Annotated in this window: 100 protein-coding genes, 1 tRNA gene and 2 pseudogenes (2 of these 103 running past the window's edge); 37 read left to right on the top strand and 66 right to left on the bottom strand. The window is 57.9% G+C overall.

Annotation, left to right across the window (positions count from 1 at the left end):
• Positions 1–207 carry the final stretch of a papain-like cysteine protease family protein gene (locus ACM6IV_RS19470; protein WP_414871236.1) on the top strand. Its footprint begins 378 nt before the window's first position, so only the last 207 of its 585 coding nucleotides appear in the window; its start codon lies beyond the left edge, outside the window; the stop codon is at positions 205–207.
• A gap of 12 nt (positions 208–219) precedes the next feature.
• Entirely contained in the window at positions 220–819 is a 600-nt protein-coding gene (locus ACM6IV_RS19465; protein ID WP_414871235.1) for a hypothetical protein, read from the top strand.
• A gap of 55 nt (positions 820–874) precedes the next feature.
• Here ACM6IV_RS19465 and ACM6IV_RS19460 read toward each other — a convergent pair whose 3' ends face one another.
• Positions 875–2,215 (bottom strand): DEAD/DEAH box helicase, encoded by a 1,341-nt coding sequence (locus tag ACM6IV_RS19460; protein ID WP_103306179.1) that lies wholly within the window; start codon positions 2,213–2,215, stop codon positions 875–877.
• Between the two features lie 191 nt (positions 2,216–2,406).
• Between ACM6IV_RS19460 and ACM6IV_RS19455 the strand changes: the two genes are divergently transcribed.
• A complete protein-coding gene (locus ACM6IV_RS19455) occupies positions 2,407–3,705 on the top strand; it encodes a mechanosensitive ion channel family protein (RefSeq protein WP_414871234.1) in 1,299 nt (432 codons plus the stop codon).
• Between the two features lie 127 nt (positions 3,706–3,832).
• Here the strand turns inward: ACM6IV_RS19455 and ACM6IV_RS19450 are convergent, their stop codons facing one another.
• From ACM6IV_RS19450 to ACM6IV_RS19440, 3 genes are all read right to left on the bottom strand, one after another.
• Positions 3,833–4,699, bottom strand: coding sequence for a carboxylate/amino acid/amine transporter (locus ACM6IV_RS19450; protein WP_414871233.1), 867 nt, complete (start codon positions 4,697–4,699; stop codon positions 3,833–3,835).
• A 345-nt stretch (positions 4,700–5,044) separates the two neighbouring features.
• Positions 5,045–5,644, bottom strand: coding sequence for an FMN-dependent NADH-azoreductase (locus ACM6IV_RS19445; protein ID WP_414871232.1), 600 nt, complete (start codon positions 5,642–5,644; stop codon positions 5,045–5,047).
• A gap of 233 nt (positions 5,645–5,877) precedes the next feature.
• Entirely contained in the window at positions 5,878–6,192 is a 315-nt protein-coding gene (locus ACM6IV_RS19440; protein ID WP_414871231.1) for a 3-phosphoglycerate kinase, read from the bottom strand.
• Between the two features lie 49 nt (positions 6,193–6,241).
• Between ACM6IV_RS19440 and ACM6IV_RS19435 the strand changes: the two genes are divergently transcribed.
• The 4 genes from ACM6IV_RS19435 (at position 6,242) to ACM6IV_RS19420 (ending at position 10,470) form a co-directional block, all read left to right on the top strand.
• Positions 6,242–7,165 carry a LysR family transcriptional regulator gene (locus tag ACM6IV_RS19435; protein WP_122608915.1) on the top strand — a complete coding sequence of 308 codons (924 nt, stop codon included), beginning with the start codon at positions 6,242–6,244 and terminating at the stop codon, positions 7,163–7,165.
• Positions 7,166–7,179: 14 nt separating this feature from the next.
• Positions 7,180–7,983: an alpha/beta fold hydrolase gene (locus ACM6IV_RS19430; RefSeq protein ID WP_414871230.1), complete on the top strand. Its 804-nt coding sequence runs from the start codon at positions 7,180–7,182 to the stop codon at positions 7,981–7,983.
• Positions 7,984–7,986: 3 nt separating this feature from the next.
• Positions 7,987–8,550 (top strand): peptidylprolyl isomerase, encoded by a 564-nt coding sequence (locus ACM6IV_RS19425; RefSeq protein WP_414871229.1) that lies wholly within the window; start codon positions 7,987–7,989, stop codon positions 8,548–8,550.
• Between the two features lie 87 nt (positions 8,551–8,637).
• Complete coding sequence (locus tag ACM6IV_RS19420) at positions 8,638–10,470, top strand: ABC transporter ATP-binding protein (RefSeq protein ID WP_414871228.1); 1,833 nt, start codon at positions 8,638–8,640, stop codon at positions 10,468–10,470.
• Between the two features lie 115 nt (positions 10,471–10,585).
• Here ACM6IV_RS19420 and ACM6IV_RS19415 read toward each other — a convergent pair whose 3' ends face one another.
• Positions 10,586–11,710 (bottom strand): GNAT family N-acetyltransferase, encoded by a 1,125-nt coding sequence (locus ACM6IV_RS19415; protein ID WP_414871227.1) that lies wholly within the window; start codon positions 11,708–11,710, stop codon positions 10,586–10,588.
• 283 nt (positions 11,711–11,993) lie between these two features.
• Between ACM6IV_RS19415 and ACM6IV_RS19410 the strand changes: the two genes are divergently transcribed.
• Positions 11,994–13,316: a putative porin gene (locus ACM6IV_RS19410; RefSeq protein WP_414871226.1), complete on the top strand. Its 1,323-nt coding sequence runs from the start codon at positions 11,994–11,996 to the stop codon at positions 13,314–13,316.
• Positions 13,317–13,497: 181 nt separating this feature from the next.
• Here ACM6IV_RS19410 and ACM6IV_RS19405 read toward each other — a convergent pair whose 3' ends face one another.
• The 5 genes from ACM6IV_RS19405 to aceK all read right to left on the bottom strand — a co-directional run bounded on the left by ACM6IV_RS19405 (position 13,498) and on the right by aceK (position 22,229).
• Positions 13,498–13,737, bottom strand: a complete 240-nt coding sequence (locus ACM6IV_RS19405) for an anti-sigma factor family protein (protein ID WP_414871225.1) — start codon at positions 13,735–13,737, stop codon at positions 13,498–13,500.
• A complete protein-coding gene (locus tag ACM6IV_RS19400; RefSeq protein WP_414871224.1) occupies positions 13,731–14,342 on the bottom strand; it encodes an RNA polymerase sigma factor in 612 nt (203 codons plus the stop codon). Before ACM6IV_RS19400 ends, ACM6IV_RS19405 begins: the two co-directional genes overlap by 7 nt.
• Before the next feature lie 137 nt (positions 14,343–14,479).
• Positions 14,480–15,601, bottom strand: coding sequence for a beta-ketoacyl-ACP synthase III (locus ACM6IV_RS19395; protein ID WP_414871223.1), 1,122 nt, complete (start codon positions 15,599–15,601; stop codon positions 14,480–14,482).
• Positions 15,602–15,928: 327 nt separating this feature from the next.
• Complete coding sequence (hrpA, locus tag ACM6IV_RS19390) at positions 15,929–19,840, bottom strand: ATP-dependent RNA helicase HrpA (protein ID WP_414871222.1); 3,912 nt, start codon at positions 19,838–19,840, stop codon at positions 15,929–15,931.
• Positions 19,841–20,507: 667 nt separating this feature from the next.
• Positions 20,508–22,229: a bifunctional isocitrate dehydrogenase kinase/phosphatase gene (gene aceK, locus ACM6IV_RS19385; RefSeq protein ID WP_414871221.1), complete on the bottom strand. Its 1,722-nt coding sequence runs from the start codon at positions 22,227–22,229 to the stop codon at positions 20,508–20,510.
• Positions 22,230–22,630: 401 nt separating this feature from the next.
• On the opposite strand from aceK, the gene ACM6IV_RS19380 reads away from it, so the two are divergent.
• Complete coding sequence (locus tag ACM6IV_RS19380) at positions 22,631–24,256, top strand: methyl-accepting chemotaxis protein (protein ID WP_414871220.1); 1,626 nt, start codon at positions 22,631–22,633, stop codon at positions 24,254–24,256.
• Between the two features lie 85 nt (positions 24,257–24,341).
• Positions 24,342–25,250: a DMT family transporter gene (locus ACM6IV_RS19375; protein ID WP_414871219.1), complete on the top strand. Its 909-nt coding sequence runs from the start codon at positions 24,342–24,344 to the stop codon at positions 25,248–25,250.
• 119 nt (positions 25,251–25,369) lie between these two features.
• On the opposite strand, the gene ACM6IV_RS19370 is transcribed toward ACM6IV_RS19375, so the two are convergent.
• A complete protein-coding gene (locus ACM6IV_RS19370) occupies positions 25,370–26,236 on the bottom strand; it encodes a DMT family transporter (RefSeq protein ID WP_414871218.1) in 867 nt (288 codons plus the stop codon).
• Between the two features lie 555 nt (positions 26,237–26,791).
• Between ACM6IV_RS19370 and ACM6IV_RS19365 the strand changes: the two genes are divergently transcribed.
• Entirely contained in the window at positions 26,792–27,136 is a 345-nt protein-coding gene (locus ACM6IV_RS19365; protein ID WP_414871217.1) for a hypothetical protein, read from the top strand.
• Positions 27,137–27,342: 206 nt separating this feature from the next.
• On the opposite strand, the gene ACM6IV_RS19360 is transcribed toward ACM6IV_RS19365, so the two are convergent.
• Positions 27,343–28,281, bottom strand: coding sequence for an aspartyl/asparaginyl beta-hydroxylase domain-containing protein (locus tag ACM6IV_RS19360; protein WP_414871216.1), 939 nt, complete (start codon positions 28,279–28,281; stop codon positions 27,343–27,345).
• A 184-nt stretch (positions 28,282–28,465) separates the two neighbouring features.
• The gene (cysK, locus tag ACM6IV_RS19355) at positions 28,466–29,440 is read right to left on the bottom strand and encodes a cysteine synthase A (RefSeq protein WP_064119649.1); all 975 of its coding nucleotides are present in this window, start codon (positions 29,438–29,440) and stop codon (positions 28,466–28,468) included.
• A gap of 127 nt (positions 29,441–29,567) precedes the next feature.
• Here cysK and ACM6IV_RS19350 point away from each other — a divergent pair, with 127 nt between their 5' ends.
• Complete coding sequence (locus ACM6IV_RS19350; RefSeq protein ID WP_414871215.1) at positions 29,568–30,644, top strand: DUF748 domain-containing protein; 1,077 nt, start codon at positions 29,568–29,570, stop codon at positions 30,642–30,644.
• A 10-nt stretch (positions 30,645–30,654) separates the two neighbouring features.
• On the opposite strand, the pseudogene ACM6IV_RS19345 reads toward ACM6IV_RS19350, so the two are convergent.
• Positions 30,655–30,900: pseudogene (locus ACM6IV_RS19345) on the bottom strand (DUF2442 domain-containing protein); the annotation flags it as partial.
• A 288-nt stretch (positions 30,901–31,188) separates the two neighbouring features.
• Between ACM6IV_RS19345 and ACM6IV_RS19340 the strand changes: the two are divergent.
• Positions 31,189–32,034 (top strand): AAA family ATPase, encoded by an 846-nt coding sequence (locus ACM6IV_RS19340; RefSeq protein WP_123452482.1) that lies wholly within the window; start codon positions 31,189–31,191, stop codon positions 32,032–32,034.
• Between the two features lie 12 nt (positions 32,035–32,046).
• Positions 32,047–33,225 (top strand): vWA domain-containing protein, encoded by a 1,179-nt coding sequence (locus ACM6IV_RS19335; protein WP_016771218.1) that lies wholly within the window; start codon positions 32,047–32,049, stop codon positions 33,223–33,225.
• Positions 33,226–33,318: 93 nt separating this feature from the next.
• On the opposite strand, the gene ACM6IV_RS19330 is transcribed toward ACM6IV_RS19335, so the two are convergent.
• From ACM6IV_RS19330 to ACM6IV_RS19315, 4 genes are all read right to left on the bottom strand, one after another.
• A complete protein-coding gene (locus ACM6IV_RS19330) occupies positions 33,319–34,242 on the bottom strand; it encodes a biotin-dependent carboxyltransferase family protein (RefSeq protein ID WP_414871214.1) in 924 nt (307 codons plus the stop codon).
• Positions 34,239–34,943: a 5-oxoprolinase subunit B family protein gene (locus tag ACM6IV_RS19325; RefSeq protein WP_414871213.1), complete on the bottom strand. Its 705-nt coding sequence runs from the start codon at positions 34,941–34,943 to the stop codon at positions 34,239–34,241. The genes ACM6IV_RS19330 and ACM6IV_RS19325 overlap by 4 nt, the downstream gene beginning before the upstream one ends.
• Positions 34,940–35,692: a 5-oxoprolinase subunit PxpA gene (locus tag ACM6IV_RS19320; RefSeq protein WP_414871212.1), complete on the bottom strand. Its 753-nt coding sequence runs from the start codon at positions 35,690–35,692 to the stop codon at positions 34,940–34,942. Before ACM6IV_RS19320 ends, ACM6IV_RS19325 begins: the two co-directional genes overlap by 4 nt.
• Before the next feature lie 62 nt (positions 35,693–35,754).
• Positions 35,755–37,041: an MFS transporter gene (locus ACM6IV_RS19315; protein WP_414871211.1), complete on the bottom strand. Its 1,287-nt coding sequence runs from the start codon at positions 37,039–37,041 to the stop codon at positions 35,755–35,757.
• Positions 37,042–37,200: 159 nt separating this feature from the next.
• Between ACM6IV_RS19315 and ACM6IV_RS19310 the strand changes: the two genes are divergently transcribed.
• Complete coding sequence (locus tag ACM6IV_RS19310) at positions 37,201–38,115, top strand: LysR family transcriptional regulator (RefSeq protein ID WP_414871210.1); 915 nt, start codon at positions 37,201–37,203, stop codon at positions 38,113–38,115.
• 83 nt (positions 38,116–38,198) lie between these two features.
• On the opposite strand, the gene ACM6IV_RS19305 is transcribed toward ACM6IV_RS19310, so the two are convergent.
• Genes ACM6IV_RS19305 through ACM6IV_RS19295 form a run of 3 tightly spaced genes read right to left on the bottom strand, consistent with a single transcriptional unit; the run spans position 38,199 to position 40,043 of the window.
• Entirely contained in the window at positions 38,199–38,741 is a 543-nt protein-coding gene (locus ACM6IV_RS19305; protein ID WP_414871209.1) for a DUF2937 family protein, read from the bottom strand.
• A gap of 12 nt (positions 38,742–38,753) precedes the next feature.
• The gene (locus tag ACM6IV_RS19300; protein ID WP_414871208.1) at positions 38,754–39,530 is read right to left on the bottom strand and encodes a class II glutamine amidotransferase; all 777 of its coding nucleotides are present in this window, start codon (positions 39,528–39,530) and stop codon (positions 38,754–38,756) included.
• A 15-nt stretch (positions 39,531–39,545) separates the two neighbouring features.
• Positions 39,546–40,043 carry an MFS transporter gene (locus ACM6IV_RS19295; RefSeq protein ID WP_414871207.1) on the bottom strand — a complete coding sequence of 166 codons (498 nt, stop codon included), beginning with the start codon at positions 40,041–40,043 and terminating at the stop codon, positions 39,546–39,548.
• 237 nt (positions 40,044–40,280) lie between these two features.
• Between ACM6IV_RS19295 and ACM6IV_RS19290 the strand changes: the two genes are divergently transcribed.
• Together ACM6IV_RS19290 and ACM6IV_RS19285 are read left to right on the top strand one after the other, a co-directional pair.
• The gene (locus ACM6IV_RS19290) at positions 40,281–42,335 is read left to right on the top strand and encodes a S9 family peptidase (RefSeq protein WP_414871206.1); all 2,055 of its coding nucleotides are present in this window, start codon (positions 40,281–40,283) and stop codon (positions 42,333–42,335) included.
• A gap of 201 nt (positions 42,336–42,536) precedes the next feature.
• Positions 42,537–43,010, top strand: coding sequence for a Crp/Fnr family transcriptional regulator (locus ACM6IV_RS19285; protein ID WP_250603558.1), 474 nt, complete (start codon positions 42,537–42,539; stop codon positions 43,008–43,010).
• On the opposite strand, the gene ACM6IV_RS19280 is transcribed toward ACM6IV_RS19285, so the two are convergent.
• Complete coding sequence (locus ACM6IV_RS19280) at positions 43,007–43,291, bottom strand: hypothetical protein (RefSeq protein ID WP_186612709.1); 285 nt, start codon at positions 43,289–43,291, stop codon at positions 43,007–43,009. The two genes, ACM6IV_RS19285 and ACM6IV_RS19280, sit on opposite strands and share 4 nt — an antisense overlap.
• Before the next feature lie 79 nt (positions 43,292–43,370).
• Between ACM6IV_RS19280 and ACM6IV_RS19275 the strand changes: the two genes are divergently transcribed.
• Together ACM6IV_RS19275 and ACM6IV_RS19270 are read left to right on the top strand one after the other, a co-directional pair.
• Positions 43,371–44,057, top strand: a complete 687-nt coding sequence (locus ACM6IV_RS19275; protein WP_414871205.1) for a spermidine synthase — start codon at positions 43,371–43,373, stop codon at positions 44,055–44,057.
• Positions 44,058–44,105: 48 nt separating this feature from the next.
• On the top strand, positions 44,106–44,471 hold the full coding sequence (locus tag ACM6IV_RS19270; RefSeq protein WP_414871204.1) for a YajD family HNH nuclease: 366 nt from the start codon (positions 44,106–44,108) through the stop codon (positions 44,469–44,471).
• 72 nt (positions 44,472–44,543) lie between these two features.
• On the opposite strand, the gene ACM6IV_RS19265 is transcribed toward ACM6IV_RS19270, so the two are convergent.
• The 10 genes from ACM6IV_RS19265 to ACM6IV_RS19220 all read right to left on the bottom strand — a co-directional run bounded on the left by ACM6IV_RS19265 (position 44,544) and on the right by ACM6IV_RS19220 (position 64,653).
• Positions 44,544–45,365, bottom strand: a complete 822-nt coding sequence (locus ACM6IV_RS19265) for an alpha/beta fold hydrolase (RefSeq protein ID WP_205993895.1) — start codon at positions 45,363–45,365, stop codon at positions 44,544–44,546.
• A 321-nt stretch (positions 45,366–45,686) separates the two neighbouring features.
• On the bottom strand, positions 45,687–46,634 hold the full coding sequence (locus tag ACM6IV_RS19260; RefSeq protein WP_122608887.1) for an MBL fold metallo-hydrolase: 948 nt from the start codon (positions 46,632–46,634) through the stop codon (positions 45,687–45,689).
• A 278-nt stretch (positions 46,635–46,912) separates the two neighbouring features.
• Positions 46,913–49,177: a nitric-oxide reductase large subunit gene (locus ACM6IV_RS19255; protein ID WP_414871203.1), complete on the bottom strand. Its 2,265-nt coding sequence runs from the start codon at positions 49,175–49,177 to the stop codon at positions 46,913–46,915.
• 507 nt (positions 49,178–49,684) lie between these two features.
• On the bottom strand, positions 49,685–52,846 hold the full coding sequence (locus ACM6IV_RS19250; protein WP_414871202.1) for an efflux RND transporter permease subunit: 3,162 nt from the start codon (positions 52,844–52,846) through the stop codon (positions 49,685–49,687).
• On the bottom strand, positions 52,846–53,937 hold the full coding sequence (locus tag ACM6IV_RS19245; protein ID WP_414871201.1) for an efflux RND transporter periplasmic adaptor subunit: 1,092 nt from the start codon (positions 53,935–53,937) through the stop codon (positions 52,846–52,848). The genes ACM6IV_RS19250 and ACM6IV_RS19245 overlap by 1 nt, the downstream gene beginning before the upstream one ends.
• Positions 53,938–54,297: 360 nt before the next feature.
• The gene (locus tag ACM6IV_RS19240) at positions 54,298–55,836 is read right to left on the bottom strand and encodes a mechanosensitive ion channel family protein (RefSeq protein WP_414871200.1); all 1,539 of its coding nucleotides are present in this window, start codon (positions 55,834–55,836) and stop codon (positions 54,298–54,300) included.
• Between the two features lie 122 nt (positions 55,837–55,958).
• Positions 55,959–56,963 (bottom strand): GlxA family transcriptional regulator, encoded by a 1,005-nt coding sequence (locus ACM6IV_RS19235; protein WP_414871199.1) that lies wholly within the window; start codon positions 56,961–56,963, stop codon positions 55,959–55,961.
• A 221-nt stretch (positions 56,964–57,184) separates the two neighbouring features.
• Positions 57,185–62,659, bottom strand: a complete 5,475-nt coding sequence (locus tag ACM6IV_RS19230) for an AAA family ATPase (protein WP_414871262.1) — start codon at positions 62,657–62,659, stop codon at positions 57,185–57,187.
• A 393-nt stretch (positions 62,660–63,052) separates the two neighbouring features.
• Positions 63,053–63,589: a YbhB/YbcL family Raf kinase inhibitor-like protein gene (locus ACM6IV_RS19225; RefSeq protein ID WP_122608881.1), complete on the bottom strand. Its 537-nt coding sequence runs from the start codon at positions 63,587–63,589 to the stop codon at positions 63,053–63,055.
• Between the two features lie 320 nt (positions 63,590–63,909).
• Positions 63,910–64,653: an SDR family oxidoreductase gene (locus ACM6IV_RS19220; RefSeq protein ID WP_122608880.1), complete on the bottom strand. Its 744-nt coding sequence runs from the start codon at positions 64,651–64,653 to the stop codon at positions 63,910–63,912.
• Positions 64,654–65,153: 500 nt separating this feature from the next.
• Here ACM6IV_RS19220 and ACM6IV_RS19215 point away from each other — a divergent pair, with 500 nt between their 5' ends.
• The 6 genes and pseudogenes from ACM6IV_RS19215 (at position 65,154) to ACM6IV_RS19190 (ending at position 71,449) form a co-directional block, all read left to right on the top strand.
• Positions 65,154–66,092 carry a LysR substrate-binding domain-containing protein gene (locus tag ACM6IV_RS19215; RefSeq protein WP_414871198.1) on the top strand — a complete coding sequence of 313 codons (939 nt, stop codon included), beginning with the start codon at positions 65,154–65,156 and terminating at the stop codon, positions 66,090–66,092.
• A gap of 324 nt (positions 66,093–66,416) precedes the next feature.
• Complete coding sequence (locus ACM6IV_RS19210; RefSeq protein ID WP_122608878.1) at positions 66,417–67,064, top strand: response regulator; 648 nt, start codon at positions 66,417–66,419, stop codon at positions 67,062–67,064.
• A gap of 105 nt (positions 67,065–67,169) precedes the next feature.
• A complete protein-coding gene (locus ACM6IV_RS19205; RefSeq protein WP_205993892.1) occupies positions 67,170–67,544 on the top strand; it encodes a response regulator in 375 nt (124 codons plus the stop codon).
• A 202-nt stretch (positions 67,545–67,746) separates the two neighbouring features.
• Positions 67,747–68,946: an NAD(P)/FAD-dependent oxidoreductase gene (locus tag ACM6IV_RS19200; protein WP_122608877.1), complete on the top strand. Its 1,200-nt coding sequence runs from the start codon at positions 67,747–67,749 to the stop codon at positions 68,944–68,946.
• A gap of 430 nt (positions 68,947–69,376) precedes the next feature.
• Positions 69,377–69,715: pseudogene (locus tag ACM6IV_RS19195) on the top strand (hypothetical protein); the annotation flags it as partial.
• A 195-nt stretch (positions 69,716–69,910) separates the two neighbouring features.
• Complete coding sequence (locus tag ACM6IV_RS19190; protein WP_414871197.1) at positions 69,911–71,449, top strand: sensor histidine kinase; 1,539 nt, start codon at positions 69,911–69,913, stop codon at positions 71,447–71,449.
• Positions 71,450–71,691: 242 nt separating this feature from the next.
• Here the strand turns inward: ACM6IV_RS19190 and ACM6IV_RS19185 are convergent, their stop codons facing one another.
• The 6 genes from ACM6IV_RS19185 to ACM6IV_RS19160 all read right to left on the bottom strand — a co-directional run bounded on the left by ACM6IV_RS19185 (position 71,692) and on the right by ACM6IV_RS19160 (position 78,915).
• Entirely contained in the window at positions 71,692–73,134 is a 1,443-nt protein-coding gene (locus ACM6IV_RS19185; protein ID WP_414871196.1) for a catalase, read from the bottom strand.
• Positions 73,135–73,263: 129 nt separating this feature from the next.
• Entirely contained in the window at positions 73,264–73,638 is a 375-nt protein-coding gene (locus tag ACM6IV_RS19180; RefSeq protein WP_414871195.1) for a response regulator transcription factor, read from the bottom strand.
• Between the two features lie 187 nt (positions 73,639–73,825).
• Positions 73,826–74,356, bottom strand: a complete 531-nt coding sequence (locus tag ACM6IV_RS19175; protein WP_122608974.1) for a hypothetical protein — start codon at positions 74,354–74,356, stop codon at positions 73,826–73,828.
• Between the two features lie 250 nt (positions 74,357–74,606).
• Positions 74,607–75,317: an AraC family transcriptional regulator gene (locus tag ACM6IV_RS19170; protein WP_241000931.1), complete on the bottom strand. Its 711-nt coding sequence runs from the start codon at positions 75,315–75,317 to the stop codon at positions 74,607–74,609.
• 44 nt (positions 75,318–75,361) lie between these two features.
• Positions 75,362–76,807, bottom strand: coding sequence for an ATP-binding protein (locus ACM6IV_RS19165; protein ID WP_414871194.1), 1,446 nt, complete (start codon positions 76,805–76,807; stop codon positions 75,362–75,364).
• Positions 76,808–77,424: 617 nt separating this feature from the next.
• Complete coding sequence (locus ACM6IV_RS19160; RefSeq protein WP_414871193.1) at positions 77,425–78,915, bottom strand: sensor histidine kinase; 1,491 nt, start codon at positions 78,913–78,915, stop codon at positions 77,425–77,427.
• A gap of 515 nt (positions 78,916–79,430) precedes the next feature.
• Between ACM6IV_RS19160 and ACM6IV_RS19155 the strand changes: the two genes are divergently transcribed.
• On the top strand, positions 79,431–79,901 hold the full coding sequence (locus ACM6IV_RS19155) for an RNA methyltransferase (RefSeq protein ID WP_007911337.1): 471 nt from the start codon (positions 79,431–79,433) through the stop codon (positions 79,899–79,901).
• Between the two features lie 81 nt (positions 79,902–79,982).
• Positions 79,983–80,360, top strand: a complete 378-nt coding sequence (locus ACM6IV_RS19150; RefSeq protein WP_414871192.1) for a DUF2892 domain-containing protein — start codon at positions 79,983–79,985, stop codon at positions 80,358–80,360.
• 102 nt (positions 80,361–80,462) lie between these two features.
• Here ACM6IV_RS19150 and ACM6IV_RS19145 read toward each other — a convergent pair whose 3' ends face one another.
• Both ACM6IV_RS19145 and ACM6IV_RS19140 read right to left on the bottom strand, forming a co-directional pair.
• On the bottom strand, positions 80,463–81,692 hold the full coding sequence (locus ACM6IV_RS19145) for a hypothetical protein (protein WP_414871191.1): 1,230 nt from the start codon (positions 81,690–81,692) through the stop codon (positions 80,463–80,465).
• 35 nt (positions 81,693–81,727) lie between these two features.
• A complete protein-coding gene (locus ACM6IV_RS19140; RefSeq protein ID WP_414871190.1) occupies positions 81,728–82,177 on the bottom strand; it encodes a YcgN family cysteine cluster protein in 450 nt (149 codons plus the stop codon).
• A gap of 279 nt (positions 82,178–82,456) precedes the next feature.
• Here ACM6IV_RS19140 and ACM6IV_RS19135 point away from each other — a divergent pair, with 279 nt between their 5' ends.
• A complete protein-coding gene (locus tag ACM6IV_RS19135; RefSeq protein WP_194933711.1) occupies positions 82,457–83,050 on the top strand; it encodes a nitroreductase family protein in 594 nt (197 codons plus the stop codon).
• Between the two features lie 124 nt (positions 83,051–83,174).
• Here ACM6IV_RS19135 and ACM6IV_RS19130 read toward each other — a convergent pair whose 3' ends face one another.
• The 4 genes from ACM6IV_RS19130 to ACM6IV_RS19115 form a co-directional block, all read right to left on the bottom strand.
• On the bottom strand, positions 83,175–84,107 hold the full coding sequence (locus ACM6IV_RS19130; RefSeq protein ID WP_414871189.1) for a D-2-hydroxyacid dehydrogenase: 933 nt from the start codon (positions 84,105–84,107) through the stop codon (positions 83,175–83,177).
• 104 nt (positions 84,108–84,211) lie between these two features.
• Complete coding sequence (locus ACM6IV_RS19125; protein ID WP_122608866.1) at positions 84,212–84,505, bottom strand: YcgL domain-containing protein; 294 nt, start codon at positions 84,503–84,505, stop codon at positions 84,212–84,214.
• Entirely contained in the window at positions 84,502–85,635 is a 1,134-nt protein-coding gene (gene rnd / locus ACM6IV_RS19120) for a ribonuclease D (protein WP_414871188.1), read from the bottom strand. The genes ACM6IV_RS19125 and rnd overlap by 4 nt, the downstream gene beginning before the upstream one ends.
• A gap of 163 nt (positions 85,636–85,798) precedes the next feature.
• A complete protein-coding gene (locus ACM6IV_RS19115; protein ID WP_414871187.1) occupies positions 85,799–87,448 on the bottom strand; it encodes a phosphoethanolamine transferase in 1,650 nt (549 codons plus the stop codon).
• A 415-nt stretch (positions 87,449–87,863) separates the two neighbouring features.
• Between ACM6IV_RS19115 and ACM6IV_RS19110 the strand changes: the two genes are divergently transcribed.
• On the top strand, positions 87,864–89,057 hold the full coding sequence (locus ACM6IV_RS19110) for a cyanate transporter (protein ID WP_414871186.1): 1,194 nt from the start codon (positions 87,864–87,866) through the stop codon (positions 89,055–89,057).
• 176 nt (positions 89,058–89,233) lie between these two features.
• A complete protein-coding gene (locus ACM6IV_RS19105; protein ID WP_414871185.1) occupies positions 89,234–90,169 on the top strand; it encodes a LysR substrate-binding domain-containing protein in 936 nt (311 codons plus the stop codon).
• A gap of 3 nt (positions 90,170–90,172) precedes the next feature.
• On the opposite strand, the gene ACM6IV_RS19100 is transcribed toward ACM6IV_RS19105, so the two are convergent.
• From ACM6IV_RS19100 to ACM6IV_RS19075, 6 genes are all read right to left on the bottom strand, one after another.
• Positions 90,173–90,538 (bottom strand): 5-carboxymethyl-2-hydroxymuconate Delta-isomerase, encoded by a 366-nt coding sequence (locus tag ACM6IV_RS19100; RefSeq protein ID WP_414871184.1) that lies wholly within the window; start codon positions 90,536–90,538, stop codon positions 90,173–90,175.
• Positions 90,539–90,633: 95 nt separating this feature from the next.
• Positions 90,634–91,554: a LysR substrate-binding domain-containing protein gene (locus ACM6IV_RS19095; protein ID WP_414871183.1), complete on the bottom strand. Its 921-nt coding sequence runs from the start codon at positions 91,552–91,554 to the stop codon at positions 90,634–90,636.
• A 73-nt stretch (positions 91,555–91,627) separates the two neighbouring features.
• Entirely contained in the window at positions 91,628–93,724 is a 2,097-nt protein-coding gene (locus tag ACM6IV_RS19090; protein ID WP_414871182.1) for a DUF6311 domain-containing protein, read from the bottom strand.
• Positions 93,721–94,107, bottom strand: coding sequence for a GtrA family protein (locus ACM6IV_RS19085; RefSeq protein WP_414871181.1), 387 nt, complete (start codon positions 94,105–94,107; stop codon positions 93,721–93,723). The genes ACM6IV_RS19090 and ACM6IV_RS19085 overlap by 4 nt, the downstream gene beginning before the upstream one ends.
• Complete coding sequence (locus ACM6IV_RS19080) at positions 94,104–94,814, bottom strand: class I SAM-dependent methyltransferase (RefSeq protein WP_414871180.1); 711 nt, start codon at positions 94,812–94,814, stop codon at positions 94,104–94,106. The genes ACM6IV_RS19085 and ACM6IV_RS19080 overlap by 4 nt, the downstream gene beginning before the upstream one ends.
• A gap of 3 nt (positions 94,815–94,817) precedes the next feature.
• On the bottom strand, positions 94,818–95,783 hold the full coding sequence (locus ACM6IV_RS19075) for a glycosyltransferase family 2 protein (protein ID WP_414871179.1): 966 nt from the start codon (positions 95,781–95,783) through the stop codon (positions 94,818–94,820).
• Between the two features lie 277 nt (positions 95,784–96,060).
• Between ACM6IV_RS19075 and ACM6IV_RS19070 the strand changes: the two genes are divergently transcribed.
• Positions 96,061–96,252 carry a YegP family protein gene (locus ACM6IV_RS19070; protein ID WP_007911387.1) on the top strand — a complete coding sequence of 64 codons (192 nt, stop codon included), beginning with the start codon at positions 96,061–96,063 and terminating at the stop codon, positions 96,250–96,252.
• A 95-nt stretch (positions 96,253–96,347) separates the two neighbouring features.
• Here ACM6IV_RS19070 and ACM6IV_RS19065 read toward each other — a convergent pair whose 3' ends face one another.
• The 6 genes from ACM6IV_RS19065 to dapA form a co-directional block, all read right to left on the bottom strand.
• A complete protein-coding gene (locus ACM6IV_RS19065; protein ID WP_414871178.1) occupies positions 96,348–96,878 on the bottom strand; it encodes a hypothetical protein in 531 nt (176 codons plus the stop codon).
• 280 nt (positions 96,879–97,158) lie between these two features.
• Positions 97,159–97,248 (bottom strand) — tRNA-Ser (locus tag ACM6IV_RS19060).
• An 83-nt stretch (positions 97,249–97,331) separates the two neighbouring features.
• The gene (gene purC / locus ACM6IV_RS19055; RefSeq protein ID WP_414871177.1) at positions 97,332–98,045 is read right to left on the bottom strand and encodes a phosphoribosylaminoimidazolesuccinocarboxamide synthase; all 714 of its coding nucleotides are present in this window, start codon (positions 98,043–98,045) and stop codon (positions 97,332–97,334) included.
• Between the two features lie 28 nt (positions 98,046–98,073).
• Positions 98,074–98,835 carry an MBL fold metallo-hydrolase gene (locus ACM6IV_RS19050; protein ID WP_414871176.1) on the bottom strand — a complete coding sequence of 254 codons (762 nt, stop codon included), beginning with the start codon at positions 98,833–98,835 and terminating at the stop codon, positions 98,074–98,076.
• 6 nt (positions 98,836–98,841) lie between these two features.
• Complete coding sequence (gene bamC / locus ACM6IV_RS19045) at positions 98,842–99,957, bottom strand: outer membrane protein assembly factor BamC (protein WP_414871175.1); 1,116 nt, start codon at positions 99,955–99,957, stop codon at positions 98,842–98,844.
• Between the two features lie 17 nt (positions 99,958–99,974).
• Positions 99,975–100,853 carry a 4-hydroxy-tetrahydrodipicolinate synthase gene (gene dapA / locus ACM6IV_RS19040; protein ID WP_414871174.1) on the bottom strand — a complete coding sequence of 293 codons (879 nt, stop codon included), beginning with the start codon at positions 100,851–100,853 and terminating at the stop codon, positions 99,975–99,977.
• A gap of 329 nt (positions 100,854–101,182) precedes the next feature.
• Here dapA and ACM6IV_RS19035 point away from each other — a divergent pair, with 329 nt between their 5' ends.
• The gene (locus tag ACM6IV_RS19035; protein ID WP_034153153.1) at positions 101,183–101,743 is read left to right on the top strand and encodes a glycine cleavage system protein R; all 561 of its coding nucleotides are present in this window, start codon (positions 101,183–101,185) and stop codon (positions 101,741–101,743) included.
• A 10-nt stretch (positions 101,744–101,753) separates the two neighbouring features.
• Positions 101,754–102,227: a peroxiredoxin gene (locus ACM6IV_RS19030; protein ID WP_414871173.1), complete on the top strand. Its 474-nt coding sequence runs from the start codon at positions 101,754–101,756 to the stop codon at positions 102,225–102,227.
• Positions 102,228–102,365: 138 nt separating this feature from the next.
• On the opposite strand, the gene ACM6IV_RS19025 is transcribed toward ACM6IV_RS19030, so the two are convergent.
• Positions 102,366–103,436 carry an AI-2E family transporter gene (locus ACM6IV_RS19025; RefSeq protein WP_414871172.1) on the bottom strand — a complete coding sequence of 357 codons (1,071 nt, stop codon included), beginning with the start codon at positions 103,434–103,436 and terminating at the stop codon, positions 102,366–102,368.
• Positions 103,437–103,466: 30 nt separating this feature from the next.
• Entirely contained in the window at positions 103,467–103,706 is a 240-nt protein-coding gene (locus ACM6IV_RS19020; protein ID WP_414871171.1) for a sulfurtransferase TusA family protein, read from the bottom strand.
• A gap of 98 nt (positions 103,707–103,804) precedes the next feature.
• Between ACM6IV_RS19020 and ACM6IV_RS19015 the strand changes: the two genes are divergently transcribed.
• A complete protein-coding gene (locus tag ACM6IV_RS19015) occupies positions 103,805–105,238 on the top strand; it encodes a M48 family metalloprotease (protein WP_414871170.1) in 1,434 nt (477 codons plus the stop codon).
• Between the two features lie 82 nt (positions 105,239–105,320).
• On the opposite strand, the gene ACM6IV_RS19010 is transcribed toward ACM6IV_RS19015, so the two are convergent.
• The 4 genes from ACM6IV_RS19010 to rpoE form a co-directional block, all read right to left on the bottom strand.
• A complete protein-coding gene (locus tag ACM6IV_RS19010) occupies positions 105,321–106,751 on the bottom strand; it encodes a DegQ family serine endoprotease (RefSeq protein WP_414871169.1) in 1,431 nt (476 codons plus the stop codon).
• A gap of 210 nt (positions 106,752–106,961) precedes the next feature.
• The gene (locus ACM6IV_RS19005; protein ID WP_414871168.1) at positions 106,962–107,927 is read right to left on the bottom strand and encodes a MucB/RseB C-terminal domain-containing protein; all 966 of its coding nucleotides are present in this window, start codon (positions 107,925–107,927) and stop codon (positions 106,962–106,964) included.
• An 8-nt stretch (positions 107,928–107,935) separates the two neighbouring features.
• A complete protein-coding gene (locus ACM6IV_RS19000) occupies positions 107,936–108,523 on the bottom strand; it encodes a sigma-E factor negative regulatory protein (RefSeq protein ID WP_116028859.1) in 588 nt (195 codons plus the stop codon).
• 30 nt (positions 108,524–108,553) lie between these two features.
• On the bottom strand, positions 108,554–109,135 hold the full coding sequence (rpoE, locus tag ACM6IV_RS18995; protein ID WP_003172477.1) for an RNA polymerase sigma factor RpoE: 582 nt from the start codon (positions 109,133–109,135) through the stop codon (positions 108,554–108,556).
• 558 nt (positions 109,136–109,693) lie between these two features.
• On the opposite strand from rpoE, the gene nadB reads away from it, so the two are divergent.
• Positions 109,694–111,310, top strand: a complete 1,617-nt coding sequence (gene nadB, locus ACM6IV_RS18990; protein ID WP_414871167.1) for an L-aspartate oxidase — start codon at positions 109,694–109,696, stop codon at positions 111,308–111,310.
• On the opposite strand, the gene ACM6IV_RS18985 is transcribed toward nadB, so the two are convergent.
• A complete protein-coding gene (locus ACM6IV_RS18985; RefSeq protein WP_414871166.1) occupies positions 111,279–111,731 on the bottom strand; it encodes a protein YgfX in 453 nt (150 codons plus the stop codon). The genes nadB and ACM6IV_RS18985 overlap by 32 nt on opposite strands.
• Entirely contained in the window at positions 111,715–111,969 is a 255-nt protein-coding gene (locus ACM6IV_RS18980) for a succinate dehydrogenase assembly factor 2 (protein ID WP_095049216.1), read from the bottom strand. The genes ACM6IV_RS18985 and ACM6IV_RS18980 overlap by 17 nt, the downstream gene beginning before the upstream one ends.
• Before the next feature lie 150 nt (positions 111,970–112,119).
• On the opposite strand from ACM6IV_RS18980, the gene ACM6IV_RS18975 reads away from it, so the two are divergent.
• Together ACM6IV_RS18975 and ACM6IV_RS18970 are read left to right on the top strand one after the other, a co-directional pair.
• Complete coding sequence (locus ACM6IV_RS18975) at positions 112,120–113,061, top strand: YgfZ/GcvT domain-containing protein (RefSeq protein ID WP_414871165.1); 942 nt, start codon at positions 112,120–112,122, stop codon at positions 113,059–113,061.
• Positions 113,062–113,096: 35 nt separating this feature from the next.
• Entirely contained in the window at positions 113,097–113,918 is an 822-nt protein-coding gene (locus tag ACM6IV_RS18970; RefSeq protein ID WP_414871164.1) for an HDOD domain-containing protein, read from the top strand.
• Between the two features lie 18 nt (positions 113,919–113,936).
• Here the strand turns inward: ACM6IV_RS18970 and ACM6IV_RS18965 are convergent, their stop codons facing one another.
• Together ACM6IV_RS18965 and ACM6IV_RS18960 are read right to left on the bottom strand one after the other, a co-directional pair.
• Complete coding sequence (locus tag ACM6IV_RS18965; RefSeq protein WP_414871163.1) at positions 113,937–115,322, bottom strand: sensor histidine kinase; 1,386 nt, start codon at positions 115,320–115,322, stop codon at positions 113,937–113,939.
• Positions 115,315–115,343, bottom strand: partial view of a response regulator gene (locus ACM6IV_RS18960; RefSeq protein ID WP_007911422.1) — the 3' end only. 643 nt of this gene lie beyond the right edge of the window; the window shows 29 of its 672 coding nt (coding positions 644–672); the start codon falls outside the window, past its right edge; the stop codon is at positions 115,315–115,317. Before ACM6IV_RS18960 ends, ACM6IV_RS18965 begins: the two co-directional genes overlap by 8 nt.

Genomic DNA, 115,343 nt, shown 5'->3' with positions numbered 1-115,343 from the left:
CAGATCAGCATGGGCCGCCCGGTCGGCTTGCGCTGCGCCTGGTACGGCGGCGGTGCGCACTTTCTGACGATCTACGGCACCAACGGCGATTACGTGTTGGTTGCGGACTCGATCTACGGTTATTCGACGCGCGCATTAAACGCGTTCCCCCGCGCGTATAACAGCGGCGGCAACTGGACTCACACTTACTTCACCGTGAAGAACTAGGAGGGCGACATCATGCAACTGACTTATCCAAAGGCGCCTTCCAACGGCGTTCAGACTTTGCGCCCGGCACTGCAAGCCGCCCTGCAAACCCAGGGCTTTGGTGCCAATCGCCAGTTCGCCAACGCGCTACCCGCAAAGATCAGTCTGAGCGAGGCCTATCGTGGCTACTCACTCAGTCTGGATGACCTGAGCCACGGCAAAGGCCTGAAAGAGGCCCGCCTCGGCGACTGGCATTACCTGGTGTTTGCCGACGGCGTGACGATTGCCGATGCGCAACTGGCCGAGGTGCGCGGGCATGTCGAGTTCGCCTCGTTGAACCACGGCGACCTGGCCGCCGCGACGGTGGGTGCGCTGAAACTGGCGGAACAGTCACCGCAACTACAGGGCAAGACCGTCGAGTTGCGTGTGCTGTTTGTCTCGGCGCTGCACCTCGTGGCGATCTGGCTGCACGCCGACGGTGAGGAGGTATTGATCCCGATTGAGCCAACGCCGAAGGATCTGGCAGTCACGCGGTTGTACAGCGAGGCAGCCTTGCTCGGCGCACTGAAACCGGCGGCAGGTCAAGCCAAACGGCGCTTTGATGCCGACACCAGTGGCCAGCTAGGCAACTGATGGACGAAAAAAAACCCGGACACTGTCCGGGTTTTTTCTGTGCGCTTGAAACGCCTTACTCAGCCGCAGGCTCTGCTGGCTTGCGGCGCTTGAGCGGCGCCATGCCGTCGCTGCTCACCAGCGAGTCCGGCTTCGGACGGTTGACGCTCTTGCGCTTGGTCGGCGTCTTCGCGGCCGTTTTTTTCTTGTCGCCCTTGGCGTCGGTCTTTTTCTTCTTCACGCCAACGGCTTTGCCCGAGGCCTTGACCTTTTTCGGCCCGCCGTAGGTGCCTTTGACTTCCTTGATGGTGCGGCGCTCGAAGCTCTGCTTGAGGTAGCGCTCGATGCTCGACATCAGGTTCCAGTCGCCGTGGCAAATCAGCGAGATCGCCAGACCGTCGTTACCGGCACGGCCGGTACGACCAATGCGGTGCACGTATTCGTCGCCGCTGCGGGGCATGTCGAAGTTGATCACCAGGTCCAGACCATCCACGTCCAGACCACGGGCGGCAACGTCAGTGGCCACGAGGATCTTCACGCCGCCCTGCTTCAGACGGTCGATCGCCAGTTTGCGATCCTTCTGGTCTTTCTCGCCATGCAGTACGAACGCTTTGTATTCCTGAGCCACGAGGCGACCGTAGATGCGGTCAGCCATGGCGCGGGTGTTGGTGAAGACGATGGCCTTCTGATAGGTCTCGTTGGCCAGCAGCCAGTTCACAATCTGTTCTTTGTGCTGATTGTGGTCGGCGGTGATGATCTGCTGACGGGTCGTCGAATTCAGCTGGCTGACCGCATTGAGCTGCAAGTGCTCAGGGTTGTTCAGCACCTTGGCGATCATCTCGCGCAGGCCGGAACCGCCGGTGGTCGCGGAGAACAGCATGGTCTGCTGACGGTTCGGGCACTCGTCGACCAGACGCTGGACGTCTTCGGCGAAGCCCATGTCGAGCATGCGGTCGGCTTCGTCGAGCACCAGCACTTCGACTTCTTTGAGGTCGAGGTTGCCAGCGTTCAGTTGTTCGATCATGCGGCCCGGCGTGCCGATGAGGATGTCCGGCACTTTGCGCAGCATGGCGGCCTGGACCTTGAAGTCTTCACCGCCGGTGATCAGGCCGGACTTGATGAAAGTGAACTGCGAGAAGCGCTCAACTTCCTTCAACGTCTGCTGGGCCAGCTCGCGGGTCGGCAGCAGGATCAGCGTCTTGATGCTGACGCGAACCTTGGCCGGGCCGATCAGGCGATTGAGGATTGGCAGAACGAAAGCGGCGGTTTTGCCGCTACCGGTTTGCGCCGTCACCCGCAGATCACGCCCTTGGAGCGCCAGCGGAATGGCCGCGGCTTGCACAGGCGTTGGCTCGACAAATTTCAGCTCGGCCACAGCTTTAAGCAGGCGTTCGTGCAGGGCGAATTGGGAAAACACGGGTGCTACCTCGAAGATATGCAAAAAAACAGCTGCATAGGTTACCGGTTTCGAGCGCTCAGGCCGAGTTTCTTTATACAAACGGACGTAATCAGTGGCTTTTTTGTTGCTCGATTTGTCTCCAACGGTAATACACGGCGTCTTAAATGCTCTAATCGCCCATCGCGTCTTACAGAAGAATTGTTGCTCTCATGGATATCAAACAGCTCTGGCTCAACGCCCAGGACCTCTGGGGCACTCTCGAACAGCATCCACTGTTGCAGGCTGGCCTGGCGCTGACGGTGTTATTGGTGATCGCGCTGGTGCTCGGACGAGTGGCGCGTTACCTGATCCTGCACGCCAGCCGCATGCTCGGGCGCCAACCGGCGCTGCACTGGATCAATGATTTTCGCCACAACAAGGTGTTTCAGCGTCTGGCGCAGATGACGCCGTCGCTGGTGATCCAGTTCGGCCTGCACCTGGTGCCGGAACTGAGCAAAACCGCGATGACCTTTCTCGGCAACGTGGCGTTGTCGTTCACCATCCTGTTCCTGCTGCTCTCAGTCAGCGCCCTGCTCAATGCCTTGCTCGACATCTACGCGCGCACCGAACATGCGCGTACGCGCTCGATCAAAGGCTACGTGCAACTGGCGAAAATGGTCTTGTACGTGTTCGGCGCGATCATCATCGTCGCCACATTGATCGACCGTTCGCCGTTGTTGCTGCTGTCCGGACTGGGTGCGATGTCGGCGGTGATTCTGTTGGTCTACAAAGACACCCTGCTGTCATTCGTCGCCAGCGTGCAGCTGACCAGCAACGACATGCTGCGGGTCGGCGACTGGATCGAAATGCCACAAGTCGGCGCCGATGGCGATGTGGTCGACATCACCCTGCACACGGTCAAGGTGCAGAACTTCGACAAGACCATCGTCTCGATCCCGACCTGGCGCCTGATGTCCGAGTCGTTCAAGAACTGGCGCGGTATGCAGCAATCGGGCGGCCGGCGGATCAAGCGCAGCCTGTTCATCGATGCCAGCGGCGTGCGATTCATCCGCGATGACGAGGAGGAAAAGCTCTCGCAAGTGCACCTGCTGACCGACTACATGAGCCGCAAGAAAGCCGAGCTCAAGGCGTGGAACGAGGCGCAAGGCAATGTCGCGGCGATGTCGGCCAACCGCCGGCGCATGACCAATATCGGCACGTTTCGCGCCTATGCGCTGGCGTATCTTAAGAGTCATCCGGAGATTCAACCGAACATGACCTGCATGGTCCGCCAGATGCAGACCACCGCGCAGGGCATTCCGCTGGAGATCTACTGCTTCACGCGCACCACGGTGTGGGCCGATTACGAGCGGATTCAGGGCGATATTTTCGATTATCTGCTGGCGGTGTTGCCGGAGTTTGGTTTGAGCCTGTATCAGCAGCCGAGTGGTGGGGATTTGCGTGCGGGGTTGCTGCCGGCGGTGCTCGGTTCGGCGAGCATTCCGGAGCCGCAGAAACACCTCATGTAACACCACCGATCAAAACTGTGGGAGCGGGCTTGCTCGCGAAAGCGGTGGGTCATTCAACAAGGATGTTGCCTGACCTGGCGCCTTCGCGAGCAAGCCCGCTCCCACAGGTGGTTTTGTCGGTCAGACGTTATGCGGTGGCCGTGGATTTGCGGATACCCAACCGGCTGATCCAGACAGCAGCCAGAATCACACTCCCGCCAAGGAACAATCTCCCCAGTTCCTCATGTTGATTCCAGATCAGCAGATTCAGCAGCAACCCCACCGGCACATGCAGGTTGTTCATCACCGCCAGCGTACCGCCGTTGACCATGCACGCGCCCTTGTTCCACCAGTACAGGCCCAATGCGGTAGAGACCAGACCGAGAAACAGCAACACTCCCCACTGCAACGGTGCTTCCGGCAGGAAATTCGCTTTGCCAAACATCAGGAACGCCGGCAACACCACCGCCAGCGCACCGAGGTAGAAAAAGCCGAAACGTCGGTAATGCGGCAGATCGCTCGGGTGTTTCGCCACCAGGTGTTTGTACAGTACCTGCCCGGCAGCATAGGTGAAGTTGGCCAGTTGCAGCAGCAAGAAGCCCATAAAGAAATCCGGATTGATGCTATCGAAACGAATCACTGCCGCCCCGCCCACCGCCACCAGCGCGGCAATCAGCGCCCATGGATTGAAGCGGCGGTTCAACGCATCTTCGATGAGCGTCACGTGCAACGGTGTGAGGATGGTGAACAGCAACACTTCCGGCACCGTCAGCACACGGAAGCTCAGGTACAGGCAGACGTACGTCACGCCGAACTGCAACGCACCGATCAGCAACATGCCACGCATGAACGAAGGTTCCACCGAGCGCCAGCGGGTCAGCGGAATGAACACCAGCCCCGCCAGCACCACGCGCACCAGCACTGCAAAATAACTGTCGACATGACCGGCCAGGTATTCGCCGATCAGACTGAAGGAAAACGCCTGGATCAGCGTGACAAAAAGTAGATAGCCCATGCTCGCCTCTGTTTTGAATGGCGGCGACGATAGCGGTTTTTGCGCAAGACCGCGAACCCACAGACAACGCCGATTCCTGTGGGAGCGAGCTTGCTCGCGAAGAGGCCGTGTCAGTAAACATCGTTGCTGAATGAAATATCGCTTGCGCGAGCAAGCTCGCTCCCACAAGGATCTGATGACATTCAACAAATCGCAGGCAAAAAAAAGCCCGATCTCGCTAAAGCGTTCAATCGGGCTACAGCACTCAGGAGCAACAAGTGCAAAGGGAGGTTCGATGCGCGTGGAGCCTTGAAGGGGTTGCGCCAGGTCACTTAAACAATCGGCGATTATCTGGCGATTAAGCTATCAAGCGACCTGGGACAGTTTGGCGTTGGCCTGATTCAGGCCCTTCTCCTGGAAGTCGCCACCGAGGTTCATGCCTTCGGCGTGAATAAAGGTCACGTCGTTGATACCGATGAAACCCATGACCTGACGCAGGTACGGTTCCTGGTGGTCAGCCGGGCCGCCGGCGTAGATGCCGCCGCGAGCGGTGAGCACGTAGGCACGTTTGCCGCTGAGCAGGCCTTGCGGGCCGGTTTCGGTGTATTTGAAGGTCACGCCGGCACGCAGCACGTGGTCGAGCCAGGCCTTGAGGGTGCTCGGGATGGCGAAGTTGTACATCGGCGCGGCCATCACCAGTACGTCAGCGGCGAGCAATTCATCAGTCAATTCATTGGAACGATCCAGCGACGCTTGCTCGTTGGCGTTGCGCTGATCGGCAGGCTTCATCCAGCCACCCAACAAGTTGATGTCCAGGTGTGGCACCGGACTCACGGCGAGGTCACGTACGGTGATCTGATCGTTGGGGTGCGCCGCTTTCCACTGGCTGATGAAGGTCTGGGTCAGTTGACGGGAAACCGAATCTTGTTGGCGGGCGCTGCTTTCGATGATCAGAACGCGGGACATGGTGTGTAGCCTCCATCCGAGAATGTTGTAAGTCGATGGAGTGAAGGTTAAACAGAGTTGAATCGATGAAAAAGCGCAAATAATTGCTGCAAAGCATCGAATAATTCGTTTAGATGCTGACACATACCCTGTGGGAGCGAGCTTGCTCGCGAATTGGCCGTATCAGTCGACATCATTGTTGAATGACACACCGCTTTCGCGAGCAAGCCCGCTCCCACAAGCGATTCGCGGTGTTACTTCGGGATGCAGGTCAGTTTGATGCGCAGCTTGATGATTTCGCGGGTGAACTTGGCCGTGGCGTTTTTGTGTTTGCCGGCCGGCACATCGATGCTGCGGGTGCGTGGCGCCTCGGGGCCATTGGTGAAGACGGCCTTGCACACAGCGTCAACGTCACCGTAGTTAGCCACCCGAATCGAGCCGATGTCGTTGTCGGTGTCGAAGGTCTCGTAGTCGATCTTCATGCCGTTGAGATCCTTCTGCACATCGATCGGATAGGCAAACGCGGTCAACGGCAGCAGCGCCAGCAGCACACAACAGAATTTTTTCATTCGGCAGTCTCCATGAGGGACGGCCAGCTTAGGACAAGAGGAGCTATTGATGAAAGCGCCCCGCGTGACCCTTGATCAATGGCGAACGTTGCAGGCCGTGGTCGACCACGGCGGATTTGCCCAGGCCGCCGAGGCCTTGCACCGTTCGCAATCGTCGGTGAGTTACACCGTCGCTCGCATGCAAGACCAGCTCGGCGTGCCGTTGCTGCGCATCGACGGGCGTAAAGCCGTGCTCACCGAAGCCGGCGGCGTGTTGCTGCGCCGCTCGCGGCAACTGGTGAAACAGGCCAGTCAACTGGAAGACCTCGCCCATCACATGGAGCAAGGCTGGGAAGCCGAAGTGCGGCTGGTGGTCGATGCAGCCTATCCAAGCGCACGCATTGTCCGTGCGCTGACCGCGTTCATGCCGCAGAGTCGCGGCTGCCGTGTGCGTCTGCGTGAGGAAGTATTGTCGGGTGTCGAGGAAGTGCTGCTTGAAGGTGTCGCCGATCTGGCGATCACCGGCCTGAGCATTCCCGGCTACCTCGGCGCGGAATTGAGCGATGTCGAGTTCGTCGCCGTCGCTCATCCCGATCACCCGCTGCACCGGCTAAACCGCGAGCTGAGCTTTCAGGACCTGGAAACCCAGATGCAAGTGGTCATCCGCGATTCCGGCCGCCAGCAACCACGGGATGTCGGCTGGCTCGGCGCCGAACAACGCTGGACCGTCGGCAGCCTCGCCACGGCGGCCACGTTCGTCAGCAGCGGCCTGGGTTTTGCCTGGCTGCCCCGGCACATGATCGAGCGCGAACTGAAAGATGGCTCGCTCAAGCTGCTACCGTTGGACAGGGGCGGTACCCGTAATTCCAGCTTCTATCTGTATTCGAACAAGGACAAACCCCTGGGCCCGGCCACGCAGATCCTGATCGAACTGCTGCGCACCTTTGACACCTTGCCGCTGGACGCGCCGTTCGCCGCGCCTGAGCAAGCCTGACACGGAGTTCACCGATGGCGTATTTCGAGCACGAAGGTTGCAACCTGCACTACGAGGAATATGGCCACGGCTCCCCGTTGCTACTGGTTCACGGGCTCGGCTCGAGCACACTGGACTGGGAAATGCAGATCCCGGCACTGGCTGCGCATTATCGGGTGATCGTCCCGGACATCCGTGGCCACGGGCGCTCGGACAAACCCCGCGGGCGCTACAGCATTGCCGCTTTCAGCGCCGACCTGCTGGCGCTGATCGAGCACTTGAACCTCGGCCCGGTGCATTACGTCGGGCTGTCGATGGGCGGGATGATCGGCTTCCAGTTTGGCGTCGATCAGCCGCAAATGCTGAAAAGCCTGACCATTGTCAACAGTGCGCCCGAGGTCAAACTACGCAGCCGCGACGACTGTTGGCAGTGGTTCAAACGCTGGAGCCTGATGCGTATGCTCAGTCTCGCGACCATTGGCAAAGCCCTTGGCGGCAAACTTTTCCCCAAACCCGAACAGGCCGATCTGCGGCAGAAAATGGCCGAACGCTGGGCAAAAAACGACAAACGTGCTTATCTCGCCAGCTTCGATGCGATTGTTGGCTGGGGCGTACAGGAACGACTTTCCCGAGTGACCTGTCCAACGCTCGTCATCAGCGCCGACCGTGACTACACACCGGTGGCACTGAAAGAAACCTATGTAAAACTGTTGCCGAATGCGCGGCTGGTGGTGATCGCCGACTCGCGCCACGCCACCCCGCTCGATCAACCCGAACGCTTCAATCAAACGCTGCTGGAGTTCCTCGCCGCAGCCGATATTCAATCTCAGGATCACTGACCCATGCTGAAAAAACTCGCCCTCGCCGCTGGTACTGTGCTGTTTGCCGCCAACCTGATGGCTGCCACGCCGGCCAAAGCACCGCACGTGCTGCTGGACACCACCAATGGTCAGATCGAAATCGAACTGGACCCGGTCAAGGCACCGATCAGCACTAAAAATTTTCTTGAATACGTCGACAGCGGCTTTTACAACAACACCATTTTCCACCGCGTGATCCCGGGCTTCATGGCCCAGGGCGGCGGTTTCACCCAGCAGATGCAACAGAAAGACACCAAGGCGCCAATCAAGAACGAAGCCAGCAATGGCCTGCACAACGTTCGCGGCACTCTGTCGATGGCTCGCACCTCCAATCCTGACTCGGCCACCAGCCAGTTCTTCATCAACGTGGCTGACAACGCGTTCCTCGACCCGGGCCGTGATGCCGGTTACGCGGTGTTCGCCAAAGTGGTCAAGGGCATGGACGTGGTCGACATCATCGTCAATTCACAAACCACCACCAAAAGCGGCATGCAAAACGTGCCAGTCGACCCTGTGATTATCAAGTCGGCCAAGCGCCTGGACTGAGTTTCGCCGGGCATACCGAGCGGCGACGGCTGATCCCGCGCCGCTCGCACTGATAAAAGGAGAGCCCGTGATCCGGGCGGTTATCTGATGCTCTATCGCCGTTTTGAAAAACTGATCGACGTATTCCGCGACGCCCCGACAGCGTCGCCTCCAAACCGTGTGCTGCCTTTCTATATCCATTACCTGAAGCAGGTCTGGCCAAGTTTTGCCGCTTTGTTGGTGGTCGGATTGTTCGCTTCGCTGATTGAAGTGGCACTGTTCAGTTACCTGAGCCGCATCATCGACCTGGCTCAAGGCGCGCCGAACCCCAACCTGTTTAAAGACCACGCGCTTGAGCTGATCTGGATGGTCGTGGTCGCGCTGATACTGCGCCCCGTTTTCGTCTGTCTGCATGACCTGTTGGTGCACCAGACCCTCAATCCCGGCATGACCAGCATGATTCGCTGGCAGAACCACAGCTACGTGCTCAAACAGAGCATGAACTTCTTCCAGAACGACTTTGCCGGGCGAATCGCTCAACGCATCATGCAGACCGGCAACTCCTTGCGCGATTCCGCCGTGCAAGCGGTTGACGCGCTGTGGCATGTGCTTATCTACGCGGTCAGTTCACTGGTGCTGTTCGCCGAAGCCGACTGGCGCCTGATGATCCCGTTGCTGGTCTGGATGGCGTGCTATGTCGGCTCGCTCTTCTATTTTGTGCCACGGGTCAAAGAGCGCTCCGTCGTCTCCTCGGATGCGCGCTCGAAACTGATGGGGCGAATCGTCGACGGTTATACCAACATCACAACCCTGAAACTGTTTGCGCACACCCGTTACGAACAGCAGTACGCCCGCGAAGCCATCGAAGAACAGACCGAAAAAGCCCAGTTGGCGGGCCGCCTGGTGACGAGCATGGACGTGACCATCACGATCATGAATGGCTTGTTGATCGTCACGACCACCGGCCTGGCACTCTGGCTCTGGACCCAATCGATCATTTCGGTCGGCGCCATTGCCTTGGCGACCGGTCTGGTCATTCGTATCGTCAACATGTCCGGCTGGATCATGTGGGTGGTCAACGGCATTTTTGAAGACATCGGTGCGGTGCAGGACGGCCTGCAAACGATCGCGCAGCCAGTCGCCATCACGGATGTTCCACAGGCCAGACCGCTGCAAGTGGCCCGGGGCGAAGTGCGCTTCGAGCACGTGGATTTTCACTACGGCAAAAAGCGCGGGATCATCGGCGACCTCAACCTGACCATCAAACCGGGTGAGAAAATCGGTTTGATCGGGCCGTCCGGCGCGGGCAAATCGACGCTGGTGAACCTGTTGCTACGGCTGTACGACGTCGAGGGCGGGCGAATTCTCATCGACGGCCAGAACATCGCCGAAGTCGGTCAGGAAAGCCTGCGTGCCCGGATCGGCATGATCACGCAGGACACTTCGCTGCTGCACCGCTCGATCCGCGACAACTTGCTGTACGGCAAACCGGATGCAACCGACGCAGAGTTGTGGGACGCGGTGCACAAGGCGCGCGCCGATGAGTTCATTCCGCTGCTGTCGGACGCCGAAGGTCGCACAGGGTTCGATGCGCACGTTGGTGAGCGTGGGGTGAAACTGTCCGGGGGCCAGCGCCAGCGCATCGCGATTGCACGGGTGCTGCTCAAGGATGCACCGCTTCTGATCATGGACGAGGCTACTTCGGCGCTGGACTCGGAAGTCGAAGCGGCGATTCAGGAAAGCCTGGAAACCCTGATGCAGGGCAAAACCGTGATTGCGATTGCCCACCGCCTCTCAACCATCGCGCGTATGGATCGCCTGGTGGTGCTGGAGAACGGCAAGATTGCCGAGAGCGGCACGCACGCCGAACTGTTGGCTCACCGTGGTTTGTATGCACGGCTGTGGGCGCATCAGACCGGAGGGTTTGTCGGCATCGATTGACCCCATTCACCACAGTACCTGTGGGAGCGAGCTTGCTCGCGAAGGCGGTGTGTCAGCTGATATCCATGTCACTGAAACACCGCTTTCGCGAGCAAGCTCGCTCCCACAAGGGGATTCAGGTTTGGCGGTAGGGCAAGGCTGTTCTTGCTTCTTCGGCATAGGCCAGGATGCCGGCGCGCTCTTGCTGGAGGAAATCCTTCACCGCCGCTTTCAGGCCTGGATGGCGCAGGTAATGCCATGAATGGGTGATCACCGGTTCAAACCCGCGAATCAGCTTGTGCTCGCCCTGAGCGCCGGCATCGAAGCGCTGATAACCCTGCGCGATCGCGTAATCCATGCCCTGATAAAAACAGGTCTCGAAATGCAGTCGATCAAACTCCGCCAGACAGCCCCAATAGCGCCCGTAGAAACTTTCGCCACCGACCAGACTGAAGGCCATTGCCACTGGGCGTGAGCCTTGTTTGGCCAACACCACGCGAATCGCCTCGGGCATGCGCTCGGCCAAGAGACTGAAAAACTCTCGTGTCAGGTAAGGCGCCTGGCGCCGCACCGCGTAGGTATTGGCGTAACAGGCATAGACAAAATCCCACTGCGCCTCGTCCAGCTCCCGCCCTTCCAGCCATTCAAACGCAAAGCCCTGCCCCGCCACTTGCTCGCGTTCCTTGCGCATCTGTTTGCGCTTGCGCGAACTGAGCATGTCGAGGAAATCCTGAAAGTCGCGATACCCGCGATTCTGCCAGTGATACTGACAGCCAATGCGCTGCAGCCAGCCCGGTTGCTCAGCCATCGCGGCATCGGTAAACGGATCCGTGAAGTTGATGTGCGCGCTGGAAAGCCCTTCGATTTCCAGATAGCCGGGCAGGCTCTTGAGCAGCTCGAAACCGTCTTCGACCCTGGCCGCCAACAGGCGCGGGCCGCTGACCGGACTGAACGGCACGGCGGCCAAAAGCTTGGGGTAATACTCAATGCCGGCGCGGGCGCAAGCGTCGGCCCAGCCGTGATCGAACACGTACTCGCCGTAGGAATGCCACTTGCGATAACCGGGTAACGCGGCGATCAGTCGATCAGCTTCGATGTGCAGCAAATGCTCAGGTTGCCAGCCGGTGTGGGGGCCAACGCTGCCACTGTCTTCCAGGGCACTGAGAAAGGCATGGCGCAGAAACGGCTGGCTTTCAGGCACCAGCGCATCCCAGGTAGCCGGCGCGATTTGCGACAGGTTTTGCAGGCGTTGCAACGGCATCAACAAGCTCTCCCCAACAGGACTTCAGCGCCCGGCGAGTATCGCCGATTGCGCGGCATTGCACACCCGCAATCGGCCGACAGCGCTCTAGATCAATAGTTCAGGGCGAATCGATATCGTCATCAACCTGCCATCACTGTGCCACTGGTCTGTCATAAACGATCGCGATACTGGCGCCTGTTTTTAGAGCGCCGGGTTCTACCCGGACACTGTTTTCCGACACCCATATTGTCGGTTGTGCCCCGGATGGTTTCGCCATCCCCTCTCATCTTCGGAGATTGCTATGCGTCTTGCTTCCACGAAAACTGCGGCGGCCCTGTGCGGTGGCTTGTTGCTGGCCATGAGTGTTCCGGCCAGTGCTGCAGTCGACGCCAAACTGCTCGACATGCTCAAAGCTAACGGTTCCATTTCCCAGGCACAGTACCTCGAACTGCAAACTGAACTGGCCAAGGATCAGAAGGCTCAGCAAATCGCGCAGCAGGCGCAGCAAGAGACCAACGAACAAGTCGCCGCTGTTGCGAAGAAAACCAACGAACAAAGCGTCTTCGACCAGAAACTCGCCTGGGCCGCCAAGACCCAGTTCAAGGGCGATGTGCGAATCCGTCAGGAAACCATCAAGATCGACGGCGAACCGAACAACGGTGGCCGCGACAAGGATCGTCAGCGCATCCGTGCCCGTCTGGGTGCCTACACCGAGATCAACCCGCAAGTCGACACCGGTATCCGTATCGCCACCGGCGGCGGTGACGATGCCCGTTCGACCAACCAGGATCAGGACAACTACTTCGACAAGAAGCAGATCTGGCTCGACCTCGGTTATATCGACTATCACCCGGACCAAATCAAGAACCTGCACATTATCGGCGGCAAGATGCTGCAACCGTGGGTCAGCATGGGCGATGTGATCTGGGACAGCGACATCAACCCGGAAGGTCTGGCTGTCACCTACAAATATCCACTGGGCAGCAGCGCCGAACTGTTCGGCAGCCTGGGTAACTACAACCTCAAGGACAACGTTGACGGCGACGGCGTGCAATTCCGTCACGACCTGCGTCTGACTGCCGGCCAGTTGGGCAGCCGTTTCAACATCACCGACAACCTGAAAGTCACCCTGGGCGGCAGCGTCTACGCCTACCAGAACGACGAAGACAGCCGCTGCACCGGTACTTCCACACCGTGTGCGCTGGCAGTCAACGGCAACTCGGCTAACAACGAATTCCGTCTGTATGAAGGGTTCAGCCAGGTCGACATCGGCGGTCTGCCAATGCCACTGTCGTTCTACGGTCAGTACGTGAAAAACAACGATGCCGTGACCGATCAGGACACCGCGTGGCTGTTGGGCGCCAAGTCGAAAGTCTTCGGTCTGAACCTCGATTACAACTACCGTGACGTGCAACGCAACGCCGTGGTCGGCGCCTTCACCGACTCCGACTTCGCCAACGGCACCACCGGTTCCCGTGGTCACAAGTTCAAGGTCGGTTACGACATCGACAAGAACTTCGCCATCGGCGCGACGTACTTCCTGACCAAGGCTGACTTCGCCAGCCGCACCCAGCGTGACGCTGACGCCAACACCCTGCAGCTGGATGCGGAAGCCAAGTTCTAAAACGCTTCACCCCATAGCCTGGTGCGGGCGGGACGATCCCCATCATCCGTTCGTTTCGCCTGCACCGGACTATTTCTGCGGGATGCAAAAAACCACGGCAGGAGCTGCCGAAGGCTGCGATCTTTTGATCTTGTCTGAACACAAGATCAAAAGATCGCAGCCTCGTTTCACTCGACAGCTCCTACCGGGGGTTATCTTTTCGTCGTTGCTCGGCCAGGCGCTCGGCCAGTTCCTCGACGCCTTCTGCCGGCGACTCCGGCAGCGCCTTCAAAGTGGCTTGCATCAAACGCATCTGACGAATGAAACGCCGACAGTTCGGACAAAACATCAGGTGATGACGCACCATCCACTTTTCGCGAAAGCTCAATTGGTCATCAAGATAATCGCTGGAGCGCGCCACTTGTTCCTTACAGGTCAGCATTCTCCGGTCTCCTCAAAATGCTCCACGGTTGCGAAGACTTTCAGCCGTGCACGATGCAGCAGCACACGGACATTGGAGAGCGAAATCTCCAGAAGATTACAGATCTCCTCCAGCTCCAGCCCCTGGCGTTCGCGCAACAGCAAAACACTGCTTTGCAGTTCCGACAGGCTCAGCAGCGTGTGCTCCAGGCACTCGCGCAGTTCGCCTTCGGTGAGCAGGGCTTCGGGGGTGTCCTGGTGCCAGGCGAACGGGGCGACCAGCCAATGGCCGTCACCGGCAGAGAAGCGGTCGTCGTCGATCGTGCCATGGGGTGACGGCAGATCATCCATCAACACTTCGCGGCGATTGTGTTTATAACGGCTTTTGGCTGAGTTGGCCGTGATGGTCAATAGCCAGGTCTTGAGACTGGAGCGACCTTCGAAGCTGGCAATGTGGCGCACCACGGAAAGCCAGGCATCCTGCACCACTTCCTCGACGTGACGCTGGCCGACAATCGCATACGCCACGGCACGCATCGCGCTCTGGTACGTCGTCACCAGTTCCTTGAAAGCCTGTTGCTCACCCGCCAGCAGGCGCGCAAGCAGTTGGGTATCGTCAGCCGCCATCCATCAATCCCCTTGTCCCGATTCCGGAAATAAACGCGGCAGGTCTTCACCTGCCGCCATTTCCGAAAAATTACAGCGTTTGAGCCGATTCGGATGTAGGAAAGGTCGGCGCGATTAAGAGGAAATTAAACCTATTTTCAACGCTTGCGCAGAATCACGCTGCCGATCGAATAGCCCGCACCGAACGAACTCAGCACCGCCAGTGAACCGCTCGCCAGATCATCCTGATACTTGTGGAAAGCAATCACCGAACCTGCGGAGCTGGTATTGGCGTAAGTGTCGAGAATCACCGGAGCTTCTTCTTCGGTGGCTTCGCGGCCCAGCAACTTGCGCACGATCAGGTGGTTCATGCTCAGGTTGGCCTGGTGCAGCCAGAAGCGCTTCACATCGCCGACGTTGAGCTGGTTCTCTTCCAGGTGTTCACCGATCAGTTCGGCAACCATCGGACAGACATCCTTGAACACCTTGCGGCCTTCCTGGACGAACAGCTTGTCGCGAGCACCGATGCCCTCTTCCGCCGCGCGGTTAAGGAAGCCGAAGTTGTTGCGGATGTTGTTGGAGAACTTGGTCAGCAGCTTGGTGCTGACTACGTCGAACTGGTACTTGGAAGTCGCCAGATCGGCGCGCTCGATGATCACCGCAGTCGCGGCGTCGCCGAAGATGAAGTGGCTGTCACGGTCACGGAAGTTCAGGTGACCAGTGCAGACTTCCGGATTGACCATCAGGATCGCCCGGGCCTGGCCCAGTTGCACGCTGTTGGCCGCGGCCTGAATGCCGAAAGTCGCCGAAGAACAGGCCACGTTCATGTCGAAACCGAAACCCTGAATGCCCAGCGCTTCCTGGACTTCGATGGCGATGGCCGGGTAGGCGCGCTGCAGGTTGGAGCAGGCAACGATCACGCCGTCAATGTCGGCGGCGGTTTTGCCGGCACGTTGCAGGGCCTGTTCGGCCGCGCCGATGGCCATCTGGCAGAGCACCGACCATTCGTCGTTGGAACGCTCCGGCAGGCGCGGGGCCATGCGTTGTGGATCGAGGATGCCGGCCTTGTCCATGACAAAGCGGCTCTTGATGCCCGAGGCTTTTTCGATGAATGCGGCGCTGGATTCGGTCAGGGCCTGGACTTCACCGCTGGCAATGGCCTCGGCGTTGTCAGCGTTGAACTGGGCGACGTAGGTATTGAAAGACTGCACCAGCTCTTCGTTGGAGATGCTGTTGGCCGGGGTGTACAGGCCGGTGCCGCTGATGACGACGTTATGCATGGTCGTTTCTCTAATCTGTTCAGGCAGAAAGTGCTGGAACCGTCGTACCAACACACAAAGGGTCTATTCCCATCCGGGGGACGCAAACCTGGCATCGCTTTATTCCGTCGCGCGAACCGGCCGAAGGCTCTGGGTCGCGAAACTGGTGTTTATGGTCGCGAAGTTTGCCATAAACGTGGACTTTTGGCGCCTTTCTCAAGCACAACCGCAGTCCCCTGTAGGAGTGAGCCTGCTCGCGATAGCGGTCTGCCTGCCACTGATGAGGTGTCTGATAATGCGCTATCGCGAGCAGGCTCACTCCTACAATGGATTGTGCGGGTCTCCAGGTCAGGGTTCGACCTGGGTCCACTGTTTGTTCAGGCGCTTGTCGGAGATCGGGACCTTGGTGCCCAACTGCTGGGCGAACAGCGATACCCGGTATTCCTCCAGCCACCAGCGGTACAACTCAAGCTGCGGATCGCGTTTGCCTTCCTGGGCGTGTTTGGCCGCACGAGTCTGATATTGCGCCCAGAGACCGGCCAGTTCGCCGCTCCAGACACGATCCTTCTGCACCTGCGCGCCGAGCTTTTCGAAGCGCTGCTCGACCGCCTTCAGGTAACGCGGCAGCTCTTTGAGCCACTGCATCGGCGTCTCGCGAACAAACCCCGGATACACCAGATTGTTGATTTGCTGCTTGATGTCATTCAACGCCACGGCTTGAGCGAGGTCGATCTTGCCCTTGAAGCGCTTTTGCAGGCTGTGCCAGAGCTTGAGAATCTCCAGCGTCAGGCGCGCCACACGCTCGGCGTGCTCGGTCCAGTTGCCGCGTTTGCGCTCGGCCAGTGCCGCCAACCCGGCGCCGTCGCGGGGCAACGGGTCTTCGCCTTCAAGGATGCAGCTGTCGAGGCTGGCCAGCAGAATGTCTTCGTCCAGCGCATCGACGCGGCCCAGCTCGCGATAGAGCAAGCCCAGCTCGGTCTGCCCCGGCAACTTGCCGCGCAAGAACTTCGCCGGCTCGGCCAGTTGCTGCATCAACAAGCGCTGCAAGGCGCGACGATGCTGAAACTCGGCCTCGGCCGGGGTCGAGAAGCGCCCTTCCTTGACCGTACCGCCCTCTTCCACCAGCGCCGGATACACCGTCATCGACAGCCCGGCGATCTTCTGCTGAGTCTTTTCCGCCACCGGCGCGAAGACTTTCGCCTCCACCGGTTGCTGACTTTTCGCACTCTGCGGCACCGCCAGGGCGGCCTGACTGGCTTCGGCAAAGCGCGCCGTCAGTTCGGCCAGATCGCGGCCTTCGCCGAGAAATTTGCCCTGGCCGTCGACGATTTCCAGGTTCATCCGCAGATGCCCCTCGACGCCTTGCTCGGCCTCTGCCCACGCCTCATCGCTGACCCGCGCGCCGGTCATGCGCAACAATTCGCGACCGAGCGCTTGCGGCAACGAACCCTCGGCAAAGGTCATGCGTTGCAACGCCGCTTTGATGAAGTCCGGCACCGGCACGAAGTTCTTGCGCAAGGCTTTCGGCAGATTGCGCACGAGAGCGATGCACTTGGCCTCGATCATCCCCGGCACCAGCCACTCCAGGCGTTCCGGCGGCAGCATCGGCAACAGCGGTGCCGGCACGCGCAGGGTCACGCCGTCACGCGGATGATTGGGTTCGAAATGATAGGTCAGCGCCAGTTCCAGATCGCCGATGTGCAGCGTGTCCGGGTAATCACGCGTAGTGACTTCACTGGCCTCGCGGGCGAGCACGTCTTCTTCGCGCATGATCAGCAGTTGCGGGTTCTTCTGGCTGTTGACTCGATACCAGCTGTCGAAGGTCGCGGTCTGGTGAATATCCGCGGGCAAGCGCGCGTCGTAGAACGCGTACAGGGTTTCTTCATCCGCGAGAATGTCGCGACGACGGGCTTTCGCTTCCAGTTCGTCGAGCTGTTCGAGCAACTGTTTGTTGGCGGTCAGGCACTTGGCTTTCGATTGAATCTCGCCACGCACCAGACCTTCACGGATAAACAGCTCGCGGGAGACCACCGGGTCCACCGGGCCGTAATGCACCGGCCGGCGGCCAACCACGATCAGCCCGAACAGGGTGATCTGTTCAAACGCCACGACCTGACCGCGCTTCTTCTCCCAGTGCGGTTCGAAATGGTTTTTCTTGATCAAGTGCCCGGCCAGCGGTTCGATCCAGTCGGCATCGATCTTGGCGACCATGCGCGCGTACAGCTTGGTGGTTTCCACCAGTTCGGCGGTCATCAACCATTGCGGGCGCTTCTTGCCGATGCCCGACGACGGGTGAATCCAGAAGCGTCGCTGACGCGCGCCGAGGTAATCGCCGTCTTCGGTTTTCTGGCCGATCTGGCTGAGCAGACCGACCAGCACGGCTTTGTGCAGTTTCGGATAATCCGCCGGCTCTTTATTCAGGCTCAGCTGCATGTCACGGCAGATCAGGCTCAACTGGCGGTGAGAATCACGCCACTCGCGCAGACGCAGGTAGTTGAGGAAATTCTTGCGGCACCAGTTGCGCAACGGACTGGCGGTCAGTGCCTGGCGCTGCTCTTCGAAACCGCGCCACAGATTCACTAAACCGGCGAAGTCCGAATCGGTGTCTTTCCATTGCGCATGCGCCTGATCAGCCGCTTGCTGACGCTCCGGCGGACGTTCACGCGGGTCCTGAATCGACATGGCACTGGCGACGATCAGCACTTCCTGCAAACTGCCGAGTTTCGCCGCTTCAAGCAGCATGCGACCCATGCGCGGGTCGACCGGCAGGCGCGCCAACTGACGGCCCAGCGGTGTCAGCTGGCTGTTGCGATCCACCGCCGAGAGTTCTTGCAGCAGGTTGAAACCGTCACTGATCGCCTTGCCATCTGGCGGCTCGATAAACGGGAACGCGGTGATCTCGCCGAGACGCAGATGCAGCATCTGCAGGATCACGGCGGCGAGGTTGGTACGCAGAATTTCCGGATCGGTAAATTCCGGGCGCCCGAGGAAATCCTCTTCGCTGTACAGACGCACGCAAATCCCCGGCTCGACCCGCCCGCAGCGACCTTTGCGCTGATTGGCACTGGCCTGGGAAATCGCTTCGATCGGCAGGCGCTGCACCTTGGCCCGATAGCTATAGCGGCTGATGCGCGCGGTGCCGCTGTCGATCACGTAACGAATGCCCGGCACGGTCAGCGAGGTTTCGGCGACGTTGGTCGCCAGCACCACGCGACGGCCCGGGTGCGACTGGAAAATCCGCTGCTGTTCGGCCGGCGACAGGCGCGCGTACAACGGCAGGATTTCCGTGTGTTTGAGTTGCGCCTTGCGCAGCATATCGGCAGCATCACGAATCTCACGCTCGCCGGGCAGGAACACCAGCACGTCCCCCGGACTGCGGCGTTCGCTGCGCTCGTACGCGGCGATTTCGTCGAGGGTGGCGAGGATCGCCTGATCCACGGTCAGGTCGTCTTCGACGCGATTGCCCTCTTCGTCCTGTTCCAGGGTCAGCGGGCGATACCAGGTGTCCACCGGGAAGGTGCGACCGGACACTTCAACAATCGGCGCATCATCGAAGTGCTTGGAGAAACGCTCCAGATCGATGGTCGCCGAGGTGATGATGACTTTCAGGTCCGGGCGACGCGGCAGCAGGGTTTTCAGGTAACCGAGCAGGAAGTCGATGTTGAGGCTGCGTTCGTGGGCTTCGTCGACGATGATCGTGTCGTAACGTTCGAGGTAGCGATCGTTCTGGGTTTCGGCCAGCAAAATACCGTCGGTCATCAGTTTGATCAGGGTGTTGGCATCGCTCTGATCCTCGAAACGCACCTGATAGCCGACCAGCGAACCGAGCGGCGTGCCGAGTTCTTCGGCGACGCGACTGGCAACGCTGCGCGCAGCGATCCGGCGAGGCTGGGTGTGGCCGATCAGACCGTGCTGGCCGCGACCGATTTCCAGGCAGATTTTCGGCAACTGGGTGGTTTTGCCTGAACCGGTTTCGCCAGCGATGATCAGCACCTGGTGTTTTTCCAGCGCCTTCTTGATTTCGTCGCGCTTGGCCGCAATCGGCAAACTGTCGTCGTAACGAATCACCGGCAGGCTCGCCTTGCGCGCCAGCACCTGATCACAGGACGCCTGCATGCGCGTCACCCATTGGGCCAGTTTGGCCTCGTCGGGTTTCTTGCGCAGCTCAAGCAACTGCCGCCGCAGCCGGTGACGGTCGGCGAGCATGGCGTGGTCGAGGTTTTTCAGCAGTTTGTCGATGGAGGGCGATTCGTCGGTCATCGGGTAGGCAATTCGGTCGTCTATATGTGCAGGGGGCGGATTGTCGCAGATTTGGCGGATTTGTGGCGTATCTGGGGGATTGCGGCCCTCACCCTAGCCCTCTCCCGGAGGGAGAGGGGACCGACCGAGTCAACTTTGCCAGCTTCGCCGACCTGAACGTGCATCACCGAATCCATAATCGCCAAGGCCTATCAGGTCGGCGTTCGACTTGAGACACCTCGGTCGGCCCCTTCTCCCTTTGGGAGAGGGGACCGATGGGGGGATGCTGAAGATATTCACCGACCTGAAATCGCTTTACCGAATCCATAATCGCCAAAATCTTTCAGGTCGGCGTTTGACCCCAGACACCTCGGTCGGCCCCTTCTCCCTTTGGGAGAGGGGACCGATGGGGGGATGCTGAAGATATTCACCGACCTGAAATTGCTTTACCGAATCCATAATCGCCAAAATCTTTCAGGTCGGCGTTTGACCCCAGACACCTCGGTCGGCTCCTTCTCCCTTTGGGAGAGGGGACCGATTGGGGGATGCTGAAGATATTCACCGACCTGAAATTGCTTTACCGAATCCATAATCGCCAAAATCTTTCAGGTCGGCGTTTGACCCCAGACACCTCGGTCGGCCCCTTCTCCCTCCGGGAGAGGGCTGGGGTGAGGGGCTTTTAAAAGAGCTACTCGTTATCGAGTCCTTTACGCCGATAAGGAAAGACATCAATCACTTTCCCGGCGCGAATCGCCTCTTGCAAGCTCTTCCAGTAATCGGCGTTATACAACTCGCCATGCAACTGATCGAACAACTTGCGCTGCCCCGAATCGGCAAACAGAAACGGCGGAAACTCCTCGGGAAACACATCCAGCGGGCCGATCGAGTACCACGGCTCGGAGGCCATTTCGTCCTCCGGCGTGCGCGGCGCGGGGATGTGACGGAAGTTGGCTTCGGTCAGGAAGCAGATTTCGTCGTAGTCGTAGAACACCACTCGCCCGTGTCGAGTAACGCCGAAGTTCTTCAGCAACATGTCACCGGGAAAGATGTTCGCCGCCGCCAGTTGCTTGATCGCCAGCCCGTAATCCTCGAGCGCCTCGCGCACCTGCGCCTCGTTGGCGTTTTCCAGATAGAGGTTGAGCGGAGTCATCCGGCGCTCGGTCCAGCAGTGGCGGATCAGCACCGTGTCGCCCTCGACCGACACCGTCGACGGCGCCACTTCCAGCAATTCCTCCAGACACGCCGGATCGAACTTGCTCAGCGGAAAACGAAAATCGGCAAACTCCTGGGTATCGGCCATACGCCCGACCCGGTCGACGCTTTTCACCAGTCGGTACTTCTCGATCACCGTAGCGCGGTCGACGTTTTTCGACGGTGAGAAACGGTCCTTGATGATCTTGAACACGGTGTTGAAGCCCGGCAGGGTGAACACGCTCATGACCATGCCGCGCACGCCCGGCGCCATGATGAACTGATCATCGGTGTTGGCCAGGTGATTGATCAGTGCGCGGTAGAACTCGGACTTGCCGTGCTTGTAGAAACCGATCGAGGTGTACAACTCGGCGATGTGTTTGCCCGGCAGAATCCGCCGCAGGAAACCGATGAATTCCGCCGGCACCGGCACATCGACCATGAAATACGAACGGGTGAAGGAAAAGATTATCGACACATCGGCTTCGTCGGTAATCAACGCATCGATCTGAATCCCGCGCCCTTCCCGGTGCAACAGCGGAATCACCAGTGGCCATTGTTCGTCGCGGGTGTAGATGCGCCCGACCAGATACGCGCCCTTGTTGCGGTAGAGCACCGAGGAAAACAGCTCGACGCTGAGTTCCGGATCCTTGCACACCCAGTCCGGCAGGTTCTCGCGCAGTTGCGCTTCGAGCCGAAGCAGGTCACCCGGCAGATCGGCGTAATCCTCGCTGAAACGGTAATCGGCAAAAATGCTCGCGAGCATTCCCGACAATTGCCCCTGCGGCTTGTAGGTGCGGGTTTGCGCGGCACGGGCACGGCGCAGGGTCGGGCGGGTGGTGTGGATGAACATGCAGCCGTCGCTGATCAGGTCGTGGCTGAACAGCCCGCAGAAAATCGAGTTGTACCAGGTCTCGGACAGCTCATCGTCGAAACGCAGGTCGATGACGCTGATATAGGCACTTTTCACCAGTGGCCAGCAACTGACATTCATCAGCGTTTCATCGTCGAAATACTCGCGCAGGCGGGCAATGGTTTCGCCGACCTTTTCTTCGTAGAGATTGATCCGCGCCGCCGACGCCGTTTGCGTCTCCTGCCAGCGCGCCTGCTCGAAGCGTTCCCGGGCGCCGTCGGTGATCCGCCGGAAATGCTCGCGGTAATCGTCAAAGCCATCGAGGATCATCCGGGCGATGTCGGTGGCTGGCCATGGCTGCGGCATAGATGAGACCTCGGCGTGCGTGGGGAAAGCTGTGCCTGAGCTTAGTCACGGAAGCGGGCGCAGGTGAAGTGCAATTTCTGCCAAATCCGCGTCAGGGTTGTACAGCGATGCCGTTTTCAGCAAAGTTTTTTTAATCGACCGTTCGGTCAGTTAATCACCTGTGTGGTTCTCCCTGCCGCGCTGCGCCAACCCGCGAATTCTCCGGGCTTCGCATCCAATACCTGACTGACGTCTCTAGTCCGTGGCTTTGCTGTGCCAGCACGACGCGCCAGCGACGTTTTCAGATTGGTCTTACCAAAATAGTGGCACTTTGATATATAGCCCGCCAGCATCCCTCGCCTCATAACAAGATCCTCGCTGACGAGGACGACCTTCCCCCTCAAAGTTCAAGGAGCACACTGATGTCTATCCGGAATCTGCGCATAGGTTTGCGCGCCAGTTTGAGCTTTGCCGTTTTGGCCGGTCTGCTGATGGTGGTCGGCCTGTTCGGTCTGGGCCAGATGAAAACCTTGCGCGAGAGTGCAATCGTGATTGAAGAATCGTGGATGCCGAGTATCGAGAGCATTCATGACGCGGCGGCGAATATCGCCAGCATCCGCCTCGAATCCTTGCGCCTGATCACCAGCACCCAGCCTGCCGTGCGCGACAGAAGCAAAGGCATCATCAAGGCGCAGCGCGAAGAATTGCTCAAGCGCCTTGCCGATCACAAAACCCTGCTCACCAGCGAGGAAGAACGGGTGATGCTCGACGGTCTGAATGCCAACACCGCCAAGTACATGAGCCTCCTCGAACAGATCATCGGTCAGATCGACGCCGGGCAGAGTGAACAGGCCTACACGCGTCTTAACAATGAGCTGGCGCCACAGGGAACAGTACTCGACAAGGCCCTGGAGCAGATGATCGCGTTCAATCAGCAAGGCGCCGACACCGCCGCCGATGCCGCCGCAGCGATGTATCAACGGGCATTGTGGATTGTCGCGACCATCATCGTGGTTGCTCTGATTGCCACGCTGCTGTTGGCCTGGCAGTTGACGCGCAGCATTACCACGCCGATCAATCAGGCACTGAATGTGGCGCGGCGCATTGCTGGCGGAGACCTCAGCGGTCAGATCGTCAGCACCGGTAAAGATGAGGCTGCGCAGCTGCTCGACGCCTTGGCCGAGATGCAGGGCAATCTGCGCTCGACCATTCGTGGCATCAGCGAATCGGCGCAGCAACTGGCTTCCGCGGCCGAGGAAATGAGTTCGGTCATGGAGCAAAGCACCCGCGGCCTGCAACAGCAGAACGATCAGATTGAACAAGCCGCCACCGCGGTCACCGAGATGAGCACGGCGGTGGATGAAGTTGCCGCCAACGCGGTGTCCAGCGCCGAAGCGTCAGCGGCGTCCAACGAAGACAGCAAGCACGGCCATGTGCAGGTCAGCGAAACCATCAGTTCGATCCAGGCGTTGGTCGACGCCGTACTCGGTGCTTCGGCACAAGCCGAGGGCCTGGCCACCCAGGCCCAGGACATCAGCAAAGTGCTGGAAGTGATTCGCGGGATTGCCGGGCAGACCAACCTGCTGGCGCTCAATGCGGCGATCGAAGCGGCACGCGCCGGTGAAGCCGGACGCGGTTTCGCGGTGGTGGCCGATGAAGTGCGTTCGCTGGCACAACGCACGCAAAATTCCACCGAAGAAATCGAGCTGATGATCAGCAGCATCCAGCAAGGCACGGGGGCGACCGTGGGTGCATTGCAGAGCAGTGCCGAGCAGGCCGGCCAGACCCTGCGCCGGGCCAACAGCGCGGGTCAGGCGCTGGAGAAAATCACCGCGTCGATCTCGCAGATCAACCAGCGCAATCTGGTAATCGCCAGCGCCGCCGAGCAACAGGCCCTGGTGGCCCGTGAGGTCGATCAGAATCTGGTGACCATCCGCGACCTCTCAACGCAGACCGCCGCTGGCGCCACCCAGACCTCGGCCGCGAGCCAGGAACTGTCGCGTCTGGCCGTCGACCTTAACGGCCTGGTGACACGCTTTGTGATCTGAGCAAACAGTTCAATGCCCGAATAGCGGTTGCCTTCGTCAGGGCGCTCGGCAACACTCTCGTCCCGATCAAGGAAGGAGACCCGCCGTGAGCCCTGTCGATATTTTCCGTATGTTGTCGCTGGCGGCCATCTGGGGCGCGAGTTTTCTGTTCATGCGCATTATTGCGCCAGTGATCGGCACGATCCCGACCGGATTCTTTCGCGTGTCTATTGCAGCCGTTGGCCTGCTGGTGATCCTCGGGTTGATGCGCGTGCGCTGGGATTTCAAAGGCAAACTGAAAACCGTGATGCTGCTGGGCGTGATCAACTCGGGCATTCCGGCGACGCTGTATTCGGTTGCAGCCCAGGTGTTACCGGCCGGTTATTCGGCGATTTTCAACGCCACCACACCGCTGATGGGCGTGCTGATTGGCGGGTTGTTCTTCAGTGAAAAACTCACCGCAGCCAAACTGGGTGGGGTGTTCCTCGGCCTGTTCGGCGTTGGCGTGCTGACCCGCGCCGGTCCTGTCGCGTTCGATCTGCAACTGTTGATGGGCGCCCTCGCCTGTTTGCTCGCGACCACTTGCTATGGTTTTGCCGGTTTCCTTGCGCGACGCTGGCTGGATCAGGCGGGTGGACTGGACAGTCGTTTGTCGGCGCTGGGCAGCATGCTCGGCGCGACGTTGTTCCTGTTGCCGCTGTTCGGCTACAGCGTGATCACGTCGCCGCCGGTCAGTTGGGGCGGCTGGAATGTCTGGCTGTCGCTGCTGGGCCTGGGTCTGGGTTGCACGGCGTTTGCCTACATCATCTACTTCCGCTTGCTCAGTTCGATCGGGCCGGTGAAGTCGATGACCGTGACCTTCATGATCCCGCCGTTCGGCGTGTTGTGGGGGGCGTTGCTGCTGGATGAGCCGCTGTCGATGGCGCACATTTATGGCGGGGTGTTGATTGCGCTGGCCTTGTGGCTGGTGTTGAAGCCGGCAGTGGTGAAACCTTCGCAGGTGACAGCCCGCTAGCCTTCTGGCGCGGCTGAAATGGCTATCGCGAGCAGGCTCACTCCTACAGGGGAATGCATTCCAATGTGGGAGCGACGGTGCAACGATTCGACCTGCTCGCGAAGGCTATGTAACAGTCGCTACTCAGTGGTTTTACGGAACACAAACGCCAGACCGACAATGATCAACAGCATCCCCAGCACACTCAATGCCGCCAGGCGATTGCCGAAAATCAGATAGTCCATCACCGCCGTCACCGCTGGCACCAGGTAAAACAGGCTGGTGACGTTGACCAGATTGCCCCGTGCGATCAGCCGATACAGCAACAGCGTCGCCAGCACCGAGACCACCAGTCCCATCCACAACACCGGCACGATAAAACCTGTGCTGTGTTCAAAGTGGAACGGCTGGAACGGCACGAAAATCCCGCACAGCAACAACCCGGCCAGGTATTGCACCGGCAGCGTACCGAGAGGATTGTCGGTGATGCGTTTCTGCATGATCGATCCCAGCGTCATGCTCGCCAGCGCCAGCAGACCAAACAACATGCCCGCCCAGGACATCCCCGCCAGGCCGATGCCTTGGTAAACCACCATGATCAGACCGGCCAGCCCCAGCGCCAGACCGAACAGGCGGCTCGCTGAACGCTGTCGCTCCATCAACACCACGGTGAGAATCGGCTGCACGCCCATGATGGTCGCCATCACGCCCGGCGTGACTCGGCTGCTCAGGGCCAGCAGATAGAAAATCTGATAAGCCCCCAACAACACCACGCCGGTGGCGATCGCATAGAGCATCGGCCGTCCGCCCTTGGGCAACTTCAATTTGAGCAACGGCACCAGCAGCACCAATCCGCACAAGGCGATCGCAAAGCGAATCAGCAGAAAGGCAAACGGTGAAGCATGGGCCAGGCCCCATTTGGAGAAGATCGCCCCGCTGCTCCACAGCAGAACGAACAGGCTCGTGGACGCGGCCGCGAGCGCGGATTTTTTCGAAAGGACAAACATGAATACCACCTGTAGTCAGGCAAATAGCCAACTCAGCCGAAGCTGAAATTCAGTAGGTTTTTCTGGCGGGCGCAAGGGTCAGCAGAAACTGCCGATCAGCCCGAAACGCCAACGCCCGGCGGTGATACGACTGCGCACACCGGCGTGCTACTGACAGGTGGAGGGTAATGACTGATCTGCCTGCACTGCTGATTCCCGCACGGCACGACGCCAGCGTTGACCGCTGAATCGACTACCGCGTTGATGAGGGATGCAGGCATTGGAGCAGATCTTTTTTGAAGGGGTGGAGGGTGAGGCATACGACTCACGTGCGCCGACTATAACCAGCGGGCGACATGGATTGCAATGATTTGGGCAAAGGGCCGGTAGCGACGAATGGATGACTGCTGAATAGGCTGTGGAGCAACCGCAACACCTATCGATGGGGAGACATGGAATGCTCGAAATCATATGCCAAGGGAACGGAGTTATCTGCGCTATCAGTTGTATCGATCGCTGGCCAGGAAGCAGGCAAGCATCGCCACTGCTCTGTTGCAGCTACCAGCGGGACAGGACTTGTCGAAAGTACGCTTTGAACCTATCGATGCCAAAGCACTAGGTGCTTTCGAGCTTTGGGAGAATCCGCATTTTTGCTGGCGAGAGATTGCCGAATGGAAGTCACGAGAACCCTTGTCCCTGGATATCGCGATCTGGTTTGAGGAACAGCTGTGCGGGCTGTGTTTTGTCAATCCGAACAAAAGCCGCCAGCGAATTCGAATCGTACGATTGGAGGAGCAATTCCTGTTTATAAAAAACTCGGCTTCAAATTTGATTTTGAAGGCCGCCTTGTCCTCGCAGTGGAGAGTAAAGTATGGTGAAAACTGTTCAAGTAATGATCAACGAGGGCGGGAGCATGCGTAAATCTGTGAAAAAATCCCCCACTAAGAAAAGATCTATCAAACCGGACGATAAGCTTATCTCCTCCGAGCTATCAGCCAATCAGCAGCGTTTTCTTCAGCTACTGATTACAGGCATCGAAGACGAACCCAACGTTCTCGCTGGACGGCGCTGATTCGCAGGCAATAAAAAACCGCTCACAAGGAGCGGTTTTTTTACAACATCCAGCCTCAACCAAACAGCCAATACCCCAGCAACGTCAACACCGCCACCGCCAGCACCGGCCGCATCACGCGGTAGGCCTTCGGATGACGGCGTTTCCATTGTTTGACCACACCACTGAACCTGTCGCTGAAGTTCTTGCTCCAGGCGTAGGCCTGGTTGATCCCGCCGACGCGTTCGTCGTCGAGGTTCTGCGGTGCGGTGGCTCGACCGAGAAACGCGCTGATGGAGCGGTTGATGCGGGTCATCAGGCGATTGCTCAGCGGACGCTCGACGTCGCAGAACAGGATCACCCGGGTCTGTTCGGTTTCATTTTTGACCCAATGCACGTAGGTCTCGTCGAACATCACGTCTTCGCCGTCACGCCAGGCGTAGACCTGACCATCAACGAAGATCCGGCAATCGTCGGAGTTCGGCGTCGACAGGCCCAAGTGATAACGCAGGGAGCCGGCGAACGGATCGCGATGCGGGTTCAAGTGGCTGCCACCCGGCAACAGCGCGAACATCGCGCCTTTGACGTTGGGAATCGCGCTGACCAGCGCTACGGTTTTCGGGCACAGGGTTTCAGCCGATGGCAGCGGTTTGTCGTACCACTTGAGGTAGAAACGCTTCCAGCCCTTCTTGAAGAACGAGCCGAAACCCGCGTCGTTGTTCTTTTCTGCGGCGCGAATATAGCCTTCGTCGAACAGGTGCATGGCCTCGTCGCGAATGGTTTCCCAATTGTCGCGCAGCACGTCCAGTTCCGGGAACTTGCTGCGATCCAGGTACGGCTTGGACGGCACGCCGGAGAACAGGTACATCAAGGCGTTGTACGGGGCGAACAGCGCCGAGTGGTTGACGAACTGGCGTAGAACCGGCAAGCGCGCCTTGCCGCGCAAATGCACATAGAGGATGCTGCCCACAAACAGCAGCAACACCAACACCTTGGCGGCTAACGAAACGGTCATCAACGACTCCTTGAATAAAGACAACGCTGCGCAATGCCTTTTACCCGGCATGGCAGCCGGCCATGATAAACACTACCGGCGCCGGGCAAAACCCGCCTTACACAAGATTCAGTGTTAAGCATTGCGCAACAAAGCATTTATTAGCATAACGATCCTGAACCCCGGCTGATCTGAGTCAATCCGATTACTGCTGATTCTCCTGCTCAGTGAACAGATCACTGAACAACATGCTCGACAGATAGCGCTCACCAGAGTCCGGCAGAATCACCACAATGGTCTTGCCCTGCATTTCCGGGGTCTCCGCCAGACGCACCGCCACGGCCATCGCCGCACCGCAGGAGATGCCGCACAGAATTCCTTCTTCCTGCATCAGGCGCAGCGCCATCGCCTTGGACTCTTCGTCGGTAACCTGCTCGACCCGGTCGACCATCGACAGATCCAGGTTTTTCGGCACAAAACCGGCACCGATCCCCTGAATCTTGTGTGGGCTGGGTTTGATCTCTTCGCCGGCCAACGCCTGGGTAATCACCGGCGACGACATTGGCTCCACGGCCACCGACAAAATCGGTTTGCCCTGAGTATTCTTGATATACCGCGAAACGCCGGTGATGGTTCCGCCGGTGCCGACGCCGGCCACCAGTACATCTACCGCGCCATCGGTGTCGTTCCAGATTTCCGGGCCGGTGGTTTTTTCGTGAATCGCCGGGTTGGCCGGATTATCGAACTGCGCCGGCATGAAATATTTGTCGGCATCGCTGGCGACGATCTCGGCAGCCTTCTCGATCGCGCCTTTCATGCCCTTGGCCGGCTCGGTCAACACCAGTTCGGCGCCCAGCGCCTTAAGGACCTTGCGACGCTCAATGCTCATTGAGGCCGGCATGGTCAGCATCAGCTTGTAGCCACGGGCAGCGGCAACAAACGCCAGACCGATCCCCGTGTTACCCGATGTAGGTTCGACAATGGTCATGCCCGGCTTGAGTTTACCGCTGCTTTCGGCGTCCCAGATCATGTTGGCGCCGATCCGGCACTTGACCGAGTAACCGGGGTTGCGCCCCTCGATCTTGGCCAGAATGGTCACGCCACGCGGCGCGATACGGTTGATCTGCACCAGCGGCGTATTACCGATGGAATGGGCATTGTCAGCAAAAATACGGCTCATGGCTGGGTCCTTATGCAGCGTTGAATTCAGCCTTTCAAGGTATGCCTGTTGCCTGGCGCAGTCCAGTCGGGTCGAACGACTGCGCGGCGTAACAGTCAATCGCTTACATCTTCAGGGAATTGCCGTCATGAAGCGTCGTTACAGTTGGCCACTAGGGATTTTCGCCGTCGTCGTTGTGCTGTTGATTGCACTGCACATCGCCCTGCCTTACATGGTGCGCGACTACCTGAACGGCAAACTGGCGGACATGGGTGACTATCGGGGCCAGATCACTGATGTCGACCTTGCGCTGTGGCGCGGGGCGTACAAAATCAATGGTCTGAAAATCGTCAAGGTCGACGGCAAAGTACCGGTGCCGTTCGTCGACGCGCCGTTGATCGATCTATCGGTCAGTTGGCATTCGCTGTGGTACGACCGAGCCGTTGTAGCCCAGGTGCAATTCGTCAAACCGGAAATAAACTTCGTCGATGGCGGGGCCAACAAGAAGAACTCCCAAACCGGTCAGGGTACTGACTGGCGCGCACAACTGGGCAAATTGCTGCCGATCACCCTCGACGAAGTACAGATTCACGAGGGCAAAATCACTTTCCGCAATTTCAATTCCAAGCCACCGGTCAACATGAACGCGACCAATGTCGACGCGAGCATCTACAACCTGACCAATGTGGTCGACAAAGAGGGCAAACGCGACGCCCGTTTCGAAGGTAAAGCCCTGCTGCTGGGCCACGCACCGCTGGAAACCACTGCCACGTTCGACCCCCTGAGCAATTTCGAAGACTTCGAATTCCGCCTGCGCGCCAAAGACATCGAACTCAAACGCATGAACGACTTCGCCTCGGCCTACGGCAAGTTCGACTTCAACGCCGGCCACGGCGATGTGGTGATTGAAGCCCAGGCCAAAAAAGCGCAAGTCAGTGGCTACATCAAACCGCTGCTGCGCGACGTCGAAGTGTTCAACTGGCAACAGGACGTGGAAAACAAGAACAAGAGCATCTTTCGCTCGGTCTGGGAGGCATTGGTGGGCGGCACGGAAACCGTGCTGAAGAATCAGGCGAAAAACCAGTTCGCCACCAAGGTCGAACTCAGCGGTAACGTGCATCAGCAAAATATCAGCGCGTTCGAAGCGTTCTTGCAGATTTTGCGCAATGGTTTCGTACAGGCATTCAATGCCCGCTATGAGCGGCCGAAGCCTGATGCGGGTTAGGGGTCGTGTCTGAAAAGGCATCCAGATACAGAGTGTCGGCACCGATCTGAATATCCGGAACCGGCCATTCAACAGTCCACCCGTTATCGCCCAAAATAGCAGTCGCAAACACTTGGGGGTCAAGCAATGGTTGCAACTGCGGATACGTTTGAATATCTCGACTGAGATCGAACATCAGTTTTCGGCCATCAACAAAGTCCAGCGCCAGCCGGTTATTGGATAGCGCAGTGACTGCCGTCAAGCGTGGCCGTTTCATGGATAGCTTCAATTTCGGCCTCCGGGCACATGGGGGGGCCACTTCGCAGCCAGCGGGAGCAAGCTCCCTCGCCACAGATTCAGTGGACATCCTGAAGGCTATAGCCAAATCATCGAGGCCTGAATACTGGCCATGCGCCGAGACTGAGTCAACATGTGACGCCCCATTCAGAGACTGAATAAGCCGTCTGCGTTCACAGTCGACCGGCCTGCGCGTTATAGTCGGGCATCCGATTATTTCGCCCCCGCCCTGCCCGTCAGGTCGGCGTTACCGTTCGAGGATTAGCAGATGAAGTTCGAAGGCACCCAGGCCTACGTCGCCACCGATGACCTGAAGCTGGCGGTCAACGCCGCCATCACCCTGGAGCGGCCGCTGCTGGTCAAGGGCGAACCGGGCACCGGCAAGACCATGCTCGCCGAGCAACTGGCCGAATCGTTCGGCGCCAGGTTGATCACCTGGCACATCAAGTCCACCACCAAGGCCCATCAAGGCCTCTACGAGTACGACGCGGTGAGCCGTCTGCGCGACTCGCAACTGGGCAATGAAAAAGTCCACGACGTGCGCAACTACTTGAAGAAGGGCAAGCTCTGGGAGGCGTTCGAGTCCGAAGAGCGGGTCATTCTGCTGATCGACGAGATCGACAAGGCCGACATCGAGTTCCCCAACGACCTGCTGCAAGAACTCGACAAGATGGAGTTCTACGTTTACGAAATCGACGAGACCATCAAGGCCAAAAAGCGTCCGATCATCATCATTACCTCCAACAACGAAAAAGAGTTGCCGGACGCCTTCCTGCGCCGCTGCTTCTTCCACTACATCGCGTTCCCCGACCGCACCACCCTGCAGAAGATCGTCGACGTGCACTACCCGGACATCAAGAAGGATCTGGTCAGCGAAGCGCTGGACGTGTTCTTTGACGTACGCAAGGTACCGGGTCTGAAGAAGAAGCCGTCAACCTCGGAACTGGTCGACTGGCTGAAGCTGCTGATGGCCGACAACATCGGCGAAGCAGTGCTGCGCGAACGCGATCCAACCAAAGCGATTCCACCGCTGGCCGGTGCGCTGGTGAAGAACGAACAGGACGTGCAACTGCTTGAGCGCCTGGCGTTCATGAGCCGTCGCGGCACCCGCTAAGAGGCTGATGCCATGTTGCTCAACCTGTTCAATGAAATGCGTGCAGCCAAGGTACCGGTGTCGGTGCGCGAGCTGCTCGACCTGATCAACGCGCTTAAACAGCGCGTGACCTTCGCCGACATGGACGAGTTTTATTACTTGTCACGGGCGATTCTGGTGAAGGACGAACGCCATTTCGACAAGTTCGACCGCGCGTTCGGCGCCTACTTCAATGGCTTGGAAAAGCTCGACGATCATTTGCAGGCGCTGATTCCCGAAGACTGGCTGCGCAAGGAGTTCGAGCGGTCATTGAGCGACGAAGAACGCGCGCAGATCCAGTCCCTCGGCGGCCTCGACAAGCTGATCGAAGAATTCAAGAAGCGTCTGGAGGAACAGAAGGAACGTCACGCCGGCGGCAACAAGTGGATCGGCACCGGCGGTACCAGTCCGTTCGGCTCTGGCGGCTTCAACCCGGAGGGGATTCGGGTCGGCGATGCCGGCAAGCGGCAGGGCAAAGCGGTGAAGGTCTGGGATCAGCGCGAGTACAAAAACCTCGACGATTCGGTGGAACTGGGCACGCGCAACATCAAAGTGGCCCTGCGTCGCCTGCGCAAATTCGCCCGTCAGGGCGCAGCGGAAGAACTGGACATCGACGGCACCATCGACCATACCGCCAAGGACGCCGGTTTGCTGAACATCCAGATGCGTCCCGAGCGCCGCAACACGGTGAAGCTGTTGTTGCTGTTCGACATCGGCGGTTCGATGGACGCCCACGTGAAGATCTGCGAAGAGTTGTTCTCGGCCTGCAAGACTGAGTTCAAGCATCTGGAGTACTTCTACTTCCACAACTTCATTTATGAATCGGTGTGGAAGAACAACATGCGCCGCACCTCGGAGCGCACTTCGACCCAGGATCTGCTGCACAAGTATGGCGCCGACTACAAAGTGATCTTCATTGGTGACGCTGCCATGGCGCCTTATGAAATCACCCAGGCCGGCGGCAGTGTCGAGCACTGGAACGAAGAGCCGGGTTATGTATGGATGCAGCGTTTCATGGAGAAGTACAAGAAGCTCATCTGGATCAATCCGTATCCGAAGGACACCTGGGGGTATACCTCATCGACTAATATCGTTCGCGATTTGATCGAGGATCAGATGTATCCGTTGACGTTGCGCGGGCTTGAGGAAGGGATGCGCTTTTTGTCCAAATAATCTTCGTTGTCAATGAGGGCCCCTTCGCGAGCAAGCCCGCTCCCACAGTTGGAATGCATTCCCCTGTAGGAGTGAGCCTGCTCGCGATGCTTTTTAGCGATTCAGAACGCGCTGCAAATACTCGACATGCTCACGGTGCGCGACGTCCTGCACCACCGGCCGCAACCGCACCTGCGTCCCCGGCAGATACTGGGCCAACCGCGCCAGTGCCAGCGGCGTCAATGCCCCCAACCGCGGATAGCCGCCAATGGTCTGCCGATCATTGAGTAACACGATCGGCTGGCCGTCCGGTGGTACTTGCACCGCGCCCAATGGAATCCCCTCGGATATCATCGGCTGGCCCTGGTACTGCAACGCCTTGCCCTGCAAGCGAATGCCCATGCGATCAGCGCGGCTGTCCAGGGTCCAGGGACTGTTGAACGCATCAAACAGACTCTGCCCGCTGAACTGGCCGATCTGCGCGCCAAGCACCAGATCCAGAGCAGCAGTCGATTTCAGGTCCGGCCGTAGCGCCAATGGCACCTCCCGCAGCGACTGCGAGTCCCCGCGATAACTCAGCGTCGCGCCCTTGGCCAACGGCAGGCCCATGCCGTCCAGCCCACCGAGTTCTTCACGTACCACGGTAGCGCTGCTGCCCAGCACCTTGGGCGCCTCGAAACCGCCGGGGGCGGCCAGATAAGCCCGGGCTCCAAGCAACGGTTGGGTGAACTGCAACGTCTGCCCTTTTTCCAGTTTGAAACTGCGCCACGGCATCAGTGATTGCCCGTCAATCTGTGCGCCAAGATCCGCACCGGCCACGGCCAGCCAACATTCCTCTTCGGCCACCACGGCAAAGCCGCCGAGGGTGATTTCGATCGCCGTTGCATCCAGCTGATTGCCGAGCAGCCAGTTGGCCCAACTCATCGAACACCAATCTGCGGCACCGCCCTGGGTCACGCCCAAATGCCGCACGCCAAAGCGCCCGGCATCCTGCAACAGACACAGCGGTGTACTCGCGGCAATCGTCAGTCGGCTCATGCCAGTGCCTCCAGTGGCGTGTCATCCCCACCCAGATGGATGAACTCGGCATGACTGACCGCTTCGAATCGCACCGTGTCGCCCGGTTGCATCAGGCTGTAGCCATCGCGATGGCGGTCGAACAATTTCGCCGGTGTGCGACCGATCAGGTTCCAGCCGCCGGGGGATACCACCGGGTAGGCCGCCGTTTGCCGTTCGGCGATGCCGACGCTGCCGGCGGCAACTTTTTTGCGCGGCGTGCCCAAGCGCGGCGCGGCAAGCACTTCTTCGACCAATCCCATAAACGCAAACCCTGGCGCGAAACCCAGGGCGAATACCTGATATTCACGTCCGCTGTGACGCCGGATCACTTCATCCAGCGCCAGACCGCTGCGCTCGGCGAGCAATTTCAATTCAGGGCCGACGCTCAAGTCATACCAGACCGGCAGCACATGGCACTGGCCGGCCGTTTGCGCATTGGGCGACAGATCGAGCAACGCTTCGCCGATCAATTCCCGCGCCTGGTTCGGGCTCAGTGCCGTCAGATCGTAATGCACCATCAGCGTCGTGTAGGACGGCACCAGATCGATCAGTTGCGTACCGAATCCCGCACGCAACCGCTCGCTGGCGGCGAGCATCCACGGCATGTTGGCTTCGGCGATTTCATCGAACAGACGCACCATCAGGCAGTCCAGTGCCACGATTTCAATCCTGAGGTTCATGACGCACTCTGCTGATTCAAGGCGTCGCGAATGCGCTGCACGGCGGCCACCGAACTGGCGTTGTCGCCATGCACGCAGAGAGTGTTCGCTTGCAAAAGCAGAGCGCTGCCGTCGTTGGCGGTGAGGGGGTCGCCACGAGCAATGGTCAAAGCTTGCTCGATGATGGTTTCGGCATCGTGATGCACCGCGCCCGGCAGTTGACGCGAAACCAGTTTGCCGGCGCTGTCGTAGGCGCGGTCGGCGAAGGCTTCGAACCACAGAGTCACGCCATACTCATCGCCAATTTGCTGCGCGGCGGAGTTGTCGCGGGTGGCCATCAACATCAGCGGCAAGCTGCGGTCGTAAGCGGCCACCGCCTGAATCACCGCACGCAGTTGCGCCGGGTTGGCCATCATGTCGTTGTACATCGCGCCATGGGGTTTGACGTAACTGACGCGCCCGCCCTGCGCCTTGCAGATGCCGTCGAGGGCGCCGATCTGATAATGCAGAATGTCTTGCAGCTCTTGCGCCGAATACACCATGGAACGGCGGCCGAACCCGACCAGGTCCTGATAGGCCGGGTGCGCCCCGATCTGCACGCCGTGGCTCAAGGCCAGGCTGACGGTCTTGCGCATGATGCTCGGGTCGCCGGCATGGAAACCACAGGCCACGTTGGCGCAATCGATGAAGGGCATGACCTCCGCATCCAGACCCATGGTCCAGCTGCCGAAGCTCTCGCCAATGTCGCAATTCAATAGCAGGCGGCTCACGGTGAACACTCCTGTAGGTGCTTGTCTTTTTATCTGTAGGACTGTGCTTCGCAGGTTATCAGTTACTGCGTATCGAGTTGCTTGCCACGGGTCTCCGGCAGGCTCAACGCCGCAATAATCACCACGCCGTAAGACACCGCCGCAAAGGCGCCAATGCCGACGCTCAACGGAACCTTCTGGCTAAGCAAGCCAATCAATAGCGGAAACAAAGCCGCCAGCGCCCGGCCGATGTTGTAGCAGAAGCCCTGCCCCGAACCGCGAATTCGCGTAGGAAACAGTTCAGTCAGAAATGCGCCCATGCCGCTGAAAATCCCCGAGGCAAAGAAGCCGAGCGGGAAGCCCAGCCACAGCATCACGCCGTTGCTCACCGGCAACTGCGTATAGAGCAGAACGATGGTGAACGAGCCGACCGCGAAGAGGATGAAGTTTTTCTTCCGTCCTAGCAGGTCGGTCAGATAGGCGCTGATCACATAACCGACGTAGGAGCCGACAATCACCATCGCCAGATAACCGCCCGTGCCGAGCACGCTCAAGCCGCGTTCGTTTTTCAGGAAGGTCGGTAGCCAGGAAGTGATCGCGTAATAGCCACCCAACGCGCCGGTGGTCAACAATGAAGCGCGAAACGTGGTGAAGAGCATGCCGGGGGCGAAAATCTCGTAGAACTTCGATGGATTTTCTGGCGTTTGCTGCGCCTTGGCCTCGCGGTAGATCTCCGGATCCTTCACCAGCCGACGGACGAAAATCACAAAAATCGCCGGCACGATGCCGAGGATGAACAGCGCCCGCCAGGCGTCTTCCGGCGGCAACACCGAAAACAGCAACGCATACAAAATCGCCGTCAGCCCCCACCCCAGCGCCCAACCGGATTGCACCATGCCCACCGCTTTGCCACGGTCCTTGGCGCGAATCACCTCGCCGATCAGAACCGCACCGGCCGTCCATTCGCCGCCGAAACCGAAACCCATCAACGTCCGGGCGATCAATAGTTGTTCGTAGTTTTGCGCGAAACCGCAGAGGAAGGTGAAAAAGGCGAACCACAGCACGGTGAGTTGCAGAGTGCGTACACGACCGATGCGGTCAGAAAGAATCCCGGCAACCCAGCCGCCAATGGCCGAAGCAATCAGCGTGCTGGTGTGAATCAGCCCCGCTTCGCCGGTGGTGATGCCCCACATCGCGATCAGTGTCGGCACGACGAAGCTGAGCATCTGCGTGTCCATGCCGTCCAGACCGTAGCCGATCTTGCAGCTCCAGAACGTGCGACGCTCCTGCTGGTTGATGTTGCGATACCAGTCGAACGGCCCCGGACGCGCCGTTGCCTTGGGGATTTCTAGGGTGTCGGGAGCACGCATGGCTTATCTCCGCAGGTTTTTTATTGGTCTTGTTCCTGGCCCCGACGACGCCTATCGTGGGAACCGGATGCGGCGATTTTTCGTCGCGCGGCCCTGCGGCGTCCAACGAATAAAAACCCGCCTTAGCCATAAGAAAAATTTGTCACCCGAGCCTTGCCCATGAACCTGAAGTTTCTCGAGACCTTTGTCTGGGTCGCCCGACTGAAGAGTTTTCGCCTGACTGCGGACAAGCTGTTCACCACTCAGGCGTCGATTTCCAGCCGCATTGCGGTGCTGGAAGGCGAGCTGGGGGTGAAGTTGTTTTTACGCGACTCGCGCGGTGTCAGCCTGACGCCTGAAGGTCTGAAAGTGCTGGAGTACGCCGAGCAGATGCTCGACACGATGTCCGCGCTCAAGCAGTCGATCGAGACCCGATCGAGCAAGGTTGGCCGGGTGCGCATCGGCGTGATGGACACGGTGATTCACACCTGGCTCAGCCCGTTGGTGGCGCAGATGACCGATCTGTATCCACGGGTGGAAATCGAGTTGGTGGCGGATACCTCGCTGAACCTCTGCGATCAGCTGCAAAAAGGCTTTCTCGACATCGTTCTGCAAACCGACCTGATCCGCCACGAAAGCGTGCGGAGTCTGGAGCTGGCCAGTCACCCGCTGGGCTGGATTGTCGCGAGCAATTCGATCTACAACCGCGACTACGCCGACCTCGCCGAACTGGCGCAGGAACGGATCATCACCTACTCGAAAAACTCCCGACCGCATCAGGATCTGCTGGCGCTGATGCAGGCCAATGGCGTACTGGCGCCACGCTTGAATTGCGTGAATTCAGTGTCGGCGATCACGCGGTTGCTGCGCGATGGGTTTGGCATTGGCGTGCTGCCCCCCGTGTTAGTGGCTGAGGAATTGGCGCGGGGCGAGTTGACCTTGCTCGACATCGACCAGCGGCCGCCGAACTTGCAGGTGGTGGTGTCGTGGCGGGTGGGGGTTGAGTGGGTCGAAGAGATTGTGACGTTGTGTCAGCAGGTGCTGGCGGACTATGCGCGCAAGGTGGGTGAACATTACATAGTTTTGAACGCCTGAAAGCAAAAGATCGCAGCCTTCGGCAGCGCCTGCACTGACCCTTGTAGGCGCTGCCGAAGGTTGCGATCTTTTGCTCTCGGGTTTTACAACCCGCGCACGTCACGGTCTTCGATCGGCCGGCTCTGGCGCAAGCGGCGGCCACCGAGTACGACCCAGTCGATCAAGCGGAACAGGCATTCAATGCCGAACGACAGCAACAGCGCGCCGCTCATGCCCCAGATCATCGCTTCCGGCGTCAGCAAAATCTGATAGCTGTAACCGTTCCAGGTTTCCTTGCGAATATCCGGGTCGGCGGCCAGCACCACTTGCAGGAAGCGGATGTACCACGGGCCTTGCATGGCCTGGAACTGCTTGTCCAGTGCAACCTGACGATTGAGCAAGGTATTCAGGCTATCAGCATCACTGCGGAATATCGGGTCTTCACTGGCACGGTAATGCGCCACCAGCGCCTGCATATCCCCCTTGAAAAACTGCTCGGCAGTGCCCTGAAAACCGCGCAGACCGGTCTGCGCTTCAATCAGATGCGCCTCGACACGTTTCGCGTAATCGTTGATGAACCCCGGCACCTGGACACCGATCAACAGGCCCGCCGCAAACAACACCAGCCGTACATAACTGAGCAACATGGGGTGCAATCCTTATTCGGTCTTGCCTTGGCTGACGCATTCGCCGCGTCGCCACAGGCTCCATTGGCCCGGTTCGTAGCGGGTCCAGGTTTCGTTTTCGGTCAAAGGCTCGGTGGCGATCACCGTGACCACGTCGTTGGGCGTGGTTTCCGCCTGGAAATCGACGATGACATCGACGTCCTTCAAGCGTGCCGGGCCGAACGGTGCGCGGCGGGTGATCTGCGCCAGTTTGGTCGAGCAATAGCAGAACAGCCAGTCGCCATCGCTGAGCAGGCAGTTGAACACGCCTTTGCTGCGGTACTCAGCGCAGGCGGCGACCAGATCCGGCAGCAGCGCCTCTACATCGACCGGTTCCGGAAACGCTGCACGCACGCGGTTGAGCAAATCACAGAACGCCGCTTCGCTGTCGGTATCGCCGACCGGGCGGTAAAAGCTTTTGATCGGGGTGAAGTCGGCGAGCTGGCCGTTGTGCGCAAAACACCAGTTGCGCCCCCACAGTTCGCGGACGAACGGGTGGGTGTTGGACAGGCAGACCTTGCCGACATTGGCCTGGCGGATGTGGCCGATGACCACTTCGCTCTTGATCGGATAACGCTGCACCAGATTGGCGACCTCCGATTCGCAACTCGCTGCCGGATCCTGAAACAGGCGCAAGCCACGGCCTTCATAAAAGGCAATGCCCCAGCCATCGCGGTGCGGGCCAGTGCGGCCGCCGCGCTGCATCAGGCCGGTGAAGCTGAACACGATATCGGTCGGCACGTTGGCACTCATGCCCAGTAATTCACACATGTGCGGACTCTCGGGTTACAGGCGCGGCTCGACCCGCATGCGCTGCGGATTGTTCGGCACTGGCGGGCGGCCGTAACGGTCATCACCGGCGCCGCCAAACGGTTGATCGTCATCGCGATCATCGGCGCGGGCAGCGGCTTTGGCGGCTTCGGCCTGTTCACGGCGCGCGCGGGAAGCCCGTTCGATCGGTAAGCGGATCAGCACGAAAATCAGGTAGATGCCTAATGCAATCATGCCGTACATGAACAGATCGGAGATTGCCCGCAAGGCGTTGTTGCCGACCTTGAAGGCCAGATCCAGCGCAGTAATGGCGATGGACGGCGCAACCTTGGTTTTCACTGGGTCAATGATGGTCGGGCTGAACAGCAACACCGCCATCAACACGCGCAGCGGCTCGCGCAACCAGCGCCACATCCAGGTGGTCAGGCGCATCCATACCAGCAGGCAGCCCACGGCGGCAAAGGCGTAGAGGCCCCAGGCGATCAGATAGTCGTTCTCGGTCATGGTGTCCATGGCAAGGCAGGCAAAGAGGCGCTTATAGTAACGACTTTTCGCCCGTGCGGCTTGTCCCAATACCAGACGGCCAGCAGCAAACCCTGTGGGAGCGAGCTTGCTCGCGAAAGCGGTGGGTCAGTGAAACCAATGTCATCTGACCGGACGCCTTCGCGAGCAAGCTCGCTCCCACAGGGGGCTGCGACGGTTTCACGATCCGCGAAAACCTTTATTCCGAACATTGTCCGAGAGCCTTCCATGCCCCAATCCGCCAACGTCAGCAGTGCCCCGATCGCCCACAAGGCCGCCGGTGCCGACCCGTATGCCTGGCTGCAGGAGCGCGACACCGACGCGGTGCTCGATTACCTCAAGGCCGAAAACGCCTACCAGGAAGCGCAAACCGCCGACCAGGCCGAATTGCGTGAAAGCCTGTTCGAAGAGATCAAGGGCCGGATTCTTGAAACCGACCTGTCCCTGCCCTCGCCTTGGGGTCCATACCTGTATTACACGCGCACCACCGCGGGCGACGAATACGCCCGGCACTACCGCTGCCCGCGTCCGGCGGACGACAGCCTGACCCTCGACGAAAGCCGCGAACAACTGCTGCTTGACCCGAACGAACTGGCCAACGGCGGTTTCTTCTCACTGGGCGCGTTCAGCATCAGCCCGGATCACCAGCGCTTGGCCTACAGCGTCGATGCCTCGGGCGATGAGATCTACACACTGTTCGTCAAGGAACTGGCCAACGACAAAGTCAGCGAACTGGAGTTTCAGGACTGCGACGGCAGCATGACCTGGGCCAATGACAGCCTGACCCTGTTCTTCGGCGTACTCGACGACACGCACCGTCCGCACAAACTGTTCCGTTATCGCCTCGATGGCACCGCTGCCGAAGAGGTCTTCCAGGAGACGGACGGGCGTTTCTTCCTGCATTGCTATCGTTCCAGCTCCGAACAGCAATTGCTGCTGTCGCTGGGCAGCAAGACCACCAGCGAAGTCTGGGCACTCGACGCCAATCAGCCGCACCTGCCGTTCACCTGTCTGGCGCCACGGGTCGAGGATCATGAATACGATGTCGATCATGGCATGCTCGATGGCGTGTGGACCTGGTTTATCCGCACCAACCGTGATGGCATCAACTACGCCCTGTATCAGGCGCCGGACACCGGCGTGCCGCCGAGCGAAGCCGACTGGCAGAACCTGATCCCACACAGCGATGACGTGATGCTCGATGGCGTCAGCCTCAACACCGAGGCCATGACCCTGAGCCTGCGCGAGGGTGGCCTGCCGATCATCGAAGTTCACCCACACGGTCTGGCGCCTTATCGCGTGCAATTGCCGGACGCCGCCTACAGCCTCTATGTGCAGAACAGCCTGGAATTCGAGAGCGATCGCATTCGTCTGCGCTACGAAGCGTTGAATCGTCCGGCGCAGGTCCGCCAACTGATCCTCGCCAGCGGTGAGCAAACGGTTTTGAAAGAAACCCCGGTACTCGGCCCGTTCGACGCCGACGCCTACGTCAGCCAGCGGCTGTGGGCCACCGCACCGGACGGAACGCAAGTGCCGATCAGTCTGGTGATGAAGCGCGAAATGGTCGGTAAAGCGGTGCCGCTGTATCTGTACGGTTATGGCGCTTACGGTTCGAGCCTTGATCCGTGGTTCTCCCACGCGCGCCTGAGCCTTTTGGATCGCGGCATGGCCTTCGCCATTGCCCATGTGCGCGGTGGCGGTGAATTGGGCGAGGCCTGGTATCGCGCCGGCAAACAGGAGCACAAGCACAACACCTTCAGCGACTTCATTGCCTGTGCCGAGTTTCTGATCCTCAACGGCATCACCACTGCGGAAAAACTGGCGATCAGCGGTGGCAGCGCCGGTGGTTTGCTGATCGGTGCGGTGCTCAATCAGCGCCCGGATCTGTTCGGCGTGGCGATTGCCGAAGTGCCGTTCGTCGATGTGCTCAACACCATGCTCGACCCGGAACTGCCGCTGACCGTCACCGAGTATGACGAGTGGGGCAATCCGGAAGATCCGGAAGTTTACGAGCGGATCAAGGCTTATGCGCCGTACGAAAACGTCAGCGCGCAGAATTATCCGGCGACGCTGGTCATCGCCGGCTACAACGACAGCCGCGTGCAGTACTGGGAGGCGGCCAAGTGGGTGGCGAAATTGCGCGCGACCAAAACCGATAACAACGTGCTGCTGCTCAAGACTGAACTGGGCGCCGGGCATGGCGGGATGAGCGGGCGTTATCAGGGATTACGTGACGTAGCGCTCGAATATGCATTTGTTTTCAAGGTTTTGGGCCTGGCCTGAGGAACTCCGTCGGTCCCTTGGGTCTTAATTGCAGACCCAAGAGGCCGATACCCACAGATCTCCTGTAGGAGTGAGCCTGCTCGCGATAGCGGTTTGTCATTCAAATCATTGGTAACTGACACACTGCTATCGCGAGCAGGCTCACTCCTACATTGGATCGGGTAGAACCTGATACCGAGACAATAAAAAGACCGTGACGACATGTCAGAACCGACCTTCCTGAACAACGAAATCCGCGACTGGCTGATGGACTGCGGCCTGTTCGATCAATTGCAGCTGGCCGACTTTGCAGCCGCTGCCGGCTACTTCAGCATCAGCACCGTGGCCGAAGGCGAGGCGATTTTCCGCGAGGGCGATGCCGGCAGTTTCATGTGCATCCTCCACACCGGCCAGGTCGCCGTGCAGAAAACCGGGCCCGATGGCCAGGTCATCACCATGGCCACCCTGCGCAGTGGTCGGGCGTTCGGCGAAATGGCCGTGCTCGACGGCGAACGGCGGTCAGCCACCTGCATCGCTGCAAGCAATTGCCAACTGTTGAATCTGGGCAAGGATTCGCTGGAAAAAATGCTCAACGACGCACCGAAAATCGCCGCGAAGATCATCCGCGCCCTCGCCGTCTCGCTGTCGAAACGCCTGCGCATGGCCGACGGCCAACTGGCGGCGCAACAGGTTTAACCGCCGGGGGATTTCGCCTTGGTGCCGCTCGGTTCGATGCCCGGTACCGGTTGATCCTTGCTTGGCGGGCTGGGCATTTCGATCGGCACCAGCGGTGGGCTGCCACTGCCGGCGCCGGATTTGGGAATATTGATCGGCGTGATCTGCGGGTACGGCGTCGGTGTCGCGGTGCCGGGCGAGCCGGGTTGCGGCGCCGGGCTGAGCGGAATGGCCTGTTGCGCCTGCACTGCAGTAATCGAGAGCGCGGCCAGGGCAATGACCGTTAGAATGGTGCGCTTCATCAAGGGCTCCGTTTGGCCTTAGTCTGCGCTCAGGCTACTCCCAACGGGCCTGCTTGCCTTCCCCCTTGTAGAGATTTCCATGAAACGTTTCGTTCTGCTCGACACCACCCCGATCCCTGAAAGCGGCGGTGCCCTGTGCCTGTTCGAGTATGGCGAGGACTTCGTCATCAAGATCCAGGGCGGCGACGGCGGGCAATTGATGAACACGCGCATGCACGGTTCCGAAGATGCGCTGGCGGAAATTCCTTGCCGCAAGGTCGCTGGCCGGCCGGATTCGCGGGTACTGATCGGTGGCCTGGGCATGGGCTTCACCCTCGCCTCCGCGCTCAAGCATCTGGGCAAGACTGCCGAAGTGGTAGTCGCTGAACTGGTGCCCGGCGTGGTCGAGTGGAACCGTGGCCCGCTCGGGGAGAAATCCGGCCGACCGCTGCTCGATCCGCGCACGGTGATCCGTCAGGACGATGTGGCCAATGTGCTGCAAAGCGAGCCGAACGGCTTCGACGCGATCATGCTCGACGTCGACAACGGTCCCGAAGGCCTGACCCAGAAAGCCAACAGTTGGCTGTACTCCGCCGCTGGCCTGAATGCCTGCGCCAAAGCTCTGCGCCCAAAAGGCGTGCTGGCCGTGTGGTCGGCCAGTGCCGACCGGCAGTTTTCCGACAAATTGAAGAAGGCCGGGTTCAAGGCCGAAGAAGTCCAGGTCTTCGCCCATGGCAACAAGGGCACACGCCACACGATCTGGATTGCCGAGAAGCTCAAAGGCTGAGCTAAACTGTGCCCATAACCGTCATCAGTCTTTTACAAAGGTGAACCCATGAGTTCGTCCACCCCCACCAACACGTCGAAGCTGGATCGCATCCTTGCCGACAACCAGCGCGACAAGGAAATGGGCTACCGCGACAAGGCCCTGAAGATGTACCCGCACGTCTGTGGCCGCTGCGCCCGGGAGTTTTCCGGCAAGCGCCTGAGCGAACTGACCGTGCACCACCGCGACCACAACCACGACAACAACCCGCAGGACGGCTCGAACTGGGAATTGTTGTGCCTGTATTGCCACGACAACGAACACTCGCGCTATACCGATCAGCAGTACTTTTCGGAATCTTCTTTGAATTCGCCAAAGCGCTCATCGGTAACACATAACCCCTTTGCAGCACTGGCTGATCTGATGAAAAAGTGATTCAGGATAAAAAAACAGCCAGTGTTTTACAGCCTCGCAGAATACATGCCGTCATCTGTGAGGCTCTCTTTCTTACTGTGCAATAAATGCCAGCAGGTCTTCATTTATAACCTCGGCATGAGTGGTGCACATGCCATGAGGGAAGCCTTTGTAAATCTTCAGCGTGCCCTTCTTCAAAAGTTTTATCGAGAGCTGCGCTGAGTCTGCGATCGGAACTATCTGGTCGTCATCCCCATGCAAGACGAGCACGGGCACGTCGATTTTTTTCAAGTCCTCCGTGAAATCCGTTTCAGAGAACGCCTTGATGCAATCGTATTGCGCCTTGGCACTCCCCATCATGCCTTGCCGCCACCAATTGTCTTTCAAGCCCTCCAGGACTTTCGCTCCCTCACGGTTATAGCCATAAAACGGGATCGGAACCGACTTGTAAAATTCAGCACGATTTGCAGCCAACCCGGACCGCAAGTCATCGAACACCTCCAATGGCAGCCCGCCTGGATTGCGCGCTGACTTCACCATGACGGGGGGAACTGCGCCGATCAAAACCGCTTTGGCAACCTTGCCCGCACCATACTTGGCGACATAACGCGTCACTTCACCGCCGCCTGTCGAGTGCCCTATGTGGATAGCATTCTTCAACTTGAGGTGAGCGACCAAAGCAGCGACATCCGCTGCATAGGTATCCATGTCGTTGCCAGCAGAGGTTTGAGTCGAACGGCCATGCCCGCGCCGGTCATGAGCAATCACTCGATAGCCCTTGGAGACAAAGAAAAGCATCTGGGCATCCCAGTCATCGGAACTCAGCGGCCAGCCGTGATGAAAGACAAGCGGCTGCCCTGTGCCCCAATCCTTGTAGAAAATTTCAGTGCCGTCGTGGGTGGTAAAACTTGTCATTGCGCCTTGCCCCTCTTTTGTTTTCGAAGCCGTTGCAGCCTGAGCAACTTCACTGCCCATTACCATTGCCGAAAGTGAACCTGCCGCTAGCGCAGTTGCACCGACTTTCAGCACCTGACGGCGCGAACTCGACGGCATATTTTTTGTGTCGGACACAGTGCCTCCTTCTCTTGGCAAAGCATGAGATTTGAAAACTAAGAATGTGAAACCCGAGAACTCGTGAACCTGGCTGGAGCCGCGCACTGCGCGATTTTCAGGGGGCTAGTCCCGTGTCACTGAAGACAGGTGTTACTTGCAGCCCCCCGGAAAACCATGAGTGGTTTAGTAATCCCAGAAGCTCGCGACCCAACGGAATGCGTCACCATCGACGGCCACACGGCCAACGGAAGGGAACGGCAGGTGAGTGGCGACAAACAGCTCGCCGCTCGACGCCGCCTCTTTTAACAGGCGCACACGAACACGAACGGCTTCCTCAGGATCGTGTTCGAAACCGTTGTGCCAATCGGGGTGTTCGAACGCGACCGGAAACAGAGCGTCGCCTGCAAACGTCAACCGCTGGCCACCGGAATTGACGTAAACCACGCTGTGCCCAGGGGTATGTCCCCCCGTGAGCCTGGCCACCACGCCGGGGGCTACTTCATATTCATCCTCGAACGTGCGTACTTTGCTGCCGTACTCGCTCATGAACTGATTGGCCGTGGTTCTCAGCACGTCCGGTACAGGCTCGGGCATGGATGTCAGCGAGAAGTCGGGTGCCTTCCAGAACGCGACTTCGGTGGCCGACACATGGATTCGCAGATCCGCGCGCAACTGGCTCTTCACCTCATCAACCAGCAGTCCGCCAATGTGGTCCATGTGCATGTGAGTAATGATCACGTCCGTGACAGACGATAGCTCGATACCGGCTGCCTGCAGCCGCTTGGGAAATTGCCCGGCCCGCGGAAAGCCCGGGAACTGCCCCCCCAGACCGGCATCGACCAGAATGACCTTGTCTGCGCTGCGCACGACGAGGACGTTCAGCGCCCAGTCGAAAGCGTCCGGCCCGAGAAACATTTCTTTGAACCAGGCTGCGCGAGCGGCTGGATCGACGTTGGTCGACATCGTCTGAGTGGGCAGAGGCAGAACACCATCGCTCACTACCATGACATCAATGTCGCCAATACGCAGTGCATAACGCGAGGGAACCAGTTCCTCGCCAGCCAACTCTTCGAAGTGCGGAATGTCGCTGCTGTCGGACGTTGCGGCGGGATGATTCAGAAACGTGGTCATGATCGTTTTCCTATAGTTCGGCTCGGACTCTCAGGCGATACGGCCCTGCGGACGCGAGAGCGGTGTATCGCCCATGCAATGAGTCTGCGCCGGGGCCTGAACCCTCGAAACCATACCTGCGTATAAATTTTTACTGCCTGGTGCGCCCTGTACCTAACGCTTTAGGGTGAACACTCCCAACAACAGGTTTGCATGACCGGCACTGCTGGATGGCTGTTTGCTGATCATGAAAAGGCCCGCTAAAAAGCGGGCCCCGTGACTTGACGCTCAACTACCCGTCAATGGGCCAATGTCTGAACCCTGGTGGCTCTGGATCGAATGCTGAACACACCGCTAACGATCTGCCAGGACACGGCGAACACACCGGTGATAAAAACCACGTCGCCGAACGTGCGGATCCAGCGCAACGTTTGCAATATGTCCTGCTGCATGAAGGCCTCGCTTCGTGCATACCAGAGTCCCTGACTGACGCTCGCATAAAACTGAATCAATCCGATCGGCAACAGACTGGCACCGATCATCAACGCCAGGCCTGCATTGAGGCACCAAAAAGCGGTCTTCATCAGACGCTCGTTGAACTCAAGTTCCGGCCGAATGTAACGCAACACCAACAGAATGAACCCGAGCGCCAAAAAGCCGTATACGCCGAACAGTGCAGCGTGGGCATGCACCGCCGTGGTGTTCAGCCCCTGTATGTAATACAAGGACAGCGGTGGATTTATCATGAAGCCGAAGACGCCGGCTCCGAGCATGTTCCAGAATGCAACTGTCACGAAGAACATCAGTGGCCAGCGCACCCGCTCCATCCACACGGCACGCGACTTCAATTGCCAGTGCTCCCACGCTTCGTGGCCGAGCACAATCAGGGGCACAACTTCCAGCGCGCTGAACATCGCGCCCACGGCCATGACTGGCGTCGTCGTGCCGGAGAAGTAGATGTGGTGAAAGGTACCCGGCACCCCGCCCAGCATGAACAGTGAGGCTGAGGCCAGGCTGGCCGTGGTGGCCATCCGTGAGGACACCAGGCCCATGCTGGAGAAAATGAACGCCAATGCCGTGGTCGCAAAGACTTCGAAAAAGCCCTCTACCCACAGATGCACGACCCACCAGCGCCAGTACTCCATCACCGACAGGTTGGTCCGCTCGCCATAAAATAAACCCGCGCCGTAAAAAAGGCCTATCGCAACGACCGACGCCGAGAGCAAGGCCAGCAGGTTCTGGTCGCCCGGCTTGTACAGGGCAGGCACGATGCAGCGCAGCATGAGAACCAGCCAGAAGGCAATCCCGGCGAACTTGAGAAATTGCCACACACGACCAAGGTCTACGTACTCGTAACCCTGGTGGCCCAGCCAGAAATTCCACTCCGGTGGCATGAGCTGAGCAATCGCCAGGTAGTTACCGGCGTAGGATCCGACAACGACAATGACCAGGGCCCAGAACAGGGCATCCACACTCTCCTTCTGCCATTTCGGATCTTTGCCGCCATTGATAATGGGGGCCAGAAAAAGTCCTGCTGCAAGGAAACCCGTGGCGATCCAGAACACCGCACTTTGCAGGTGCCAGGTACGCATCAGCGAATACGGAAACCACCGGGAAAGCGGGATGCCGTAGAAGTCTTGCCCTTCGACGGTATAGTGCGCGGTGGCCCCTCCGATCATGACCTGGAACATCAACAGCGCCACGACCAACAGCAGGTATTTGCCCAGCCCCTGCTGCGAGGGGGTCAGGGCGATCAGGCTTAAAGGATCCCGCTCGGGTGGAACGGGTGGCTGCTGTTCCTGATCGCGCAAGAAGGCCCATCCCCACACCAGTAAGCCGATCCCCGCTAACAGCAAAACAACGCTGACGATTGACCAGATGATGTTTTCAGCCGTTGGTTTGTTATCGATCAAAGGCTCGTGCGGCCAGTTATTGGTGTAGGTCGCTACCTGACCGGGGCGTTCCGTCGACGCGGCCCACGCCGTCCAGAAAAAGAACTGCGTAAGCTTCTCGCGACGCGCAGCATCCGGCAGCGTATTTTCCTTCATCGCGAAATGCACACGACTTTGATGAAGAGCGGAATCGTTGCCGAACAGCGCGACATAATAGCCGGCTGTCTGGCGCATCGCAGAAACGCGGCGGGCACTCAGTGTGAGCACGCCATCGTGCAATTGACTGCCACGGTACTCGCGCTTGAGTTGCTGGCGAAGGGCCGCTTGAGCGGCGTCATCAAGTCGATCAAACGAGGTTTTGTAGGTGTCCTCGGCAGCCATGTCGAGCCAGGCCGACAGTTCTCTGTGAAGCCAGTCAGCGGTCCAGTCAGGCGCCTGATACGCGCCGTGCCCCCAAATGGACCCCAATTGCATGCCGCCGACGCTTTGCCAGGCCGTCTGGCCATCGAGGATGTCGTCGTCGGTGAACAGCCGCTCGCCACTGATGCTCTGTACCAGCGCCGGAACAGGCGGAGCCTGGCGATAGATCTCTCGACCGAACCAGCCTAAAAGCCCGAACGTCAGCGCCAGCACCCCAATTAAGGTCCACCAGAGTTTTTTATATTCACGCATCGGAGCTGCACCCCACTTGAGTGAACAGGGTGGATGCCTGACAGACTCCACACGCGATGCCTGATGGCGCCATTAAGTTACTGAAGTTATTCATCGACACTCCTGACTTTTATTGGACATCGCCAGCCCATACTGGCCACTCATTCCATCTTTGCTGCGCGACAATTCGGGCAGAAACCGGAAAAGATCCTTGCAACTTCCCGGTTGTCAGAACGCCCACGCGCGATTAACGCTTGCCGTATAAGTGACACGGCAAAGCCACCTGCACTCGCCCCTGGGCAGCCTGATTTGCATAAGTACTTTGGCCGTATCGTCACGCAGACAAGTCATGCGTACATGCAGCGCATGCTGCGATCGGCCGAAGCGTAATTGGACGGTAGTAGAGGTCTATGAACAGGCCAGGCGTACCGGCAACACGTTGCTCCCCCATCGGCCTGTGTCCGGCCAAGGCGAAAGGGCCGGGCCAATCGTTCACAAGGCGTTGTTCAGCCACCCGGTGCGACTTGATCATTCGATGAGTTCCCCGGACTTGTCCAAAGCTTCGGCACGCGACGCCAGGCTACGGATAGCGACGTAGAACACCGGGGTGAGGAACAAGCCGAAGAGCGTCACCCCGAGCATGCCGGCGAACACCGTAATCCCGGTAGCCAGACGAACCTCGCTGCCAGCCCCGTGGCCCAGAAGCAGAGGGACAGAACCAGCGATAAAAGCGACCGAGGTCATGATGATCGGGCGTAGCCGCAGGCGACAGGCGTGCAGCGCCGCTTGGGTGGGCGACATGTGCTGGTGGATTTCCAACTCGCGCGCAAACTCCACGATCAAGATCGCGTTCTTGCAGGCCAGTCCCATCAGAACCACCAGACCGACCTGTACAAAAACGTTGTTATCGCCGCCCGATAGCCACACACCCAGCAGTGCGGCGCACATGCACACGGGCACGATCAAAATCACCGCCAACGGCAAACTCCAGCTTTCGTACAGGGCTGCCAATACAAGAAATACCAGCAGCACTGCCATAGGGAAGACCACGAGCGCAGCATGGCTCTGGTTGGCCTGCTGGTAGGACAAGTCAGTCCATTCCAGCTCGACGCCATGTGGGAGTACCTTGTCCGCAATGTCTTGTAGCTTTGCCAGCACCTGAGCCGAGGACAATACTCGTGGATCAGAATCGCCGATGACGTCAGCCGCCGGAAAGCCGTTGTAGCGGATAACCGGATCCGGACCATATGAGGGGATCACGGTCACCATGGCCCCCACCGGAACCATCTGACCGTCCGCATTACGCACCTTGAGCGCGGTGATATCTTCAGCTTGCTGACGCGATGGCGCATCGGCCTGCGCCATCACACGATAGACCCGTCCAAACTGGTTGAAATCGTTCAGATAGACGGATCCCAGATAGGTCTGCAGCGTCTCGAACAAGTCGCTCAGAGGCACATTCTGAGCTTTGGCCTTAAGCCGGTCGACGCGTACCTCCAATTGCGGAACGTTCGCCTGATAAGAACTCACGGGGTAGGTCATTCCCGGGGTCTTGGCAACCTCTGCGATGAAGGCATCCAGTGCTTTTTGCAACGCACCGTAACCCAGCCCCGCGCGGTCCTTGAGGTACAGCGAATACCCCGAACCATTACCCAAGCCCTGTATCGGCGGGGGCATCAACGCATATGCGTAGCCGTCGGTGATCCTGGCGAAGCGTTCATTGAGTTCAGTGTTTATCGATACCGCGCTTCGGCTTCGTTCATTGAACGGCTTAAGCACGATGTAAGCGGCAGTGAGATTGGGCGTGTTGACGGTCTGCAAGGCATTGAGGCCGGCGTAACCGGGAACGTAATCCACGCCGTCGATGCTTCGGGCGATTTCGCCTATCTGCCGGGTCACTGCGGCGGTGCGCGCCAACGACGCGCCTTCAGGCAATTTCGCACCGCCAAACAAATACAGTTTGTCCTGGGTGGGAATGAAGCCACCCGGCACGGCCTGGAACAACACGCCGGTTGCTGCCAGCAAACCCGCATAAAGCAGGAAAACCGGCCCACGGTGATGGATGGCGCGCCCTACCCCGCTTTCGTAACGCTGGGAACTGCGTTGGAAAAACCGGTTGAACCCGAAGAAAAATCGACCGAACAGCAAGTCGATCCAACGCGTCAGGCGATCCCGCTTGCTGCCATGAGGGCGCAACAAGCGTGCTGCGAGCGCGGGCGACAAGGTCAGTGAATTGAACGCCGAAATCACCGTAGAAATGGCGATGGTCACGGCAAACTGTTTATAGAACTGGCCTGTCACCCCGTCCAGAAACGCCATGGGCACGAACACCGCGCACAGCACCAGCGCAATCGCGACGATGGGGCCGGAAACTTCCTGCATCGCCTGGTGCGCCGCCTCTAGCGGCGTGAGGCCTTGCGCGATATAACGCTCGACGTTTTCCACGACCACGATTGCATCGTCCACCACGATTCCGATCGCCAATACCAGACCGAAGAGTGTCAATGTGTTGATCGAATAGCCCAGTATGTAGAGGAAGGCGAACGTACCAATGACCGATACCGGCACTGCAACCAAGGGGATGAGCGAGGCGCGCCAGGTTTGCAGGAACAGGATCACGACCAGAACCACCAACAGCACGGCCTCAACGAGGGTGTGTTCCACAGCAGCGATCGACTCACGGACAAAAACGGTCGGGTCCCACACGGCCTTGTAGGTAACACCTTCGGGAAAGTCTTCGGCCAGGCGGTCGAGCGTCCGGTAAACGGCGGCAGCCACGCCAAGCGCATTGGCACCCGGAGAAAGGAAAATCCCGGCGGTGGTCGCGTTTTGGTCGTCCTGGAAAACACGCATGGTGTAATCGTCAGCGCCGAGCTCAACCCGGGCCACATCGGCCAGACGTACAACTTGCCCATTGTTGCCGGTCTTCAGAACGATGTCTGCGAACTCGGCCGGTGTCTGCAATCGACCGCGCACGTTTACAGAGACGAGAAAATCGGTTTTACCCGGGCTGGGCTCAGCCCCCAGTTGCCCGGCGGAAACCTGAACGTTTTGCTCGCGCACGGCCCTGAGTACATCCCCCGCCGATAGTCCACGGGTGGCCAACTTGCCCGGGTCGAGCCAGATGCGCATGGCATAGTCACCCGCCCCGTAAAGCCCGACGTCACCAATGCCATTGAGTCGGGAAAGCTCATCCTTGATATGCAGCGTCAGATAGTTGCGCAGATACAGCGAGTCATACTGGTTGTCCAGTGAGTACAGGCTGACGTACATCAGGGGCGTCGGGGATTGCTTTTGCGTGGTCACGCCGTATTGGCGCACTTGCTCAGGCAGACGACTAAGCGCCTGAGCCACACGATTTTGCACGCGCACTGCGGCAATGTCGGGCTCTATACCAGGAGTGAAGGTCACGACCACCCTGAGGCTTCCATCGGAACCGGCGACCGACTTCATGTACATGATGCCTTCCACGCCGTTGATCGCTTCTTCCAGAGGAATGGCGACGGACTCGGCAATTTCCTTTGGGTTGGCACCCGGCCATGTGGTGCGTACCACTACGCTGGGAGGCACGACTTCAGGGTATTCGCCGGCCGGCAGGAGGGGCAGACAAACCAACCCCACAGCAAACAGGATCACGGACAGCACTACGGCGAAGATGGGGCGCTCGATAAAGAAACGCGAGATGTTCATCAACGCGTCTCCGCATGCAGCGTTGTCGTGGCTTGCACGGGGGCACCGGGGTAGTAGATGCGTTGCAGGCCACCGACGATCACCTGATCGCCTGCGTCCAGCCCGGTTTCTATCACCCGCAACCCTTCGTGCATCCGGCCTGGCGTTACATAGCGCCGCTCGGCGGTGCTGTTCTTCCCGAGTACGTAGACATACTTGCGATCCTGGTCGGTAAGCACCGCTTTATCATCCACGAGAAACGCCTGGCGGCCGCCACCTCCCGCCAACTGCACCCGAGCGTAAAGCCCAGGGGTCAACCGTCGCTGCGGATTGCGCACCACCGCGCGCGCGCGGAGGGTGCCGGTGTTGGAGTCAACCTGGTTGTCAAAGAAGTCGACGTTGCCTTCATAGGGATAGTCCTGCCCACCGGCAAGCCCGAGGCGAACAGGCAAGTTCCCCCGCTGTACGAATTGCTCCTGATAACTCGCCCAAGCGTGTTCATCCGGATCGAAATACACGTAGACCGGGTCTTGGGATACCACCGTAGTCAGAAGCGACTGATCAGCCACGGCCAGGTTGCCGAGGGTCAGTTGGGCGCGACTGACACGGCCCGCCACGGGCGCGTGAACCTCTGTAAATTCAAGGTCCAGTCTGGCACGCGCCACGGCGGCCTCCGCCTCCCGGACATCGGCTTTGCTTTGTAGAAACGTTGCCTGCCGCGTTTCCGCGTCATCTTTCGACACCGCGTTACTCTGGAACAGCCGTTGCGCACGGCCGCTTTGCGCCTCGCTCAGCACCACGGTTGCCCGCGCCCTGTCCAGTCGCGCCTGTGCCACTTGCAGAGCGGTCTGGTAAGGCCGTGGATCGATCACGAAGAGCAAGTCACCACGTTTCACCTCACTTCCCTCGATGTAGGCAATGCGGGTGATGTAGCCGCTGACGCGGGGTCGAATGTCGACATTATCGACAGCCGCAACACGCCCGTTGAACGGATCCCATAAACGAATTTCTCGTACTTGCACTGGCTCGATTTGCACTTGGGCAACCGGAACGCCCTGCCCGTGCGATGATGCCTGTTCGCAACCGCCCATACTTGCGATAGTCAACAACATGGCAGCAGGACCCAGTACTTTCCATAACGGGGAAGGACGGAAGAAATTCATTAATCGAATACTCAGCACGAGAGTGGACTCACGCACTAACTACGAGTCGATAGTTGTAGCGCGAGATTACTGTTTTACAGGCTGAATAGTTTGGCGAAGGCCGGATGTAACACCTATCACCTTGGCGCATGTAAATTTAATACAAAGGTTTTATATATCCGAAACCAAATCCGTAATCGGCGTGACAACAGTGAAGCGTTTGCCTGGCCCAGCCATTGGCGCTTCAGTCAGTGCGTTCATGTCGGGTGTTTCACGCGTCAAACCCGAGTGCCCCCGAGGTCAGCGACAGGTCCCCGCTCGCGCGCCGATTCAGACATTTTTCAACCAACGTAAAAAACCACCCTTTTTGACTTCCACAGGCTTTTGCAGCAACAACGATTGCCGCACACCCTGACGAAACAATTGCAACTTGTTCAGCGCCGACTTCAATTCGCCAATGTCCTCCAGGTAGTTGCACAGCGCCGGTTTATCGATGCGAAACAACAAGCAGCCAGTGATGCAGCGGAACTGACCGCGTGAGGCTGCATCCGACAGAATGCCCTCTTCGCCCAGTACCTCGCCCGGCCCCATCCGGGTTGCCTCGACCAGACGCTCACCGTCATGCACGGCCAGGGAGATCACCCCCGTGCTGACAATCATTAAACATTCAGACACTTCTTCGTATTCAAGTACCACCTGATCGGGCTGGCATTCGAGGACGTGCATTTCCTGAGCGAGCTGGTCTTTCTGAACAGAAGTCAGCGAACGGAATATCTTCACTTCCTCAAGCAGCAGCCGCTGGCGACTCCAGTCTCGCGCAGCGGCAGCTTGTGCCGTCAGACTTTGCGTGGTGTGACCCAGTTTTATTCCCGCCGCCTCCAGATGCCGATGAGCCAGATCGAATAACTGGTTACGCACCTCTGTATGTTGGGACATGGCAGAAATAAAACCCTTGGCCTCGTACTCGGTGTATTCCATGGTCAGGTTTTTCACCGAAGCTTTTGCCGGTGGAGAGTGACTCAATTGACGCGTGCCTTGCAGCGCTCGTTCTAACGCCTCGATAACTCTGCCGGGACGGGTGTCGGAGGGCACCTGCAAAGTAATGCTGACCCCATGACTATCGGGTGGGCGACTGAAATTGAGTAACTTGGCGTTGGCGACGATAGCGTTAGGAATCACGGCCATGCTGCCATGGGAAGTCATGAGGTGGGTCGCCCGCCAGTCGATATCGACCACCTTGCCTTTGATGCTGTCAATCTGCACATAGTCATCCACCTCGTAGGGCTTGGTCGTGTTCAGGACAATCCCGGAAAACAGATCACTCAACGTGCTGCGCAGTGCCAGGCCTGCCACAATCGCCATCCCGCCCGAAGTGGCAAGCAGCCCTTTGACGGGTAACTGCATGACGTATCCGGCGGCTGCCACAATGGCAACCAGAAAAATCGCCGCACCAATGATGTCTTGAAACAGGCGGGCGCCGTGTGCGCCTCGATTGAAAAACATCGCGCTGATTGCCACCGTCAGCGTCCGCGCCGCGAAGAACCACCACACCACCGCGACGGCGGTACTCAACATATTCAGAGCGACATCGTCGGGCCACGGCGACGGCTGCAATGGACTGATGCCAATGGCGAAAATCAGCCAGGAAAACAACAGAAAGAGCGCGATGCGTACAGCGCTCCGTCGGAGCACGTAAATGGAAGGCGTGACATGCCATATCAACAGGTCCAGCGCCAGCAACAGGAAGATGGCAATCAAGTTATAGATGTGCACCGACTCAACCATGACGTATCCCTGCCCCATAAAAAAACCTGCCCCGGACGATCCGGGACAGGCAGAAACTGTTAACCACTGTTTACTCAACCGCAATGACACGATCCGCGGCAGCCAAGGCCGGACAACGCGTAAGCGCGTGGGGCCAACACAGGCCGGATCAGTCTGTTGTTTTAAACGCTGGAGTGCGCGTCATACCGCTTGGGAAACGGCCCCCCTCATCGGGAAAACCGGGTGCGGTAATCGCGCGGGGAGATGGCAAGATGACGCTGGAAAGTGACCCGCATGCGCTCTTCATCACCGAACCCGCAAGCGGACGCTATCTGCGAGATATTGCGATCAGATTCTTCCAGCAGACGGCGCGCCGCCTCGAGGCGGAAAACCTCCAGGGCCTTGGCCGGAGGACGCCCCGTTTTCTGCTTGTAGACGCGGCTGAAATTTCGCGCGCTCATGTGCGCCTGGCGCGCCATTGCATCGACATCCAGATCTTCGCGATACAAATTCTCGGTTAGCCAGATATGAAATTCGGCAAACGTATCACCGTCACGCATTTGCGATTGAAGAATCTCGCTGAACTGCGATTGCCCACCGGGTCGCTTCATGAAAACCACCAGTTCGCGGGCGACTTGCATCGCAACATCGCGCCCGCAATCGGCCTCGACCAGAGCGAGTGCCAAATCGATCCCGGCCGTTACTCCCGCCGATGTCCAGACCGTGTCCTGCTGAATGAAAATTGCATCTTTGTCGACATTCACTGACGGGAATCGTGATTCAAACATGTCGCACATCGCCCAGTGAGTTGCCACCCTTTTGCTGTCAAGCAGGCCGGCCTGTGCCAGTAGAAATGCGCCACTGCACACCGACGCTGTACGACGCGCTTGCGGCGCCATCCAGGCCAGCCAGTCGATCAGGTCGGCGTTTTTGTCCAGTGCCCGGAGAATCTCTGGCGCCCCTGGCACCATAATCGTGTCAACGGGCGCCTCTGCCAGCGACGACAGTCGCATCGTAGCCACGGACAATCCCTCAGCCGTTCTGGTTAAACGGCCAGCGGTGCTGGCAGTCAGGCAGTGATAGCCCGGCAGGCCGCGTTCGTTCATGGCCTTGTCTGCCGCCCAGAAAACAGTCTGCGCCCCGGTCAGATCAAGCAGGCCCATCTCCGGGAACGCTATGAACAGTACGGTGCGAGGGCGATTGAGCGGGACAGCAAGAGCAGAACCGGTCATGAAGAGACTCTTCCTGAAAAACCGAATTGTGCGTGGCCCAAGACCGCGTGGCCTAGTATCCATTGGTTTAGGGTTCTGATACCGCTGGATAAGCCCCGACAGCATTTTTTGCCGCAGCCATCAGTCCCGTATGCAGCCGGCGCCCGCTGAAATGGCCCGCAGACGGTGAGCACTCATCTCGAAGACGATCCGGCACGTGATGCGTTGGTGCCCGCGCCGGGTCAAACGTCCTCGACGTAAGGCCGTAAGGAAAACTGGATAGTTGCTCCCCGAGGTTGTTCCGCACGTGCCCAGAGTTGCCCTCCATGCTCCTCGATGATTGAGCGACAGATCGACAAGCCCATGCCCAGACCTGTCGCTTTGGTGGTAAAAAAAGGCGTGAATATTTGCTCAATGCTCGAAGCCACGAATCCTGGCCCCGAATCCGTCACGCTGACAACCACGTGGCCGCAGTCCTGCCATGCTGAATCCACAAAAATTCGACGTTCACCATCGACCACCAGATTCATCGCCTCAAGCGCATTGACGATCAAGTTAAGCAGCACTTGTTGAAGCTCAATCCGGTCCCCTTCAACAAACGGCAAGTCGCCGGCTAGCCGCACCTGCATCAAGGTGCCGTTCTTGTGGGCCTGGCTACGGGTCAGATCCACCATCTCAGAAATGCACGCATTAATGTCCACCGCGCAAGTTTGAGGGGGAGCCTTGCGGATCAGACCGCGAATGCGATTGAGCACAGCGGCTGCACGCTCCCCGTCTTTCAGAATACGTTTGAGCGCCAGGTCGACCTCATGCAGATCTGGAGGTTGACGCTCAAGCCAGCGCTGAGCCGCTGCCACATTGTTCAGCGTCCCGGCGATCGGTTGACTGACTTCATGAGCGATCGAGGCAACGAGTTCACCCATTGTCGCCACGCGGTTGGCGTGGGCAAGTTCCGTCTGCACTTCGCGGTAGCGTCGCTCGCTTTCTTGAATCCTTGATTCCGCCCTCCTTCGCTCCGTCAGATCGAGGACAAAAGCCACCCCCTCCTCGCTCTTCGCGTCGAACATTGCCAGCCCCACAATTACCGGGACGCGGCTGCCATTTTTCCTGACGTACTCTTTTTCATAGGGCGGCGCGTATCCATGTGCCAGCGCTTCAAGTAATGCCTGTTCAGCCGCTTCGCGAAAATCAGGTGCCGTCAGATCTCTCCAGCGGACCTGGCCCAGAGAAAGTTCCTCTCGCTCATACCCCACCATCCGCAGAAACGCTTCATTGGCCTCAATGATTGTGCCGTTGATATTCCAGAACACGATTCCGATGATGTTGGCATCCACAAGGCGTCGAATCTTTGCTTCGCGCTCGGCGACGTCTCTGTACAAACGCGCGTTTTCCAACGAGACAGCGGCTTGCGATGCGACCAGTTTGAGTACCGCTATCCGTGTGGAGTCGAATACCCGGGCGGCCAGATTGTTTTCCAGGTAAAGCACGCCAGTGAAATGGGTCTGAACCATCAGCGGTAGACACAGAATTGATCGGGCCCCGGCAGTGCGAATGTAGGGGTCGCCGGCAAAGGACGGATCCGCTTCGGCATCGGGGATGGAAACGGTCTCTCGGGTTCGCAAAACCTGATTAAGCACCGACTCGGGTAGAAGATCCGCGCTCGCCGGTGCATCACCAAGCTGCGTGACGTCGTCTTCTACAGTCGTTTGCGCCACCACGCGATGTTCGCCCCCTCGCGAAAGAATCAGCAGGCCGCGCTCGGCACCGGCCTGCTCAAGGGCGGTGCGCATGACCGTGTCGATCAGCTTCTCCAGCACCAGGTCGCCCGATGCCGCCTGAGACACCTTGAGTACTGTGGCAAGGTCGAGATGCTCCACCTGAGTGGTGACAGTGACGGTAGGCATAAACGCAGCGGCCTCCGCTCTCAACAGCGGAAAACAGTCTTCAAGTTGCCTGACTTTACCCTCGGCTCCCCAAGCCTGATACCGATGGCGGGCCTCGATAAGGAGTAGCCGGGATATTTTCTGAAGCCCTCGATCGGCGTAGAAACGTGAAGCCAGTTCGTTGCTCAGCGCCTCCAGATTGATCAATCCGCAGTCCTGGGCAGCTTCAATGGCCTGCTCATAGAACTGCTCGGCGTCAGCAGTACGCCCTTCCACCCGGGCGATCTCGGCAGCCACCAGGGCCGTGTGGCTTGCGAAGTTCCGTGCGCACAAATCCGCCCAGATCTGAAGCTCTCGGTAATGCCCTCCCAGGCTGTCCAGGTAGCGGCGTTTTTCAATGCTGCAAGCCGCGTCGTAAAGCGCCGCTATCGTCAGAGCGGCGTAGAGGTGATATTCAGCCTCCTCGAGGAAAGAATGCGAGGCCCACAGGAACGGCCGGGCCTTCAACGCGGCATCCAGGGCTGCCACATGGTCACCGGCGAGGTAGCGTGCCTGCAGCTTCCGTATCCAGTACCAGCAAACAAGCAGGTTGGAGTTGTCGGCAAGACCCCGCTCGGTTTGGTCCTCGGCAAACTGCCCGCCATCCAGGCAGCCAAACACCGGCGTCAAACCACGAAGCATGCGGATCAACGCAATCTGGCTTTCCAGAAAACCGATGACCAGACCAAAGCGCATCTTTTGTGCGTAGGCCAGGCCGTGTTCAGCGGCATGCAGGGTTTCAGCGAGCGGATCACCACTAAACAGCATATTGGAGATGAGGCTATTGCAGGCGAAGGCGCCATACGCAAAATCACCATTGCGATTTGCCGCGTCGAATGCCTCTCTGAGTTGGTCTGCGCAGGTGCGCACCGGTTGCGCCCAACGTGCTACGAAAAGGGAAAAACACAACAGCGTGCGCGCTTGATAACGCTCCAGTCCGCGCCGCTCGACCAGATCACATCCCAGCTGGCCGAACTCCAACCCAGCGCCGTAATTGCCAAACAACCGCCCCGCCACTCTCGGGAAGTTTGCATATCCCATGCACGAGGCATCGGCATTGCCGTGTTCCAGGCTCAGCGTTATCACCTTGAAGACCGTCAAACAGGCGAGGTTCCTGTCAAAGTTGAGAGCGGGCGAGAATACCGTGGTCAAGGCCTGCACGGTGGAAAGAGCAACCGTGTTCTCCATGGGGCGCAAATCGATGAGTGCGCCGACTCTGCGCTCGCCAAGCATTGACCAGATGCGCTGATATTCATCATGGACCTGTTCATCACCGGGACGAGGTGACCAGACAATCCCCACATGTTGCAGGAAGTCCAGGCACACGGTGACTGCCTGTTCGTTCTTATTGAGGATCAGATAAACCTCTACTTGCAGACAAGTAAGCGAAGCGCGCTCAGCCACCGTCGTCGCTCTGTGCGATAACGCCATCAGCCGTTCTTCGGCTGCAATCGTCTGCCCCGTCAAGAACTCGCATTCGGCTCGAGAAAGCTCCAGAGCAAATTTCAGCGCCTGCCGATTCGTCCATCCATCTTCGTCGAGGAGCTGAGCACCAACGGTGAAATAGGCAAGCGCCGAGTTAAAGGCCGTCGACGCCTTCGCGCGCCGGCCGGCCATCAAGTTCAACTCGGCCAGTTGCTCGCGCTCGTCTTGATCTCTGATCAGCGTAACCCCGCGGTTGAACTGGCCGACAATGTCGAAAATGGCCGTGTCGAGGGATTGCGGTTCAGTCTGTGCAGCGAGCAGCCGGCCAATCCTCAAATGCGCTTCAGCACGTCCGACGGCGGGTGTGAGCGAATACGCAGCTTCATGAATCCGGTCGTGGGTGAATGCATAAGCGTCATCAGTGCGCACGACCAGCTCCTGCCGGATCGAAGCCCACAACACCCCATGGACCTGCGCTGGCAGAAGGTCAAGGACGGTCGAAAGTGTGGTGATGTCGGCAACGTTGCCCAGACAAGCCATTTGCTGCAGCGCCTGCTGGGTCTCAACAGGCAGTCGTGACAGTTTGCCAACCATCAGGTCCACAATGTTATCCGTGTAACCCTTGGCATGAATTTGACGGGCGTCCCATTGCCATTGCAGCGTGTCATGATCGAAGGTCAGCAGCTGCTCATCCGCCAGGGTCTGGAGAAACTGAATCACGAAGAACGGGTTGCCGGCTGTCCTTTCCTGCACCAGCTGAGCCAAGGGTTCGATCCGCTCTGATTCGCACTGCAGGGCTTCGGCCAGCAATCGGACGATCTGGGCCCGGACAAGAGGCGAAATAATGATCTCGTCGACTCTGACGCCGGCACCGCGAATGGCTTGAAGCTTGCCGTTCAAAGGATGGGCCGCATCCACCTCATTGTTGCGGTAGGCGCCGATAATCATCAGATGCCGTAAATCCCGGCTCGTCAGGAGATGTTCAAGCAAATCGAGGGTGGCAGCGTCGAGCCATTGCAGATCATCGAGAAACAACGCCAGCGGGTGTTCTGCTTGAGCAAACAGACCGATGAAACGTTGGAAAACGGCCATGAAACGTCGCTGCGCCTGCTGAGCTTCAAGCTCCGGAACAGGAGCCGGCTCGCCAATGATAAGTTTCAACTCGGGAATGAGTTCCGTGATCAGCGCCGCATTGGGATCGAGTGCCGCAGATATCACTTTGCGCCAGTCAGCGAGCTCGCTATCGCTTTTGCCCAAGAGTGTCCGCACCAGCCCCTGGAAAGCCTGTACCAGGGTCGAATAGGGAACATCGCGTTTGTACTGGTCGAATTTGCCCGAAGCGAACAGTCCCCGGGAAGGCACAAGCACCTTATGCAGCTCGTTGACGACCGAGGATTTACCTATGCCAGAGTACCCGGTGACTAACACGAGCTCGGGCGGTCCGCCGCTGACGATTCGGTCAAAAGACGCCACCAGCGTTTTTACTTCAGACTCGCGCCCGTAGAGTTTTTCGGGAATCAGCAAGCGATCAAAGGCGCCGTGTTTGTCCAGTTTGAAGCAGCCGATGCAATGCTGGTGCCGCCAGTCTGACAAACAGCGGCGCAGATCAAACTCGACACCCGCAGCACTTTGATATCGATCCTCTGCAGTCTTCGCCAGCAGCTTCATGACGATCCGTGAGATCGCTTCTGGAATGGTGCTCAGTTGTTTGCCGGGTGCTGTAGGGTTTTTGGCGATATGACAATGCACCCACTCCATGGGATTGGCAGCGGTGAAAGGCAGCGAACCGGTGAGCATTTCGTACAAGATGACGCCCAGCGCATACAGATCAGTGCGTGAGTCGATTGAACGGTTCATTCTGCCAGTCTGCTCAGGCGCCATGTAGGCGAAGGTGCCCGCGATCGTCTCGGGAGGCTCAGGGGCTTGCCGCTCTCGTGGTAAGCGTGAGGTCAGGCCGAAGCCCGTCAGCCGAGCCTCTCCATCATTGCAATTCACCAGGATATGCGAAGGCTTCAGGTCTTTATGCACAAGACCACGCCGATGCAGCATGCCCAGGACCACCGCGATGCTCACGGACAGGCGCAAAAAGTGGTGAATGTCCATGGGACCGGTCAGCAATCGAGCAAGGGTGTCGCCACCCGGATCATCCAGCACCAAATGAGTCCGGTTACCGTCACGCACGAACTCCAGCGGTACTGCTGCCCAAGCGCTGTCCAGTTGCTCCTTCAAAGCGAACTCGTGGCTGAAGCGCTCAAGGCTGACCGGAAGTGGTTGTTCTGAAGCCGCCCTGACAATCAGGCGGGTTGCACCGTCGCTGGCCTGTGCAGTGCGATACAAGACGCGCTCGCCGTCGTTCCACAATATTTGCAGGTTGTTCATCACGTCGCAGACCCATTCGTATTTTCAATTCACTGCCTGGAACGATCGGACTGGCAGATCCGGTGTTGCACTAACGATGTAACCGCCCAGTGAATATTGGTCGCGTCGGTCATGTGCCATTGGCACACCGGTATATCGCCATAAAGTGAAGGGTAAGCCTGCGATTCGGCCCGACAATCCTCGTTCACGCATGCATTTGCTCGAAACAGATTAGCGCTGCGATGAACCATCAAGCTACGACACAATCCCCAGTTTTTATGCCAGCGCAGGCGACAACCGTAAGTACGCAGCAAACGCCAAAGCTGTCGATCAGGAAGCGTGCAGCGTCGATAACGCGGCGAGTGAGCGGGGTCCGGAAGTTCGACAACATGCATGCCTCTGAAACTATCGCCCGTAAATAGGGGTAACAGTCGCTTTGGCAAGAACATTGGCGTTAAGCATGTAGCCCACGAGCGCACCACTGGCTTGGGCATCCAGCGATAACTTTTCCACTTTCAATGCCCAAACGGTGAATTGGTAATGATGCGGCCTGTCACCTGTTGGCGGACAAACGCCGCCATATCCCGATTGGCCGTAGTCAGTCCGCCCCTGGACTGCACCTGCCGGGAGGTGAGTTACGCCACTGGGTAAACTTTTAATGGAGAGCGGTATATTGACGACCGTCCAGTGCCACCAGCCACTGCCTGTCGGGGCATCCGGATCGTAGACAGTGACAGCGAAACTTTTCGTACCTGCCGGCGCGTTGTCCCAGGACAACTCAGGGGAAATGTTTTTTCCCTTACAGCCGAAACCATCGAAGACTTCGCGCTCCGTGAGTGGCTGGCCGTCAGCAATATCCCGACTTGTCAGAGAAAATTCAGCAGCGTTGCTGGCAAGTGAGATGCTTAAACCAAGGGCTAATGCAATTAACTTGATCTTCATCATGACCTCATTTGGTGGCTTAACACTTGCAACGTTAAGCGGGACGCCACCAAGAGGCACTTATCCAGTAGAACATCCTTTTAAACTCTCTGGATCAAGCCTTACCGCTTAAGTAGTACCCAGCCCACCAAAGGTGTGATTTCAACATACCAAAGCATCTGGCACTGACGGTGTGTAACTCAAGCCTCACGCAGATTCAGTCAGTGACGACAGCCTTACGCCTCTTAAAACCAACACATCTCGACTCTCCAGGCGTATGCAGCGGCGCCGCTACCTTTCAAAATGAAACGGCGTACTTGCCCTCAAAAGCTCCCCCTCATCTAGCCCAATGTATATCCACCGTCGACAACGATTTCCTGCCCGTAGATACTTCGCGCATTTCGTGAAAGCAGAAACATGATCACGTCGGCTACCGCCCTCGGGTCGAGGAATGTTCCATCAAGCAGACGACGGTTGACGGAGTCTGCCACCTCCGCAAGTTCTGAGTCCTCCATTCCCAAGGTCTTCCAGATTGGCGTTGCAGTGGGTCCAGGCGAGACGACGTTAATCCTCACACCCGAGGCTGCAAGTTCCACCGCCAGGGTGCGTGCGTGACTGATCAAAGCCGTTTTCGACGCGATGTATCCGGCAAGTCCCGGAAAAGCCAGGCGCGACAGGAAAGTACCGATAAATACCACCGATGCCTGCTTTGCCAACTGGTCACTGAGTGCAGTCAGGGTATTTAATGCACCGGCGCCATTCACTGCCCAGAGTTGATCGAACGCTGCCGTGTCCGCACCGGATGCCACCATAGCCACGCCGGCATTTGGCACTACAAAGTCCACTGGCGCTACCCCCTTCGCGTAAGCACTTAAACGCTCCAGATCGGACGCTTTCGTCACATCACCTGGCACCCGATGCAGTTGGTCCGCATACAAGCCTTGCAGTTTTTCAAGTCCTCCGGGGTTACGCGCCATCGCAATGACGGACGCGCCGGCACTGAGCAAACTCTCCGTGAGCACTAGACCAATTCCAGAACTAGCGCCAGTGACTACGGCCAGTCGGTTAGTGAATTCGCTATTCATCTCATTTCCTTTTTCTGCGGTGGGTCGAATACTTCGCACTGGTGCTACAACAAAAATCGTGCCACGCAACAATGTGCGTGAAATGGACTAATTTCAGTCGTAGTAGTCAGTTTGACCAGATCCCGCTGGCAGTCGTTATGACAACATGAAGTCATATTGACTATCAGCGGCGCAACCGCTTCACATACCGCTGGATTGCATCGACCTCCTGGAAAAGTACACAGATGCCGCAAAATGTTGAAACTCGGAATTTATTGCCGACAAGCCAGAATGGGAGCGGGCGAGACTTGGTATGTACGTAATTGATCGCAAGGTATACATCGGTATGGCGCAGGCACACCAGTGCACTAAACCCATGGACTCGTGCATAAACGACAGCGCGTCCGGGCATCGTTAAAGTATTACCATGCCGCGATACGGGACCTGTAAGGGATTCATAGTTTCAAACGTTCAGGCGGCTATCCATCTCACTCCCGCGGCTATATGCCCAAGAGGTTGAAATGCTTAGTCGAAATGACCTGCGTCGAACAGATATGAACCTTCTCGTCATCTTTGAAGCGATGATGCACGAGCGGAATGTGAGCCGCGTCGGTGAGAAACTTTTTCTTGGGCAGCCTGCAGTCAGTAGTGCGTTGGCGCGCTTGAGAGTCATGTTTGACGACCAATTATTCATTCGCAATGGACGCTACATGGAGCCGACCGCACGCGCTGCGGATCTGCATGAACTACTCACGCCCATGCTTGACACCATTGCAACCACGCTGAGCCAGGTCGCCGACTTTGATCCCGCTGAAAGCAACAGCACATTTCATATCGGGCTGTCTGACGACGTCGAATATGGTCTGCTGCCGATGTTCCTGCGTCATCTGAGAACTGAGGCACCCGGGGTGAAATTGGTAGTTCATCGTACGAACTGTAGCCACATGTCGAATTTGTTAGTCAGCGGAGAAATATCAGTCGGCATCAGTCATACCTGTGAGTTGCCCGCCACGTCCAAACGTAAATGTCTAAGAATGATCAAGTTCATGGCACTACGAGCCGACTTGGGTGGTGAAGTGTTGAACCTCGATGAATTCTGCAGACGCCCCCACGCGACCATATCGTCCATGAGCAGTCTGATCAACGATGTTGATCGAGTACTGAACCAGATAAATCGCACCCGTCTTGTCTTACTCGACGTCCCGCAATTCAGTGCGTTAGCGGTGCTGCTGGCCGATAGTGACCTCGTGGCAGTCGTGCCCGACTATGTCGCGAAAGCGATGGCCACCTGCGCAGGCATAAGAGCCGACCCTCTGCCGTTTGAAATAAGCCCGCTGGAATTGTCGATGGTCTGGCGTGCTGTCGCCGACAATGACCCGGCCGAACGTTGGTTGCGCTCACGCTTCAGCGAGTATTTGAGCGATAGCAGCCGTCGACTGTTTTCTATCGTCGCCGCTTGAAGGGTGAGATTGAAACTTTGGACGGCACTTGCGTCCGCTCACCAGTTGCGCCGACATGCCCAATCCACCAGTTTGCACTGACGCTGAGCCGTCTTCATAACTTGATTCGACGCAACGCTCATAGCTTGGCAGAAACTCTGGGATTTTAGTCATACCCACTATGCGGGGTTGCTCTTAACATTACCGTGGGTCGCTGTACCCAACGCTATCCCTGTGCGTAGACAGCTTAAGCCTTCAGCGTGACTTCGCGCTCGCACAGGACGTGGCGACCACTCCATGAGGAGTTAATCCCAATTGCAGCACAAGACCAATGGACACTCTGCGATGACCAGTCAGTTGACCAGCACAGTGGTGAATGATACTTCCTGCGTTTATATCGTCGACGACGATCAGCTTTTAAGGGAGTCTTTGAGTAGTTTGTTGCGCTCTATTGGCTGCCGCGTTGAAATTTTTGCATCGGTGGCTGAGTTTCTTAATTTCAAACGGCCCGAACTCAACAGTTGTCTGGTACTCGATGTCAGACTGCAAGGCATCAGCGGACTGGATTTTCAGAATCAGCTTGCCAGATCCGAAGAGACGCTCCCCATTGTGTTCATGACGGGGCATGGCGACATTGCAATGTCGGTCAAAGCAATGAAGGCCGGTGCGGTGGATTTCCTGGCCAAACCGTTTCGCGAACAGGACTTGCTCGATGCCGTAGGATTAGCCCTTCGCAAAGATGCGGAACAACGCGAGGCAAACAAAAGCATGGCTGAGCTGAGTAGCCGCTATCGAACATTGAGCAGCCGTGAACAGGAGATCATGGCCATGGCCGCTTCTGGCTTGATGAACAAGCAAATTGCCAGTGAAGTGTGTCTAAGCGAGATCACTGTGAAAATTCATCGATCGAATGTCATGAAGAAAATGCGCGCCAAGACCTTTGCTGAATTGGTCCGCATGGCGGAAACCCTGAAATTGAGCCATAAGAAATAAAATTTATATACCCAGGTATTAATTAAGGATAAGCAAACAGGGGGTAAGGTGTGAAAAGGGACAGTCAGCGGACTTGACCATGACCATCATTGGAAGGCGCGCAAATTGGTAACCCGCCAAACAATAGCCATCATCGATGACGACGACAACGTACGTTCATCTCTCGACAGCCTGCTGCGTTCATATGGCTATTCTGTGCATCTGTATGAAAACGCCGAAACCTTCCTGAATTCGGACATTATCGTTTCGATGGATTGCATAGTGTCCGATATACAGATGCCCGGCATGAACGGATTACAGATGTACCAGCACCTTCTGGAGCAGGGATATTTGATTCCAGTGATTTTTATTACCGCGTCCGCAGAGGATGCGCCCCGCCTCGCTGCCTTTAAGCTTGGAGCTTGCTGTTATTTGTCCAAACCGTTCGAAGGGCAAAGTCTCATCAGTTGTTTAGCCATAGCGCTTAAATCCAGCAATTAAACGTGTCAAGAGCATTTCGCCTCAAGGGTTGCGCGCATCGCCTTGCTCACTCACGCACTTTATATACGAAAGTATAGTCATCTAAAACTTAATGACTACGAGAACCAACTAACGTGGCAATGACTGTAAGCAACGAGCCGTCTAGAGTCGCCTTTCCAGTAAAAACGAACCGTTTTCTTCACATACGACCCTGGAATTTAAAATGAAACGACATATCCTCGTATTAGGTGCTGGATTTGGTGGTGTCTGGAGCGCACTGAGTGCCGCACGAATGCTGGATCTGCATGGCTCTACGGATGTGCAGATCACACTGATCGCGCCCCAACCGGAACTACGTATTCGTCCACGTTTCTATGAACCGAATGTCCAGGAGATGAAGGCATCCCTGAGTGAGCTGTTCGGAGCCGTCAACGTCACATTTATCCAGGGTATGGTTGACGGAATTGATGCACCGAACAAACGCGTGGAGTACAGCACGCCGCGCGGAATTCACTCGTCGATCAATTACGACAAGTTGGTACTTGCGACGGGTAGCCGACTGATCCGGCCCAACATTCAAGGCATTGAACATACTTTCGACGTTGATGAGATCGAGACCGCTGCCCTTCTCGAAGACCATATCAAAGCCTTGGGTAACCACCCTGATACTGAAGCTCGTAATACGGTCGTGGTTTGCGGTGGTGGATTCACCGGCATCGAAACAGCCACGGAGATGCCGGCTCGCCTGCGTGCCGTACTGGGGGCCAATACCAAGATTAATGTGATCGTGGTGGACCGCGGCTCGAAAATCGGCGCGGCACTTGGCGAAGATATAAGTGGCTCAATCGCCCAAGCGTCCGCATACCTGGGTATCGAATGGTGCCTGGACTCCTCTGTTACAGCCATCGATCCGGAAGGGGTTACTCTTTCAGATGGTCGTCGCATTGAATCGAAGACGGTAATCTGGACTGTCGGATTCCGTGCAAGTCCCCTCACTGAGCAAATTGCAGGCGAGCGTGATGCGCTTGGGCGTCTGCATGTCGATGCGAACCTTAAAGTGGTTGGCCAAGATGATATCTACGCCGCTGGTGACGTCGCTTATGCCGCTACCGACGACCATGGTCATGTCGCCGCCATGTCCTGTCAGCATGCCATTTCGCTGGGTCGATACGCCGGAAACAACGCCGCGGCAGCTTTGCTCGGTGTTCCTGCGAACGCTTACAGCCAGCCAAAATATGTAACCTGCGTTGATTTAGGTGAATGGGGCGCGGTGTATTCAGAGGGCTGGGATCGCCAGGTGAAACTGGTGAAAGAGGAAGCCAAAGAACTGAAACACAACATCAACTCTGTCTGGATTTATCCACCCGCCGCAGAACGCAAAGCTGCGTTGTCAGCAGCAGACCCGCTGATTCCTGTGGCCTGATAACCGGCCTGGCTCTATCGCGTAATAACAGTTGCTTCTTTAGCCTGGCCAATTTCTTCGGCCAGGCTTTTTTTTGAAACCGCGCCCGATAAAAACATACCGGCGTATCACCTCTTAATACGAATTGATTATCAGATATACCATGTTGGATTTGATTACACCCACTGCAAGTATCAATACTGTCACTGCAATAAAACATCAGCACTCAATATTTAACTTATTTGCAGGTGTAGATATGAAAATATTACCTTTGATTTTCTCGATGGCCATTTCAGCTGTTGGCGGCACATTTGCAGTTACCAGTTGGGCAGTAGAGGGAAGCGCGCAAACCATGGGAAACAATGTATTGCGAACCGGTCGAGATCATTCCTCCGAGAATGCTGAGGGCCTTGTCTCCGATGGATCCGATCGAGTAGGCGTTAATAGCCTCGCCGCCGATGGTGCGGATCGAGTAGGTGCCAATCGAGTTGCTGCCGATGGCGCCGATCGAGTCGGAGCCAATCGCGTCGCCGCCGACGGTGCCGATCGAGTCGGAGCCAATCGCGTCGCCGCCGACGGTGCCGATCGAGTCGGAGCCAATCGCGTTGCCGCCGACGGTGCCGATCGAGTAGGGGCTAATCGTGTTGCCCGCGACGGTGCCGATCACGTGGGTGCCAGTCGACTGGCGGATTCGGGCTATAGCAGCTCAACGGAGGTGCGGGTTGCCGATACGGGGTATTCCGGTATTAACCATACGGCAGTCAGTAACTTTTGCGGCCCCTGCCGATGACTGAATAACACGAGTCGACACGCATATTAATGATCCGAGGTCCATCACCCGGCGAATTTACGTGGTGATGGATCGAGGAGTTCAAGGCTGGAAATTTCGAGCGGCATGAAAGCGGGAAATGGTTTAACGCCAACTTTGTCTACTCTTGAAATCACGCCTGGATTGACACTCTAAAAATAGGGATGGCGCTGCGGCATGAGCAATACTGGTTGCCCCAGGAAAGTTAAGCGCGCGGGTGTGAACCCGCTTTCGTATTTCCTAACATTCCACCGCCGCACGAACGCCAGTGCGCGGCCAGTCAACAGTCCTGACAAGCGTCGCCTTGAGACATGGCTGACATGGGGCATCGGCCTGGTCGTCACTGCCGGCATCATCGTGATCAACACTTCGCCCCACCACCGAGATATCGCCGCCACTGTCATCTACATGACATTGTTACTGATGGCCGCCAAAGTCTTTACCATCCGAGTCGTGGTGGGTGTGTCCTTGATCTGCATGGCAACCATTGTGGTGATGTTTTTCGTCGACGAGGGCTACCGGGACTGGGATTCATTCACCAGTTTTGTCCGTTGTCTTACGGCATTGTCTGCGATTGGTTTTCTTGCAACTCGCGCCAAGCAGGCCGCAGACAACCTGCATCTAAACGAGATTTACCTCACTGGAGCTCAGCGTTTAAGCCACACCGGCAGCGTGAATTTCAACGGCATGACTGAGCTCATGTCGTGGTCGGGCGAAAGCGCGCGTATTTTCGAGTACCCGGTGGACATGCCTGTATCCAAAGCGATGGTGCTGGCGCGTACGCCTGCAGAAGATCACGCACAGGTCCAGGATGTCTTCGCACGTGCGGCACGACGTGAGCCGCAGATCGAGATCCGCCATCGACTGCTGATGCCGGATGGTCGCATCAAACATGTGCATATGATCGCCACCCCGCTGTTCTCTCGGGATGACAGTTTCGAATACCTCGGCGCAGTGATGGACATCACCGAGAGGGTCCAGGCGGAAGAGATGTTGTACCGCACTCAAGCAGAGCTCACACACATCTGCCGCGTCACCACGTTAGGCGAGCTCACGGCTTCAATCGCCCACGAAGTCAACCAACCCCTGACCGCCATCACCAGCAGTGCCGATGGTTGTCGCCGTTGGCTGGACCGCGCTCACCCCGACATACACGAAGCCATGCGCGGGCTGAATCAGATCAACGATTGCGCACTTAGAGCGGGTGAAGTCATCAGTCGGGTCAGAGCACTGGCACGTAAGACCGAGCCAGTACGCCGGCCGGAGCAGATCAACGAGATCATTAAAGAAACGCTCGGCGTGGTGCAATATGAAATTAATCACCAACATGTAAATCTGTGTATTGACCTGGACGCCGGTAACCCTTGGATACTGGCTGATCGAATCCAGATTCAGCAAGTCCTCATCAATTTGCTGATCAATGCATGCCAGGCAATGAGTGGTGTCGAACAACCACGCCGTTTGCTGAGCATTAGAACATCCGTCATACAGAACGAGGTTACCCTTGAAGTTTCAGACGGTGGACCAGGGATAGACGCCGATGCATTCCCTTCATTGTTCACGCCGTTCTTCACGACTCGAGAAAGCGGAATGGGGATGGGTTTATCGATCTGCCGGTCCATTGTTGATTTTCATGACGGAAAGATTTGGGCGCGTAACTTGAGCAACGGCGCCTCGTTCTTCTTCTCGTTGCCTGAAACACAACCGCCGGGATGATGCGGTTCTGGCATTCGCGACAGTGAACGGTTTCAGGCTGGATGCACAGCTACTATGTTTTCTGACTTGGTTAATCGGCAGCCCAATGGCGACAACTGGCAGGGAAGACGATCTGTTGCCGTTTTCACCGGTTTTAGCTGTGCAGTTACCTGAACGATCTACCCACCAAAACCTGGGAGCGAACTCCTGACGCTCAGCCGCTCATGCCGCTGATGCGAACGAGCCCGCTCCCAAAGTCCGTATTACCCGTCGATTTCCGCCAAAGCCTTGGCTACGCCCTCACCGTAGGAAGGATCAGCTTGCGTACAATGCGCGATATGGCGCTGCCTCACCACCTCAGACACTCCGCTCAGCGCGCGCGCGGTGTTGTCGAACAGCGTCTGTTTTTGATTCGCCGACATCAAGCGAAACAAATTGCCTGGCTGTTCGAAATGGTCCTCGTCCACACGATGGTCCCAATGACCCGCAGCACCGGTAACCATCAGCGGCGGCTCGCGCCATTCCGGCTGATCTGCCCAGGCGTTGTCGCTGTTGGGGACATACGCCAGCTGGCCGCCGTAATTGCCATCTACGCGCATGGCACCGTCACGGTGAAAACCGTGCACCGGGCAACGGGCGGCGTTGACCGGGATCTGGTGATGATTGACGCCCAAGCGATAACGGGCGGCATCGCCATAAGCGAATAGCCGCGCCTGGAGCATACGGTCAGGAGAAAAACCGATACCGGGTACTACGCTTGAGGGTGCAAACGCCGCTTGCTCGACCTCTGCGAAGACATTTTCCGGGTTGCGATTCAATTCAAAATAACCCACTTCTATCAGAGGGTAATCCTGGTGTGGCCAGACCTTGGTCAAATCAAACGGGTTGACCGGGTGAGCTTGCGCCTGGGCTTCGGACATGACCTGGATGTAAAACGTCCAGCGCGGAAAGTTACCCGCCTCAATGCTTTCGTATAGATCACGCTGATGGCTTTCCCGGTCTTGACCAACAAGATTTTGCGCCTCTTCGTCGCTCAGGTTTTGTATCCCTTGCTGCGATCTGAAGGTAAATTTGACCCAGTGCCGCTCATTGTCGGCATTGATGAAACTGAAGGTGTGGCTACCAAAACCATGCATATGCCGATAGCTGCGCGGGATGCCCCGCTCGCTCATCACGATAGTAACCTGGTGCAAGGCTTCAGGCAGTGAAGTCCAGAAGTCCCAATTGCTTTGTGCGCTGCGCATGCCGGTGCGAGGGTCTCGCTTCACCGCGTGGTTAAGGTCAGGGAAGCGGAGCGGATCGCGAAAGAAAAATACCGGGGTGTTGTTGCCGACCAAGTCCCAATTGCCTTGTTCGGTATAAAACTTCAGGGCAAATCCACGGATGTCTCGCTCCGCATCGGCCGCGCCGCGCTCACCCGCAACGGTCGAAAAACGGGCGAAGATTGATGTCTGTTTACCCACTTCTGAAAACAGTCGAGCCTTGGTGTAACGCGTGACATCCTGGGTGACCGTAAAAGTGCCGTAGGCCCCCGAACCCTTCGCATGCATGCGCCGCTCCGGGATCACTTCCCGATCGAAGTGCGCGAGTTTCTCAAGCAACCAGACATCTTGCAGCAATGCCGGACCTCGACGGCCGGCTGTCTGTATATTGAAGTTATCGACAACCGGGGCTCCGTTGATCGAGGTCAGTTTTTTATCGGACATGGTGGGCTCCTTAAGATCATGCCTTGTTGAGAACAGTGAATAATTCGAGCGCGAGACAATTCGTCAAAGAATTGTTGATCACAATGACGAATAAGTTTTATGGCCAAACGACGTAGATATTCGTCAGGTTCAAAGACGAAATTTCAAACTTTTTTCTATGCACGTCAATAGTGCAATGGTATTGAATGGCTTAGCGAAATAACCTTCAGGCTTCTTTACCTTGGCGCTGAATTGCGGTGGCGGGCCAGGCATTCCGGTAATAAAAACCGTAGGAATATGAATATTCATAGCCGCCAATGCTTCATACATTGTCACTCCGCACATTCCAGGCATCTGGATATCTGAAATGAGAAAATCGCTTTGTTCGGGACCACAGGAGTCAAGGAATGCAAACGCGTCGGAGTAGGTATGTACTGTATAGCCATGAGAGCGCAACAGACTGTCCAATGCGACAAGAATAAACTCATCATCATCGACGACTGAAATAATTGCTGAGTTAGACATGTAAAAACCTGTGCATTAGCGTGCGACTATAGTGCTTACCATATCCGCAAGACATGCGCTAAAAATTTAGAATAGTTTGTATTTACGAATGCTGTCCCTGGCAATAACAGCGGCTGTTTACATGAGCATAAAGTGGATAGACCAGCACTTACCTGTCCATTGCGCATGACAAAACCCAAAGTATCCTTTACCAGGCTTCACCCTCAACGAGATGTTTTCTGATCAATCCAAGGAAACTCGCGGTATGGCGAATACAGTGGTCAAAGTAACGCACGCTGGCGCTATCCTTATGGGTAAACGCACATTGACGGTACTCGCAAAACATTCTGTCAGTTGCATCCAGTCGGAGTACTTCTTGATTAATGATCAACAGACACTCCGCAAAACACCTCGACTCAGGAACATCCTTCAAACTCGAGAGAGTGGTGACGTCGGCATAACCACCCAAGTCGCGAATACCGCTCACTAGAAAATCGGTATATTCGATATTTTCCCGTAGTAATTTGCGAACAAGATCTTGTAGAGGCAGAAAGCTGACGTTGCGAAGTTGCTCCTGACTTTGTTTAAGCGACGCTAGAATGCTCAACGCTGCGCCCAAGGCCTGCATCATTGTATCGATGATTTCCACGCGCTCTGGACTGGACAGAGACGTGTGCGCGCCATAACGACTGATACGTAGCGGATGACTAACCATATACATCTTGTGTAAAGCGTTCATGGCAACCGTCTCATAGTGGCGCCTCGGCGCGATTAGTTGATATTCCATCTAATCAGAATACCCCCAAGCGACTTCGATAACACTCCTACCTCCAGTCGGCGAATTAGCACATGGGGTCAGGGTTCTCATACTAATGTATGACGATCAGCATCGATGAATGCTTAATACCCTTACTTGCATAACAGCTTCGCGCCAATAACAGACGCTGCAAAGTCTGCATAGCACAACATCACACCATTGAGGCGTCTGTTCAGACGTGGGAAGAATATTGCGATTGCAGCAGTGGACTCCATTGGTGCTGATTGTCCGGGCGCCGGTAGTACACTACCAAGTGACGGGCAACCTGCATCGCCACCTTCCGACCATGATCGGCTTCGACCAGCGCCAGCGCCAGATCGATACCTGCACTCACACCGGCAGCAGTCCATATTGATTCTTGCTGGACATAGATAGCCTCACGATCCAGTTGAACCTGCGGGAACACGCGTTCGAATAGATCCGCCATCGTCCAGTGAGTAGCCACTCGCAGGCCGTCGAGCAATCCGGCGCGTCCCAGGAAAAATGCGCCACTGCATATGGATGTAGTGCGATTCGCTGCGGTTGAAGCTCGGCGCAACCAGTCGATCAGCGGCGCGTTGTCGACAATGGCCTGCCGAATGTGGGGAGAGCCCGGCACTATCAGCGTATCGATAGGCTCATCTACCAACTCACTCAGGCGCTGGGTTTGTACAACGAGGCCCTCACCTGTACGAACCGCCCCTCCTGCCAGACTTGCGGTGTGCAAGGCGTAGCCAGGCAGTCCGAGCGAATTTAGGTTCCGAGTGGCTGCCCAAAAAACAGTCTGGGCGCCAGTCAAATCAAGGAGTCCCATTTGCGCATAGGCCACGAATATGACGTTGCGGGGCTTTGTGCGCAAAGGATTGTGGTATTCAAGACGGCGAGGCAGATCTTTTATAACCAAGGTTGATCTCCATGTATTTCATAGCCACTCGTATGTAATGCGTATCAGGTTTCTCTTTCCAGCGGGATCGTAAACATAAACCGGGTTCCAATCTCCAGAGTGCTGCTGACCCAGATACGACCGCCGTGGAACTCAATGATCGACCGGCATATGGAAAGACCGATGCCAAGCCCGCTGGGCTTGGTCGTGAAAAACGGATCGAATAACGAAGGAAGAATGTCTGCGGAAACACCATCGCCTGAATCGGCTATTTCGAGCATGGCCTCACAATCTTTTACTGAAGTGTGGATGCGCAGTACTCTTGCTCTGTCATGTACGTTTGCCATGGCCTGACAGGCGTTTATTATCAAGTTGATGATGACTTGTTGCAGTTGAACCCGATCGCCTCTGATCAATGCACCCGGCGCGTCCAAGTGGATCTGCGAGCGAACCTCATGAAAAGTCATGTCATGCTGCATGAGCGCCAGTGAGTCGCTCACGATATCGTCGAATTGTTCGAGCGTACGCTGCGATTCGCTATGACGCGATAGCGCCCTGATACAGGTAATGACGTCGGACACCCTGACTGAATTCTGAATAATACGGTCTATCGACTTCCGTACTTCCTCTAAATTGGGTTCGGAACGATTGATCCAGCGCTTACAGCATTCGCCACTGGTTATCAAAGCCGCCAGAGGCTGATTGATTTCATGCGCTATCGACGCGGCCAATTCACCCATGGAGGTGAGTCGAGTCACCTGAGAAAGTTTCGCCTGTGAATGAAATAATGCTTCCTCCGCTTGCCTCGCGGCGGTGACATCCATCAATGCACCGACGTACTCAATATATCCGACGTGCTTGAATAGCGGACTGGCATTCATCTGGACATGTTTGATGCGTCCATCCGGCATGACTAGCCGATGTTCCACCTCGATAGAATCCTGATGGCTTGCCGCCTGTTCCAGAGCTTTATCGACTATGGGTAAGTCTTCAGGATAAGTACGCGCTCTGACCAGGGCAATTGTCGGTTTAACGTCCAACGGGTATTCGAAGATGCGTGAAGACTCTTCCGACCACCACACTCTTGTTTCACGGCCAATAATGATGCCGACACTGCCGGTACGACTGAGTTTTTGCGCACCCAAGAAGAACGCTTCGTTGCGGCGCAACAGGGTGCTGGTTTTTTTACTACGCAGGGCTAACAAAGTAATGGTAGTCAGGGCAATCAGGCAATGCATGAAGCCCGCAATGAGCCTGTGCTCCAGATAACCTTCATTTGCAAAAAAACTGGCACTCAACATCACCACGCAGCCTAACGCCACGAAAAGAAACACCGAGATGGGAAAAATGTTGGCCGACATGAACACTAAAGTTATGTAGAACAACGTTGGCGCGACGTCCAGATCAAGGTATGCGTTGGTAAAAAAGATCATGCTGCCAACGGCAATGGCAGCCATCCAGGCGACGGCGTCCGACAAAAAGAAAGGTTCCCAGCGTTTTATGATAGACATTTATTCTTCCAGATTCTGCTAACGAGCGGCAACTTGTATGGATAGATGCTGCAAGACGAGCATTTATCAGGCGACGTTTATCTCTTGAGCAGGAGTATTCCTTGTCACTATGAGGCGCCTACAGGGGTTTGGATCGAAGCGACCAGTGTAAATATTCGGATAATCTTCAGGCACCCCTACACAGGGCGAAAGGAATAAGTTGTTACGTCATCCAAGGCCGTCTTTCACCCGCTTTATCAGCCTCACTTAGAGACACCTGGCGTAAATGAAGAATTTAGCATGTACCAAATAACCGCTTTGCTGACTCATCCTTCTGACCAACTCAAGGTATAAACGATGGCATGTTACGAGAGACATATTATTCCAAGTCATTATGACTGACACTGCTATATTGGGTCATATGGGACATGCCTAAGTATTAGACCCTTATACCGCAGTATTGAGCCCGCGGACCTGGAAGCGATTGCCATCGTACACAGGCAATGGAGCAACTCGCCGCCCCTATACGAGTCGAGGCGAGTGTCAGATTTACGCTGGCTAAATTGAAAGAAGAGTTTTGCTGAAAATAATCAGGAGAATAACTGACTGAAGCGTGGATAGGTCCGTCATGTCTTGTATCAAATGGCCGATGCGTATCCCGCTTCGACAGGCGTCAACAACGGCAAGGCAAACTGAAACGAACTGCCCTGCCCCTCTACACTTGACGCCCATATCCGACCTTGGTGGGAGTCAATGATCGAACGGCATATACACAAGCCCATTCCCAGACCTTTTTCTTTGGTAGTAAAGAATGGCGTAAATAATTTTGACAGCACATGGGCAGGGATACCCATCCCCTTGTCGGCCACCTCTATGCCCACTTCTTTATCACTGATCCAGCTGCGAATCAGCAACTTCCGTTCAGATGCAGCGACCTCGTCCATTGCTTGGCAGGCGTTGATAATCAGATTAATGATGACCTGCTGCAGTTGCACGCGATCAGCACTGATCGGCACATCGAAAGACGTCAGTTCAATCTGAGTCCGAATCCTGTGGTGGGCGAGCTCGTGCCTGACCAACAGAAGGGTTTCGTTGATGATGCCGTTGAACGACTCGTTGCGCCGCAGTGGATCAGTCTTGCGTGACAGGGACCGGACCCGGAGCGTAATTTCGGTCGCCCGATTTGAGCTTGCAATTATCCGCTCGAATGCCTTGCGCACTTCGAACAGGTCGGGCTTGGGCTGACTTAGCCAATTGAGACCCGCCTCACCGCTACTGGTTATCGCCGCCAGCGGCTGATTGACTTCGTGGGCGATAGACGTGGCGAGTTCACCTAAAGACGTTACGCGTGTTACATGGGCCAGTTGGGTCCGGGCTTGACTGAGTGCGGCCTCTGCCTGTTTGATCGCGGTCACGTCCATCAGCGCGCCCAGGTATTCAACGCGTTTGCCCCGCTTGAACAGCGGAGTCGCGATCATGCGCAAATGTTTAACTCGTCCATCGGGCATCAACAGACGATGGCTGACTTCGATAATCGCTTCACGGCGTTTAGCCTTTTCGAACCCGGTCAGCACTTCTTGCACATCCTCGGGGTGAGTACGTGCCAGGATCATTGCAGCGGTAGGAGATGTACTCGGTGGGTACTCGAATATTTGTGCCGACTGTTCCGACCAGGCGATCTTCTCCAGATCTGCGCAAAAGCCGAGACATCCCGTCTGACTCAAGCGCTGCGCGCCACTCATGTAAACTTCATTGTGCCGTAAGTTGTCCGAAATCCGCTTACTGCGCAGTGCGAAGACAACGATCGCCGCGAGCAAAGAAAAGTCGCGCAGAAACGGCATTACCGATTCCCAACGACCAGGGCCGTATTCACTGATGAAAATTGCCGCGAGTACCAGCATGCTCAACAGCAAGGTGGCGATCACGCCATTGACAGGCAGCAGGTTGACCGACATCAGCAATAAGGCGATGTAGAACGGGGTAGTCGCGAAATCAAAATAGCTGTCACTGCCACCAAATATCCCAAAGGCAACGATGAGTGCCATAAGCCCGATCAACAGGTTTTCAAGTGACTGGAGGCGAATAGCGCTGAAGACGCTCGTCATCCTTTTCATTGAGTTATTAGACATAAGACTGCAACTCCTGTCCCGACGAGGTCCGCGGCGCAAATTTGGCAAGCGATCCAGAGCTGGCCGATCATGCGTACATAGGGGTGCTAGCGGCAGGCCGATAGTCGATCAGCATCCTATTAGCTCAGGCACAACGCCTGCTAGGACAAAAAACCCGAAAAAAAAGCCATCGCTAACTCGCGCGTCAGATAACGCTTACGCAAGGATTGTTGCTTTGCAGTGTTATGGGTGCAGAATATTTTTATGTGCAACCTGGCAAATAGCGACATCACGTCACCCTGCTGCACTTTTAATGCGGATTGCCACTTTGACAGTGCCGTTTCTGCAGACAGGCGAACATCAGTAAAGATGGCGTCACGTACTCTTTATATGCACTTCCAGAACCACGACAACGAACACTCGCGGCCCACCGTTATTTCGCAATAGCGTCTGACGAGACGTCACGGGTGCCGAATCTGCCCGCCCTCCCCTAATCCCCGTATAATCGCCCTCTTTTTCCCGAAGGCACCCCGCTCGTGGCAGATAAACGGTACAGCTGCATTGGTTTGTATAACCCAAAATCTCCGGAGAACGTCGGTTCGGTGATGCGCGCCGCAGGCTGCTACGGCGTGGCCTCGGTGTTTTACACCGGCAAGCGTTATGAACGCGCCGCCGACTTCGTCACTGATACCAAACGCGTGCACTACGACATTCCGCTGATCGGTATCGATGATCTGAAAAAGATCCTCCCGCTCAACTGCGTGCCGGTCGCCGTGGAACTGGTCGAAGGCGCCCGCCCGCTGCCGGAATACACGCATCCGGATCGCGCCCTGTACATCTTCGGTCCGGAAGATGGTTCGCTGGATAAAGAGATCCGCGACTGGTGCGAAGACGTCGTCTACATCCCGACCACCGGCTGCATGAACCTCGCCGCCACGGTCAACGTCGTGCTCTACGACCGCATGGCCAAGGGTCTGAACACCCGCTCCGGGCCAAAATTCCGCTGAAGCGTCGCATATCCGATGGAACGAGCTGACCGCTCTGGCAGTCAGCTTGTTTATCCATTATTCATTGCCTGGAGAAAGATCATGACCGAACTCAAACGTGTCGAACGTATCGAATCCACCCCGTTCCAGAGCCGTTCGGAGCAGAACGTCGAAGGCTGGGAGCGCGTTGGCTCGCTGGCGGGCGGCGTGATCATGGTCGGCAAGGGCCTGCGCCGTGGCGGTGTGTTCGGTTTGATTCAGGTGGCGATTGGCGGCGTGGCCATGGCTCGCGGAATTACCGGGCATAGCTCGGTGAAGAGTCTGCTGGAGAAAAGCCGTCAGGATATGAATAACGTGCGCGCCAAGATCGAACGGGCCGGAGAAGAGCTGAGCAAGCTCAAGGCCAACGCCGAGGCGGCGACCGGCACCGCTACCGTGACCGGCAATGATTCGGTGAAATCGCCGAAAGCCGGGGTTTGATCCGAGATCCGCGGTGGGGCTGATGGCCCTATCGCGAGCAGGCTCACTCCTACATTTGGAATGCGTTCCCTTGTAGGAATGCGCCTGCTCGCGATAGCGGTGTCACTGAAGTAACGCGGTATCAAGGACTTTGGAGGACTCGCCAAGCACGCTCTCGGCCAGTTGCACAAACTCCTTGGTACTCACCGTCCCCAAATGCATCGCCCCACGCAACACGTCATCCAGCGAGCGCTTGCTGCGCGTCTTCAAGCGAATCTCGCCATCCAGTTCCTGCAACAGCACCACCGCTTTCGCCACCTGCGCCGGGCTGATCTGTTCGCCGCGCAATGTCGTGACCTTCTGGCCATCCCTGGCCAGTTTCGCCTGTAACGCCTGATAACGGTCATCGCTCATGCCGCCAGCACGGCGCACCAGTTCAATGGCGTAATACTCGGCAAAGCCCTCGCTGATCCAGTCACTGCGTTGCTCGTCGTTGATCCGCCCGAACACCTGTGCCAGCTCGCGCACCAGCGCGCTGCTGCCGCTTTCGCTGACCAACGGCAATCGTGTGTTCACATAGATGGACTCATGGGCGCCGAGACTGCCGCGCCACATCGGGTCGTTGGCGCCGACGATCAACAGTTTGGCCGGATGGCGGGGATAAACGGCCTGCACCTGCGGCCAGACGAATGTGAGCAAGGTCAGCACGTCCATGCGGCGCATGCCTTGCCCTTGTGGCGAGGCCACGGTGACTTCGGTTTCGCCCAGGCGCGTACGACGACTGCCGAGGTGGCCGGCGAGCATCCACCCCGTTGGACGGTCGAACAGGCGTGACGGGTTGTCGATGCGGAATTTGTTCTTGCCGATGCGCGGCCACGCGGTTTCGATGCTCCTCCAGCCGTCGGGCAATTCGAATTGCAGGCGCGCGACCAGTTCGGTGCCGTCCTGCTGATCGAGTTTGGCCGGTGGCACCAATTCGTCGCCACGCATCAACGCCCAACTCGGGGTCATGCGGGTGTCGAAGCTGCCGTTCTTGCGCCCGTGACTGATCCTCACGCGGTAACTCAGGCTGGCCTTGTCACTGTTCGGGCGCCACACGCCACGGGCTTGCTTGCCCGGGGTCAGCAGCCATTGGCCGTCGGCCTTGAAGTCGCTGTAATGGCTGCCGTCGCCAAGATCGAAATCGAGACTGCGCACCGCCTCGCCTTTGGCCAGCGTCAGGCGTACTTCGGCCTGATCGCTCTGCGGCAACAGACGCACGTGATAATCCAGATCGACTTTTTTCGCCGCCCATGCCGGCGCGCTCAGCGCCAGCAGCGCAATCATCAACGCTCGCGACAATCCGACAGCCATACACACTCCTTGGTAAAGCTTGAATCCGCAGGCGTTCAGCCCGCGCGGAAAATCAGGTGATCTTCCCAGTCATCCTCCGGCACGCTGCCCTCGGCGAGCATGCGCCCGGACTGGGAAATCCGCTCATGATGAACGGCGTCGCGATCGCCACACACCAGGTGATGCCACAACGGTAGATCCTTGCCCTCGCTGACCAAGCGATAACCACAGGTCGGCGGCAGCCATTTGAACTCTTCCGCCTGGCCCGGGGTGAGCTGGATGCAGTCCGGGACATACTTGATGCGATTCGGGTAGTCGCTGCACTGGCAGGTTTTCAGATCCAGCAGTTTGCAGGCGATGCGCGTGTAATAAACGCTGTTGTCTTCTTCATCCTCGAGCTTTTGCAGGCAGCACAGACCACAGCCGTCGCACAGCGATTCCCATTCCTCGTGATCGAGTTGATCGAGGGTTTTGCGTTTCCAGAACGGTTCGACTTTGGCGGCCATGGCTCAAGCATCAACATCAGGTGGTGAAAAGGCCGCCAGTCTAGTGCCCAAGGCCTTGTGGGCCAAGCGCTGGCGACTGCCGGTTGCGTGGGACTTGTCAGTTTTTGTGGCGGCGCGTAGCGTTGCCAGTCGCAAGGAGCCTTGCCCGCAAGCCATTAACGCTCGACCGCGTTGCATTGTGGTGAACCCTCAGGCTCGGAAAACCCCATCGTTCAGCGCAACTGATCCCGCCGGGTTTTCATTCAAATCCCTGACTCAAACGTAGCAAGGAATTTCTCGATGAGTGCCAACCCACGCGTTGCCGATTACGCCATTCACCCGCAATTCACCGACCGCTGGTCGCCGCGCGCCTTTACCGGCGAAGCGATCCCGGAAGAAACCCTGCTGAGTTTTTTCGAAGCCGCGCGTTGGGCGCCGTCGGCGTACAACTCGCAGCCTTGGCGTTTCCTCTATGCGCGTCGCGATACGCCAAACTGGGAGCGTTACCTGGGCCTGCTCAATGAATTCAACCGGAGCTGGGCGCAGCATGCCTCGGCGCTGGTGATCGTGATTTCGAAAACCACCTTCACCGCACCGGGCGCCAGCGAAGAAACGCCGGCGCTGTGGCACACCTTCGACACCGGTTCGGCGTGGGGCCATCTGGCACTGCAAGCGAGCATCAGCGGCTGGCACACCCACGGCATGGCCGGGTTCGATCAGGAACTGACCCGTAAGGAGCTGAACATTCCTGAAGGTTATGCGCTGCACGCAGCCGTGGCGGTCGGCAAGCTGGGTGACAAGGCAACGCTGGCTGAATACCTGCAAGCCCGTGAAGAGCCGAGCCCGCGCCGGCCGCTGAACGAACTGGCGGCGGAGGGTGACTTCACCCTCTAAGCCAGCACAAAAACAAATGTGGGAGCGGGCTTGCTCGCGAAAGCGGTGTGTCATTCAACATTTCTGTCGACTGACACGACCTCTTCGCGAGCAAGCCCGCTCCCACAATTGGATCGGGGAAAACTTAATAGCCGCGAGCGAAATCCACTTCCCCGCGCAACGCCTCACCCGCCTGATACGCCTTCAGATTCTCGACAAACAACTGCACCATCAGCGCCGGTGAAGTCGGTGCCGAGCTGTGCCCGGTCAGCAGCAAGCCCCACGCGGTCCAGAACGGATGGCGTTGCGGCAGTGGCTCCTGACGGCAAACGTCGATCACCGCCCCCGCCAGATGCCCTTCCTTCAACGCTTCCACCAAATCCGCATCGACTACCGCGACCCCGCGACCGGCATTGATAAACAACCCGGTCGGCTTGAATTGCTTGAACAGCGCCGCGTCGTAGATATCGTGAGTGTGTTCGGTGTTCGGCAGCAGATTGACCACGTAATCCACTTCGCCCACCAGCCGCGGCAGATCAGCCATCGAGCCGACCTCGACAAACGGCGCCTGCTCACGGGCGCTGCTGGCGATGCCGTACAATTCGATGCCAAACGGCAGCAGGAACTGCGCCACGCTCTGGCCGATGTCGCCGGTGCCGACGATCAGCACTTTGCGCCCGACCAGACTCTGGCCGCTGCGGTTGTCCCACTTGCGTTCGACCTGGCTGACCAGTCGCGCCAGCACCTCACGCTCATGGCCAAGAATGTAGGTCAGCACGTACTCGGCCATCACCTGACCGAAAATCCCCACCGCACGGGTCAAACGGTAATCGCGGCGCAAGCCATCAGCGAGCAACGGCGTGATGCCGGCCCAGGTCGATTGCAGCCATTGTGGTTGATGGCCCTGGCGCAACAGGGTCGCGAGCAGATCCGGCTGTCCCAGCCACACCGGGCAATCAGCGGCCTGACGGGCCAGTTCGGCGGAGTCACCGCTGGTCAGTACTTCAAGCTCGGGCGCTGCCTGACGCAGCAGCCGGGCGTATATCGCGTGGTCGTGTTCGGCAATCAGAACGCGCATCTTCAAACCTTTCGCAAACCGTGACGACGGCCGCCGGATTCGGCTGGCCATCGCGGTAAAAACAGTTCCTGGGTAAACCGAGACTCAGAACAGAGCCTCGCAGATCAGACCGGGTCGTTGCGTCGCAGCAACTCTTCGGGCAAGTGCTCGATGTACTCGTCCTCGGCCGGCGGCATCTGCAGGTGATAGCCCTGCTTGTCGAGGTTTTCCAGGACCACGACGATGTCTTCGCTGGCCAGTTTGCGCTCGGGTGAGAGCACCAGGTCGAAGGCATGCTTCGGCTTGCCGAACGCCAGCATCAGCGCTTCCGGCACACGCTCGAGCGCATCGCTCTTGAGCACATAGAGATACATACCGCTGCGCTTTGAGCTTTGGTAGATGGAACAAATACGTTTCAAGGCTGTTCTCCGGCGGTGGCCAGGCTGTCGAGCAGCTTCTGGCCCATGAGTTCGCGGCGCCAGCCACGCAACGACTCAGGCAATTGGTAAGGACCCTCGGGAAAGCCGCTTTTGACCAGGGCTTCGAGGGTTTTCTTGCGCAGCATCAGTTCCGGGGCGATGCCCAGACGCTCGGCTTCAGCCTGACCCAATGCGCGCAGTTGTTTGATCAATGCCGCGGCTTCGATCGGCAACGGCTCCGGTACGGCGGGCGGCCATTGATCAGGCCCCACACTGCCAGAGCGCTTGATCAGATCAAGCAGAAACTGGCCGTCCTGACGCACGGTACGCGGGTGCATGTCTTCGATCTTGCCCAGCGCCGCGAGGTTGTCCGGTTGCGTACGGGCCAACGGCCACAGCGAATGCTCGCGGATGATGCGGTTGCGCGGCAGATCGCGGGCACGGGCTTCTTTTTCGCGCCAGGCGCACAGCTCGCGCAGTACCGCCAGTTGCGCACGCGAGAGTTTCCACGCCAGTTTGGCCTCGCGGTAAACCTCGTAAGGATCGGTTTCGCGGCGCAGGTTGGCGACCAGTTCAGCACCGTCCTCCAACACCCAGGCGAATTTGTCGTCGGACAGTTTCGGCCGCAGTTGTACGAAAACCTCCGCAAGATGCACGGCATCTTCGGCGGCGTAGCTGATTTGCGTCTCGGACAACGGACGCTGCAACCAATCGGAACGGGTCTCGCCCTTCGGCAGCTCGATGCCCAGCACTTCCTGCACCAGCCGCGAATAGCCCATCGAGAACCCAAGGTTCAGGTAGGCGGCAGCCAGTTGCGTGTCGAACATCGGGGCCGGCAGGCTGCCGGTCAGGCGCAACAGCACTTCGAGGTCTTCGCTGCAGGCATGCAGGACTTTGAGCACCGCCGGGTTTTCCAGCAATGCGGCCAGCGGTTGCCAAGCGTTGATGGTCAGCGGATCGATCAGGTAGGCGCGTTTGCCGTCGCCCACCTGTAGCAGGCCGGCAATCGGGTAGAAGGTGTCGACCCGCATGAATTCGGTGTCGAGGGCAACGAACGGCAGCTGCTGCCACTCGGCGCAAAACTGCGCGAGGCTTTCGTTGTCGCGAATCCAGTGAATATCGATGGCCACACGGCTCTCCCTTGAAGAATGGCGCGCAGTATATATCGCTACTGGCGATTTACGCGCCTGCGTAGGGCAAGAGCTGTAACGAAATGTCCTGCTCAAGGGAAAGAATAGTCTGACAGAGGAAACAGAAAGCCCCGTCGCGCCAGAACGACGGAGCCGATTGGCCTCACTCCTTGGCCAGCACGCCGTCAATCACCGCGCCACGGCACCCGGCAAACATGTCCAGATCCGGCTGATAGACCTTGCTCTTGACCTCCAGCAGGCCAAGCATCGAGTGGAACAGGTTGTCCTGGCTCAACGGTTTGTCGCGGCTCATTTGCAGGCAATGCGTGTCGACCGAATAAGCCTTCTGATAGTTGTCGGAGAACCACGCCAGCATGGCTACATGCTTTTGTTGTTCAGGCGCCAGCATGTAAGGCGTGCCGTGCAGGAACAGGTTGTACTCGCCCAGCGACTCGCCATGGTCCGACAGATACAACATCGCGGTATCAACTTTGTCCTGATTGCTGCGCAATACATCGATCAGGCTCGACAGCACATGGTCGGTATACACCAGCGTATTGTCGTAACCGTTGACGATACTTTCGCGGCTGCAATTGTTCAGCGCGTTACTTTCACACACCGGCGTGAAGTGCTCGTATTCCTTCGGATAGCGCTTGAAGTATTCCGGGCCGTGACTGCCCATCTGGTGTAAAACCAGCACCGTGTCTTTGTCCAGATGATCGATAAAGCTTTGCAGGCCCTGCAGCAGAATCTCATCGCGGCACTCGCTGTTGGCACACAGCTCAGGGTCTTTCAGGTTGCTGACATCTTGCAGGGTGACTCGATCACAAGTGCCTTTGCAGCCGGACTGGTTGTCACGCCAGATCACGTCGATACCGGCACGCTTGAGCACATCGAGCAGGCCTTCCTCATTCTTCGCCTTGCTGGCGTCATAATCCTTGCGGCCCATGTTGGAGAACATGCACGGTACCGATACCGCCGTTTCCGTCCCGCAGGAATGTACGTCAGTGAAGGCGATCAGCCCGGCTTCCTTGTCGAGTGTCGGCGTAGTGTCACGCTGGTAACCGAGAATGCCGAAATTCTCCGCACGGGCACTTTCACCCACCACCAGCACGGTCAGGGATTTACGCGGTTGAAGTTTCACTTGCGGATTACGCTCGGCGTCCTCACCGATCTTGATGAATGGCTGCCGCGCCGAAGCCACTTGCTCACGTAGATAACCCGCCGATGCGCCGATGTAATTACTGGGCACCAGCATCAGGCGAATTTCGTGGTGATTGCGAAACAGCGAAGACAAGCCCTGATAGTTGGCCAGAGCCACCCCACCAATAACCGCCGCCGATGCGACACTGACAATTACCTTGCTGAACAACTCACGGTGCCAGCGACGATAGTTGACTGGAACTTTCCACAACAACCAGGACGGTAAAATACCGAGCAAAAGAATATAAGCAAACAACTTCAACGAGAGCAGATCGCGCACTTCCGTCGCATTGGTTTCAGCAAAGTTGCGAAACATGCCGGCATCAATCATGACGCCATATTGACTCATGAAATAAGCCACGCCGGCGCTGATCAGAAATATCAGGGTCAACAGCGGTTTGAGCACGGGGCGGAAAGCCAGAACCGTCAGTACCATGTTGAATGCCGCCAGAATAATCACCCCGAACGCCGCGCGCATGGCGATGCCCTTGCCATCGGTCGCGGTGATGTCGAACAGGTGCTGCCAGAGGACAAAATTGCAGCCCATTAAAAGAAAGGCGCTGGCGAACAACGTCACCCATTCCGGGCGCACGGCTTTTAACTTCAACATAGAAAGGGACGATTCCTGAAAAGAAGCGCCTCGGTCAATGAAAGAGCATTCAATTGTGAAAATTTCATTAACGAAGGCATGACAAACTTTAAGCAGGCAACCATCAATTTTTTGTGAAAAAGACGCAAACGATTAGTTAGCTTTTGCCAATACCATGAAACTTGCAAAGTATTTGAGAATGGTTCAGCTTTTATTCAGAAAAAACAACACGGCTGTTCATTGTGGGAGCGAGCCTGCTCGCGAAGCGGTTAGCACATTCATTAATTTCGCTGACAGACAATCCGCTTGCGCGAGCAGGCTCGCTCCCACAGGGGTTGGTGGGGTATCGAGTTTTTAAATACCGCTGTGGATTTTCTGGTTTGCCCGGACCAGAGCGCGCCGCGCCTAATCATCCGCCCCGCTCAAAGGTCTGATGATGGAAAACGTCCGCGCCACCGCTCGCCCCGCTGTCTGGTTGATGCTCGCCATCATGCTCGTCGCCCTCAATCTGCGCCCATCGATGGCGGCAGTCGGCCCGTTATTGTCGGCCATTCGCGCTGACATACCACTGAGCTTCAGCGTCGCATCACTGCTGACCATGCTGCCGGTGACGGCGATGGGGCTGGCGATGTTTTTCGGCATCGGCATCAGTCAGCGACTGGGCGAGCAACGGACGGTGTGGCTGTCCTTGCTGATCATTGGCCTGGCGACATTGTCACGGTTGTTTATCGACTCGGCAGCGCCGTTGATCGTCAGCGCCGTACTCGCAGGCATCGGCATTGCGCTGATCCAGGCATTGATGCCGGTACTGATCAAATCGCGTTTCGCCGGCAATGTCGCTCTGTGCATGGGTTTGTATGTCACGTCGATCATGGCTGGCGCGGCCATTGCGGCCTCGTTCGCACCGCTGGTGATGGTGCAGACCGGGAGCTGGCGCGGCGGTTTGGCCCTCTGGGTGGCATTGGCATTGATTGCGCTGTTGTTCTGGTGCTCGCAACGCCGCCAGTTGTCCTCCACGGTAACGGCAACAACGCACAAAGATTCGTTCTTCGGCCATTCCCGGGCCTGGTTGCTGGCCTTGTTCTTTGGTCTGGGGACGGCGTCCTACACCTGCGTACTGGCCTGGCTGGCGCCGTATTACGTGGAAAAAGGCTGGAGCGAACAAAACGCCGGGCTGCTGTTAGGTTTTCTGACGGCCATGGAGGTGATTTCCGGCTTGGTGACTCCTGTTATCGCCAATCGCAGCCGGGATCGGCGCTGGATTCTGATGACGTTATTGACGCTGATCATCGCCGGGTTTTGCGGCCTGGTCCTCAGCCCGCAACAATTCAGCCTGCTGTGGCCATGTCTGCTGGGTTTGGGGATTGGCGGTTTGTTTCCGATGAGCCTGATTGTTTCGCTCGATCACATCGACAGCCCGCAACGTGCCGGTAGTCTGACCGCGTTCGTGCAAGGCATCGGCTATCTGATTGCCGGCATCTCTCCTCTGGTGGCCGGGATGATCCGCGACCAGCTGGGTAGCTTCGAATGGGCGTGGTGGTCGTTGACGGCGGTGATGGTGGTCATGCTGTTGATGGTGTTGCGCTTCGATCCCCGGCATTACAGCAGGCACTTTCCAGTATCGGGCTAGAGGCCTCTGGCCATCTTTGCGCGGATTCACCGGTGACGTCGTGTTAGTAAAACTTTCTGTCCCACAACTGACTGTGAAACGTCCTACAGAGCTTTGTCCTGGGACCATCGTTCCGTTAGGATCATTCGCACACGTTTGCGCGGATTCAGCGCAAGGGGCACTGCGAGACAGAACGGATGCTGAACAGTAACTTGCTTCGAAAGCTCGATATGCAGGATCTCATGGTGTTTATCGCCGTTTATGAGCAGAGCAGCGTCACCGATGTGTCAGAAACCCTGTTCGTCAGCCAGTCCACAGTCAGTTACTGCCTGAAAAAACTGCGCACCAGTTTTGAAGACGAACTGTTTATCAACACCCGCACCGGCATGCGCCCGACCTACAAGGCCAGCACCATGTACGGGCATGTGCAGAAGATCCTCGAAAGCATCAACCTGTGCCACGCTGGCGCTCCCACCTTCGACCCGACGCAACAAGCTGTCACCTTCAACATATGCGCCCCGGAATATTTCGAGCAACTGATCCTGCCACGTCTGTTGAAGCGTTTCGACTTCGACGATTTGCCGGTGATGGTCAACATGCACAAGTTCGAGACCGACGTCCCGGTAGATGAGCTGCGCGACGGCAGCCTTGATCTGGTGATCAGTTTCGGCCCCAACTTCCATCGCCAGCACAGCGACCTGAAATCACGAATGTTGCTGGAGGACGATCTGGTCTGCGTCTTCGACAAACGCGCCACGCCACTGGAGCCACGCTTAAGCCTGCAGGCGTTTACCGAGCGCCGGCATGTGTTCCCGACGCCCTGGACGTCGGCCACCAACATGGTCGACGGCTGGCTGGCGCGACAGGCACAGAAGCGCCAGATCGTCGCGCGCTCGAACAGCTACAGCGCCGCATTGAAAATGATCACCGGGACCGATTTCATTCTCACCCTGCCCCGACGCATCCAGCGCTTGCTGACCAACGAGGCGGTGTTCAATCACTGTGAGGCACCGAACGGCCTGCCAGGATTCACCCTCGACATGCAGTGGAGCCAGAAGGCTGACCAGGACAGCGCCAATCTGTGGTTACGCGAACAGGTGGTGAAGGTGTGCAGCGAACTCGAAACGGCTTGAGTCCTACACACCTATCGCGGTTTTGCTGTAGGACTCGCGATCCATATCGACCAGCTCGACGCACAGCTGCACTTCGACGCCGGCCGGCCATTCGCACAGGTCCTGCAACACCGCCAACAGGCTCTCCGACAACTGCTTCTTGATCTGCGGCGAGCGTCCGCTGAGCAGCGCCAGCTTCACATAAACGAAGGCGCGCTCGGCCATGGCGGTACCGATCTTGAAGGTCTCGACTTTCACTGCACGGCTCTTGATATCGAACTCTGCCGCGAACTGCCCCGAGCCCACCAAGGTATTGTTGAGCCGGATCAATGCGACGTCGGCGTTCAACTGCGGCAGGTTGGCGGTGTATTCCATGTGCAGGTGTGGCATTGCAGGTCCCCGGTCGGTTGGCAGAAAGGTCGTACATATAGCACAGCTCTGCTCCCACGCCAGACACAATCCCTGTAGGAGACTTTTGCTGTCAGTTATGACGCGTTCAGTGGCCGTTCGCTCATGAATTGCTCCAGCCGGGAACGCAACCAGCGCTCCGCCGGATCGCTGTCCACGTGACTGAGCCAGACCATTGACAGATCCAGCGTCGGCGTCTTGAACGGAAACGGTTCCTTGAACAGCAGCCCCGAAGTGGCCATGGCGGCCGCCGTGTAATCCGGCAGACTGGCAATCAGGTCGGTGCCGGCCAGCAGCGCCGGCAACGCGCTGTATTGCGGTACCGACAGCACCACCTGCCGGGTACGACCAAGCTCGGCCAGCCACTCATCGGCGAACCCGCTGACGTTGGCCGTGTGCGAAACCAGTACGTGCGGACGCGCGCAATATTCATCCAGCGTCAGCGGGGTATCGCTGGCGTCGGCGCGCAGGATACTCGGCTGGATGTGCCGCAGCAGTTTGCGCTTGGCATTGGCCGGCAGGCCTCGGGTCTGGCTGATGCCGACCGTGATATCGCCCGCCGCGAGCAGATCGGGGATGCGCCAGTAATCAACGTGTTGCACCACAAATACAACGTTAGGCGCTTCCTGACGCAGCGCACGCAACAGGGGCGGCAGCAGCCCGAATTCAACGTCATCGGACAGACCGATGCGAAATGTCATGGTACTGACGGCCGGGTCGAAATCACGGGTCAGGCTCAACGCGACCGATAGCGAATCCAGCGCAGGCTTGAGATGGCGGAAAATATCTTCGGCGCGGGCCGTCGGTTCCATGCGGTGGCCGACGCGGATAAACAGCGGATCGTTGAGCATCGTGCGCAAGCGGTTGAGCGCCGAGCTGATGGTCGGCTGGCCGAGAAACAGCTTCTCGGCTGCCCGGGTCACGTTGCGTTCGAGCATCAAGGTCTCGAACACAACCATCAGGTTGATGTCGGCCTTGCGAAGTTCATTGCGGTTCATCCATTGCCCCCTGCCCCCCGGAATACCGGCAGTGTAGAAAGGCCGGGGGCCTGCCGTCCATCGCCACGCTGCGTCAGTTCACCGTCAGGCGTTTCAAGCCCAGCCCTATGATCCGCGCATCGTCATTGATGCCCAATTGTTCCGGGCTGATGGCGTCGGGCAATTGCAGCTCGATCGTCAGATGATCATTGTCAGCCAGATGCTGACGGATCGCAGGACTGATCGGGATCTCCAGATGATTATCCTGATTTTGCACCAGCCGCGTGCTCAGCACCTGCTCGCCATTCAAGCTGACAATCACCCGCTGCGCCGGGTGTTGCGGCAAAACGAATGCCATGACCTCCAGCGCAATCGAGCGCGCCTCGGGTGTCACCCGCAAGTCGACTTGCGCCTGCTTCCCCTCCGACCATGTGCCCCAGTTTTCCGGGAACGACCAACCGCTGCTCAACTGCCGGGCGGAGTAATTGAAGATCAGCGTCTGACCCGGACGCATCAGCGCCAGCAATGACATCCGCCGCCCTTCATCAGGCACGCTCAGGCACTGCGAACACCGCTTCCAGCCCGGCGCCAGCACCACCAGACCATCCACTCTGGTCAGCAGATCCGTTTCACTATTGACGCTTTTGGCGGCATCGGCCAGCACGGAATCGTCGAGTATGTAAAACGAGTCGGCATCGTATTGCCCTGATTCGAGCATGTGCTGCGTTTTCTGCCGAGCCTGATCCAGCGCTGTCGAACTCATGCGCCCCAGATAAACGGCATCGGTTTTCAGGCCATGGGTCGCGGCGAAAGCGGCAATCATTTGCCAGCGCTCGGCCTGATTCTGTGGCATCAGAGTGCGCATTTTCGAGTAATGCGCCGCTGCACTCGCCCAGAACGGATCGCGCATCGGCGTTGCCCATTCTGCGGAAGGCGTCACCATCTTGCTGTTGCGCAAGCCCATCCAGCCGCTGCGCGTGTCGACAATCTGTATCGTCAATGCCAGTGCCAGCAGCGCGACGACGATGCGTGGCCGGTAACCGCGCACCAGCAGGAACATCACCATCAGGATGAGCGCGTACAACACTGGCCAGAACATCCGCCCCGAGGCGCGAAAAATATTGGCCAGCTTGAGGGCGATTTTCGGCAACGGATAGCTGAACGTGTGCGCGCCTACACCGATCTGGTTCGATAGGGCAAACACCGATAAACCGATCAACGCCAGCAACAGCCAAGGGCGAACGCGAAGCTCATCCTTCAGCGGCTGGCGATTTCTCAGAAAACCAATCAGCGCCAACGGCACCAGCAACAGCACACCCAGCCCCGGATAATTGAAGCCTTCGTAATCGCCGCTGGCCCTCGGCAGATCCGGCAAGACAAACGACCAGCCCGCCGGATCAAGTGGCGACAACAGGTTCATCCGGTACACACCGAAACCGCCGGATTGCACGCCGTCGGCAATCGCGAAGTAACCGGCCTGCCAGCAACTCACACTCACCACGGCAAACAGCGAAATGCCTTCGAGCAGCCCCTGACGCCGAGTCAATTGTTGACTGAGGGTTTTGCCAAGCAGATCCGCCACCCAGATCAGCGCCACCATCGCCAGCAGGTACGCATGCACCATCGCCGTCACCGCCAGCAGCGTGCCCCAGGCCAGACGTCGTCGAGACAGGTCCGGCAACAACGCCAGGTACAGCGCCGCCAGAATCAGAAAATGCCCGGACAGCGAAAGGTGTCCGCCCATGCGCAGAAACATCGGCGGTGAAACCACCAGCAAACCGGTACCCAGCAAGCGAATCAGCGCATTGCCCGTCATCAGCCCCAGCAATTTCCAGGCGAACCAGGCTTGCAGCACGAAACACGCCAGCAGCCACAGACCGAAATACTGAAAGGTCGCGGGTAACCACGCATTGAACGGTTTGAACAGCAGCGCCAGCAGCGGATTGGAGTCGGAAAAGATGATCGAACTGCCCAACTCCAGACCATAGGAAGAATTAAGCCCGAGCGGAAAGGTCCAGGGCGAATGGCGGAAATATTCCCAGCCCAGATAATGCGTCGCCGGATCGCCCTGCTCCAGCCAGGCAATGTTTTGCGGATCCAGCGCTTGCGGCCCGATCACACAGAAAAATGCCAGAACGCCGAGCAACAACGGCAAAAGACTCAGCGCCGGATGTTTTGGTGAAGCCTTCATCGATATGTCCAGAAATTGTGCAAGACAAAGGTGAACGCTGGAATCGTCAGTGCCACCGCAACGATGCCCAGCAAATAGTGCAGCCCGGCGACCTGTGCAGCCCAGGCAACGAACATCGCCAGAAAAAAGCCGGCCACGGACACCAGCAGAAAACGCAGCAGCGTTCGTCCGTGCAAGCGCGCAGAAAAACTCCAGGTGGTATTGATCACATAGGAAACCACCGTCGCCACGGCAAACGCCACGCCGTTGGCCAGCGGCGGTTGCGCAACAATGAAGTTGATGAACAGCACCGCCACCAACGCATGCAGCGCAGTGACGAACAACCCGGTCACGGCAAAACGCAAACCCCGCTGAATCAATGCTGACTTTTGCGCCGAGGTCACGGTTTGCGCGCCAGCACGAACACACTCAACCCGGCCACCCGGTTAATGCCCATCAACGGCAGTTCGAGGCTGCACAGGGTCTTGAGGATGCCGTTGACCAGCGGATGGTGACGTTTGAGTTGCGAACGCGGCGCTTGGGCTTGCGCGCCTTGCGGCAACAAACGCAACGCCGCCGCTATCGGAAACACAGCGCCAAAATAATAGGCACCGCGCTGCACCGTCAAACCGGCATCCCGCGCCAGGGTTTCGAACTGTGCCAGGGTGTAGCGGCGCTTGTGTTCAAGAAAGTCATCGTGGCCACTCCACAGGAACTGGAATGCCGGTACCGTCATCAGAAATCGGCTGCCCGATGGCACTTTGTCGACATACATCTTGAGCAAGCCGAGGTCATCATCGACATGCTCCAGCACGTCCATCAGCAACACCAGATCGGCTTCGATGGTTTCGATCCCGCGACGGTAGTGCACCGGTTTGCCGGCGGTGGTCGCGCTGGAGTCGGCCGGGTAGCTGATATCCACGCACCATGCTTCGCATGCATCGGTGTGCGTCAGCAAATGGTGAGAGAAAAATCCCGAACCGGCGCCGACATCAAGGATTCGGCTGATCGGCGCATCCCCCAGCAAATGCTTGGTGGCCGCAGCTTTTGAACAGTAATACCAATGCTCGTTGATGCTGTCGCCGAGGATGTCGGTTTCCTTGAGATCCATGTGTCAGTCCTTGGGGTCATAGACGCGACGCACCAGAAAAACCGGCCGGCGTTTGGATTCGATATACGTGCGGCCCAGGTACTCACCGAGCACCCCGATGCCGATCAACTGCAGTCCGCCGAGAAAGGTCACGGCCACCATCAGCGAGGCATAACCGGGCATGTCGACACCGTGAATCAAGGTGCGCACGACAATGAATATGGCGAAGGCGAAAGACACCAGCGAAACCAGCGCGCCAACATACGTCCAGATCCGCAGCGGCTCGGTACTGAAACTGGTGATGCCTTCCAGCGCGAAGTTCCACAGGCGCCAGCCATTGAACTTGCTCTGCCCCGCCACCCGCTCCGGACGCTCGTAATCGACGTGGGTGGTGCGAAAGCCGACCCAGGCGAACAGGCCTTTCATGAAGCGTCGGGATTCCGGCAGGGTCAGCAAGGCGTCGACCACGCAGCGATCCATCAGGCGAAAATCACCGACGTTCTCGGGCAAAGGCTGCTCGGCGATCCTGTTGTGCAGGCGATAGAACCAGTGCGCCGATGTCTGCTTGGCCCAAGTGTCGCTGCGACGGCTGATGCGGTGACCGAGCACCACTTCAAAGCCTTCTCGCCAGCGCTCGATCATCTGCAGAATGACTTCGGGAGGGTCCTGCAGATCGGCGTCGATCGGCACCACGATCTGCCCGGTCGCGATCTGCAAACCGGCGGACAACGCTGCTTCTTTGCCAAAGTTGCGGCTCAAATCGACGATACGCAGACGCGCATTGTGCCGTTGATGTTCGAGCAGGCGCTCGAGCGTGGCATCGGTGCTGCCGTCGTTGACGAACACCAGCTCAAGGTCGATCAACGCCTGCGTTTGAAAGACTTCATGGATGCGCCGCAGAAACGTGTCGAGGCTGTCCTCCTCGTTAAAAACGGGGACCACCAGCGATAACATCACCTGCCCGGCATGTTGCGTTCCGTGCTCAGTCAAAGGAGTGCTCTTTTTATAGTGATTGTCGGTCGCCGAACGATATCCGACGCCATGAGCCGTCCCGTATTAAGCAGGAGCGTCGAGGCCGTTGCAAGGTTCGGATGGCGTCATTTTGGCCAATCCACAGGCCAATTGCTGCGCTCTACCTCGCGGTCTTCAGAAACATCCGCCAACGATTGGAAACAAATGTCCGATAGCCAAAAAACCCGTCTGCGCTAGGCTTGCGACCATGCGCCACACAGGCTGTCGCACAAATGAATCGCATGGAGCGAATTGAATGTATTTCGAGATTTACAGGCAATCCAAAGGCACCCCGAGCACCGGCAAAGGGCAATGGCGCTGGAGATTGCGGGCGGGTAACCACGAGACCATTGCCAGTGGCGAGTCTTATGTGAACAAGGCGGATTGCCTGCATGTGATCGGGTTGATCAAGGCTGTGCAGGGGGAGACGCCGGTGAAGGAGATTTAATATCTTGGGTTGACCTGCAAAAGAAAAGCCTCCATAGAATTTTATCTATGAAGGCTTTTCAACTTGCAAGGACCTGGAGAACCGTAACTGGAAGACTAGGCGCCGGATTCTTCTGTGAGGATTGACTTAAACCACGTCATTACCAGTTGCTCATCAAATTTTTGGTACGCTGGACTCTCTAGGGTTGCATCAGTTTTTTGTAGGACATACCAAGCTGCATCGTATTTTCTACTGATAGGCTCCGGCCAAAAAACGAGGTCGACCCTATCGAAAAGCGGGCACTCGGCAAAAAACACTCCATTCTTTGCCTGTTCGCAACCCGGATAGACTCCGGAAACTGACAACACCAAGCCTTCGTCAATACCCTGAATCTCAAGCTTCTTGACACCTATCTCGACTTCACCAAGACCAAAGTTACAAGAAACAAGCGACTCACTAATTGTTGAACTCACGCCATACGTCAGAAGTGGCTGGAACCAGCCCTGTACCTGCGCTATGAGTTTTTCAACGTCAGCTTCAAACCGTTTCTGCCTGCTTGCAGCTGAGCTGATTCGATTCTCTTTGACCTCTCTCCTCTTTCTCAGTATTTCGAGAACTTCAGCGGTAGCCGTTAGCGTCTGGCTCAAAACATTGACTCCATTCAAATTACGACGAGGGTGCATTGGAAGTCACCCGACCAATATTGAAACAACATCGGATTTTCACATTTAATCGAAGCTGTTTGCCATCCTGTGCTCCCACGCCGCTATCAAAGTAAAGCTGACAGTGGGTAAGGTTGTAGCGCACAAGGCTGAGAAGGATGCAACAAATGAAGGCCCAAGAAGCAGAGCTATGTGCTTTAAATAAAAATATTTGATAAGCAAAAAAGCCCCGCAGATTTTCATCTACGGGGCTTTTTCTATGTAATGGCGGAGAGATAGGGATTCGAACCCTAGGTACCGGTGAAGGTACAACGGATTTCGAATCCGTCCCATTCGGCCACTCTGGCATCTCTCCAACGGCGCGCATCATAACAACACTTTTACCGAAAGCAAACCCTCTTTCGAAATTTTCTTCGTGCTATCAGATGCTTGCGTCGATTAAAGCGGTACACCCAGACGATTGGCGACTTCTTCGTAGGCTTCGATAACGTCACCGAGGCCCTGGCGGAAGCGGTCCTTGTCCATCTTCTTCTTGGTGTCCTTGTCCCACAGACGGCAACCGTCCGGGCTGAACTCGTCACCGAGGACGATGGAGCCGTCGCTGAACACGCCGAATTCGAGCTTGAAGTCGACCAGCAGCAGACCGGCGTCGTCGAACAGCTGGGTCAGCACTTCATTGACCTTGAGCGACAGTTCTTTCATGCGAGCCAGTTGCTCGGCGGTGCCCCAGCCGAACGCCACAACATGGGATTCGTTGATGAACGGATCGCCCTTGGCGTCGTCCTTCAGGAACAGCTCGAAGGTGTAAGGGTTGAGCTTGAGGCCTTCTTCGACGCCCAGACGCTTGACCAGGCTGCCGGCAGCGTAGTTACGCACGACGCACTCGACCGGGATCATGTCGAGTTTCTTTACCAGGCACTCGTTGTCGCCCAGCAGTTTGTCGAATTGGGTCGGTACGCCGGCCGCTTCGAGTTTCTGCATGATGAAGGCGTTGAACTTGTTGTTGACCATGCCTTTGCGGTCGAGCTGCTCGATGCGCTTGCCGTCGAACGCCGAGGTGTCGTTGCGAAACAGCAGGATCAAGCGGTCAGCGTCATCGGTCTTGTAAACCGATTTGGCTTTGCCGCGGTAGAGTTCTTCACGTTTTTCCATGATGGGCTCCGCTTGCTAAGTAGGTGGGCTAGGCGATGTGGCGCCAGTCGAGCCCTGAATCTTGATCGGCCAGTTGCAGCCAGTCCGGGTCGCACCCGAGGGTGTCGACAAAACATTGCCGGGCCAGCTGCGGCAGGTTGTTCTTGCTGCTCAGATGGGCGAGGACCAGGTGTTGCAGACCCTGCCAGCCCAACTCGGACACCAGGAATGCCGCCTGATGGTTGTTCAAATGTCCCAGCTCGCCGCCCACCCGCTGCTTGAGAAAGTACGGGTAATGACCACGGGCCAGCATGTCGCGGCAATGGTTGGACTCGATCATCAACGCATCGAGGTCCCGGTAACCGTCCAGCACCCGCTCGCAGTAGGACCCCAGGTCGGTCAGCAGGCCGAAGCGCCGCTGCTCGTGATCACTGAAGACGTACTGGGTCGGCTCCTGCGCATCATGGGCCACGGCAATGACCCCGATGCTCAGTGCACCGATCTGCAGCTGCTCGCCACCGGCGAGAAAGCCTGCGGGTTCAATCGGTTTGCGCATCCCGCGCAGTGTGCCGCGACTGAGGTAGACCGGTAGATTGTAGCGCCGAGACAGCAAACCCACGCCATGCACGTGGTCGGCATGTTCGTGGGTTACGAGTATCGCGCTCAGTTGCGCCGGGTTCACACCCAGGCGCAACAGGCGTTTTTCGGTTTCCCGCAGGGAAAAACCACAATCCACCAGCACATACGTATCAGCACTGGCGATCAGCGTGCCGTTCCCTTGGCTACCGCTGCCGAGAACGGCAAAACGCATGATTGATCAGCCCAGGTTGTCCTGAATCACGCTCAACACTTTGCGCGCCACTTCAGCCGGCGCGACGGTGTTGATGTTTTTCTCGACGGTCACCTGAATGTTCTCGCCAACCTTGCTCAGGCGAACCTGATAACGCTCGGCACGGGCTTCAACCTCTTCCTTGCTCGGCGCGCTGCCGAACAGGCTGCTGAAGAAACCAGGCTTGTCGTCTTTCTTCTCGGCCTTTTCGGCCAGGTTGATGTAGTACAGGCCCAGGCTGCGGTTGATGTCTTCAACGCGCCATTCGCCTTGTTCCAGTGCACGGCCAACGCTTGACCAGGCGCGGTCCAGATCGGTACCGACGTTCAACACCGGGTTGCCGCTGCCGTCTTCGCTGAGGCTGACACGGCTCGGCGTATCGAAATCACGCGAGGCCAGCATCGACACCGAACCGCCCTTCTCGGAGATCCGGCTCATGCTCGCGAGCATGTCGTCGACCAGCGCCGCGTCCAGGCCAGTGTTGACCGAACGGTTGGTGAAGGCGACGTCGGCAGTGCTGCCGGCAGGACGCTCGGCGCTGACCACGTAGACTTCACTGGTGTTGCGCTGCACGCCCGGCTCGATCCGCACACGCACGCGGGTTTCGCTGTCGCTGGCGATACCGGCGGCGCTCAGGCGTTTGGCCATGGACGCGGACAGTTCGTCAGAGTGCTGCCAGGTGGTGGTGAATTCACCGGTTTGCGGGCGCTGCTCGTCCAGACGGAAACCGTTGTCCTGGAAGAACTGCACTGCCACTGGCCAGACTTCGGCCGGTGGGTGCTGGGCCACGACCCAACGCGAGTCACCGCTCTTCTGCAGCGAGTAATCGCTGGCATCGGCAACGGTCGACAGCGGCTGAGGACGCGGCACAATGTATTCGCCCTTCTCGGTGTCATCAGCGACGTTACGCGGGATCGGCAGCAGCGGATCCAGACGCTTGGACGTGCTGACTTCCGGCGGCAGTTGCATCGGTGCAGTCTGTTGCGCTTGCAGGTAATCGCTACCACGGTCGCGGAAATAACCTTCCGGCCCCCAGACCCATCCGCAGCCACTGGTGCTGGAGATAATCAAGGCAAGTGCGGAAAGTCCGGCCATTCGCTTCATGCGTTGTATTTCCTCAATTAAACCAGGACGCTGCACTGGCGCAGGGCCGAGCGGAGCGTTTCGTGACAAGGTGCGCTCAGCCAGGTCAATGGCAGGCGGATGCCTTCGTGCATCAGGCCCATTTCCACCAAAGCCCACTTCACCGGAATCGGGTTGGCTTCGATGAACAGGTCTTTGTGCAGCGGCATCAGTTTTTCGTTGATTGCCCGTGCGGTGTCGGCGTCGCCCTTGAGCGCAGCCTCGCACAGGTCGGCCATTTCGCGCGGCGCGACGTTGGCGGTAACGGAGATATTGCCTTTGCCGCCCATCAGGATCAGTTCGACTGCGGTCGGATCATCGCCGGACAGGACGATGAAATCCTTGCTCACGCCATCGATGATCGCTTTGGCGCGTTTCAGGTCGCCGGTAGCTTCCTTGATGCCGATGATGTTCGGCACGGTGGACAGGCGGATCACGGTCTCGGCCTGCATGTCGCAGGACGTGCGGCCAGGGACGTTATAGAGAATCTGCGGAATGTCGACCGCTTCAGCGATGTGCTTGAAATGCTGGTACAGACCTTCCTGAGTCGGCTTGTTGTAGTACGGAACGACCAGCAGGCAGGCATCGGCGCCGGCTTCCTTGGCGTTGCGGGTCAGCTCGACGGCTTCGCGGGTCGAGTTGGCGCCAGTACCGGCGATGACCGGAATGGCCCCGGCAACCTGTTTGACCACGGCTTTGATGACGGCAATGTGTTCTTCTACATCAAGGGTTGCCGACTCGCCGGTCGTACCGACTGCGACAATGGCATGGGTGCCGTTCTTGAGGTGGAAGTCCACGAGTTTGCTGAGGCTGTCCCAGTCAAGACGCCCTTGTGCATCCATGGGAGTGACCAGTGCCACCATACTGCCCGCAATCATGAAACCGCTCCTGCCGGAAAAAGAGAGCGGTAATGGTACTGGCGCCAAGATGCTTGCACAAGCGAAGTACTGCGCTGCCGCCATTCCCCTTGGCGCCGCTTTTCGCTACCCTTCAGACTTTGATCGGTACTGATCAGCTTGTACACCGGGTTCCAGCCTCCCTTTGTGGCCTCCCAGACCTCGTTCCTGCGTCGCATCGAGGCGCTCCCGCTACAGTGGAGCGAGCCGCGAGCGCTTGCCGGGGTTCTTTATATGGACAGCCGAACAGGCACTTCCCGGTGGCCAACGCCCGTAAACCTACCGACCGCTCATCGCTTTAGGAATGCTGCATGTCCACCCCCACAGTTCGCGAACAATTCCTTGTCATCAGTGCCCTCGGCGCCAACCCCATGGAGCTGACTAACGTCCTGTGCCGCGCCAGCCATGAAAATCGCTGCGCCGTGGTTACTTCGCGTCTGACTCGCCATGGCGAGTGCAGCGCGTTGGTCCTTGAGGTCTCCGGCAGCTGGGACGCTCTCGCCCGCCTGGAAGGCAGCCTGCCGGGCCTGGCCAAGAAACACGCCTTTACCGCCAATGTGGTGCGCAGCGCGCCGCTGGAAAATCGTCCGCAGGCCCTGCCGTATGTGGCGTATGTCAGCTCGGCGTATCGCCCGGACATCATCAATGAGCTGTGCCAGTTCTTCATGGATCACAATGTCGAACTGGAAAACCTGACCTGCGACACGTATCAGGCGCCGCAGACCGGCGGCACCATGCTCAACGCCACGTTCACCGTGACCCTGCCGGCCGGCACCCAGATCAGCTGGCTGCGCGACCAGTTTCTCGACTTCTCCGACGCGATGAACCTGGACGCGCTGATCGAGCCTTGGCGCCCACAGAACCCAATGTAAGGAAGCTTTCATGGCCGTTGTCATCGACCAACCGGTTGCCGATTTCGAAGCACCTGCCACCAGCGGGCAGACTGTCAAGCTGTCTGCCCTGAAGGGCAAGCAGGTGGTGATCTACTTCTATCCGAAGGACAGCACCCCGGGCTGCACGACTCAGGGTCAGGGCTTCCGTGATCAACATGCAGCGTTCAAGGCTGCCAACACAGAAGTCTTCGGCATTTCGCGCGACAGTCTGAAGTCCCACGAGAACTTCAAGGGCAAGCAGGAATTTCCCTTTGAGTTGATCAGCGACAAGGACGAGGCGGTTTGTCAGCTGTTCGACGTGATCAAGCTGAAGAAGCTGTACGGCAAGGAATACCTGGGCGTTGATCGCAGCACTTTCCTGATTGATAAGGACGGTGTGCTGCGTCAGGAATGGCGCGGCGTGAAAGTGCCGGGGCATGTGGATGCGGTTCTGGCAGCTGCTCAGGATCTGAATAAAGCCTGATGGTTTTGCGTCGCCCTCACTGACGCCTTCGCGAGCAAGCTCGCTCCCACATTGGATCTGTGGCGCTCACAAGTCCAATGGGGAGCGAGCTTGCTCGCGAATGGGCCCCAAGTGTCACCAAACAATTTGCATCAACCGCTACAGCAGTGGCGCCACCACCGGTTCCTTGCGCGGCCATGCATCGAGTACAGCCTTGAACAGCGTCGCCAGCGGGATCGCAAAGAACACGCCCCAGAATCCCCACAACCCGCCAAACAACAGCACCGCGCAGATGATTGCCACCGGGTGCAGATTGACCGCCTCCGAGAACAGCAGCGGCACCAGCACGTTGCCATCCAGTGTCTGGATGATTCCGTACACCGCCATCAAATAGATGAACTGATCGCTCCAGCCCCACTGGAACAATGCGATCAACAGCACCGGCACGGTCACCACCACTGCGCCCACATACGGCACCACCACCGATACACCGACGAGTAACGCCAGCAGCGCCGCATAGTTGAGTCCGAGGGCGACAAACGCGATGTAGGTCACCCCGCCGCAAATCACGATTTCGATGACCTTGCCGCGAATGTAATTGGCAATTTGCCGGTTCATCTCCTGCGCCACCCGAGTGATCAGCGCACGTTCACGCGGCAGATAACCGCGTACCCACTCGCCGATCATGGCCCGATCTTTCAGGAAGAAAAACACCAGAATCGGGACCAGCACCAGATAGATCATGATGTTCACCAGCAGCGGCAGACTCGACAGCGAGAATGTCAGCGCCCACTGGCCGAACTTGCCGATCTCGCCGCGCGCCGCTTCGATCGCCTGCAGCACTTGCTCGTCGGACACCAGGTGCGGATAGCGTTCCGGCAACAGCAACAGCAGCGACTGCCATTTGGCGAGCATGCCCGGCAGCTCGTTGAACAGCGTGATCAACTGATGCCAGAGCAACGGCAGCACCACGACAATAAACAGCATCAGCACGCCCATGAACAACGCGAACACCAACCCTACCGCCATACCACCCGGCACGCGCAGACGTTCGAGCGTGACCACCAGGCCCTGCATCAAATACGCCAGCACCATCCCCGCCAACACCGGCGCGAGCATGCCGCCAAGCGTGAGCACCGCGGTAAAGGCGAGAAACAGCAGCACCGCCAGCACCACGGCTTCTTCGTCGGAGAAGTAGCGCTGAATCCAGTCGCGTAACACTTTGAACATCAATAATCCTTAGATTTAACGCTGTCGGCTTCAGGCCTTTTTCAACCAGTAACGGTAGACGCCTGCGTCGTCTTCTTCGCGCAGCAGCGTATGACCGGCTAATTTGGCAAAGGTGCGGAAGTCGCGCTGCGAACCTGCGTCGGTCGCGATGACCTTGAGGATGGCACCGCTCGGGAGTTTGTTGAGTTCCATTTTTGCCTTGAGCAACGGCAATGGACAATTCAGGCCACTGGCGTCCAGTTCCACGTCATGGGCTACAGCGTCAATCATTCCATCACTCCGGTTCAGGTCGTCGAGCTGCCTAGAATATCTGGTCGCAGCTCCGGTGTCCGGCTACAGTAAGGTCTTTGTCTTCTAAGGCTTTGTGCATGACTTTTCTGCGCCCTACCCTGCTGACGCTCGCTTGCCTGCTCGCCTCACCAGGCTTTGCCGACGATCTGCCGTCACTCGGCGACGCCAGTTCTGCCATTGTCTCGCCGCAACAGGAATACCAGCTGGGCCGCGCCTGGCTGGCCATGTTGCGCAGCCAGGTTTCACAGCTCAACGATCCGCAACTAAAAGACTACGTCGAATCCAGCGTGTACAAGCTGGTGGAGACCAGCCAGGTCACTGACCGACGCCTTGAATTCATTCTGATCAATAGCCCGCAGCTCAACGCTTTTGCAGCGCCGGGCGGCGTGGTCGGGGTCAACGGCGGCTTGTTCCTCAATGCGCAGACCGAGGGTGAATACGCTTCGGTACTGGCGCACGAACTGGCGCACTTGTCGCAACGCCACTTCGCGCGAGGCGTCGAAGCCTCGCAACGGATGCAGGTGCCGATGATGGCCGCGCTGCTTGCCGGGATCGTCATTGCGGCAGCCGGCGGCGGCGATGCCGGAATCGCGACCATCGCCGGTACGCAGGCCGCAGCGATTCAGTCGCAACGCACCTTTTCCCGCCAGAACGAACAGGAAGCCGACCGCATCGGCATCCTCAATCTGGAAAAGGCCGGGTATGACCCGCGTTCGATGCCAACCATGTTCGAACGCCTGATGCGCCAGTATCGTTTCGACGCCAAGCCGCCGGAATTCCTGCTGACCCACCCCGTGACCGAATCGCGTATTGCCGACACTCGCAACCGTGCCGAACAAGCCAAACCGGGCGGCATTGAAGACTCCAAGCGCTATCAGTTGATCCGCGCCCGTGTGCAGTTGATCTACGAAGAAACCCCGGGCCTGGGCGCCAAGCGTTTCCGTGCGCAGCTGGATGAAAATCCGAAAAACGACGTGGCGCGCTACGGTCTGGCGATTGCGCAGATCAAGGGCGGCCAGTTGAATGAGGCGCGCGAGAACCTCAAGCAACTGTTGGCTACCTCGCCAAACGAAATCATTTACAACCTCGCCCAGGTCGACCTCGACATTACCAATAATCGCCTGCCCGACGCGCAATCGCGGGTTGACCGGATGCTCACGCAATATCCGGGCAACTATCCGCTGAATCAGGTTCGCGTCGATCTGCTGCTGAAACAGAATCGCGCTGCCGATGCCGAGAAAGCGCTGGAAGCGCTCCTCAAATCACGCCCGGATGATCCGGACGTCTGGTATCAGGTCGCCGAGACTCGCGGCTTGTCGGGCAACATCATCGGCCTGCATCAGGCGCGTGCCGAGTATTTCGCGTTGGTTGGCGATTATCGTCAGGCGATCCAGCAGCTCGATTTTGCCAAGCGCAAGGCCGGCAGCAACTTCCCGTTGTCGTCTCGCATCGACGCCCGCCAGCGCGAGCTGATGGAGCAGGAACGCATGATCAAGGACATGATGGGCTAAGCCTCAAACCATCCAGACAAAAGCTTCAGGCATAAAAAAACCGCCTCTTTCGAGGCGGTTTCTTTTTTACCCTGGCGCTGGATTATTCAGCCAGCTTGAAGGTGATGAAGCTGGCACGACCTTGACGCAACACACGCATCGACACCGAACGGTTCTTCGGCAGCGCCTTGGCGATCTCGCCGAACTCCTTGCTGGAGCCGATGGCCTGGTTGTTCAGGTGCGTGATCACATCACCTGGCTGCAGGCCGATCAACGCCGCAGGACCGTCCTGCACTTCCTTGATCACCACACCACCTTTGAGGTCGTAGGTTTTCTTCTGCTCGGCGGTCAGCTCGCCCACCGACACGCCGAGGCGGTTGCTGGTGCTTTCGGTGCCCGACTTCGGCAGTGCATCCAGCTCTTTGTCTTCGTCAGGGATCGCGCCGACGGTCAGCTCGACATTCTTGCGCTTGCCTTCACGAATCACTTCCAGATTGGCTTTGGCACCCGCTTTCAGTGCGCCGACCAGATGCGGCAGGTCAGCAGACATAACGATCGGCTGGCCGTTCATGCTCAGGATTACATCGCCGACTTGCAGGCCACCCTTCGCTGCCGGACCATCGTCCTGAATCTGTGCCACCAGCGCGCCAGCCGGCTTATCCAGACCGAACGACTCGGCCAGATCCTTGTTCACTTCCTGGATGACCACACCGAGCCAGCCGCGGCTGACCTTGCCACCGCTCTTCAGCTGATTGGACACATCCATCGCCACGTCGATCGGGATCGCGAACGACACGCCCATGAAACCGCCCGAACGGGTGTAGATCTGCGAGTTGATGCCGACCACTTCACCATTCAGGTTGAACAGCGGACCACCGGAGTTGCCCGGGTTGATCGGCACGTCGGTCTGAATGAACGGCACATAGTTTTCGTTCGGCAGGCTGCGGCCGACGGCGCTGACGATGCCTTGGGTCACGGTGTGGTCGAAGCCGAACGGCGAACCGATTGCGACAACCCACTGACCGGCTTTCAGGTCCTGGGATTTGCCCAGTTTGAGCACCGGCAGATCTTTGCCTTCGATTTTCAGCAACGCCACGTCGGAACGTGGATCGGTGCCGATCAGCTTGGCTTTCATTTCACTGCGGTCGGCGAGGCGGACGAGGATTTCGTCGGCATCGGCGATCACGTGATTGTTGGTCAGGATGTAGCCATCCGAAGAAATGATGAAGCCCGACCCCAGCGACTGCGCTTCACGCTGACGATCACCACGCGGCGAGCGCTGCTGAGGCGGCATGCCACGCTCGAAGAACTCGCGCAGCATTGGTGGCAGGCCTTCCAGATCGGGCATCTGCTGGTTCACTTTGCGATCCGGCAGTTTTTGCGTGGTGCTGATGTTCACCACCGCCGGCGAAGCTTGTTCGACCAATTGGGTGAAGTCAGGCAGATCGGCTGCTTGCGCAGCAGGCACCGCCTGACCGAGCAACAGCACGGTGGCGAAAATGGAGAGACAGGATTTCAAACTTGGTATCGACATACAGCTCCCGTTACGACGAGCAGGGTTAAGCGATATGGAGCAAGGAACACCGGAAACCACCGACCGGCATTTTTGTTCCGGGAACAACAAACAAGGCCAGAGCCGTGAGGCTCTGACCTATAAAAAATTTTCGGAGTATTTGCAAATGAAAATGCTCAGCAAACATTTCATCCACATCTCGACGAAGAAGTGGTAATGACTGAAGTCAGCTCACTGCTTGCTGGTCGCAGTGCCATCGGTATTACGCATCGACAGAGCAATTCGTTCGGCGGTGCCAATCGGAATCTCGCCAACCACCGTGACCATCATTTCGCCCTCGGGCGTGGTCAGGCGACGGGAAACGGCAACGGTCGGGCCTAGCTGAGTCCGGGTATCGGTAACCGTTGCACCATTCAACGGTTCAAGGAACACCGAGAAACGCGCCAGACCATCGTCATACATCAGACTGTTGACCTGTGTCTTGGTTTCCGGATCTTTGTGCGAGGTGCTGCTGGTCAATTCAAAACCCGGTGGCAGCCATTCAGAGTGCCAGACCTGAGCGGTCTTGATCGCCGAGGCTTTGTCCCTGTCGAGCGTAATCGCTTTACAGTCGGCATCGGCCTGCAGATCTTTGTCTGACGGAACTTCGTCAGTATCGAGACTGGTGAACTGGAAGCGTTCGAGCAACTGCCCCTTGTCGTTCAGCAGTAACGATTTCAGCGGTAAACCGGTTTTCATGTCCAGATGCAGTTCGAAGCCGTAACGATGCTGATCACGAGGTGTCAGCGATACGATCACCGCGTCTCGCCCAGCCACACGCGACTTGCCTATGACGGCAAGGTCATACCAGTTTTTCAGCTTTTGCGGATCGAGAGGACGAGCGGCTGAGTTGGGAGAATCCCCCAGACCGGCAATCAGGGTGCCGCTGACGCATTGAGTATGTCCATCAATGCGCACGACCTCCTGTGCCGAACCGTCGAGCTGAAGCAAACGCTCGCGGACCTGGCCATTCTGGACGCGATGCCAGATGTTATGAGTAGAGAAACTACCGTTACGCTCGTAAACGAAAGTACCGTGAAAGCTCTGCTGCTGCTCAGCCTGGCCCAGACGGGTCAACCAGTCCTGGGCCTCTTCAGCGTGGGCTGGAACAACAAACCAGCCACTGAGCAGAAGCGAAAGTAGAGGTATGGCGCGCATGATCCTCCTTAACGGTTTTCCAGGCTTGCTGCACGTGCGTATGGCAACGCGCTTTCAGTACCTTTCAGTGCAGCCTGCTGAGCGTGCTGGCGCAAGTAACCTGGCAGACGCTGATCGTGCCAGCCTGGCTGACCTTGCAGTACGCCGTTAGCCATAGGACCAGTCGCTTCCGAACTCTCGCTATAGCCCGCCAGAACAGCCGGACCCTTGACCTGTGGAGTAGCCAGGGTTGTCTGACTGGATTGCTGAGCCAGCTCGACACCAGCGATTTCGTCCTGGTTGTACAGGCGAACACCGGCCAGAACGGCAACAGTCACCGAGGCTGCAACAGCCAGACGGCCAAGGTTGCGCCATGGGCTGCGAGATACTTTGGCCGGAGCCGTTTCGTCTTCCAGTGCAGCAGATACTGCCGCAGCGATATCCAGACGTGGAAGCAGCAGATCCTTGTGCATGGCTGCCCGAGCGATCTGGTAACGAGCCCAGGTCTCACGGGTATCAACATCATCCAGTGCATTGAGCACTCGACGCAATTCCAGTTCGTCCGCTTCGTTATCCATCACTGCGGACAGCGATTCCTGCAGGGCTTCACGACTCATGGCGTTCCTCTCTTGGCTGTCGCCGCTGTCTCAGTTTTCCTGCAACAACGGCTGCAGGGCTTTATCGATGGCCTCCCGGGCGCGGAAAATCCGGGAGCGCACGGTACCCACCGGACATTGCATGACGCTCGCAATGTCCTCGTAACTCAGACCATCGAATTCACGTAAAGTTAAAGCCGTACGCAAATCTTCTGGCAGTTGCTGAATGGTTCGATGGACAGTGCCTTCGATCTCATCCCGCAGCAGTGCACGTTCTGGTGACTCGAGATCCTTGAGGCCATGATCGCCATCGTAGAACTCTGCATCTTCGGAACTTACATCGCTATCCGGCGGCCGGCGGCCGCGTGAAACCAGGTAATTCTTTGCCGTGTTGATGGCAATACGGTACAGCCACGTATAAAACGCACTGTCGCCGCGAAAGTTTCCAAGTGCTCGATACGCCTTGATAAAGGCTTCCTGAGCCACGTCCTGGGCTTCATGGGTGTCGTGCACGAAACGCACGATCAACCCGAGAATCTTGTGCTGATACTTCAGCACCAACAGATCGAAAGCTCGCTTGTCGCCGCGTTGAACGCGCTCGACCAGCTGCTGATCCTCTTCCTGGGTTAGCATGAACACTCCTCGATAAGCCCGAAGGAGACTTGCATAACTAAACGACCAGACTTGCAAACATAGACTCGGGCTTTTCGCAAAAGTTCTCCCCCTCCAGGCAAGTTTCCTGCGGGCTCTGATTTGGCACGCACGAAAAACGCAGCTCGGGATAAACCGGCTGCGCGAATAATCTTGTCATCGGTTTCGCCGGCAGGAATCCAACCGCAGATTCCGCACTGAAGCCGACACTGTCCCTTATCTCTGGCACCGACTATTGATCTTGGGCCTTTGGCAAAAGTTCCAATTATTTATAGCCGCCGCCACCCGACATTGGGCAACCCTGTGCAGAAAAAGTCTGTTTCAGCAGCGATACAGTCGTCTTTTGCCCAAACGAGGGAGAAAAACTTCCGACGAAGCACACGGATTTTTCAGTCACAGTAGTTTCACAATGCCATATCGGCCCGGCTATTGTGCCGCTCCCCCCCTCTATATACTAGTGGGCTGTGTGGCTGTCTTGACTCGCCGATCCAGCTGTCTTGCCCCACCCCCGACCCGGGTCGCTTTGAGCGGAATCCTGTAATGAGCCAACAATTCCAACATGATGTTCTGGTCATAGGCAGCGGCGCTGCCGGTTTGAGTCTCGCGCTGACCCTGCCGGGTCATTTGCGCATTGCCGTATTGAGCAAAGGCGATCTCGCCAACGGTTCGACCTATTGGGCCCAAGGTGGCGTCGCCGCCGTGCTCGACAACACCGATACTGTCGAATCCCATGTCGATGACACCCTGAACGCCGGCGGTGGCCTGTGCCACGAAGACGCCGTGCGCTTCACCGTCGAGCACAGCCGCGAAGCCATTCAATGGCTGATCGACCAGGGCGTACCGTTCACCCGCGACGATCAGTCCGGCACTGAAGACGGCGGATTCGAGTTCCATCTGACCCGCGAAGGCGGCCACAGCCACCGCCGCATCATCCATGCAGCCGATGCCACTGGCGCTGCCATCTTCAAAACCCTGCTGGCCCGGGCCAAAGAGCGTTCGAACATCGAACTGCTGGAGCAACGGGTGGCCGTCGACCTGATCACCGAACGGCGTTTGGGCATGGACGGCGACCGTTGCCTCGGCGCCTATGTACTCAACCGCAAGACCGGCGAAGTCGACACCTACGGCGCACGCTTCGTGATTCTGGCCTCGGGCGGTGCCGCCAAGGTCTATCTCTATACCAGTAACCCCGACGGCGCCTGCGGTGACGGCATCGCCATGGCCTGGCGTTCGGGTTGCCGGGTGGCGAACCTGGAATTCAACCAGTTCCACCCGACCTGCCTGTATCACCCGCAGGCCAAGAGTTTTCTCATTACCGAAGCCCTGCGCGGTGAAGGCGCCCACCTGAAACTGCCTAACGGCGAACGCTTCATGTCTCGTTTCGACAAGCGCGCCGAACTGGCACCGCGCGACATTGTTGCCCGAGCCATCGACCATGAAATGAAGCGTCTGGGTGTCGACTGCGTCTATCTCGACATCAGCCACAAGCCCGAAGCGTTCATCAAGACCCATTTCCCGACTGTTTATGAGCGCTGCCTCGGGTTCGGCATCGACATCACCAAGCAGCCAATCCCGGTCGTACCCGCCGCGCACTACACCTGTGGCGGCGTGATGGTCGATCAAAACGGTCGTACCGACGTACCCGGTCTTTATGCCATCGGCGAAACCAGTTTCACCGGCCTGCACGGCGCCAACCGCATGGCCAGTAATTCGCTGCTGGAATGTTTCGTCTATGCGCGTTCGGCTGCGGCGGACATTCTCGCGCAACTGGACGATATCACCGCGCCAAACGCCCTGCCCGTCTGGGATGCCAGCCAAGTCACCGACTCGGACGAGGACGTGATCATCGCGCACAACTGGGATGAACTGCGGCGGTTCATGTGGGACTACGTCGGGATCGTGCGCACCAACAAGCGCCTGCAACGGGCCCAACACCGCGTACGTCTGCTGCTGGACGAGATCGACGAGTTCTACAGCAACTATAAAGTCAGCCGCGACCTGATCGAGTTGCGCAACCTGGCACAAGTCGCCGAACTGATGATCTGCTCAGCCATGGAGCGCAAGGAGAGTCGCGGCCTGCATTACACCCTCGACTACCCGGACCTGCTGCCCGAAGCGCTCGACACTATTCTGGTGCCGCCCACCTACGCCGGCTGAACTTGAGCCGTACTCGCAGGCGCCGGTGCAAGTCCGCCGCCTGCGAGTCCCGCGGCACGCAGACCGATCTGACCCGCCATTCCCCACGCAATCTGAACCGCAGCACCACAATCAGCGGTAGCGCGAGACTGTCCGGGCGCAGCTGCACCGCCTGCCAGCCCTCCGCCTGATTCCACAACTGCCAGCCATCGGCGTCCCGGCGCAATCCGCGAAACGCCGTGGGATGACTTAGCAGAATCTGTCGAGGCACCACCCAGAAACCGTGAAGCAGGCAAGCGCAAGCCCCGAGCAGACTGGCCCAGAGTGGAATGGAAAACAGAAACAAGGAGCCCAGTGCGAACGCCTGGGCCGACAGATACGCCGCCAGCAACTGCCGTGAGGCATGCCAGCGGCATTCGAACGCATTACTTGGGCTGGACACGGTCCAGGATCATGCGAACCATGCGCTGCAGTTCCGGGTCTTCAGACTCGCTGCGCTCCATGAACCAGCCGAACATGTCCTGATCCTCGCACTCCAACAGGCGAACATACAACGCACGATCCACCTCGTTCAGATCGGCATAAACCTCTTTCACGAACGGCACCAGCAACACGTCAAGCTCAAGCATGCCGCGACGGCTGTGCCAAAAGAGGCGATTCAGTTCAACTTGTTCGACCATGGAGCCCTCCTCAAATTTGCCGGCAAGTATACAGCCCCAAGGCGGGTCGCACAGTCGGCTTTGGTCGGGCACCACCGATCCTTTATCAACTACCCATTTCAACCATGCCCCCTTATGATGTGCCCCAGTCTATTTACCCTGCGATGACCCATGGCCGATTCTGCTTTTTTCTGCACCCTGTCTCATGAAGGCGTTCTCGCGGTCCGCGGCGCGGATGCCGGAAAATTCCTGCAAGGCCAGTTGACCTGCAACCTCAATTACCTGAGCGAAAGCCGCGCCAGCCTCGGTGCTCGTTGCACGCAGAAAGGCCGGATGCAGTCGAGCTTCCGCATTCTGCTCGAAGGCGACGGCGTGGTGCTGGCGATGGCCAGCGAGCTGCTTGCACCGCAACTGGCGGACCTGAAAAAGTACGCGGTGTTCTCCAAATCGAAACTGACCGACGAAAGCGCCGCCTGGGTGCGCTTCGGCCTGAGGTCGGGCGACGCCGCTCTGAGCAGCCTCGGCCTGGATTTGCCAGACGAAACCGACAGCGTTGTGCGTAACGAAGGCCTGATCGCCATTCGCGTCTCGCCCGATCGCGCCGAACTCTGGGCACCGGCCGATCAGGCTGACGCGCTCAAAGCCAAACTGGCCGCAGCCCTGCCGGAAGCCGAGCTGAATCAATGGCTGCTGGGCCAGATCCGTGCCGGTATTGGTCAGGTCATGGCGAGCACCCGCGAGCTGTTCATCCCGCAGATGCTCAATCTGCAGGCGGTCGGTGGTGTGAGTTTCAAGAAAGGCTGTTACACCGGCCAGGAAATCGTCGCGCGCATGCAGTACCTGGGCAAACTCAAGCGTCGTCTGTATCGCTTGAGCCTGGATGCTGCTGATTTGCCGGAGCCTGGCACACAACTGTTCGCGCCAAGCCACAACAGCTCCATCGGCGAAGTGGTGCTCGCCGCCCATGCCGGGCAAAACATTGAACTCCTGGCGGTGCTGCAGGCCGAAGCTGCCGAAGCCGGTGATTTGCACGTGGGAGCCCTTGAAGGCCCGGCGCTGCACTTGCTCGACCTGCCTTACGAACTGGATCGCGACCGCGAAATCCAGCGCTGATCGCAGCATTTGTTGCAACACCCTAGAGAGTTTAAATGAGCGAACTGGCGGAAAAAGTCCAACAGGATTTGGTTGAGGCCATCGATAACGATGACCTGGTTCTGCCCACGTTGCCGGAGGTGGCCCTGCAGATTCGCAAGGCCGCTGAAGACCCGGAAATCAGCGTCAGCGACCTGAGCAAAGTGATCGGTCGTGACACGGCACTCTCGGCGCGCCTGATCAAAGTGGTCAACAGCCCGCTGCTGCGCGCCGCCCAGGAAGTCACCGACCTGCACACCGCCATCACCCGGCTGGGCATCAACTACAGCAGCAATCTGGCGATCGGTCTGGTGATGGAGCAGATCTTCCACGCGCGCTCCGAGGTGGTCGAACAGAAGATGCGCGAAGTCTGGCGCAAGAGCCTGGAAATCGCCGGCGTCAGTTATGCACTGTGCCGCCGCTACACACAACTCAAACCCGATCAGGCTGCGCTCGGCGGACTGGTGCATCAGATCGGCGTGCTGCCGATTCTGACCTACGCCGAAGATCACTACGAGCTGCTGTCGGATCCGGTCAGCCTCAACCATGTGATCGATCACATTCATCCGTTACTGGGCGACAAGTTGCTGCGCGTGTGGGAGTTTCCGGAGCGGCTGGTGGAGTTGCCGGGGCTGTATCAGGACTTCAAACGCGACTCGGCTGACATCGATTATGTCGATCTGGTGCAGGTGGCGAGCCTGTATTGCCACAAGGACACTGATCATCCGTTTGCGCGGATTGATCCGCTGAGTGTGCCGGCGTTCAGAAAGCTCGGGATTGATCCGGAAAACAAAGCGCTGTGTGAAGATCTGGAAGAATCGCGGACGATGTTTTACTGATCCGGGACCGCGCCGCAATCACCCGCCAATAAAACTGACCCGCACCTTCAACCCCGCCTGCTCGCCATCATGCAAGGTGATCTGGGCCAGATGCGCCCGGCAGATTTCGCCGACAATCGCCAGCCCCAGCCCTGAACCTGCCACCTGTTGATTGCGCCGGTAGAACCGCTCGAACACGCGATCGCGATCCTCCAGCGGGATACCCGGCCCGTCATCTTCAACCTCAAGCACCGCCGGCGCCGTTACCCGCAAAATCACATTGCCGCCTGGTGGCGTGTGCGCCAAGGCGTTATCCACCAGATTGCTCAGCAACTCATTCAGCAACGTTGGCTCACCGCGCAGCCACACCGGCTCGTCCGCCTCCAGCGCCAGTGCCACCCCGCGCTTGTGCGCCAGTGGCGCCATGGCCATGCCCAGTTCCCGGGCCAATTGACTCAGATCGAGCAACTGCGCGCCGCCCTCGGCAATCGCCCGGGCACCGTTCTCAACACGCGCCAGCGACAGCAACTGATTGGCCAGATGCGTCAGGCGATCAGTGCCTTGTGCCGAGGATTCCAGTGTCGAACGCCAGACCTCGGCATCGTTGGAGCGCAGACCCAATTCAAGCCGGGCCTTGAGCGCTGCCAAGGGTGTGCGCAATTCATGGGCCGCATCAGCAATGAACTGCGCCTGCCGTTCGAACTGCCCGCGCAAGCGCTCGGTGAAATGATTGAGCCCGCGCACCAGCGGCCACAGCTCATGCTGCACTTCAACCAGTGGCAGCGGGCGAAGATCGTCGGGCTGGCGTTCTTCCACCGCCGTGCGCAGGCGCTCCAGCGGGCGCAATGCGGCACTGACGGCGAACCAGACCAGCAACAACGCACCGATCGCCAGCATGCCCAGGCGCAGCAAGGTATCGGCGGCCAGACTGCGCGCCATGCTCACCCGCGCTTCGTCGGTTTCGGCCACGCGGATTTCCGCCATGCCGTTCATGTTCGGCTCGGAAACAGCCTTGAGCAGGCTGACCACGCGCACGTTCTGACCGTTGTAGGTGGCGTTGTAGAAACGCGCCAACGCAGGATAACTGTCCGTTCGCGGCGTTCCCGGCGGCGGACCGGGAAGGTTCTCGTAGCCGGAAATCAGCTTCTGATGGATGTCGTTGACCTGATAGTAAATTCGTCCGGCGCTGTCATAAGCGAAGGTATCGAGTGCCACGTAAGGGACATCAGCGCTCAGTGTGCCGTCGCGTTGCGACAGCCCCGCGGCGATGGTCCGCGCCGAAGCCAGCAACGTGCGGTCGTAGGCGGTGTCGGCGGCTTCGCGACCATTCCAGTACGCGCTCAAGCCGCTGGCGAGCATCAACACCACCAACAGCGATGCGAGGTTCCACAGCAACCGCCAGCGCAGGCTGCTGGGCTTATGCATCGCGACTTTCCAGCAGATAAC

The organism is Pseudomonas sp. IT-347P (genome assembly GCF_949768005.1).
Classification (GTDB): domain Bacteria; phylum Pseudomonadota; class Gammaproteobacteria; order Pseudomonadales; family Pseudomonadaceae; genus Aquipseudomonas.
Note: the sequence above shows the minus strand (reverse complement) of the source record. Positions and strands in the feature narration are given on the sequence as shown.

Excerpts from the sequence above, each read along its gene's own strand:
- ACM6IV_RS19465 (WP_414871235.1), top strand. The coding sequence starts at position 220 with ATGCAACTGACTTATCCAAAGGCGCCTTCCAACGGCGTTCAGACTTTG.
- ACM6IV_RS19455 (WP_414871234.1), top strand. The coding sequence starts at position 2,407 with ATGGATATCAAACAGCTCTGGCTCAACGCCCAGGACCTCTGGGGCACT.
- ACM6IV_RS19450 (WP_414871233.1), bottom strand. The coding sequence starts at position 4,699 with ATGGGCTATCTACTTTTTGTCACGCTGATCCAGGCGTTTTCCTTCAGT.
- ACM6IV_RS19445 (WP_414871232.1), bottom strand. The coding sequence starts at position 5,644 with ATGTCCCGCGTTCTGATCATCGAAAGCAGCGCCCGCCAACAAGATTCG.
- ACM6IV_RS19440 (WP_414871231.1), bottom strand. The coding sequence starts at position 6,192 with ATGAAAAAATTCTGTTGTGTGCTGCTGGCGCTGCTGCCGTTGACCGCG.
- ACM6IV_RS19435 (WP_122608915.1), top strand. The coding sequence starts at position 6,242 with ATGAAAGCGCCCCGCGTGACCCTTGATCAATGGCGAACGTTGCAGGCC.
- ACM6IV_RS19430 (WP_414871230.1), top strand. The coding sequence starts at position 7,180 with ATGGCGTATTTCGAGCACGAAGGTTGCAACCTGCACTACGAGGAATAT.
- ACM6IV_RS19425 (WP_414871229.1), top strand. The coding sequence starts at position 7,987 with ATGCTGAAAAAACTCGCCCTCGCCGCTGGTACTGTGCTGTTTGCCGCC.
- ACM6IV_RS19420 (WP_414871228.1), top strand. The coding sequence starts at position 8,638 with ATGCTCTATCGCCGTTTTGAAAAACTGATCGACGTATTCCGCGACGCC.
- ACM6IV_RS19415 (WP_414871227.1), bottom strand. The coding sequence starts at position 11,710 with ATGCCGTTGCAACGCCTGCAAAACCTGTCGCAAATCGCGCCGGCTACC.
- ACM6IV_RS19410 (WP_414871226.1), top strand. The coding sequence starts at position 11,994 with ATGCGTCTTGCTTCCACGAAAACTGCGGCGGCCCTGTGCGGTGGCTTG.
- ACM6IV_RS19405 (WP_414871225.1), bottom strand. The coding sequence starts at position 13,737 with ATGCTGACCTGTAAGGAACAAGTGGCGCGCTCCAGCGATTATCTTGAT.
- ACM6IV_RS19400 (WP_414871224.1), bottom strand. The coding sequence starts at position 14,342 with ATGGCGGCTGACGATACCCAACTGCTTGCGCGCCTGCTGGCGGGTGAG.
- ACM6IV_RS19395 (WP_414871223.1), bottom strand. The coding sequence starts at position 15,601 with ATGCATAACGTCGTCATCAGCGGCACCGGCCTGTACACCCCGGCCAAC.
- hrpA (WP_414871222.1), bottom strand. The coding sequence starts at position 19,840 with ATGACCGACGAATCGCCCTCCATCGACAAACTGCTGAAAAACCTCGAC.
- aceK (WP_414871221.1), bottom strand. The coding sequence starts at position 22,229 with ATGCCGCAGCCATGGCCAGCCACCGACATCGCCCGGATGATCCTCGAT.
- ACM6IV_RS19380 (WP_414871220.1), top strand. The coding sequence starts at position 22,631 with ATGTCTATCCGGAATCTGCGCATAGGTTTGCGCGCCAGTTTGAGCTTT.
- ACM6IV_RS19370 (WP_414871218.1), bottom strand. The coding sequence starts at position 26,236 with ATGTTTGTCCTTTCGAAAAAATCCGCGCTCGCGGCCGCGTCCACGAGC.
- ACM6IV_RS19360 (WP_414871216.1), bottom strand. The coding sequence starts at position 28,281 with ATGACCGTTTCGTTAGCCGCCAAGGTGTTGGTGTTGCTGCTGTTTGTG.
- cysK (WP_064119649.1), bottom strand. The coding sequence starts at position 29,440 with ATGAGCCGTATTTTTGCTGACAATGCCCATTCCATCGGTAATACGCCG.
- ACM6IV_RS19350 (WP_414871215.1), top strand. The coding sequence starts at position 29,568 with ATGAAGCGTCGTTACAGTTGGCCACTAGGGATTTTCGCCGTCGTCGTT.
- ACM6IV_RS19340 (WP_123452482.1), top strand. The coding sequence starts at position 31,189 with ATGAAGTTCGAAGGCACCCAGGCCTACGTCGCCACCGATGACCTGAAG.
- ACM6IV_RS19335 (WP_016771218.1), top strand. The coding sequence starts at position 32,047 with ATGTTGCTCAACCTGTTCAATGAAATGCGTGCAGCCAAGGTACCGGTG.
- ACM6IV_RS19330 (WP_414871214.1), bottom strand. The coding sequence starts at position 34,242 with ATGAGCCGACTGACGATTGCCGCGAGTACACCGCTGTGTCTGTTGCAG.
- ACM6IV_RS19325 (WP_414871213.1), bottom strand. The coding sequence starts at position 34,943 with ATGAACCTCAGGATTGAAATCGTGGCACTGGACTGCCTGATGGTGCGT.
- ACM6IV_RS19315 (WP_414871211.1), bottom strand. The coding sequence starts at position 37,041 with ATGCGTGCTCCCGACACCCTAGAAATCCCCAAGGCAACGGCGCGTCCG.
- ACM6IV_RS19310 (WP_414871210.1), top strand. The coding sequence starts at position 37,201 with ATGAACCTGAAGTTTCTCGAGACCTTTGTCTGGGTCGCCCGACTGAAG.
- ACM6IV_RS19305 (WP_414871209.1), bottom strand. The coding sequence starts at position 38,741 with ATGTTGCTCAGTTATGTACGGCTGGTGTTGTTTGCGGCGGGCCTGTTG.
- ACM6IV_RS19300 (WP_414871208.1), bottom strand. The coding sequence starts at position 39,530 with ATGTGTGAATTACTGGGCATGAGTGCCAACGTGCCGACCGATATCGTG.
- ACM6IV_RS19295 (WP_414871207.1), bottom strand. The coding sequence starts at position 40,043 with ATGGACACCATGACCGAGAACGACTATCTGATCGCCTGGGGCCTCTAC.
- ACM6IV_RS19290 (WP_414871206.1), top strand. The coding sequence starts at position 40,281 with ATGCCCCAATCCGCCAACGTCAGCAGTGCCCCGATCGCCCACAAGGCC.
- ACM6IV_RS19285 (WP_250603558.1), top strand. The coding sequence starts at position 42,537 with ATGTCAGAACCGACCTTCCTGAACAACGAAATCCGCGACTGGCTGATG.
- ACM6IV_RS19280 (WP_186612709.1), bottom strand. The coding sequence starts at position 43,291 with ATGAAGCGCACCATTCTAACGGTCATTGCCCTGGCCGCGCTCTCGATT.
- ACM6IV_RS19275 (WP_414871205.1), top strand. The coding sequence starts at position 43,371 with ATGAAACGTTTCGTTCTGCTCGACACCACCCCGATCCCTGAAAGCGGC.
- ACM6IV_RS19270 (WP_414871204.1), top strand. The coding sequence starts at position 44,106 with ATGAGTTCGTCCACCCCCACCAACACGTCGAAGCTGGATCGCATCCTT.
- ACM6IV_RS19265 (WP_205993895.1), bottom strand. The coding sequence starts at position 45,365 with ATGACAAGTTTTACCACCCACGACGGCACTGAAATTTTCTACAAGGAT.
- ACM6IV_RS19260 (WP_122608887.1), bottom strand. The coding sequence starts at position 46,634 with ATGACCACGTTTCTGAATCATCCCGCCGCAACGTCCGACAGCAGCGAC.
- ACM6IV_RS19255 (WP_414871203.1), bottom strand. The coding sequence starts at position 49,177 with ATGCGTGAATATAAAAAACTCTGGTGGACCTTAATTGGGGTGCTGGCG.
- ACM6IV_RS19250 (WP_414871202.1), bottom strand. The coding sequence starts at position 52,846 with ATGAACATCTCGCGTTTCTTTATCGAGCGCCCCATCTTCGCCGTAGTG.
- ACM6IV_RS19245 (WP_414871201.1), bottom strand. The coding sequence starts at position 53,937 with ATGTTGTTGACTATCGCAAGTATGGGCGGTTGCGAACAGGCATCATCG.
- ACM6IV_RS19235 (WP_414871199.1), bottom strand. The coding sequence starts at position 56,963 with ATGACCGGTTCTGCTCTTGCTGTCCCGCTCAATCGCCCTCGCACCGTA.
- ACM6IV_RS19225 (WP_122608881.1), bottom strand. The coding sequence starts at position 63,589 with ATGAAGATCAAGTTAATTGCATTAGCCCTTGGTTTAAGCATCTCACTT.
- ACM6IV_RS19220 (WP_122608880.1), bottom strand. The coding sequence starts at position 64,653 with ATGAATAGCGAATTCACTAACCGACTGGCCGTAGTCACTGGCGCTAGT.
- ACM6IV_RS19215 (WP_414871198.1), top strand. The coding sequence starts at position 65,154 with ATGCTTAGTCGAAATGACCTGCGTCGAACAGATATGAACCTTCTCGTC.
- ACM6IV_RS19210 (WP_122608878.1), top strand. The coding sequence starts at position 66,417 with ATGACCAGTCAGTTGACCAGCACAGTGGTGAATGATACTTCCTGCGTT.
- ACM6IV_RS19200 (WP_122608877.1), top strand. The coding sequence starts at position 67,747 with ATGAAACGACATATCCTCGTATTAGGTGCTGGATTTGGTGGTGTCTGG.
- ACM6IV_RS19190 (WP_414871197.1), top strand. The coding sequence starts at position 69,911 with ATGAGCAATACTGGTTGCCCCAGGAAAGTTAAGCGCGCGGGTGTGAAC.
- ACM6IV_RS19185 (WP_414871196.1), bottom strand. The coding sequence starts at position 73,134 with ATGTCCGATAAAAAACTGACCTCGATCAACGGAGCCCCGGTTGTCGAT.
- ACM6IV_RS19180 (WP_414871195.1), bottom strand. The coding sequence starts at position 73,638 with ATGTCTAACTCAGCAATTATTTCAGTCGTCGATGATGATGAGTTTATT.
- ACM6IV_RS19175 (WP_122608974.1), bottom strand. The coding sequence starts at position 74,356 with ATGAACGCTTTACACAAGATGTATATGGTTAGTCATCCGCTACGTATC.
- ACM6IV_RS19165 (WP_414871194.1), bottom strand. The coding sequence starts at position 76,807 with ATGTCTATCATAAAACGCTGGGAACCTTTCTTTTTGTCGGACGCCGTC.
- ACM6IV_RS19160 (WP_414871193.1), bottom strand. The coding sequence starts at position 78,915 with ATGTCTAATAACTCAATGAAAAGGATGACGAGCGTCTTCAGCGCTATT.
- ACM6IV_RS19150 (WP_414871192.1), top strand. The coding sequence starts at position 79,983 with ATGACCGAACTCAAACGTGTCGAACGTATCGAATCCACCCCGTTCCAG.
- ACM6IV_RS19145 (WP_414871191.1), bottom strand. The coding sequence starts at position 81,692 with ATGGCTGTCGGATTGTCGCGAGCGTTGATGATTGCGCTGCTGGCGCTG.
- ACM6IV_RS19140 (WP_414871190.1), bottom strand. The coding sequence starts at position 82,177 with ATGGCCGCCAAAGTCGAACCGTTCTGGAAACGCAAAACCCTCGATCAA.
- ACM6IV_RS19135 (WP_194933711.1), top strand. The coding sequence starts at position 82,457 with ATGAGTGCCAACCCACGCGTTGCCGATTACGCCATTCACCCGCAATTC.
- ACM6IV_RS19130 (WP_414871189.1), bottom strand. The coding sequence starts at position 84,107 with ATGCGCGTTCTGATTGCCGAACACGACCACGCGATATACGCCCGGCTG.
- ACM6IV_RS19115 (WP_414871187.1), bottom strand. The coding sequence starts at position 87,448 with ATGTTGAAGTTAAAAGCCGTGCGCCCGGAATGGGTGACGTTGTTCGCC.
- ACM6IV_RS19110 (WP_414871186.1), top strand. The coding sequence starts at position 87,864 with ATGGAAAACGTCCGCGCCACCGCTCGCCCCGCTGTCTGGTTGATGCTC.
- ACM6IV_RS19105 (WP_414871185.1), top strand. The coding sequence starts at position 89,234 with ATGCTGAACAGTAACTTGCTTCGAAAGCTCGATATGCAGGATCTCATG.
- ACM6IV_RS19100 (WP_414871184.1), bottom strand. The coding sequence starts at position 90,538 with ATGCCACACCTGCACATGGAATACACCGCCAACCTGCCGCAGTTGAAC.
- ACM6IV_RS19095 (WP_414871183.1), bottom strand. The coding sequence starts at position 91,554 with ATGAACCGCAATGAACTTCGCAAGGCCGACATCAACCTGATGGTTGTG.
- ACM6IV_RS19090 (WP_414871182.1), bottom strand. The coding sequence starts at position 93,724 with ATGAAGGCTTCACCAAAACATCCGGCGCTGAGTCTTTTGCCGTTGTTG.
- ACM6IV_RS19080 (WP_414871180.1), bottom strand. The coding sequence starts at position 94,814 with ATGGATCTCAAGGAAACCGACATCCTCGGCGACAGCATCAACGAGCAT.
- ACM6IV_RS19070 (WP_007911387.1), top strand. The coding sequence starts at position 96,061 with ATGTATTTCGAGATTTACAGGCAATCCAAAGGCACCCCGAGCACCGGC.
- purC (WP_414871177.1), bottom strand. The coding sequence starts at position 98,045 with ATGGAAAAACGTGAAGAACTCTACCGCGGCAAAGCCAAATCGGTTTAC.
- ACM6IV_RS19050 (WP_414871176.1), bottom strand. The coding sequence starts at position 98,835 with ATGCGTTTTGCCGTTCTCGGCAGCGGTAGCCAAGGGAACGGCACGCTG.
- bamC (WP_414871175.1), bottom strand. The coding sequence starts at position 99,957 with ATGAAGCGAATGGCCGGACTTTCCGCACTTGCCTTGATTATCTCCAGC.
- dapA (WP_414871174.1), bottom strand. The coding sequence starts at position 100,853 with ATGATTGCGGGCAGTATGGTGGCACTGGTCACTCCCATGGATGCACAA.
- ACM6IV_RS19035 (WP_034153153.1), top strand. The coding sequence starts at position 101,183 with ATGTCCACCCCCACAGTTCGCGAACAATTCCTTGTCATCAGTGCCCTC.
- ACM6IV_RS19030 (WP_414871173.1), top strand. The coding sequence starts at position 101,754 with ATGGCCGTTGTCATCGACCAACCGGTTGCCGATTTCGAAGCACCTGCC.
- ACM6IV_RS19025 (WP_414871172.1), bottom strand. The coding sequence starts at position 103,436 with ATGTTCAAAGTGTTACGCGACTGGATTCAGCGCTACTTCTCCGACGAA.
- ACM6IV_RS19020 (WP_414871171.1), bottom strand. The coding sequence starts at position 103,706 with ATGATTGACGCTGTAGCCCATGACGTGGAACTGGACGCCAGTGGCCTG.
- ACM6IV_RS19015 (WP_414871170.1), top strand. The coding sequence starts at position 103,805 with ATGACTTTTCTGCGCCCTACCCTGCTGACGCTCGCTTGCCTGCTCGCC.
- ACM6IV_RS19010 (WP_414871169.1), bottom strand. The coding sequence starts at position 106,751 with ATGTCGATACCAAGTTTGAAATCCTGTCTCTCCATTTTCGCCACCGTG.
- ACM6IV_RS19005 (WP_414871168.1), bottom strand. The coding sequence starts at position 107,927 with ATGCGCGCCATACCTCTACTTTCGCTTCTGCTCAGTGGCTGGTTTGTT.
- ACM6IV_RS19000 (WP_116028859.1), bottom strand. The coding sequence starts at position 108,523 with ATGAGTCGTGAAGCCCTGCAGGAATCGCTGTCCGCAGTGATGGATAAC.
- rpoE (WP_003172477.1), bottom strand. The coding sequence starts at position 109,135 with ATGCTAACCCAGGAAGAGGATCAGCAGCTGGTCGAGCGCGTTCAACGC.
- nadB (WP_414871167.1), top strand. The coding sequence starts at position 109,694 with ATGAGCCAACAATTCCAACATGATGTTCTGGTCATAGGCAGCGGCGCT.
- ACM6IV_RS18980 (WP_095049216.1), bottom strand. The coding sequence starts at position 111,969 with ATGGTCGAACAAGTTGAACTGAATCGCCTCTTTTGGCACAGCCGTCGC.
- ACM6IV_RS18975 (WP_414871165.1), top strand. The coding sequence starts at position 112,120 with ATGGCCGATTCTGCTTTTTTCTGCACCCTGTCTCATGAAGGCGTTCTC.
- ACM6IV_RS18970 (WP_414871164.1), top strand. The coding sequence starts at position 113,097 with ATGAGCGAACTGGCGGAAAAAGTCCAACAGGATTTGGTTGAGGCCATC.
- ACM6IV_RS18965 (WP_414871163.1), bottom strand. The coding sequence starts at position 115,322 with ATGCATAAGCCCAGCAGCCTGCGCTGGCGGTTGCTGTGGAACCTCGCA.